This is a genomic window from Comamonas serinivorans (assembly GCF_002158865.1).
Classification (GTDB): Bacteria; Pseudomonadota; Gammaproteobacteria; order Burkholderiales; family Burkholderiaceae_C; genus Comamonas_E; species Comamonas_E serinivorans.
The window spans coordinates 855202-970544 of the sequence record NZ_CP021455.1; the positions used below are offsets into that span (position 1 = coordinate 855202).

At 64.4% G+C, this 115343-nt stretch carries 87 protein-coding genes, 7 tRNA genes and 10 pseudogenes (2 of these 104 only partly in view); 77 read left to right on the forward strand and 27 right to left on the reverse strand.

The window, feature by feature from the left end:
- From CCO03_RS03590 to hisG, 16 genes are all read left to right on the forward strand, one after another.
- Nucleotides 1–3712, forward strand: the 3' portion of a protein-coding gene (locus CCO03_RS03590) for a glutamate synthase-related protein (RefSeq protein ID WP_087277366.1). It extends 1064 nt beyond the left edge of the window; only the last 3712 of its 4776 coding nucleotides appear in the window; the start codon falls outside the window, past its left edge; its stop codon occupies nucleotides 3710–3712.
- A 116-nt stretch (nucleotides 3713–3828) separates the two neighbouring features.
- On the forward strand, nucleotides 3829–5304 hold the full coding sequence (locus CCO03_RS03595; protein WP_087277369.1) for a glutamate synthase subunit beta: 1476 nt from the start codon (nucleotides 3829–3831) through the stop codon (nucleotides 5302–5304).
- Nucleotides 5305–6111: 807 nt separating this feature from the next.
- Nucleotides 6112–8418 carry a catecholate siderophore receptor Fiu gene (locus tag CCO03_RS03600; protein ID WP_087277372.1) on the forward strand — a complete coding sequence of 769 codons (2307 nt, stop codon included), beginning with the start codon at nucleotides 6112–6114 and terminating at the stop codon, nucleotides 8416–8418.
- 14 nt (nucleotides 8419–8432) lie between these two features.
- Nucleotides 8433–9107 carry a Fe2+-dependent dioxygenase gene (locus CCO03_RS03605; RefSeq protein WP_087277375.1) on the forward strand — a complete coding sequence of 225 codons (675 nt, stop codon included), beginning with the start codon at nucleotides 8433–8435 and terminating at the stop codon, nucleotides 9105–9107.
- 269 nt (nucleotides 9108–9376) lie between these two features.
- On the forward strand, nucleotides 9377–10186 hold the full coding sequence (locus tag CCO03_RS03610) for an ABC transporter ATP-binding protein (RefSeq protein ID WP_236904022.1): 810 nt from the start codon (nucleotides 9377–9379) through the stop codon (nucleotides 10184–10186).
- Nucleotides 10183–10965, forward strand: coding sequence for a lipid asymmetry maintenance ABC transporter permease subunit MlaE (mlaE, locus tag CCO03_RS03615; protein ID WP_087277382.1), 783 nt, complete (start codon nucleotides 10183–10185; stop codon nucleotides 10963–10965). Before CCO03_RS03610 ends, mlaE begins: the two co-directional genes overlap by 4 nt.
- 16 nt (nucleotides 10966–10981) lie before the next feature.
- Nucleotides 10982–11473, forward strand: coding sequence for an outer membrane lipid asymmetry maintenance protein MlaD (gene mlaD / locus CCO03_RS03620; protein ID WP_087277385.1), 492 nt, complete (start codon nucleotides 10982–10984; stop codon nucleotides 11471–11473).
- Nucleotides 11470–12243 (forward strand): MlaA family lipoprotein, encoded by a 774-nt coding sequence (locus CCO03_RS03625; protein WP_087277388.1) that lies wholly within the window; start codon nucleotides 11470–11472, stop codon nucleotides 12241–12243. The genes mlaD and CCO03_RS03625 overlap by 4 nt, the downstream gene beginning before the upstream one ends.
- Before the next feature lie 112 nt (nucleotides 12244–12355).
- Complete coding sequence (locus CCO03_RS03630; protein ID WP_087277391.1) at nucleotides 12356–12985, forward strand: MlaC/ttg2D family ABC transporter substrate-binding protein; 630 nt, start codon at nucleotides 12356–12358, stop codon at nucleotides 12983–12985.
- Between the two features lie 26 nt (nucleotides 12986–13011).
- Nucleotides 13012–13320, forward strand: a complete 309-nt coding sequence (locus CCO03_RS03635) for an STAS domain-containing protein (RefSeq protein WP_087277394.1) — start codon at nucleotides 13012–13014, stop codon at nucleotides 13318–13320.
- Nucleotides 13321–13841: 521 nt separating this feature from the next.
- Nucleotides 13842–14816, forward strand: a complete 975-nt coding sequence (locus tag CCO03_RS03640; RefSeq protein WP_087277397.1) for an ABC transporter ATP-binding protein — start codon at nucleotides 13842–13844, stop codon at nucleotides 14814–14816.
- A 2-nt stretch (nucleotides 14817–14818) separates the two neighbouring features.
- The gene (locus tag CCO03_RS03645) at nucleotides 14819–15574 is read left to right on the forward strand and encodes an ABC transporter permease (RefSeq protein WP_087277400.1); all 756 of its coding nucleotides are present in this window, start codon (nucleotides 14819–14821) and stop codon (nucleotides 15572–15574) included.
- Between the two features lie 37 nt (nucleotides 15575–15611).
- Complete coding sequence (locus tag CCO03_RS03650) at nucleotides 15612–15854, forward strand: BolA family protein (RefSeq protein ID WP_087277403.1); 243 nt, start codon at nucleotides 15612–15614, stop codon at nucleotides 15852–15854.
- Between the two features lie 219 nt (nucleotides 15855–16073).
- A complete protein-coding gene (gene murA, locus CCO03_RS03655; RefSeq protein ID WP_087277406.1) occupies nucleotides 16074–17342 on the forward strand; it encodes a UDP-N-acetylglucosamine 1-carboxyvinyltransferase in 1269 nt (422 codons plus the stop codon).
- Nucleotides 17343–17468: 126 nt separating this feature from the next.
- A complete protein-coding gene (locus tag CCO03_RS03660) occupies nucleotides 17469–18536 on the forward strand; it encodes a DUF2695 domain-containing protein (protein ID WP_087277409.1) in 1068 nt (355 codons plus the stop codon).
- Between the two features lie 129 nt (nucleotides 18537–18665).
- Nucleotides 18666–19310, forward strand: a complete 645-nt coding sequence (gene hisG / locus CCO03_RS03665; protein ID WP_087277412.1) for an ATP phosphoribosyltransferase — start codon at nucleotides 18666–18668, stop codon at nucleotides 19308–19310.
- A 6-nt stretch (nucleotides 19311–19316) separates the two neighbouring features.
- On the opposite strand, the gene CCO03_RS03670 is transcribed toward hisG, so the two are convergent.
- Together CCO03_RS03670 and hpnC are read right to left on the reverse strand one after the other, a co-directional pair.
- Nucleotides 19317–19700, reverse strand: coding sequence for a GFA family protein (locus tag CCO03_RS03670; protein ID WP_087277416.1), 384 nt, complete (start codon nucleotides 19698–19700; stop codon nucleotides 19317–19319).
- Nucleotides 19701–19788: 88 nt separating this feature from the next.
- Nucleotides 19789–20703: a squalene synthase HpnC gene (hpnC, locus tag CCO03_RS03675; RefSeq protein ID WP_087277419.1), complete on the reverse strand. Its 915-nt coding sequence runs from the start codon at nucleotides 20701–20703 to the stop codon at nucleotides 19789–19791.
- 433 nt (nucleotides 20704–21136) lie between these two features.
- Between hpnC and CCO03_RS03680 the strand changes: the two genes are divergently transcribed.
- The 16 genes from CCO03_RS03680 (at nucleotide 21137) to CCO03_RS03755 (ending at nucleotide 40104) form a co-directional block, all read left to right on the forward strand.
- On the forward strand, nucleotides 21137–22423 hold the full coding sequence (locus tag CCO03_RS03680) for an efflux RND transporter periplasmic adaptor subunit (protein ID WP_087277422.1): 1287 nt from the start codon (nucleotides 21137–21139) through the stop codon (nucleotides 22421–22423).
- A gap of 15 nt (nucleotides 22424–22438) precedes the next feature.
- The gene (locus CCO03_RS03685; protein ID WP_087284111.1) at nucleotides 22439–25705 is read left to right on the forward strand and encodes an efflux RND transporter permease subunit; all 3267 of its coding nucleotides are present in this window, start codon (nucleotides 22439–22441) and stop codon (nucleotides 25703–25705) included.
- A 129-nt stretch (nucleotides 25706–25834) separates the two neighbouring features.
- A tRNA-Leu gene (locus CCO03_RS03690) sits at nucleotides 25835–25921 on the forward strand.
- Nucleotides 25922–25949: 28 nt separating this feature from the next.
- Nucleotides 25950–27284 (forward strand): trigger factor, encoded by a 1335-nt coding sequence (gene tig, locus CCO03_RS03695; protein WP_087284115.1) that lies wholly within the window; start codon nucleotides 25950–25952, stop codon nucleotides 27282–27284.
- 355 nt (nucleotides 27285–27639) lie between these two features.
- Nucleotides 27640–28251: an ATP-dependent Clp endopeptidase proteolytic subunit ClpP gene (gene clpP, locus CCO03_RS03700; RefSeq protein ID WP_087277425.1), complete on the forward strand. Its 612-nt coding sequence runs from the start codon at nucleotides 27640–27642 to the stop codon at nucleotides 28249–28251.
- A 128-nt stretch (nucleotides 28252–28379) separates the two neighbouring features.
- A complete protein-coding gene (gene clpX / locus CCO03_RS03705; protein ID WP_087277428.1) occupies nucleotides 28380–29651 on the forward strand; it encodes an ATP-dependent Clp protease ATP-binding subunit ClpX in 1272 nt (423 codons plus the stop codon).
- Between the two features lie 131 nt (nucleotides 29652–29782).
- Nucleotides 29783–32221 carry an endopeptidase La gene (lon, locus tag CCO03_RS03710; protein ID WP_087277431.1) on the forward strand — a complete coding sequence of 813 codons (2439 nt, stop codon included), beginning with the start codon at nucleotides 29783–29785 and terminating at the stop codon, nucleotides 32219–32221.
- A 115-nt stretch (nucleotides 32222–32336) separates the two neighbouring features.
- A tRNA-Gly gene (locus tag CCO03_RS03715) sits at nucleotides 32337–32412 on the forward strand.
- Nucleotides 32413–32453: 41 nt separating this feature from the next.
- A tRNA-Cys gene (locus tag CCO03_RS03720) sits at nucleotides 32454–32527 on the forward strand.
- A gap of 28 nt (nucleotides 32528–32555) precedes the next feature.
- Nucleotides 32556–32631: transfer RNA gene (locus CCO03_RS03725), tRNA-Gly, on the forward strand.
- 145 nt (nucleotides 32632–32776) lie between these two features.
- Nucleotides 32777–33310, forward strand: a complete 534-nt coding sequence (gene xrtH / locus CCO03_RS03730; RefSeq protein WP_087284118.1) for an exosortase H — start codon at nucleotides 32777–32779, stop codon at nucleotides 33308–33310.
- Nucleotides 33294–33884, forward strand: coding sequence for an exosortase H-associated membrane protein (locus tag CCO03_RS03735; RefSeq protein ID WP_087277434.1), 591 nt, complete (start codon nucleotides 33294–33296; stop codon nucleotides 33882–33884). The genes xrtH and CCO03_RS03735 overlap by 17 nt, the downstream gene beginning before the upstream one ends.
- A gap of 153 nt (nucleotides 33885–34037) precedes the next feature.
- Nucleotides 34038–35168 carry a tyrosine-type recombinase/integrase gene (locus CCO03_RS03740; RefSeq protein ID WP_087277437.1) on the forward strand — a complete coding sequence of 377 codons (1131 nt, stop codon included), beginning with the start codon at nucleotides 34038–34040 and terminating at the stop codon, nucleotides 35166–35168.
- Between the two features lie 211 nt (nucleotides 35169–35379).
- On the forward strand, nucleotides 35380–35586 hold the full coding sequence (locus CCO03_RS03745; protein WP_087277440.1) for a hypothetical protein: 207 nt from the start codon (nucleotides 35380–35382) through the stop codon (nucleotides 35584–35586).
- Nucleotides 35587–35832: 246 nt separating this feature from the next.
- A complete protein-coding gene (locus tag CCO03_RS03750) occupies nucleotides 35833–39012 on the forward strand; it encodes a PriCT-2 domain-containing protein (RefSeq protein WP_087277443.1) in 3180 nt (1059 codons plus the stop codon).
- 498 nt (nucleotides 39013–39510) lie between these two features.
- Nucleotides 39511–40104, forward strand: coding sequence for a hypothetical protein (locus CCO03_RS03755; RefSeq protein ID WP_157667479.1), 594 nt, complete (start codon nucleotides 39511–39513; stop codon nucleotides 40102–40104).
- Nucleotides 40105–40132: 28 nt separating this feature from the next.
- Here CCO03_RS03755 and CCO03_RS20575 read toward each other — a convergent pair whose 3' ends face one another.
- The 5 genes and pseudogenes from CCO03_RS20575 to CCO03_RS19440 all read right to left on the reverse strand — a co-directional run bounded on the left by CCO03_RS20575 (nucleotide 40133) and on the right by CCO03_RS19440 (nucleotide 43475).
- Nucleotides 40133–40261 carry a hypothetical protein gene (locus CCO03_RS20575; protein ID WP_257789724.1) on the reverse strand — a complete coding sequence of 43 codons (129 nt, stop codon included), beginning with the start codon at nucleotides 40259–40261 and terminating at the stop codon, nucleotides 40133–40135.
- Between the two features lie 127 nt (nucleotides 40262–40388).
- On the reverse strand, nucleotides 40389–41387 hold the full coding sequence (locus CCO03_RS03765; RefSeq protein ID WP_087277452.1) for an IS3 family transposase: 999 nt from the start codon (nucleotides 41385–41387) through the stop codon (nucleotides 40389–40391).
- 77 nt (nucleotides 41388–41464) lie between these two features.
- Entirely contained in the window at nucleotides 41465–41803 is a 339-nt protein-coding gene (locus tag CCO03_RS03770) for a hypothetical protein (RefSeq protein WP_087277455.1), read from the reverse strand.
- Nucleotides 41804–42132: 329 nt separating this feature from the next.
- Nucleotides 42133–42276, reverse strand: a pseudogene (locus CCO03_RS19435) (transposase); the annotation flags it as partial.
- A gap of 506 nt (nucleotides 42277–42782) precedes the next feature.
- Complete coding sequence (locus CCO03_RS19440) at nucleotides 42783–43475, reverse strand: hypothetical protein (protein ID WP_157667480.1); 693 nt, start codon at nucleotides 43473–43475, stop codon at nucleotides 42783–42785.
- Nucleotides 43476–43626: 151 nt separating this feature from the next.
- Between CCO03_RS19440 and CCO03_RS03775 the strand changes: the two genes are divergently transcribed.
- Nucleotides 43627–43803, forward strand: coding sequence for a helix-turn-helix domain-containing protein (locus CCO03_RS03775; protein ID WP_335583041.1), 177 nt, complete (start codon nucleotides 43627–43629; stop codon nucleotides 43801–43803).
- Between the two features lie 82 nt (nucleotides 43804–43885).
- Here CCO03_RS03775 and CCO03_RS20255 read toward each other — a convergent pair.
- A pseudogene (locus CCO03_RS20255) lies at nucleotides 43886–44084 on the reverse strand (hypothetical protein); the annotation flags it as partial.
- Nucleotides 44085–44148: 64 nt separating this feature from the next.
- Here CCO03_RS20255 and CCO03_RS19445 point away from each other — a divergent pair.
- The 4 genes and pseudogenes from CCO03_RS19445 to CCO03_RS03795 form a co-directional block, all read left to right on the forward strand.
- Nucleotides 44149–44267: pseudogene (locus tag CCO03_RS19445) on the forward strand (transposase); the annotation flags it as partial.
- An 86-nt stretch (nucleotides 44268–44353) separates the two neighbouring features.
- On the forward strand, nucleotides 44354–45217 hold the full coding sequence (locus tag CCO03_RS03785; RefSeq protein ID WP_087277458.1) for a DUF5131 family protein: 864 nt from the start codon (nucleotides 44354–44356) through the stop codon (nucleotides 45215–45217).
- Between the two features lie 36 nt (nucleotides 45218–45253).
- The gene (locus CCO03_RS03790; RefSeq protein ID WP_087284123.1) at nucleotides 45254–46537 is read left to right on the forward strand and encodes a three-Cys-motif partner protein TcmP; all 1284 of its coding nucleotides are present in this window, start codon (nucleotides 45254–45256) and stop codon (nucleotides 46535–46537) included.
- On the forward strand, nucleotides 46534–47379 hold the full coding sequence (locus CCO03_RS03795; protein ID WP_087277461.1) for a three-Cys-motif partner protein TcmP: 846 nt from the start codon (nucleotides 46534–46536) through the stop codon (nucleotides 47377–47379). Before CCO03_RS03790 ends, CCO03_RS03795 begins: the two co-directional genes overlap by 4 nt.
- A 288-nt stretch (nucleotides 47380–47667) precedes the next feature.
- Here CCO03_RS03795 and CCO03_RS20705 read toward each other — a convergent pair whose 3' ends face one another.
- On the reverse strand, nucleotides 47668–48015 hold the full coding sequence (locus CCO03_RS20705) for an energy transducer TonB (protein ID WP_418236046.1): 348 nt from the start codon (nucleotides 48013–48015) through the stop codon (nucleotides 47668–47670).
- Nucleotides 48016–48104: 89 nt separating this feature from the next.
- Here CCO03_RS20705 and CCO03_RS20260 point away from each other — a divergent pair, with 89 nt between their 5' ends.
- The 7 genes from CCO03_RS20260 (at nucleotide 48105) to CCO03_RS19460 (ending at nucleotide 67423) form a co-directional block, all read left to right on the forward strand.
- Nucleotides 48105–48284, forward strand: a complete 180-nt coding sequence (locus CCO03_RS20260) for a hypothetical protein (protein WP_236904023.1) — start codon at nucleotides 48105–48107, stop codon at nucleotides 48282–48284.
- A gap of 307 nt (nucleotides 48285–48591) precedes the next feature.
- Nucleotides 48592–53379: a choice-of-anchor U domain-containing protein gene (locus CCO03_RS03805; protein WP_157667482.1), complete on the forward strand. Its 4788-nt coding sequence runs from the start codon at nucleotides 48592–48594 to the stop codon at nucleotides 53377–53379.
- 19 nt (nucleotides 53380–53398) lie between these two features.
- Nucleotides 53399–54439 (forward strand): rhodanese-like domain-containing protein, encoded by a 1041-nt coding sequence (locus tag CCO03_RS19450; protein ID WP_157667483.1) that lies wholly within the window; start codon nucleotides 53399–53401, stop codon nucleotides 54437–54439.
- Between the two features lie 103 nt (nucleotides 54440–54542).
- Complete coding sequence (locus CCO03_RS03815; RefSeq protein WP_087277473.1) at nucleotides 54543–58862, forward strand: hypothetical protein; 4320 nt, start codon at nucleotides 54543–54545, stop codon at nucleotides 58860–58862.
- 11 nt (nucleotides 58863–58873) lie between these two features.
- Complete coding sequence (locus tag CCO03_RS20580) at nucleotides 58874–62698, forward strand: Ig-like domain-containing protein (RefSeq protein WP_087277476.1); 3825 nt, start codon at nucleotides 58874–58876, stop codon at nucleotides 62696–62698.
- Between the two features lie 32 nt (nucleotides 62699–62730).
- Nucleotides 62731–66987: an RHS repeat-associated core domain-containing protein gene (locus CCO03_RS03825; protein WP_087277479.1), complete on the forward strand. Its 4257-nt coding sequence runs from the start codon at nucleotides 62731–62733 to the stop codon at nucleotides 66985–66987.
- Nucleotides 66926–67423 carry a hypothetical protein gene (locus tag CCO03_RS19460; protein ID WP_157667484.1) on the forward strand — a complete coding sequence of 166 codons (498 nt, stop codon included), beginning with the start codon at nucleotides 66926–66928 and terminating at the stop codon, nucleotides 67421–67423. Before CCO03_RS03825 ends, CCO03_RS19460 begins: the two co-directional genes overlap by 62 nt.
- Before the next feature lie 346 nt (nucleotides 67424–67769).
- On the opposite strand, the pseudogene CCO03_RS03830 reads toward CCO03_RS19460, so the two are convergent.
- From CCO03_RS03830 to CCO03_RS03835, 3 genes and pseudogenes are all read right to left on the reverse strand, one after another.
- Nucleotides 67770–68191 (reverse strand): annotated as a pseudogene (locus CCO03_RS03830) (transposase); the annotation flags it as partial.
- Nucleotides 68192–68512: 321 nt separating this feature from the next.
- Nucleotides 68513–68635 (reverse strand): annotated as a pseudogene (locus tag CCO03_RS20805) (NYN domain-containing protein); the annotation flags it as partial.
- Nucleotides 68636–68639: 4 nt separating this feature from the next.
- Nucleotides 68640–68726, reverse strand: a tRNA-Leu gene (locus CCO03_RS03835).
- Nucleotides 68727–68876: 150 nt separating this feature from the next.
- Between CCO03_RS03835 and CCO03_RS19465 the strand changes: the two genes are divergently transcribed.
- Nucleotides 68877–68944, forward strand: a tRNA-Phe gene (locus CCO03_RS19465).
- 373 nt (nucleotides 68945–69317) lie between these two features.
- On the opposite strand, the gene CCO03_RS03840 is transcribed toward CCO03_RS19465, so the two are convergent.
- Together CCO03_RS03840 and CCO03_RS03845 are read right to left on the reverse strand one after the other, a co-directional pair.
- On the reverse strand, nucleotides 69318–70106 hold the full coding sequence (locus CCO03_RS03840; protein ID WP_087277481.1) for an enoyl-CoA hydratase-related protein: 789 nt from the start codon (nucleotides 70104–70106) through the stop codon (nucleotides 69318–69320).
- Nucleotides 70107–70330: 224 nt separating this feature from the next.
- Nucleotides 70331–71116, reverse strand: a complete 786-nt coding sequence (locus tag CCO03_RS03845; RefSeq protein WP_087277484.1) for an IclR family transcriptional regulator domain-containing protein — start codon at nucleotides 71114–71116, stop codon at nucleotides 70331–70333.
- Between the two features lie 258 nt (nucleotides 71117–71374).
- Here CCO03_RS03845 and CCO03_RS03850 point away from each other — a divergent pair, with 258 nt between their 5' ends.
- From CCO03_RS03850 to CCO03_RS03885, 8 genes are all read left to right on the forward strand, one after another.
- Entirely contained in the window at nucleotides 71375–72340 is a 966-nt protein-coding gene (locus tag CCO03_RS03850) for a Bug family tripartite tricarboxylate transporter substrate binding protein (protein WP_087277487.1), read from the forward strand.
- A 96-nt stretch (nucleotides 72341–72436) separates the two neighbouring features.
- Nucleotides 72437–73357: an SDR family oxidoreductase gene (locus tag CCO03_RS03855; protein ID WP_087277490.1), complete on the forward strand. Its 921-nt coding sequence runs from the start codon at nucleotides 72437–72439 to the stop codon at nucleotides 73355–73357.
- 134 nt (nucleotides 73358–73491) lie between these two features.
- Nucleotides 73492–74442, forward strand: a complete 951-nt coding sequence (locus CCO03_RS03860; RefSeq protein ID WP_087277493.1) for a MaoC/PaaZ C-terminal domain-containing protein — start codon at nucleotides 73492–73494, stop codon at nucleotides 74440–74442.
- Nucleotides 74429–75970, forward strand: coding sequence for an acyl-CoA synthetase (locus CCO03_RS03865; RefSeq protein WP_087277496.1), 1542 nt, complete (start codon nucleotides 74429–74431; stop codon nucleotides 75968–75970). The genes CCO03_RS03860 and CCO03_RS03865 overlap by 14 nt, the downstream gene beginning before the upstream one ends.
- A gap of 65 nt (nucleotides 75971–76035) precedes the next feature.
- Nucleotides 76036–77187, forward strand: a complete 1152-nt coding sequence (locus CCO03_RS03870) for an acyl-CoA dehydrogenase family protein (RefSeq protein WP_169717450.1) — start codon at nucleotides 76036–76038, stop codon at nucleotides 77185–77187.
- A gap of 88 nt (nucleotides 77188–77275) precedes the next feature.
- Nucleotides 77276–78436 carry an acetyl-CoA acetyltransferase gene (locus tag CCO03_RS03875; protein WP_087277499.1) on the forward strand — a complete coding sequence of 387 codons (1161 nt, stop codon included), beginning with the start codon at nucleotides 77276–77278 and terminating at the stop codon, nucleotides 78434–78436.
- A gap of 77 nt (nucleotides 78437–78513) precedes the next feature.
- Nucleotides 78514–78939, forward strand: a complete 426-nt coding sequence (locus CCO03_RS03880; RefSeq protein WP_087277502.1) for a Zn-ribbon domain-containing OB-fold protein — start codon at nucleotides 78514–78516, stop codon at nucleotides 78937–78939.
- A gap of 130 nt (nucleotides 78940–79069) precedes the next feature.
- Nucleotides 79070–80068: a Bug family tripartite tricarboxylate transporter substrate binding protein gene (locus tag CCO03_RS03885; RefSeq protein WP_087277505.1), complete on the forward strand. Its 999-nt coding sequence runs from the start codon at nucleotides 79070–79072 to the stop codon at nucleotides 80066–80068.
- A gap of 406 nt (nucleotides 80069–80474) precedes the next feature.
- On the opposite strand, the gene CCO03_RS03890 is transcribed toward CCO03_RS03885, so the two are convergent.
- On the reverse strand, nucleotides 80475–81626 hold the full coding sequence (locus tag CCO03_RS03890; RefSeq protein ID WP_157667485.1) for an IPTL-CTERM sorting domain-containing protein: 1152 nt from the start codon (nucleotides 81624–81626) through the stop codon (nucleotides 80475–80477).
- Between the two features lie 291 nt (nucleotides 81627–81917).
- Nucleotides 81918–82367 (reverse strand): winged helix-turn-helix transcriptional regulator, encoded by a 450-nt coding sequence (locus tag CCO03_RS03895; protein ID WP_087277511.1) that lies wholly within the window; start codon nucleotides 82365–82367, stop codon nucleotides 81918–81920.
- 103 nt (nucleotides 82368–82470) lie between these two features.
- Here CCO03_RS03895 and CCO03_RS03900 point away from each other — a divergent pair, with 103 nt between their 5' ends.
- Complete coding sequence (locus tag CCO03_RS03900) at nucleotides 82471–83736, forward strand: MFS transporter (protein ID WP_087284130.1); 1266 nt, start codon at nucleotides 82471–82473, stop codon at nucleotides 83734–83736.
- Nucleotides 83737–83848: 112 nt separating this feature from the next.
- Here the strand turns inward: CCO03_RS03900 and CCO03_RS03905 are convergent, their stop codons facing one another.
- From CCO03_RS03905 to CCO03_RS03915, 3 genes are all read right to left on the reverse strand, one after another.
- A complete protein-coding gene (locus CCO03_RS03905) occupies nucleotides 83849–84292 on the reverse strand; it encodes a nuclear transport factor 2 family protein (protein ID WP_087277514.1) in 444 nt (147 codons plus the stop codon).
- A gap of 194 nt (nucleotides 84293–84486) precedes the next feature.
- Complete coding sequence (locus CCO03_RS03910; RefSeq protein ID WP_236904106.1) at nucleotides 84487–85335, reverse strand: SDR family NAD(P)-dependent oxidoreductase; 849 nt, start codon at nucleotides 85333–85335, stop codon at nucleotides 84487–84489.
- A gap of 437 nt (nucleotides 85336–85772) precedes the next feature.
- Nucleotides 85773–86777 carry a LacI family DNA-binding transcriptional regulator gene (locus CCO03_RS03915; RefSeq protein WP_169717451.1) on the reverse strand — a complete coding sequence of 335 codons (1005 nt, stop codon included), beginning with the start codon at nucleotides 86775–86777 and terminating at the stop codon, nucleotides 85773–85775.
- A gap of 209 nt (nucleotides 86778–86986) precedes the next feature.
- Between CCO03_RS03915 and CCO03_RS03920 the strand changes: the two genes are divergently transcribed.
- The 4 genes and pseudogenes from CCO03_RS03920 to CCO03_RS20275 form a co-directional block, all read left to right on the forward strand.
- Nucleotides 86987–87493 carry a 2,4'-dihydroxyacetophenone dioxygenase family protein gene (locus CCO03_RS03920; protein ID WP_087277523.1) on the forward strand — a complete coding sequence of 169 codons (507 nt, stop codon included), beginning with the start codon at nucleotides 86987–86989 and terminating at the stop codon, nucleotides 87491–87493.
- Between the two features lie 116 nt (nucleotides 87494–87609).
- Nucleotides 87610–88554 carry a Bug family tripartite tricarboxylate transporter substrate binding protein gene (locus CCO03_RS03925; protein ID WP_087284133.1) on the forward strand — a complete coding sequence of 315 codons (945 nt, stop codon included), beginning with the start codon at nucleotides 87610–87612 and terminating at the stop codon, nucleotides 88552–88554.
- Nucleotides 88555–88681: 127 nt separating this feature from the next.
- Nucleotides 88682–88894 carry a hypothetical protein gene (locus CCO03_RS03930; protein WP_087277527.1) on the forward strand — a complete coding sequence of 71 codons (213 nt, stop codon included), beginning with the start codon at nucleotides 88682–88684 and terminating at the stop codon, nucleotides 88892–88894.
- Nucleotides 88895–88957: 63 nt separating this feature from the next.
- Nucleotides 88958–89178 (forward strand): annotated as a pseudogene (locus CCO03_RS20275) (sulfite exporter TauE/SafE family protein); the annotation flags it as partial.
- A 61-nt stretch (nucleotides 89179–89239) separates the two neighbouring features.
- Here CCO03_RS20275 and pdxR read toward each other — a convergent pair.
- Entirely contained in the window at nucleotides 89240–90739 is a 1500-nt protein-coding gene (gene pdxR / locus CCO03_RS03940; RefSeq protein ID WP_087277531.1) for a MocR-like pyridoxine biosynthesis transcription factor PdxR, read from the reverse strand.
- 107 nt (nucleotides 90740–90846) lie between these two features.
- On the opposite strand from pdxR, the gene CCO03_RS03945 reads away from it, so the two are divergent.
- The 6 genes and pseudogenes from CCO03_RS03945 to CCO03_RS03970 all read left to right on the forward strand — a co-directional run bounded on the left by CCO03_RS03945 (nucleotide 90847) and on the right by CCO03_RS03970 (nucleotide 95620).
- Nucleotides 90847–92088, forward strand: a complete 1242-nt coding sequence (locus CCO03_RS03945; RefSeq protein WP_087277534.1) for a benzoate/H(+) symporter BenE family transporter — start codon at nucleotides 90847–90849, stop codon at nucleotides 92086–92088.
- A complete protein-coding gene (locus CCO03_RS03950; protein WP_087277536.1) occupies nucleotides 92088–92903 on the forward strand; it encodes a YggS family pyridoxal phosphate-dependent enzyme in 816 nt (271 codons plus the stop codon). The genes CCO03_RS03945 and CCO03_RS03950 overlap by 1 nt, the downstream gene beginning before the upstream one ends.
- The gene (locus tag CCO03_RS03955; RefSeq protein WP_087277539.1) at nucleotides 92900–93619 is read left to right on the forward strand and encodes a glutamine amidotransferase; all 720 of its coding nucleotides are present in this window, start codon (nucleotides 92900–92902) and stop codon (nucleotides 93617–93619) included. Before CCO03_RS03950 ends, CCO03_RS03955 begins: the two co-directional genes overlap by 4 nt.
- Nucleotides 93616–93852: pseudogene (pdxK, locus tag CCO03_RS03960) on the forward strand (pyridoxine/pyridoxal/pyridoxamine kinase); the annotation flags it as partial. The gene CCO03_RS03955 and the pseudogene pdxK, both read left to right, overlap by 4 nt.
- 83 nt (nucleotides 93853–93935) lie before the next feature.
- Nucleotides 93936–95198, forward strand: a complete 1263-nt coding sequence (locus tag CCO03_RS03965; RefSeq protein ID WP_087277542.1) for an aspartate aminotransferase family protein — start codon at nucleotides 93936–93938, stop codon at nucleotides 95196–95198.
- Nucleotides 95195–95620, forward strand: coding sequence for a tryptophan synthase subunit alpha (locus CCO03_RS03970; RefSeq protein WP_236904024.1), 426 nt, complete (start codon nucleotides 95195–95197; stop codon nucleotides 95618–95620). Before CCO03_RS03965 ends, CCO03_RS03970 begins: the two co-directional genes overlap by 4 nt.
- Here CCO03_RS03970 and CCO03_RS19470 read toward each other — a convergent pair.
- Complete coding sequence (locus CCO03_RS19470) at nucleotides 95541–95714, reverse strand: hypothetical protein (RefSeq protein WP_157667486.1); 174 nt, start codon at nucleotides 95712–95714, stop codon at nucleotides 95541–95543. The genes CCO03_RS03970 and CCO03_RS19470 overlap by 80 nt on opposite strands.
- A gap of 116 nt (nucleotides 95715–95830) precedes the next feature.
- On the opposite strand from CCO03_RS19470, the gene CCO03_RS03975 reads away from it, so the two are divergent.
- The 8 genes and pseudogenes from CCO03_RS03975 to CCO03_RS04010 all read left to right on the forward strand — a co-directional run bounded on the left by CCO03_RS03975 (nucleotide 95831) and on the right by CCO03_RS04010 (nucleotide 105746).
- On the forward strand, nucleotides 95831–96082 hold the full coding sequence (locus CCO03_RS03975) for a helix-turn-helix domain-containing protein (RefSeq protein WP_087277547.1): 252 nt from the start codon (nucleotides 95831–95833) through the stop codon (nucleotides 96080–96082).
- Nucleotides 96083–96085: 3 nt separating this feature from the next.
- A pseudogene (locus CCO03_RS03980) lies at nucleotides 96086–96721 on the forward strand (M16 family metallopeptidase); the annotation flags it as partial.
- A 206-nt stretch (nucleotides 96722–96927) separates the two neighbouring features.
- Nucleotides 96928–97482 carry a hypothetical protein gene (locus tag CCO03_RS20145; protein WP_087277550.1) on the forward strand — a complete coding sequence of 185 codons (555 nt, stop codon included), beginning with the start codon at nucleotides 96928–96930 and terminating at the stop codon, nucleotides 97480–97482.
- Nucleotides 97483–97792: 310 nt separating this feature from the next.
- Nucleotides 97793–97981 (forward strand): annotated as a pseudogene (locus tag CCO03_RS20810) (transposase); the annotation flags it as partial.
- A 404-nt stretch (nucleotides 97982–98385) separates the two neighbouring features.
- Nucleotides 98386–99603 carry an efflux RND transporter periplasmic adaptor subunit gene (locus CCO03_RS03995; RefSeq protein WP_087277553.1) on the forward strand — a complete coding sequence of 406 codons (1218 nt, stop codon included), beginning with the start codon at nucleotides 98386–98388 and terminating at the stop codon, nucleotides 99601–99603.
- On the forward strand, nucleotides 99600–102803 hold the full coding sequence (locus CCO03_RS04000) for an efflux RND transporter permease subunit (protein ID WP_087277556.1): 3204 nt from the start codon (nucleotides 99600–99602) through the stop codon (nucleotides 102801–102803). Before CCO03_RS03995 ends, CCO03_RS04000 begins: the two co-directional genes overlap by 4 nt.
- Nucleotides 102793–104274, forward strand: coding sequence for an efflux transporter outer membrane subunit (locus tag CCO03_RS04005; RefSeq protein ID WP_087277559.1), 1482 nt, complete (start codon nucleotides 102793–102795; stop codon nucleotides 104272–104274). The genes CCO03_RS04000 and CCO03_RS04005 overlap by 11 nt, the downstream gene beginning before the upstream one ends.
- Before the next feature lie 275 nt (nucleotides 104275–104549).
- Nucleotides 104550–105746 (forward strand): MFS transporter, encoded by a 1197-nt coding sequence (locus CCO03_RS04010; protein ID WP_087277563.1) that lies wholly within the window; start codon nucleotides 104550–104552, stop codon nucleotides 105744–105746.
- Nucleotides 105747–106105: 359 nt separating this feature from the next.
- On the opposite strand, the pseudogene CCO03_RS04015 reads toward CCO03_RS04010, so the two are convergent.
- The 3 genes and pseudogenes from CCO03_RS04015 to CCO03_RS04025 all read right to left on the reverse strand — a co-directional run.
- Nucleotides 106106–106231 (reverse strand): annotated as a pseudogene (locus CCO03_RS04015) (transposase); the annotation flags it as partial.
- A gap of 63 nt (nucleotides 106232–106294) precedes the next feature.
- Nucleotides 106295–106792 carry a Cu(I)-responsive transcriptional regulator gene (gene cueR, locus CCO03_RS04020; protein WP_087277566.1) on the reverse strand — a complete coding sequence of 166 codons (498 nt, stop codon included), beginning with the start codon at nucleotides 106790–106792 and terminating at the stop codon, nucleotides 106295–106297.
- Nucleotides 106793–107237: 445 nt separating this feature from the next.
- A complete protein-coding gene (locus CCO03_RS04025; RefSeq protein WP_087277569.1) occupies nucleotides 107238–107432 on the reverse strand; it encodes a heavy-metal-associated domain-containing protein in 195 nt (64 codons plus the stop codon).
- 199 nt (nucleotides 107433–107631) lie between these two features.
- Here CCO03_RS04025 and CCO03_RS04030 point away from each other — a divergent pair.
- A protein-coding gene (locus tag CCO03_RS04030; RefSeq protein WP_087277572.1) for an IS3 family transposase occupies nucleotides 107632–108734 on the forward strand; the annotation gives its coding sequence in 2 pieces (ribosomal slippage) (nucleotides 107632–107890 and nucleotides 107890–108734; 1104 coding nt in all).
- Here the strand turns inward: CCO03_RS04030 and CCO03_RS04035 are convergent.
- Together CCO03_RS04035 and CCO03_RS04040 are read right to left on the reverse strand one after the other, a co-directional pair.
- On the reverse strand, nucleotides 108691–108996 hold the full coding sequence (locus CCO03_RS04035; RefSeq protein ID WP_087277575.1) for a hypothetical protein: 306 nt from the start codon (nucleotides 108994–108996) through the stop codon (nucleotides 108691–108693). The genes CCO03_RS04030 and CCO03_RS04035 overlap by 44 nt on opposite strands.
- A gap of 313 nt (nucleotides 108997–109309) precedes the next feature.
- Nucleotides 109310–109399: transfer RNA gene (locus CCO03_RS04040), tRNA-Ser, on the reverse strand.
- A 155-nt stretch (nucleotides 109400–109554) separates the two neighbouring features.
- Here CCO03_RS04040 and CCO03_RS04045 point away from each other — a divergent pair.
- Complete coding sequence (locus CCO03_RS04045; RefSeq protein WP_087284135.1) at nucleotides 109555–110547, forward strand: P1 family peptidase; 993 nt, start codon at nucleotides 109555–109557, stop codon at nucleotides 110545–110547.
- A 344-nt stretch (nucleotides 110548–110891) separates the two neighbouring features.
- Here CCO03_RS04045 and fghA read toward each other — a convergent pair whose 3' ends face one another.
- Complete coding sequence (gene fghA / locus CCO03_RS04050) at nucleotides 110892–111740, reverse strand: S-formylglutathione hydrolase (RefSeq protein ID WP_087277578.1); 849 nt, start codon at nucleotides 111738–111740, stop codon at nucleotides 110892–110894.
- Nucleotides 111741–112328: 588 nt separating this feature from the next.
- On the opposite strand from fghA, the gene CCO03_RS04060 reads away from it, so the two are divergent.
- The 3 genes from CCO03_RS04060 to CCO03_RS04070 all read left to right on the forward strand — a co-directional run.
- Nucleotides 112329–113144, forward strand: a complete 816-nt coding sequence (locus CCO03_RS04060; RefSeq protein WP_087277584.1) for a crotonase/enoyl-CoA hydratase family protein — start codon at nucleotides 112329–112331, stop codon at nucleotides 113142–113144.
- 559 nt (nucleotides 113145–113703) lie between these two features.
- Complete coding sequence (locus CCO03_RS04065; RefSeq protein WP_087277589.1) at nucleotides 113704–114834, forward strand: branched-chain amino acid ABC transporter substrate-binding protein; 1131 nt, start codon at nucleotides 113704–113706, stop codon at nucleotides 114832–114834.
- Between the two features lie 289 nt (nucleotides 114835–115123).
- On the forward strand, nucleotides 115124–115343 hold the 5' portion of the coding sequence (locus CCO03_RS04070) for a branched-chain amino acid ABC transporter permease (RefSeq protein ID WP_087284138.1). It continues 710 nt past the right edge of the window; only the first 220 of its 930 coding nucleotides appear in the window; it begins with the start codon at nucleotides 115124–115126; its stop codon lies off the right edge, out of view.

Below are 115343 nucleotides of genomic sequence, written 5' to 3' on the forward strand. Positions count from 1 at the left end.
CTGGGACGGCCCGGCCTCCATCGTGTTCACCGACGGCCGCCAGATCGGCGCCACGCTGGACCGCAACGGCCTGCGCCCGGCGCGCTTTTGCGTGACGGACGACGACTTGGTGATCATGGGCTCGGAGTCGGGCGTGCTGCCCGTGCCCGAGCACAAGATCGTGCGCAAGTGGCGCCTGCAGCCTGGCAAGATGTTCCTGATCGACTTCGAGCAGGGCCGCATGATCGATGACGAGGAGGTCAAGGCCAGCCTCGCCAACGCGCGCCCCTACACGCGCTGGATCGAAGACCTGCGCATCCGCCTGGACGACGTGGTGCACCCGGAAGCGGGCGAGGCCGGCACCGACACCTCGGGCCTGCTCGGCGAGCCCGCCACCGACGGCGTGGCCGACGTCAGCCCGGAGCTGCTGGACCGCCAACAGGCCTTCGGCTTCACCCAGGAAGACATCAAGTTCCTGCTCAGCCCCATGGCCGCCAACGGCGAAGAGGGCATCGGCTCCATGGGCAACGACAGCCCGCTGGCCGTGCTGTCGGACAAGAACAAGCCGCTGTACAACTACTTCAAGCAGCTGTTCGCCCAGGTGACCAACCCGCCGATCGACCCGATCCGCGAAGCCATCGTGATGTCGCTGGTGTCCTTCATCGGGCCCAAGCCCAACCTGCTGGACATCAACCAGGTCAACCCGCCGATGCGGCTCGAGGTCAGCCAGCCCATCCTCGGTTTCGAGGACATGGCCAAGCTGCGCAACATCGGCGCCTTCACCGGCGGCAAGTTCAGCTCGGCGGTGCTCGACATCACCTACCCGCTGTCGTGGGGCCCGGAGGGCGTGGAAGCGCGCCTGGCCTCGCTGTGTGCGCAGGCGGTGGACGCCATCAAGGGCGGCCACAACATCCTGATCATCAGCGACAAGGGCATTGGCACCGACAAGGTCGCCATCCCGTCGCTGCTGGCGCTGTCGGCCATCCATCAGCACCTGATCCGCGAAGGCCGCCGCACCGAGTGCGGCCTGGTGGTGGAGACGGGTTCGGCGCGTGAAGTGCACCACTTCGCCGTGCTGGCAGGCTACGGCGCCGAGGCTGTGCACCCCTACCTGGCCATGGAAACCCTGGCCGCCATGCACGCCGAGCTGCCGGGCGACCTGTCGCCCGAAAAAGCCATCTACAACTACGTCAAGGCGATCGGCAAGGGCCTGTCCAAGATCATGTCCAAGATGGGCGTGAGCACCTACATGAGCTACTGCGGTGCGCAGCTGTTCGAGGCCATCGGCATCAACTCGGCCACCATCGACAAGTACTTCACCGGCACCCCCAGCCGCGTCGAGGGCCTGGGCGTGTTCGAGATCGCCGAAGAGTCGGTGCGTCGCCACCAGGCGGCCTATGGCGACGACCCGGTGCTGGCCAACATGCTCGACGCCGGCGGCGAATACGCCTGGCGCACGCGCGGCGAAGAGCACATGTGGTCGCCCGAAGCGATCGCCAAGCTGCAGCACGCCACGCGCGCCAACAACTACAGCACCTACAAGGAATACGCGCAGACCATCAACGACCAGAGCCGTCGTCAGATGACGCTGCGTGGCCTGTTCGAGTTCAAGATCGACCCGGCCAAGGCCATCCCGGTCGACGAGGTCGAGTCGGCCGCCGAGATCGTCAAGCGCTTTGCCACCGGCGCCATGTCGCTGGGCTCGATTTCGACCGAAGCCCACGTGACCCTGGCCGTGGCCATGAACCGCATCGGCGGCAAGAGCAACACCGGCGAAGGCGGCGAAGACCCGGCGCGTTACCGCAACGAGCTCAAAGGCATCCCGATCAAGCAGGGCGAAACCCTGGCCTCCATCATCGGCAAGGAGCAGATCGAGTCCGACTACGAGCTGCGTGACGGCGACAGCCTGCGCTCGCGCATCAAGCAGGTGGCCTCGGGCCGCTTCGGGGTGACGGCCGAGTACCTGGCCTCGTCCGATCAGGTGCAGATCAAGATGGCGCAGGGCGCCAAGCCCGGCGAAGGCGGTCAGCTGCCGGGCGGCAAGGTGTCCGAGTACATCGGCAAACAGCGTTACTCGGTGCCCGGGGTGGGCCTGATCTCGCCACCGCCGCACCACGACATCTACTCGATCGAGGACTTGGCCCAGCTGATCCATGACCTGAAGAACGTCGCCTCGCAGTCGTCCATCAGCGTCAAGCTGGTGTCCGAGATCGGCGTTGGCACCATCGCGGCCGGCGTGGCCAAGTGCAAGGCCGACCACGTCGTGATCGCCGGCCACGACGGCGGCACGGGCGCCTCGCCCTGGTCGTCGATCAAGCACGCGGGCTCGCCCTGGGAAATCGGCCTGGCCGAAACCCAGCAGACCCTGGTGTTGAACCGCCTGCGCGGCCGCATCCGCGTGCAGGCCGACGGCCAGATGAAGACCGGCCGCGACGTCGTCATCGGCGCGCTGCTGGGCGCTGACGAGTTCGGCTTCGCCACGGCGCCGCTGGTGGTCGAGGGCTGCATCATGATGCGCAAGTGCCACCTGAACACCTGCCCCGTGGGCGTGGCGACGCAGGACCCCGTGCTGCGCAAGAAGTTCACCGGCAAGCCCGAGCACGTCGTCAACTACTTCTTCTTCGTCGCCGAGGAGGCACGCCAGATCATGGCGCAGCTGGGCATCCGCACCTTCGACGAGCTGATCGGTCGCTCGGACCTGCTCGACATGAAGCAGGGCATCGCGCACTGGAAGGCCAAGGGCCTGGACTTCTCGCGCCTGCTGGCCCGTCCGCAGGTGCCGGCCGATGTGCCCTTCCTGCATGTGGACACCCAGGACCACGGCCTCGAAAAGGCGTTCGACAACATCCTCATCGCCAAGTCGCAGCCGGCCATCGACAAGGGTGAGCGCGTGCGCATCCTGGAAAACGTGCGCAACGTGAACCGTTCGGTGGGCGCCATGCTCTCGGGCGCGGTGACCCGCGTGCACCCCGAAGGCCTGCCCGACGACACCATCCACATCCAGGTGGAGGGCACGGGTGGCCAGTCCTTCGGTGCCTTCCTGTGCAACGGCATCACGCTGTACCTGATCGGCGACGCCAACGACTACACCGGCAAGGGCCTGTCGGGTGGCCGTGTGGTCGTGCGTCCCAGCCTGGACTTCCGCGGGGTCGCAGCCGAAAACATCATCGTGGGCAACACCGTGATGTACGGCGCCACCACGGGCGAGTCGTTCTTCGCCGGCGTGGCCGGTGAACGCTTCGCCGTGCGCCTGTCGGGTGCCACGACGGTGGTCGAAGGCACGGGCGACCACGGCTGCGAGTACATGACCGGCGGCACCGTGGCGGTGCTGGGCAAGACCGGCCGCAACTTCGCGGCCGGCATGAGCGGCGGCGTGGCCTACGTCTACGACGAAGACGGCCAGTTCGCCAAGCGCTGCAACACGGCCATGGTGACGCTGGACAAGGTGCTGCCGCAAGCCGAACAGGAAGCCACGGTGGAGCGTGGGGTCTGGCACCGCGGCGAGACCGACGAGGCCCAGCTGAAGAAGCTGCTGGCCGACCACCTGCGCTGGACCGGCAGCCGCCGGGCCCGCGAACTGCTGGACAACTGGGAGTCGACGCGCGCCAAGTTCGTCAAGGTCTTCCCGACCGAGTACAAGCGCGCCCTGGGCGAGATCTACGCCAAGCAGCAGGCTGCTCGGCAGCTGGACAAGGCCAAGGCTCCGGCCAAGGCCACCGCGTCGGTCAAGTGAATCCTTGATTTGAACTGACCAGTATCACCCAGTTTGCGATCAATCACAAACGGCAGCAGGCCTATACTGCCTTTGTGATTGACGCTTGACCCCACACGACCCACGAGAGAATCACCATGGGAAAAGTCACCGGCTTTCTGGAACTCGACCGCATCGAGGAAACCTACGCGCCGCCGCAAGAGCGCCTCAAGCACTACAAGGAATTCGTCGTCGGCCTGAACTCGGCCCAGGTCAAGAACCAGGGCGCGCGTTGCATGGACTGTGGCACGCCGTTCTGCAACAACGGCTGCCCGGTCAACAACATCATCCCGGACTTCAACGACCTGGTGTACCGCAACGAATGGCGCAATGCCTTCACGGTGCTGGACTCGACGAACAACTTCCCCGAGTTCACCGGCCGCATCTGCCCCGCACCCTGCGAGGCGGCCTGCGTGCTCAACATCAACGACGACCCGATCGGCATCAAGTCGATCGAGCACGCCATCATCGACCGCGCCTGGGAAGAGGGCTGGGTGCTGCCGCGCCCGGCCAAGCACCAGACCGGCAAGAAGGTGGCCGTGGTCGGCTCGGGCCCGGCCGGCATGGCCGCCGCCCAGCAACTGGCGCGCGCCGGCCATGACGTGACCTTGTTCGAGAAGAACGACCGCGTGGGCGGCCTGCTGCGCTATGGCATCCCCGACTTCAAGCTCGACAAGTCGCACATCGACCGCCGCGTCAAGCAGCTGGAAGCCGAAGGCGTTCACATCCGCACCGGCGTGCTGATCGGCGCCATGCCCACCGAGGGCGGTGCCAGCAAGGTGACCAACCTGGCCCAGGAAACGATCTCGGCCGAGCAGCTGCAGCAGGACTTCGACGCCGTGCTGCTGACGGGCGGCGCCGAGCATTCGCGTGACCTGCCCGTGCCCGGCCGCGAGCTCGACGGCGTGCACTTCGCCATGGAGTTCCTGCCGCAGCAAAACCGCGTCAACGCGGGCGACAAGTTCAAGGGCCAGATCCGGGCCGACGGCAAGCATGTCGTCGTCATCGGCGGCGGCGACACCGGCAGCGACTGCGTGGGCACCAGCAACCGCCACGGCGCCAAGAGCGTCACCCAGTTCGAGGTGATGCCCATGCCGCCCGAGCAGGAGAACAAGCCCTTGGTCTGGCCGTACTGGCCGATCAAGCTGCGCACCAGCTCCAGCCACGACGAAGGCTGCGTGCGCGAGTTCGCCATCTCGACCAAGACCTTCAATGGCGACAAAGGCAAGGTCAAGAGCCTGACCACGGTGCAGGTCGAGTTCAAGGACGGCAAGCTCGTCGAAGTGGCGGGCACCGAGAAGGACTGGCCGGCCGACCTGGTGCTGCTCGCCATGGGCTTCACCAACCCCGTTGCCACGGTGCTGGACGCCTTCGGCATCGAGAAGGACGCGCGTGGCAACGCCAAGGCCACGACCGATTTCACCGGCGGTTACGCGACCAACGTGGCCAAGGTGTTCGCTGCCGGCGACATGCGCCGCGGCCAAAGCCTGGTGGTCTGGGCCATCCGCGAAGGCCGTCAGGCCGCCCGCGCGGTGGACGAGTTCCTCATGGGCGACAGCGAGCTGCCGCGCTGACGCGCAGCAAGACCCGGCCGCCCGTCGAACAACCGACGGCGCCGGCCGGTCCGCACCGAACTGCCCGCACAGCGCGAAGCGGCGGGCGCAGCCCTGGCTGGCTCGGATGGACGCTGCGCTGCGGCCGTCCGAGGTGAATGTCCTCAACAACGGGCCGTGACGGCGGGCCGCGACGACTGGCCGTGACGGCGGGCCGTGACGAATGTTTCGGTGGTCATCCAGTGAAGACCGCCGCCTGGTGCAGGGCAGCGCTTGTCCATGTGGCCCCACGCGGTGAGGTGCTGCTGCATGCAGCGAGGCGACATGCCGGCCCAGCCAGTGCTGATGCCTCAACGGCGAGGTCGCAGCCCGTCCGCCGCCTGCGGATCTTCCCCACCGAGACGGCATGCAGGGCTGTCAGGCCATCAGCATGCTGTGCGGGTGGGGTATGGGGCCATTCCCGTTTTCTTTGAAACGATGATGGGGGGATACCCCATTGAGGTTCGTAACGGCGATGCGTTCCGTCCCATCACGCCCCGTCACGCAGCGCGCACCGGCAGCCGAGTGGGGTCGGCGGCCTCCACGTCTTCCCTGGTCATGCGCCTCGGGCCAAGCCACGACGCTCGGCCTGAAGTGTCGCGGGCATGCAACGGCGCACGCGTTGGTGTCGTGCAGGTGAAGACATGCAAAGAATTGTTCTTTGTTCATGAAGTGAGAATAATTATCATTTGATGTTGCATCCGAATGCCCATTCGGACCCGCATCCTCTAGCCAGCCAGAGGCCCCCGCCTCAGCCAGCCAGTTCCTCATTTTTTGGACCTGTCATCCATGGCTGACTCTTCATTCATCCGCAGTCGCAAGCATTCCGCCCGTCACACCGCCTCGCCCTGGCTGGCCATGGCGGCCGTGGCCGTGAGCGCCACCGCGCACGCCCAAACCGCATCCACGCCGGCGCCGGCTCAACCCGCCCAGCCGGCGCAGTCGGCCACCTTGCCCACCGTCGAGGTCAAGGAGTCGGCCCCTGCGCCCTACAAGGCCGAGGGCCTGTCGTCGCCCAAGTTCACGCAACCGCTGGTCGACACGCCGCAGACCATCTCCGTCATCAAGGAAACGGTGATGCAGGAGCAGAACGCCACCACGCTGCAGGAGGCGCTGCGCAACACCCCCGGCGTGACCGTGCTGCTGGGCGAGGGTGGCAACTCGAACACCAAGGACAACATCTTCCTGCGCGGCTTCGACGCCACCGGCAGCATCTTCGTCGACGGCGTGCGTGACCTGGGCAGCCCGGTGCGCGACACCTTCAACCTGGAACAGATCGAGGTCATCAAGGGCGCGTCGGGCTCGGAGTATGGGCGCGGCACGGCCTCGGGCACCGTCAACCTGACGACCAAGGTGCCGACCACGGTGGACGCCGCCGAGGCGCGCATCTCGGCCGGCTCGGCCGACACCAAGCGCGCCACGCTGGACCTCAACCGCGCGCTGAGCGACACCTCGGCCCTGCGCCTCAACGTGATGGGCCAGAACTCGGGCGTCGCCGGCCGCGACATGGTCAAGAACAAGGGCTATGGCCTGGCGCCATCGCTGGCCTTCGGCCTGGGCACGCCCACGCGCGTGTTTGCCGACCTGGTGCATGTGCGCTTCAACAACCGCCCCGATGGCGGCGTGCCAACCGTGGGCCTGTCGGGCTTTTACAACGCGGCCCTGGCCAATGCCGGGGTCACCAACATCCGGGCCGTGGACCCGTCGAACTACTACGGCAGCGCCAGCGACTACAGCAAGACCAAGGCGGACCAGCTCACGCTGCGCGTGGAGCACGACCTGTCGCCCGACACCACGCTGCGCAACGTGACGCGCGCCGGCCGCAGCGGCATCGACCAGCTCATCACCGGCACCAGCGGCGTGGTCAGCGACACCGTGAACAGCGTGGTCGTGCCGCGCCTGGACCCGGCCACCTGGACGGCCACGCGCTCGCGCCAGCTGCGCTGGCAGGAAAACACCTTGATCACCAACCAGACCAACGTGACGACCAAGTTCGCCACGGGCTCGGTGAAGCACGCGCTCAGCGCGGGCGTGGAGCTGATCCACGAGAAGCAGACCACGCGTGGCCGTGCCGGTGCCGGCACCATGTCGCCGGCCGACCTGTACAACCCCAACGTGAACGACCCCATCACCGGCCGGGCGGTGGTTGACAGCGGCCAGGTGAGCCAGGGCAAGACCAACACCGTGGCGGTGTACGCGTTCGACAGCCTGGAGTTTTCGCCGCAGTGGCAGCTGAATGCCGGCGTGCGCGTGGACCGTTACCGCACCACCAACGACAACGTCACCGCGCCCGATGCCGATGGCCTGCAGACGCGCACCCACATCAAGGCCAGCGACACGCTGTTCAGCGGCAAGCTGGGCGTGGTCTACAAGCCGGCGACGAACGGCAGCGTGTATGCGTCGGTGTCGACCTCGCAACTGCCCCCGGGCGGCAGCAACTTCACGCTGAGCGCGGCCGAGGGCAACATCAACAACCCCAACATGGACCCCTCCAAGGCGACCAACGTCGAGCTGGGCACCAAGTGGGAGCTGATGGACAAGCGCCTGCTGGTGAGCGGCGCGCTGTTCCGCACCACCGTCAACAACGACCTGGGCACCGTGGACGCGGTGACCGGCGAGGTCACCCAGTACGGCAAGAAGCAGGTGCAAGGCATCGAGCTGAGCGCGGTCGGCCAGATCACGCCGGCCTGGAACCTGAGCGCTGGCCTGGCCCGCATGACGACCAAGGTGAAGGAGGGCACGTCCGCGCAGACGGGCGCGGGCATCAACTGGTCGCCCAAGCTGACCTTCACGGCCTGGAGCACCTACCGCTTCGACAACGGCCTGACCGTGGGGGGCGGCGCGCGCTACGTGGACTCGGTGGTGCGCTCCATCAGCAACACGGCGCAGGCCGCCACGACCAACATGCTGAGCACGCCGGACTACTGGGTGTTCGACGCCTACCTGGGCTACCAGGTCAGCAAGAACGTCGACCTGCAGCTCAACGTCTACAACCTGGCGAACAAGAAGTATGTCGCCAGCTTGAACAACAACGGTGGGCGCTACATCCCCGGCCCCACGCGGTCGGTGCTGCTGACCGCGAACGTGAAGTTCTGACCGGAAAGGGCGACATGCTGTTGCACATCCCCCAGGTGCTCGGCACCGTTGCCCTGCAGGCCGTGCGCGAGCAGCTGGCGCAGGCGCCCTGGGCCGACGGCCTGGCCACCGTGGGCGCACTGGGGGCCACCGTCAAGCGCAACCACCAGGTGCCGGCCGACTCGCCCCAGGGCGAGGCGCTGGCGCGCGCGGTCGAGCAGGCCGTGCGGCAGCAGCCGCTGTTCGTCTCGGCCGCCTTGCCCCGCCACGTGCTGCCGCCGCTGTTCAACCGGTACGCAGGGGGCGAGACCTATGGCTTGCACGTGGACGGCGCCATCCGCCAGGCTGCTGGCCTGATGCTGCGCGCCGACCTGTCGTGCACCCTGTTCCTCAGCGATCCGGACACCTATGAAGGCGGCGAGCTGGTGGTGGTCGACACCTACGGCACGCACGAGGTCAAGCTGCCGGCAGGCGACCTGGTGCTCTACCCGGCGAGCAGCCTGCACCAGGTGCTGCCGGTGACCCGGGGGGTGCGGCTGGCCTCGTTTTTCTGGGTGCAAAGCCTGGTGCGCGACGACGCCCGGCGCGCGATGCTGTTCGAGCTGGACCAGACCAACCAGAGCCTGTTGCGCAAACTGGGCAGCTGCGCCGAAACCCTGGCGTTGACCAATCAATACCACAACCTGCTGAGGATGTGGGCTGATACATGAGGGTATGGTGCTGTCCCCGTTGTCTTAAAAACGGGAGCTGGCATATACCCATCAAAAATCAGGTGAACCGAGGAGTGCGGGGCGAATGACCGCTTGCCGGCTTCCCCCAGGGCATGCCGCTGCCATGGTCGCAGTTGGCCGGTTTGCGCACAGAACGCCCGATGAGGCAAGAGCACCGCCACGTCAACCGGGTAATCCGGGAGATGTCGGCATCCGCGGGCCGAGCGTCTATCATGCCCGGTTTACCGCTTTTGGCCTCACCCCCACCCATGCCTTCCGATCCGCACGATCTGGTTGTTCTGTCGGATGTCACCTTCGGCTACGACGAGCGCCCGGTGCTCCAGTCGCTGAACGTGCGCATCGCGCGGGGCCAAGTCACGGCCCTGATGGGCGCGTCCGGCGGCGGCAAGACCACGGTGCTGCGCCTGATCGGGGGCCAGCACAGGGCGCAGGCGGGCGAGGTGCGCTTCGATGGCCAGGACGTGGGGCAGATGGGGGAAGCCCAGCTCTACGCCATGCGCCGCCGCATGGGCATGCTGTTCCAGTTCGGCGCGCTGTTCACCGACATGACGGTGTTCGACAACGTGGCCTTCCCGCTGCGCGAGCACCTGCAGCTGTCCGAGCCGCTGGTGCGCGACATCGTCCTGATGAAGCTCGGTGCGGTGGGGCTGCGCGGCGCCCGCGACCTGATGCCGGCGCAGATCTCGGGGGGCATGGCCCGCCGCGTGGCGCTGGCGCGGGCCATTGCGCTCGATCCGGAGCTGGTGATGTACGACGAGCCGTTCGCGGGTCTGGACCCGATTTCGCTCGGCATTTCGGCCCAGCTGATCCGCCAGCTCAACGATTCGCTGGGCCTGACCAGCGTGCTGGTGTCGCACGACGTGGATGAAACCTTCCGCATCGCCGATCACGTGATCATCCTGGCGAATGGCGGCATCGCCGCGCAAGGCACGCCGGACGAGGTGCGCGCCAGCACCGATCCACTGGTGCAGCAGTTTGTGCACGCCCGCGCCGACGGGCCGGTGCGCTTCGAGTACCCCGGCCCCAGCATCGAGCAGGATTTCGGGGTGACGCCATGAGGTGGTGGCACCCATCCGACCTGGGGTTCGCCACGCGCAGCCTGGTGGCCAACGTGGGCTATGGCACGCGCTTTTTCCTGCGCCTGCTGGGTTTGTTCGGCCCCAGCATGCGGCGCTTTGGCCTGGTGCGCGACCAAATCCATTTCCTGGGCAATTACTCGCTGGTCATCATCGCCGTGTCCGGCCTGTTCGTCGGCTTCGTGCTGGGCCTGCAGGGCTACAACATCTTGCAGCGCTACGGCTCGGCCGAGGCGGTGGGTCTGATGGTGGCCCTGAGCCTGCTGCGCGAGCTGGGGCCGGTGGTCACGGCGCTGCTGTTTGCCGGCCGGGCCGGCACCTCGCTGACGGCCGAGATCGGCCTGATGAAATCGGGCGAGCAATTCAGCGCCATGGAGATGATGGCCGTGGACCCGGTGCGGCGCATCATCGCGCCGCGTTTCTGGGCCGGTGTGATCGTGCTGCCGCTGCTCACGGCCGTGTTCAACGCCGTCGGCATCCTGGGGGGCTGGATCGTCAGCGTGCCCATGATCGGCGTCGATCCGGGCGCGTTCTGGAGCCAGATGCAGGGCGGGATCAGCGTGATCGACGACCTGGGCAACGGGGTGCTCAAGAGCCTGGCGTTCGGCGTCACCGTCAGTTTCGTGGCCCTGTTGCAGGGCTACCTGGCCAAGCCGACGGCCGAAGGGGTGGCCCGCGCCACCACCCGCACCGTGGTCATGGCCTCGCTGGCCGTGCTGGGCCTGGATTTTTTGCTCACCGCCTGGATGTTCAGCGTCTGAGCCAAGGGAGAGTCACATGTCGCGTTCCAAAAATGACATCTGGGTGGGGCTGTTCGTGATCATCGGCGCGCTGGCGCTGGTGTTCCTGGCCCTGCAATCGGCCAACCTGCTGAGCCTGAATTTCAACCAGACCTACCGCGTGACGGCCAACTTCGACAACATCGGCGGCCTCAAGCCCAAGGCAGCGGTCAAGAGCGCGGGGGTGGTGGTGGGTCGCGTGGCCAGCATCGGCTTCGACGACGACAACTACCAGGCCAAGATCACGCTGGACCTGGAGCAGCGCTTTCGGTTCCCGTCCGACAGCTCGCTGCAGATCCTGACGAGCGGTTTGCTGGGCGAGCAGTACATCGGCGTCTCGCCCGGGTATGGCGAGACCATGCTCAAGGGCGGCGATAATGTGACCTCCACGCAATCTGCCGTGGTGCTGGAAAACCTCATCAGCCAGTTCCTCTACAGCCAAGCCGCCGAGCGCGGTGACAACAAGACCGGCACTGGCACCAAACCATGAACGACAAGCCCTCACACGCCCCCCACGTGCGTGCCCTCTCGGCCTTGCTGGCTGCCGGTGCCCTGAGCCTGGCCGCGGGTTGTGCCAGCGTGCCGCCCCACAGCACGCCCGATCCGCGCGACCCGTTCGAGTCCTACAACCGGGGCATGACCCGGTTCAACGACGCGGTCGACGACGCGGTGCTCAAGCCCGTGGCCACGGGCTACAAGGCGGTGGTGCCATCGTTCATCCGCACCGGCGTGGGCAACTTCTTTGCCAACCTGGGCGATGCCTGGTCCATGGTCAACAACGCCTTGCAGGGCAAGGGCGAGCACTTCGGCGATTCCATGGGGCGGGTCATGGTGAACAGCTTCATCGGCATCGGTGGCCTGTTCGACGTGGCCACCGAGGCCGGCATCCCGCGTCACCGCGAGGATTTCGGCCAGACCCTGGCGGTCTGGGGCGTGCCGTCGGGCCCATACCTGGTGCTGCCGCTGCTGGGCAGCTCCACCGTGCGCGATACCGCCGCCTTGCCGGTGGACTCCAAGGGCAACCCCTGGCGTTACGTGCACGACGTGCGCTGGCGCAATTCCGGCACGGCCCTGTTCCTCGTCGACACGCGCTCGCGCTTCCTCGATGCCGGCGACCTGATCAACGACGCTGCGCTGGACCCCTACACGTTCAAGCGGGATTTTTACCTGCAAAAGCGCAACAGCGACATCTACGATGGCTATCCGCCCGACAGCGGCGAGCGCTACGACTTGCCCGAGGGCGACACGTCGGCGCCCTGACGGTTTTTGCCAGCGTTTGCAAAGCGTTACGTGAACTTTGTCGCGTGGCCGGCCGTCTGAGCCTTGCCGCACCGATGCGGCCATTCTGAGAGATTTCGGAGGATTTCAAGCCATGTTTCGTCGTACCTTGATTCGTGCAGTGCCCACGGTGATGCTGGGCGCTGCCCTCGCGCTGCCGGGCGTGAGCTGGGCCGATGAAGCGCCCAACACCTTCATCGAGAAGGTCACCAACCAGGTGCTCGACACAATCCGCAACGACCCCGCCATCAAGTCGGGCCAGTTCGCACCCGTCATGGCCGCCGTCGACCGCATCGTGCTGCCCAACGTCAACTTCAAGCGCATGACGGCCTCGGCCACGGGTCCGGGCTGGCGCAAGGCCACGCCGCAGCAACAGCAACAGCTGCAGACCGAATTCAAGACCCTGCTGGTGCGCACCTACGCGGGCGCGCTGAAGTCGGTCAGCAACGAGACCGTCGAGGTGCTGCCCCTGCGCAACGCCACCGGCAACGAGGTGCTGGTGCGCAGCCTGGTGCGCGGCAAGGGCGATCCCATCCAGCTGGACTACCGCCTGGAGAAAACCCCCGGCAAAGGCCAGGGTTGGCAGGTCTACGACGTCAACATCATGGGCGTCTGGATGGTCGAAAGCTACCGCAACCAGTTTGCGCAAGCCATCAACGCCGGCGGCGTGGACGGCCTGATCAAGCAGCTGCAGGACCGCAACCAGGCCAACGCCGCGCGCTGAGCCAGCGCGTCGTCACCCCAACTGCCATGCTGGTCCTGCCGCAGATGCTCAAGCACGAACAGGCCACGGCCTGTCTGGCCATGTTGACCCAGGCCATGCGGCAGGAGCCGCCCGAGGTCGTGGTCGACTGCGGCGCGCTCACGCAGTTCGACTCGTCGGCCTTGGCCGTGTTGCTGGAGCTGCGCCGCGCCTGCCTGCACGATCAAAAAACGCTGACGCTGCAGGCCTGCCCCGAGCGGCTGTCCACCCTGGCGCGGGTCTATGGCGTGCTCGACCTGTTCGCGCCGGTCTCTGGCGATGCACCGGCGCCTCAGGATGCCGCGACGCTGGCCTGAACCTGAATCCGGTCGTTGATCTGGTTGGGTATGGCCTTGGTGCTTACAAAAAATCATCGGGGAGTTGGACATACTCCAGATGAAAGCCCGCAAAATGGCGCCATCCTGCGCTGTGTTCTCCCCTCGCTGCCTGCGGTTGCCAACAAAGGGGTCGGCCTTCTGTCCGGCTGACCAACACGGCGCGCATGGTCAGCATCCGCTGTTCATCCACACCGCTGCGGCGTCTGCCAGTCAGTTCGGGTCTTTGCATGGCTCGGCCGCGGCTGCCGGTCATCTCGCGTTGTGCCGCGCCGCTCAGTGGCGTCGCGTTCCGGTGTTCCCGGGGCGATGACCCGCAGTGCAGCCGCGCAGAGGATGGCGCGGCGGTGAACGGGGCAGGGCGGCGGGGCCGACGACTACAATGACCGGTTGCCCTGGCGCTCTGGCTGGGGTGCAGGACGGCATGTGCAAATCCGTGCGTCACCGGCGCCGGGCGCAGACCCGTGCCAGGCGAAGCACAGCCGTCCCAACGCGAACAACCCATGACCTCTGCCATTTCTTTCCAGTCGGTCAGCAAGCTGTATTCCGTCAAACAAGGCGGTGAGCGGCGTGACTTCAAGGCGCTGGATGCGGTGAGCTTCGACATCGCACAAGGCGAATTTTTTGGCCTGCTGGGCCCCAACGGCGCCGGCAAGACCACGCTCATCTCCATCCTGGCGGGGTTGAACCGCGCCAGCGGCGGCCGCGTGCTGGTGCATGGGCACGACGTGCAGGCCGACTACGGCAACGCGCGCCGCCACCTGGGCGTGGTGCCGCAAGAGCTGGTCTTCGACCCCTTCTTCAGCGTGCGCGAGGCCCTGCGCTTTCAGTCCGGCTACTTCGGCATCGCGAACAACGACGACTGGATCGACGAGCTGCTGGACAACCTCGGCCTGGCCGACAAGGCGAACAACAACATGCGCCAGCTCTCGGGCGGCATGAAGCGCCGTGTGCTGGTGGGCCTGGCGCTGGTGCACAAACCGCCGGTCATCGTGCTGGACGAACCCACGGCCGGTGTGGACGTCGAGCTGCGCCAGACCTTGTGGCAGTTCATCGCCAAGCTCAACCAGCAGGGCCACACGGTGCTGCTGACCACGCACTACCTCGAAGAGGCCGAGGCGCTGTGCACGCGCCTGGCCATGCTCAAGCGCGGGCAGATCGTGGCGCTGGCCAGCACCTCCGAGCTGCTGCACGAGGCCTCGAGCAACGTGCTGCGCTTCAAGCTCGATGGCGCCCTGCCGCCGTCGCTGGCGCAACGCGCGCGCGTCACCGGCCGCATCGTGCAGATCGCGGCCAGCAGTGCCGAAGAGATCGAGCTGGTGCTGGCGCAAACGCGCCAGGCGGGCCTGCGTCCCGAGGATGTGGAGATCCGCAAGGCCGACCTGGAAGACGTGTTCCTGCAGGTCATGTCTGGCAGTGCGGCCAGTATGCCCGGTTCCGCGTTCGGTGATGAACGCAAGCAAGGTGGTACACCATGATGATGACCGGTTGGCGCGCGCTCTTCTACAAAGAAGTGCTGCGCTTTTGGAAGGTCGGCTTCCAGACCATCGCGGCGCCCGTGCTGACGGCGCTGCTGTACATGCTCATCTTTGGCCACGTGCTCAAGGGCACGGTCGAGGTCTACCCGGGCGTGGGCTACCAGGCCTTCCTGGTGCCCGGGCTGGTGATGATGAGCATGCTGCAGAACGCGTTCGCGAACAGCTCGTCCAGCCTGGTGCAGAGCAAGATCATGGGCTCGCTGGTCTTCATCCTGCTGACGCCGCTGTCGCACTGGGCCTGGTTCTGGGCCTTCGTCGGCTCGTCCATCGTGCGCGGTCTGGCCGTGGGCGTGGGGGTGCTGGCGGTGACGGCCTGGTTTGGCCAGCCCGGCATGGTGGCGCCCGGGTGGGTGCTGCTGTTCGCGGTGCTGGGCAGCGGGCTGATGGGCATCCTGGGCGTGATCGCTGGCCTGTGGGCCGAAAAGTTCGACCAGATGGCCGCTTTCCAGAACTTCCTCATCATGCCCATGACCTTCCTGTCGGGCGTGTTCTATTCGGTGCATTCGCTGCCGGCTTTCTGGCAGGGCGTCAGCCACCTGAATCCCTTTTTCTACATGATCGACGGCTTCCGCTACGGCTTCTTCGGCGTCAGCGATGTGTCGCCCTGGACCAGCTTGGCGGTGGTGGGTGTGGCCACGGCCGTGACCGGCGCGATCGCCGTGCACCTGTTGCGCATCGGCTACCGCATCCGCGGCTGAGTGCTGCGCGCCCCCCGACTTTTCCTGTGTTGTGCCCATGAACGCCCAAGAGCTTGAATCCATCATCCGCGCCGGTCTGCCGTGCGAACACCTCCACGTCGAGGGCGACGGCCGCCACTGGTTCGCGACCATCGTCTCGGCCGAGTTCGAAGGCAAGCGCCCCATCGCGCGCCACCAGCGCGTGTACGCCACGCTGGGTGAGAAAATGGCCACCGACGAGGTGCACGCCCTGTCGATGAAGACCCTGACCCCGGGTGAGTGGGCCGCACAGCAGGCTTGATCCTGTGGGGGTATGAGGCGATTTCCGTTGACTGCTCATCGGGCATCGCGCCATACCCCTTGATGTGATGGCGGCTGACCAGGACGGACCGCAGGGGCCGGCCAAGGCCTGAACGGGCAATGCCGGACCCGGCTGGCCCGGCAGGTGCTTCATCCGGTGCGCGGCCCTCACGGCTCACGGCCACCTTCCCCACGGCCTTTTTCCCCTCCAGGTTTTTTCATGGACAAACTTCTGATTCGCGGCGGCCGGCCCTTGCGCGGCGACGTCATCATCTCGGGCGCCAAGAACGCCGCCCTGCCCGAGATGTGCGCAGCCCTGCTCACCGCAGACCCCGTGCACCTGACCAACGTGCCGCGCCTGCACGACGTGGCCACCATGCGCAAGCTGCTGGACAACATGGGCGTGCAGACCAGCACGCACGGCGACCGCGGCGGCATGTCGTTCCAGGCGCCCGACGACCTCAAGCCCGAGGCCCCGTACGAGCTGGTCAAGACCATGCGCGCCTCGGTCCTGGCGCTGGGGCCGCTGCTGGCGCGCTTCGGCCACGCCAAGGTGTCGCTGCCCGGCGGCTGCGCCATCGGTTCGCGCCCGGTCGATCAGCACATCAAGGGCCTGCAGGCCATGGGCGCGATCATCGACGTGGAGCACGGCTACATGCTGGCGCGCCTGCCCGAAGGCCGCACGCGCCTCAAGGGCGCCCGCATCACCACCGACATGGTCACCGTGACCGGCACCGAGAACTTCCTGATGGCCGCCTGCCTGGCCGAGGGCGAGACCGTGCTGGAAAATGCCGCCATGGAGCCCGAGATCCCCGACCTGGCCGAGATGCTCATCAAGATGGGCGCCAAGATCCAGGGCCATGGCACCAGCCGCATCACCATCCAGGGCGTGGAGCGCCTGCACGGCTGCGAGCACCAGGTGGTGGCCGACCGCATCGAGGCCGGCACCTTCCTGTGCGCCGTGGCCGCGGCCGGTGGCGAAGCCCGGCTGCAGCATGCGGTGGGCGAGCACCTGCAGGCCGTGCTCGACAAGCTCAGCGATGCCGGCGCCCAGATCGACGTGCAGCCCGACCACATCCGCATCCAGAGCCAGGGCCGCCTGAAGGCGCAGAGCTTCCGCACCACCGAGTACCCGGGCTTTCCCACCGACATGCAGGCGCAATTCATGGCGCTGAACTGCATCTCGGAAGGCCCCAGCCAGGTGACGGAGACCATCTTCGAGAACCGCTTCATGCACGTGAACGAGCTGTTGCGCCTCGGGGCCCGCATCCAGACCGATGGCCGCACGGCCCTGATCGAGGGCGTGCAGCGCCTGTCGGGCGCCACCGTCATGGCCACCGACCTGCGCGCCTCGGCCAGCCTGGTCATCGCGGGCCTGGTGGCCGATGGCGAGACCCTGGTCGACCGCATCTACCACCTCGATCGCGGCTACGACCAGATGGAAGAAAAGCTGCGCGCCCTGGGTGCCGACATCGAGCGCGTGCGCTGACATGCGCACCGCACCCCGCACCGACGACGCGGCGCTGTGCGCGCAGGCGGGTTGCTGGGTGCGGTGGGTGAACGTGCCCGGCGGGTTCTGCGTTCAGCCTGCGGACGTGCAGGCGTGGGGTGCCGCATGACGGACCGCGAACGCCGCAATGCCCTGGCCGCGCAGGCCGCCGCGGCCCAGGCAGCTGCCGACGAAGCGGCGCGCGCCGACGCACTGAGCACGCTGCCGTGCCCGCCTGCGCAAGTGCTGGACCTGTTCGACCACCTGGACGCCGTGCTGGAGCAGGGGTGCGACCACGACTGGCGCATCGGCCAGGCCTGGGCACACACCCAGGGCGTGGACTGGCCGCGCCTGCAAGCGTGGCTGCAGGCGCGTTCGGTCGAGGGCGATGCCGACGACGACGGTGAAAGCGGCGAGGTTGACTGCGACTGCGCCGTCTGGCTCAGCGTGCGCCCCCGCTGGGGCGAGGCGCTGCGGCAGGCTGCCGGTTGGTTGCCGCCGCGGTTCACGCTGTTTCCCGCGCTGGACGAGGTTTTTCACGCGCCCACGCCGCTGATGGCCTGCGTGTTCGTCCCGCTGCTCAGCCTCGATGTCGCGTCGCTGGGCCTGGGCGCGGGGCGTGTGCATGCCGTGTCCACGCTCGAGGCGGGCGTGGCCGAACACGACTGGCTGGAGCCCGAGTTGGGTGTTGACCACGTGCAGTTCGACTGGGACGGCGAGCGCTACCGCTTTCGCGGTGACCTGCGCAGGCTCAAGCGCCTGCAGCCGCTGCCCGAGTGGCATGCCGAGGCGCAGGCGTTCTACCAAGGCCACCGGGTGGATGCCGCGGCCTTGGCGGGCATGCTGGCGCAGCAACCCGGCCCGTGGGAAGCCCTGCAGCACTGGGCGCAGCAGCCCGCGGATGAGCGCCTGAGCTACATGCAGCGGCTGGTCAACCACTGGCTGACGCGTGACGCCTACCGCCTCACGGGACGGTTTCTTCAAGGCGGCGCTTACCTGCAGGGCCACGCGTCGCACGCGCGCGAGCCGCACGGCCACCTGCTGCGCACGCCGCAGGCCTGTGCGCTCGGTCCGGGCTGGCAGAAGGTCGGCAGCCTGGTCGGTTACCACTACGTCGAACGGGGCGAAGACCAGATCAGCCTGTACGTCTCGCGCGAACAGGGCCGGGTCGTGCAGCGCCTGGGCTGGACGTGAACGCCACCGTGGACGACACCAGGCCAGACACCTTTTCGCAAACTTCATTCACCTTACCCAGTATGCAGGGGTTTCCGTTGAAGAAAAAACGGTAACCAGACCATACTGCTCAAGACAGAGAGACCCATTGTGATCACGCTTGCCCTCTCCAAAGGCCGCATCTTTGACGAAACCCTGCCGCTGCTGGCCGCAGCCGGCATCGAGGTGACCGAAGACCCCGAAACCTCGCGCAAGCTCATCCTGCCGACCAACCAGCCCGATGTGCAGGTGGTGCTGGTGCGCGCGACCGACGTGCCCACTTACGTCGAGTACGGCGGCGCCGACCTGGGCGTGACCGGCAAGGACACGCTGATCGAGCACGGCGGTGCCAGCCTGTACCAGCCGCTGGACCTGCAGATCGCCAAGTGCCGCATGAGCGTGGCCGTGCCCGAAGACTTCGACTACGCGGGGGTGAAGCAGGGCTCGCGCCTGCGCGTGGCCACCAAGTACACGACGATTGCGCGCGATTTCTTTGCCGACAAGGGCGTGCACGTCGACCTGATCAAGCTCTACGGCTCGATGGAGCTTGCGCCCCTGACGGGCCTGGCCGACGCCATCGTCGACCTCGTGTCCACCGGCAAGACCCTCAAGGCCAACCGGCTGATCGAGGTCGAGCAGATCATGGACATCAGCTCGCGCCTGGTCGTCAACCAGGCCGCACTCAAGCTCAAGCAGGCACCGCTGCGCCGCATCATCGACGCCTTCGCGCGCTCGGTGGCCGAGCGCGCTGCCTGAGCCCGCTCAAGGCATGTGCGGATGGCGAGGCAGGCCCTCGCCATCGAGCCATGGGACGTCGTGCCCGGTCCAGATGTGGGCCACCGGCCGCTGACCGGGGTCGTCGTCCAGGGTGGCCACGCGCACGATGACCTGATCCTGATCGCGCCACTCCGCCATCAAGTGGGAGCCGCAGCGTGAGCAGAAGTGGCGCAGCTTGCCGGGCGAGGACTCGAAGGTCGCCAAGCCCGCGCTGTGCAGCCAGCGAAAGGCGGCCCGGTCGGCGCGCGCCGTGGACGCATAGGCGGCTGCATGGGCTTTGCGGCAGCGCCAACAGTGGCAGTGCACGGTGGGGCCGGCCAGGCGATCGACTTCGTAGCGCACGGTGCCGCACAAGCATGAGCCTTGCATGGGGACTCCTGGGGGCGATGGGGAGGGGTGCCGATGACGCCGTCGGGCGAGGGTGTCGGGTGTCCGGCCTGAGCCATTCTGCGGCCCTTCACATCCGCAGCGTGCGCCAGGCGACGCGCAGCCAGTCGGGTGTGCCGAGCTTTTTGCGCTGGGCGATGGCCTGCGGGCCCAGGGCTTGGACGTGGTCGAGCATGCGCAGACCGCCCTGGACGACGGCGCGCAACTCCCAGCCGGCGCGGCCCGGCAGGCAATGGACCAGCGGCGCACCCGATTGCATGAGGGCGCGCGTCCAGCGGCAGGCATCGGCGACGAAGGCGCCCACGGCCGGCGAAGGCACGCAGGCGTCGATCTCGGCCGGTGTCAGGCCAAAGCGCTGCCGGTCGGCGTGCGGGATGTAGTGGCGCCCGCGCGGGATGTCCTGGCTCAGGTCCTGCCAGAAGTTGATGAGTTGCAGGGCCGAACAGATGGCGTCGCTTTGCTTCAGTGCGGCGGCGTCGTGCACGCCGTAGAGGTGCAGCAACAGGCGCCCCACGGGGTTGGCGGAGTGGCGGCAGTAGGCCAGCAGCGCCTCGCGGTCGGCGGGAATGCGGGCATCGCGCGTGTTCGCCACGTCGTGCTCGAAGGCCGTCAGCAGGTCGGCCAGCGGCTGCTGCGGCAAGGCCACGGCGGCCACGCTGCGCTGCAGCGGCTCGAAGATGTGCGGCCAGGTTGAATCGAAGGTGGATGGGGGTATGGCGTCATTGCCGATGTTTGAAAAACGGGAATCGTGGCATACCCCATCAGGTGGGGATTGGGTGGCGGGATACAGCCGGTCGAGCGCGTGGCGGTAGCGCGCGAGCTGGGCGAGGCGCTCGTCGGCCGAGGCCTGGCCTTCGTCGGCCAGGTCGTCGGCCGTGCGAGCGAAGTGGTAGATGGCTGCGACGTGCGGCCGCAGCGCGGCGGGACACAGCCAGGAGGCGACGGGGAAGTTCTCGTAGTGCGCGATGGGGGTGTGCTGGGTCATGTCGGCCCGCGAGGCGGCGGATGGGCAAGACCTGGATTGTCTCGAATGCGGGCCTGGCCGCGGGCGGGGCGGGTGAGGGCCCTGTGCAGCAAGCGCGCACGGGCCTGGACCACCCAGTGCATGACCCCGCCGCGGGGTGACGCAGCGGGTCGTGAGCCATGGGCCGGCGCCAGCTGAACATCGGAAGTCTCTCTACGCGTCGAGGTGCGGCGCGTCCAACATTGGCGCCCGGATCCTGGGCGACCTGATCCCGGGCCGTCGCGGTGAATCAGGCCGGCGTTTACGGTGACGCGGGTCTGTGGCCGCACAGGGCTAGCCGCAGCTCAAAGCGGCTGCGCGAGCCGGCGGCCCAGCGAGCGCCCTCCCTACAATGCCGGGCACTGACTTTTGTGCGCCTGCCGTGCGGCGGGGCACCGCCTCTGCCATGCCCCTCATGCACGCTTTTCTCGCGCCGGTCCCCCATGCCCTGGTTCGCAATCCGCTGCGCGCTTGGCGCTGGACGGGGGTGGCCGCGGCCCTGACCCTGACCACCATGCTGGTGGCCTGCCAGCGCGCCGAGGCGCCGCCCGACGTGGTGCGCGCCGTCAAGGTCATGACCGTGGGGGCCACGACCGGGACGCGCAGCCTGGACTATGCCGGCGTGATCGCGGCGCGCACCGAGTCGCGGCTGGGCTTTCGCGTGGCCGGCAAGCTCACCGAGCGCGCCGTCAACCTGGGCGAGCACGTGAAGGCCGGCCAGGTGCTGGCGCGGCTCGATGCCCAGGACTACCGCCTGGCGGCCGATGCCGCGCGTGCGCAGGTGGCCGCGGCCACCACGCAGCGCGATCTGGCGCAGGCCGATGTGGCGCGCTACCGCGCCTTGCGCGACAAGAACTTCATCAGCGCGGCCGAGATGGACCGGCGCGAGGCGCAGCTCAAGGGCACCCAGGCGCAGCTGGATCAGGCGCGCGCGCAGCTGGCCTCGCAAAGCAACCAGGCCGGCTACACGCAGCTGGTGGCCGATGCCGCCGGCGTGGTGACGGGCGTGGAGGCCGAGGTGGGGCAGGTCGTGGCCGCAGGGGCGCCGGTGATCCGCCTGGCGCGCGATGGCGAGCGCGACGCGGTGTTCGCCGTGCCCGAGGACCAGGTGCCGGCGTTCCGCGTGGGCACGCCGATGACGGTGCGCAGCTGGGCGGGTGGCGGCAGCCAGCCCGGTGTGGTGCGTGAGGTGGCGGCCAGCGCCGATGCGGCCTCGCGCACCTTCGCCGTCAAGGTGGCGCTCACGGCCCCGGCCGGCGAGGCGCCGGCGCTGGGCAGCACGGTCTACGCCAGCCTGGATGCCGCGGCGGCCGCCGCAGCCGCGCCCGCCGCCATCCGCGTGCCCACCAGCGCGATCCGCGAACATCACGGCAAGACCCAGGTCTGGGTGCTGGACCCGCAGAGCCTGCAGGTGAAGGCGCGCGACGTCCGCTCCGCGGGGGTCGACGGCAACGACGTGGTCATCGGCCAGGGGCTGCAGCCGGGCGAGCAGGTGGTGGTGGCCGGCGTGCATGTGCTCAATGATGGCCAAAAAGTGAAGGTGTATACCCCCAAGTCCGAACAAGGAAAAACGGCGGCTGCGACTACTGCATCGTCCCGCCAAGGCGGTGCGACGGGGGATCCGGCTACCGATGCGGCATCCGGTGCTGCGACCCTGCCGGCATCGGCATCGGCATCGGTGCCGGGCGCCGCAGCGCGCTGAGGACACGAGGTGACCATGCACGATGCACACACGCCGGCCGCACCCGCCGCGCCGGACACCGGCGCCGCAGCCGTCCCGGCCAAGACCTTCAACCTGTCGCGCTGGGCGCTGGAGCACGCGGCGCTGACGCGCTACCTGATGGTGGCGCTGCTGGTGCTGGGCCTGGCGGCGTACTTTCAGCTGGGGCAGGACGAGGACCCGCCGTTCACCTTCCGGGTCATGGTGGTGCAGGCCATCTGGCCGGGGGCCACGGCCGAGCAGGTGGCGGAGCAGGTCACCGACAAGATCGAGCGCACGCTGCAGGAGGTGCCGGGGGCCGACAAGATCCGCAGCTTTGCCAAGCCCGGCGAATCGACGACGATTTTCCAGCTCAAGGAAACCATGCGCCCGGCCGATGTGCCGCAGACCTGGTACCAGGTGCGCAAGAAGATCGGCGACATGCGGGCCACGCTGCCGCAAGGGGTGCGCGGGCCGTTTTTCAACGACGAGTTCGGCGACGTCTACGGCGTGATGTTCGGCCTCTCGGCGCAGGGGTATTCGCCGGCCGAGATGCAGGACTTTGCCGACGAGGTGCGCCAGCGCCTGCTGCGCGTGCCCGATGTGGCCAAGGTGTCGCTGTTCGGTGTGCAGGACCAGAAGGTGTTCGTCGAGGCCTCGCACAAGCGCCTGTCGCAGCTGGGCCTGGACATGAACAGCGTGCTGGCCCAGATGAACCAGCAGAACGCGGTGGAGTCGGCCGGCACCGTGCAGACGCCGCTGGACGTGGTGCAGGTGCGTGTCGAGGGCCAGTTCAACGCCGTAGAGGACCTGCGTGCCATGCCGATTCGGGCGCCCGATGGCCGCCTGCTGCGGCTGGGCGACATCGCCACGGTGACGCGGGGCTACGTCGATCCGCCGCAGATCAAGGTGCGGCACCAGGGCGAAGAGGTCATTGCCCTGGGCGTGGCGATGACCAAGGGCGGCGATGTGATCCGCATGGGCAAGGCCTTGCGCCAGGCCCTGGTGGCCATCCAGAACGACCTGCCGGCGGGCGTGACGCTGAGCCAGATCCAGGACCAGCCCAAGGCCGTGGCCGATTCGGTGAACGAGTTCATCCAGGTGCTGATCGAGGCCGTGGTCATCGTGCTGGCGGTCAGCTTTCTGTCGCTGGGCCTGCACAAACGCCCGGCTCAGAACGGCCGGCCTGTGCCGCTCTGGCGCCGCTACGTGCTGGACTGGCGGCCCGGTCTGGTGGTGGGCATCACCATCCCGGTGGTGCTGGCCATCACCTTCCTGGCCATGAAGTTCTTTGGCATCGGCCTGCACAAGGTGTCGCTGGGCTCGCTCATCATCGCCCTGGGCCTGCTGGTGGACGACGCCATCATTGCCGTCGAGATGATGGTGCGCAAGCTGGAAGAGGGCTACGACAAGCTGCGTGCCGCCACCTTCGCCTACGAGATCACGGCCATGCCCATGCTGACGGGCACGCTGATCACGGCGGCGGGCTTTCTGCCGATTGGCCTGGCGCAGTCCACCACGGGGGAGTACACCTTTGCCATCTTTGCTGTGACATCGCTTGCCTTGGTGATCTCCTGGTTTGCATCGGTGATCTTCGTGCCCCTGCTGGGCACCTGGCTGTTGAAGAAGCCTGCGCATGCGGCCGCTGCCGCGCCGGACGAGGCCCAGGGTGCAGGCCATGGCGCAGACGAGCCGCATGAGCTGTTCGACACGCCGTTCTACAACCGTTTTAGGCGCTGGGTGGACTGGTGCGTGCGCCACCGCTGGCTGACCATCGGCGCCACCGTGCTGACGTTTGCGCTGGGGCTGTTCGGCATGACGCAGGTGCAGCAGCAGTTCTTCCCCGATTCGTCACGTCCCGAGATCCTGGTGGACCTGTGGTCGCCCGAAGGCACGTCGTTCGCGGCCAACGAGGCCGTGGCCAAGCGGTTCGAGGCCCGCATGCTGCAGGAGCCGGGCGTGGTCACGGTGACCGAGTGGCTGGGCTCGGGCACACCGCGCTTTTACCTGCCGCTGGACCAGGTGTTCCCGCAGTCCAACGTGTCGCAGTTCATCATCGTGCCCCGCGACCTGAAGGAGCGCGAGCGCATCCGCCGCGCACTGCCCGAGGTGCTGGCGAGCGACTTCCCCGAGGTGCGTGGCCGCGTCAAGCTGCTGCCCAACGGGCCGCCGGTGGCCTATCCCGTGCAGTTCCGCGTGCTGGGGCCGGAGCCCGAGCGGCTGCGGCGCAAGGCCGAAGAGGTGGCGCGCATCATGCGCGAGAACCCCGACGCCATCGGCGTGAACGACAACTGGAACGAGTCGGTCAAGACGATCCGCCTGCTGATCGACCAGGACAAGGCCCGCGCGCTCGGCGTGTCGACGCAGGCCCTGTCGCAGATGGCGCACGGCATGCTGTCGGGCACCACGGTGGGGCAGTACCGCGAGGGCGACCGCACGATCGACATCGTGCTGCGTCAGCCCCTGGACGAACGCCAGGCCATGACCGATCTGGCCAACGCCTATGTGAGCACGGCCAGCGGCAAGCCGGTGCTGCTGACGCAGATCGCGCGGCCGCAGCTGGGGTGGGAGTGGGGCGTGATGTGGCGCGAGAACCGCGACTACGCCGTCACCGTGCAGTCGGACATCCGCGAAGGCCTGCAGGGCGCGACGGTGACGAATGCGCTGTGGCCCCGCTTGAAGGCGCTGCAGGGGCAGTGGCACAGCGCGGGTGACACGGCGTACCGCATCGAGGTGGCGGGCGCCGTGGAGGAGAGCGCCAAGGGCTCGTCCTCCATCATGACCGGCATCCCCATCATGCTGTTCGCGGTGTTCACGCTGCTCATGCTGCAGCTGCACAGCTTCAACCGCGCCGTGTTGGTGTTCCTCACGGGCCCGCTGGGCATCGCGGGGGTGGCGGCGGCCTTGCTGGTGCTGAACCGGCCGTTCGGGTTCGTCGCGCTGTTGGGCGTGATCGCCCTCATGGGCATGATCCAGCGCAACGCGGTCATCCTCATCGACCAGATCGAGAGCGACCGCGCCCGGGGCGCGACTGCGCACGACGCCATCGTCGAGGCCGCTGTGCGGCGCCTGCGGCCGATTGCGCTGACGGCAGCGGCGGCGGTGCTGGCCATGATTCCGCTGTCTCGGTCCACCTTCTGGGGGCCGATGGCCGTGGCCATCATGGGCGGCCTGCTGGTCGCCACGGTGCTGACGCTGCTGGCCTTGCCGGCGATGTATGCGGCCTGGTTCCGGGTGCGTTCCGATCCGCGTGACCAGGCCGGCGTGGCGCCCCGCGCAGCCTGACGGTTGCACATGGGCACGCCGCCGCGCGCGGCCAAGGTAGAATGTTCGGTTCTGCCGATTGCTGCAGACGGTCAACGTGCGCGCTCACTTCGCGTGGGCATGCATGGCGAGCCGGCTGCTTGAGATGCCGCGCGGGTGGCGAAATTGGTAGACGCACCAGGTTTAGGTCCTGACGCCAGCAATGGTGTGGGGGTTCGAGTCCCCCCCCGCGCACCAGATTTTGAATACCGGACAAGAGATGAACATGGCCGCACCGACTGTTGAGACACTGGAAAAGCTCGAGCGCAAGATGACGCTCTCCCTGCCCGTGGACGTGATCCGCAATGAAGTGGACGCGCGCCTGAAAAAGCTGGCCCGCACCGTGAAGATGGACGGCTTCCGTCCCGGCAAGGTGCCCATGAGCGTCGTGGCCAACCGTTACGGCTACTCGGTGCAGTACGAGGTGGTGAACGACAAGGTCGGCGAGGCCTTCTTCAACGCCGCCAACGAAGCCCAGCTGCGCGTGGCCGGTCAGCCCACGATCTCGGAGAAGGACGGCGCACCTGAGGGCGAGCTGGCCTTCGACGCGGTGTTCGAAGTGTTCCCCGAAGTGTCGATCGGCGACCTGTCCACCGCGGACATCGAGCGCGTGGCCGCCGCTGTGGACGAAGCAGCCGTGGACAAGACCGTGGACATCCTGCGCAAGCAGCGTCGCACCTTCGCCCAGCGCCCCGCCGATGCGGCCGTGGTCGACGGCGACCGCGTGACCGTGAACTTCGAAGGCAAGATTGACGGCGAGCCGTTTGAAGGCGGCAAGGCCGAAGACTTCCCCTTCATGGTGGGCGAAGGCCAGATGCTCAAGGAGTTCGAAGACGCCGTGCGTGGCATGAAGGTGGGCGAGTCCAAGACCTTCCCGCTGGCCTTCCCGGCCGATTACCACGGCAAGGACGTGGCCGGCAAATCGGCTGACTTCCTGGTCACGGTGAACAAGGTCGAACAAGGCGTGCTGCCCGAAGTCAACGAAGCCCTGGCCAAGTCGCTGGGCATCGCCGATGGCACCGTGGAGGCCCTGCGCGCCGACATCCGCAAGAACCTCGAGCGTGAGGTCAAGTTCCGCGTGCTGGCCCGCAACAAGCAGGCCGTCATGGACGCGCTGCTGACCAAGGCCGAGTTCGACCTGCCCAAGGCCAGCGTGCAGCAGGAAATCCGCCGCCTGGCCGATGGCATGCGCGCCGACTTCGCCCAGCGCGGCATGAAGGACGTCGAGAAGATGCAGCTGCCCGACGAGCTGTTCCAGGACAACGCCGAGCGCCGCGTGCGCCTGGGTCTGGCCGTGGCCGAACTGGTCAAGGCCAACAACCTGACGGCCACGCCCGAGCAACTCAAGGCCTACGTCGAAGAGCTGGCCGCCAGCTACGAGCGCCCCGAGGAAGTGGTGCGCTGGTACTACGCCGACCAGAACCGCCTGGCCGATGCAGAAGCCGCCGTGCTCGAGAACAACGTGACCGAGTTCGTGCTGAGCAAGGCCAAGGTGAACGACGTGGCGCTGAGCTTCGACGACCTGATGCAGCAGCCCGGCGTGGCCACGCCATCGGCCTGATGCCAGGCTGGTTGCCCGGGTGACGCCCGGGCAGAGCGCGCCAACGGCGGGTCGTCGGCGGTGCTGGTGAATGGAGTATCCACCCATTGCCGTTGTCTCCATGACGGCAATCGGTGGATACTCCATTTGCTTTTGCTGGCCTGACGATGACCGGGTGGCGAATGCCACGAGCCAGCAGGCGCCGATTCAGCGCCGCCGGCCTTGCATTCGGTGGGCGCGCCTCCATGTGCCTGGCCTGTGCCCCGATTGGGGCGAGGGGTGCGGCCGCTGCTGGCACAATCTGCGCCACGCGCATGGGCCCGGCTGCATGCGCCTTCTCTTCACCTTTGGCAGCTTTGCCAGGAGACTTTGTTTCATGTACGTGCAAGATCCCACGCAAAACCTTGGCCTGATCCCCATGGTGATCGAGCAATCGGGCCGCGGCGAGCGTTCGTTCGACATCTATTCGCGTCTGCTCAAGGAGCGCGTGATTTTCCTGGTGGGCGAAGTCAACGACATGACCGCCAACCTGGTCGTGGCCCAGCTGCTGTTCCTGGAGAGCGAGAACCCCGACAAGGACATCTCGCTCTACATCAACTCGCCGGGCGGCTCGGTGACAGCGGGCATGTCGATCTACGACACCATGCAGTTCATCAAGCCCGATGTGTCCACCATGTGCCTGGGCTTTGCCGCCAGCATGGGCGCCTTCCTGTTGGCCGCGGGTGCCAAGGGCAAGCGCTACTCGCTGCCGAACTCCAAGGTCATGATCCATCAAGTGTTGGGCGGCGCCCGCGGGCAGGCCACGGACATCGAGATCCATGCGCGCGACATCCTGCGCACCAAGGAGCAGATGAACCGCATCCTGGCCGATCGCACCGGTCAGCCGTACGAGAAGGTCGTGCACGACACCGAGCGCGACTATTTCATGACCGCCGATGAAGCCAAGGACTACGGCTTGGTGGACCAGGTCGTGACCCAGCGCAGCTGAAGCGCGCGTCGCGTTCCAGGCCACCTGGGCAACCCTGGCGACAGGGTGAGCATCTGGCCCCGCTCGGCATTCGCAGGCGGGGCCTTCGTTATCATTGCAGGTCTATCTGACTGGGGAAACCAACACGCATGGCCGATAAGAAAGGCAGCTCTGCTGAAAAAACCTTGTACTGCTCGTTTTGCGGCAAGAGTCAGCATGAAGTGAAGAAGCTCATCGCCGGGCCGTCGGTCTTCATCTGCGATGAGTGCATCGATTTGTGCAACGACATCATCCGCGATGAGTTGCCCACGACCGGCATCGCCGAGGCCAAGGACGGCCAGTTGGCCCTGCCCACGCCAGCAGACATCAAGAACAACCTGGACAACTACGTGATTGGCCAGGAGAAGGCCAAGCGCACCCTGGCCGTGGCGGTCTACAACCACTACAAGCGCCTGAACCACAAGGACGGTGCCAAGAAGGGCGAGGTGGAGCTGTCCAAGAGCAACATCTTGCTGATCGGCCCGACCGGCTCGGGCAAGACGCTGCTCGCGCAGACTTTGGCGCGCCAGCTCAACGTGCCCTTTGTGATGGCCGATGCGACCACGCTGACCGAGGCCGGTTACGTGGGCGAGGACGTGGAGAACATCATCTCCAAGCTGCTGCAGACTTGCGACTACGACGTGGCGCGGGCGCAGCGCGGCATCATCTACATCGACGAGATCGACAAGATCACGCGCAAGGCCGACAACCCGTCCATCACGCGCGACGTGTCCGGCGAAGGCGTGCAGCAGGCGCTGCTCAAGCTCATCGAAGGCACCATGGCCAGCGTGCCGCCGCAGGGCGGGCGCAAGCACCCCAACCAGGACTTCCTGCAGATCGACACCACGAACATCCTGTTCATCTGCGGGGGTGCGTTTGCCGGGCTGGAAAAAGTCATCGAGGCGCGCACCGAGTCGTCGGGCATGGGCTTTGGCGCCGCGGTGCACAGCAAGCAAAACCGCTCGTTGACCGAGGTGTTCGGCGAGGTGGAACCGGAAGACCTGATCAAGTTCGGCATCATCCCCGAGCTGGTGGGCCGTCTGCCCGTGGTGGCCACGCTGGCCGAGCTGACGGAGGACGCCCTGGTGCAGATCCTGACCGAGCCCAAGAATGCCCTGACCAAGCAATATGGTCAGCTGCTGGCCATGGAAGGCGTGGAGCTGGAGGTGCGGCCCGAAGCCTTGAAGGCGATCGCCCGCCGTGCCCTGGCCCGCAAGACCGGCGCTCGGGGCCTGCGTTCCATCATGGAACAGGCCTTGATCGACACCATGTTCAGCCTGCCGAATTCGCAGAATGTGGCCAAGGTCGTGATCGAGCAGGGCACCATCGACGAAGGTAAACCGCCTCTGTTGATGTATCACGAGGCAGCCAAGTCTGCATAAACGGGCAGCAGGCCATACTGGTCATGATCGGTGTGGCATCTTGAAATATGGGATGGCCAGCGCCAACTAGCGCGCATCTGAGAACAGGATCTGGCCGGGTTTGACTTGGGCCAGGTTCCACTGGAAACCACATGTCTGAACATATCCCATTGCCAGCGGCCCCCATCGACCTGCCGTTGCTGCCTTTGCGCGACGTGGTCGTGTTCCCGCACATGGTCATGCCCTTGTTCGTGGGCCGCGCCAAGAGCATCAAGGCGCTCGAAACGGCGATGGCGCACGACCGCCGCATCATGCTGGTCGCCCAAAAAACGGCGGCCAAGGACGAGCCTGCGCCCACCGACCTGTTTGCCGTCGGCTGCGTGAGCCAGATCCTGCAATTGCTGAAGCTGCCCGACGGCACCGTGAAGGTGCTGGTCGAGGGGCTGCAGCGCGCCACGGTGACGCAGGTCAACGGCGGCGAGGAGCACCTGACGGCCACGGTGACGCCCATCCCGGTGGACGACCAGCAAAGCGATGCCGAGGCCGAAGCGTTGCGTCGGGCTGTGATGCAGCAGTTCGACCAGTACGTGAAGCTGAACAACAAGATTCCCGCCGAAATCCTCAGCTCGATCAGCGGCATCGAAGATGCGGCGCGCCTGGCGGACACCATCGCCGCGCACCTGCCCCTGAAGCTGGAGAACAAGCAGGCGGTGCTCGAGCTGTCGCAGGTGGCGGATCGGCTGGAGTCGCTGTTCGAGCAGATCGAGCGCGAGGTCGACATCCTCAACGTCGACAAGAAGATCCGTGGCCGCGTGAAGCGCCAGATGGAAAAGAACCAGCGCGACTTCTACCTGAACGAGCAGGTCAAGGCCATCCAGAAGGAGTTGGGCGAGGGGGAAGACGGCGCCGACATCGAAGAGCTGGAGAAAAAGGTCAAGCTGGCCCGCATGCCCAAAGAGGCACGCAAGAAGGCCGATGCCGAGCTGAAAAAGCTCAAGCTGATGTCGCCCATGTCGGCCGAGGCCACGGTGGTGCGCAACTACATCGAGGTGCTGGCCAACCTGCCCTGGAGCAAGAAGACCAAGGTGCGCAACGACCTGGCCTATGCCGAGGAGGTGCTGAACGCCGATCACTACGGCCTGGAGAAGGTCAAGGACCGCATCCTGGAGTACCTCGCGGTGCAGCAGCGGGTCGACAAGGTCAAGGCGCCCATCTTGTGCCTGGTGGGCCCACCGGGCGTGGGCAAGACCTCGCTCGGCCAGTCCATCGCCAAGGCGACGGGCCGGAAGTACGTGCGCATGGCGCTGGGCGGCATGCGCGACGAGGCCGAGATTCGTGGCCACCGCCGGACCTACATCGGCGCCATGCCAGGCAAGGTGCTGCAGAGCCTGACCAAGGTGAGCACGCGCAATCCGCTGTTCCTGCTCGACGAGATCGACAAGCTGGGCATGGATTTCCGCGGTGACCCGTCGTCGGCCTTGTTGGAGGTGCTCGACCCCGAGCAGAACCACGCCTTTGGTGACCACTACGTGGAGGTCGATTTCGACCTGTCGGACGTGATGTTCGTGGCGACCTCGAATTCCATGAACATCCCGCCGGCCTTGCTGGACCGCATGGAGGTGATCCGCCTGTCGGGCTACACCGAAGACGAGAAGGTGGCCATTGCCTTGCGCTACCTGCTGCCCAAGCAAATGGGCAACAACGGCGTCAAGGACGGCGAGCTCGAGGTCCAGGAATCGGCCGTGCGCGACATCGTGCGCTACTACACCCGCGAAGCCGGCGTGCGTTCGCTCGAGCGCGAGCTTTCCAAGATCTGCCGCAAGGTGGTCAAGGCGGTGCAGCTCAAGCAGACGCAGGGCAAGGTGGTCGTGTCCGACGCCAACCTGGCCGACTACCTCGGGGTGCGCAGCTTCAACTACGGCCGTGCCGACGTGGAAAACCATGTCGGGCAGGTGGTGGGTCTGGCCTGGACGGAGGTCGGCGGGGACCTGCTCACCATCGAAGCCGCGACCATGCCGGGCAAGGGCAACATCCAGCGCACCGGCATGCTGGGCGATGTGATGAAAGAGTCGGTCGATGCTGCGCGCACCGTGGTGCGCAGCCGCGCACGCGTGCTGGGCATTGCCGACGAAGCCTTCGAGAAGCGCGACATCCACATCCACGTGCCCGATGGCGCCACGCCCAAGGACGGTCCCAGTGCCGGTGCCGCGATGACGACGGCCATGGTGTCTGCGCTGACGGGCATTCCCGTGCGCGCCGACGTCGCCATGACGGGGGAGATCACCCTGCGCGGTGAGGTGACCGCCATCGGGGGCCTGAAGGAAAAGCTGTTGGCCGCGCTGCGCGGGGGCATCAAGACCGTGATGATTCCCGATGAAAACGTCAAGGACCTGCAGGAGATCCCGGACAACGTGAAGCAGGGCCTGGAGATCATCCCGGTCAAGTGGATCGACAAGATCCTGGAGGTGGCCCTGGTGCGTCAGCCGACACCGCTGGCGGTGGATGATGCGCCGGCCGTGGGGGCTCCGGTGGTTGGACCGACACCGCCCGCACCGGCTCCCAAGCGGACCCGTGAGGCGCGCAAGCATTGAGGCCCTGAGGCTTGTCGAGGGATGGGGCGCATGGCGCCCCATCTTTTTTGCAAAAATCGCCGGGTCGCTTGCGCCGAAGCAAAAAAACACGCTACAATAGCCAGCTTCAGACAGCGCGGGAATAGCTCAGTTGGTAGAGCGCAACCTTGCCAAGGTTGAGGTCGCGAGTTCGAGCCTCGTTTCCCGCTCCAGTTTTCTGATGATTTGGCCCGCAAGGGTTGGGTCGCAAGAGGGCGCGATAGCAAAGCGGTTATGCCCCGGATTGCAAATCCGGTTAGTCCGGTTCGACTCCGGATCGCGCCTCCAAATTCAGAAGAACGGCTGATCAGGTTTTGCGGGAATAGCTCAGTTGGTAGAGCGCAACCTTGCCAAGGTTGAGGTCGCGAGTTCGAGCCTCGTTTCCCGCTCCATGTGAGGGCATCTGGCCCATGAAAAAAGCGAGGCGCATGCCTCGCTTTTTTTATGCCTTGGGCCAGGGCGGATTCTGTCAACCGCCGTGCAAGCAAGTGTGTCGGCCCCTTGTATGATGCGCGGACTTGATTTCATGTGGGCGCCATGCATCGATTTTTGATCCTGTTCGTCATCCTGCTCCTGGGCTTGTTCACCATCGAGCTGTTGCAGCCTGTGCAGGACCATGTGGTGGTGCCGTGGACGGCGCTGTTGGCCAAGATCAGCGCAGGCCTGGCCGGCTTTTTCGACAGCAACGTCATCTCGGAAGGCAAGGTCATGCGCGATGCCATCACCGGCCATGGCGTGTCCATCGAGGCTGGCTGCAATGGCGTCGAAGCGGTGCTGCTGCTGGCCGCCGCCGTCATCGCCTATCCATCCTCGATCAAGCTCAAGGTGCTGGGCATCGTCCTCGGGTTCTTCGCCATCCAGGCGGTCAACCTGATGCGCATCATCACCCTCTACTACATGGCGGACTGGAATCCCAAGGTCTTCGAGTTCTTCCACCTGTACCTCTGGCAAGCACTCATCATGCTGGACGTGCTCGTCGTCTGGCTGGTCTGGCTCAAGCAGGTTGGCAAGGAAGAGGCCCGCAAGGACCAGGACAAGAACGCGGGAGGCAGTCATGTGGTGGCGGCGTAGTGAGATCAGCGGCCTGTTCTGGCGCACGCTGTTCTGGCTGATCCCCATGCTGGCCCTGTGGTACTGGGCCCGGGACATCGTGGTTCGCGTGCCCGCCACCTGGGCCGATTTCGCCATGCGCGCGATGTTCTCGTGGGTCGAGGGCACCCAGATCGAGGGCACCGTGCAGTCGCTGCTGACCACCATCGTCGTGCCGCACGCCTCGGGCCAAGAGGCGCTGGCCACGCCCGAAGCCCACATCCTGTCGTACTGCTACGGCCTGCCGCTGTTGTTTGCGCTGTTCCTGGGCGCCAAGGCCAAGGGCTTGTGGTGGAAACTGCCCGTGGGCTTCTTCGCCCTCACGCCTTTTCAGGCCTGGGGCATCTGCTTCACCTGGCTGCTGACGCTGACGCATGCCACCGGAGACACGGTGGCCATGACCACGCGCTTCACCGCCTGGGACAACAACGTCATCGCCTTGGGGTACCAGCTGGGGTATTTGCTGTTCCCGGCCATGGTGCCGATTCTGCTGTGGGTGTACCTGGAGCGCCGCACCGTGGCCACGATTGCCGTCGAGGGCGCGCTGTCGGCCTGAGGCCGGGTGACTCTGCGACAATGCGCGCTTGGCCTCGGTGGTGAAATTGGTAGACACAGCGGACTTAAAATCACTCGTGACAGTAGGATTGGCAAGGGTTTACGGCACATTGTGCGTAAATCTGCGTAATTCACTACACACGACGAGGGACGAATGGGGTCCATCACCACAAGCAAGAAGAACAGCGCAACCGGCAAGACGATCACCACCTACCGCGCATTCATCCGGCGCAACGTAAACGGCAAGCAGGCAAGCAAGTCGAAGGTCTTTGCCACGAAGACCGAAGCCAAGAACTGGTTGCGAGAAAACGAAAGCAGCACGGCGCTGGCTGCATTGAGCGCAGCCTCTGGTCCGACGTTCGGCGACCTACTAGACGCTTTCGTAAAGTCTCCGCCGACGAAGGGCACTCGCTACTGGGCGGAATCTCACGTAGATTTCTGGAAAGCTGAATTGGGCACCCTGAAGACTGGCGAGATTGAGCGAGGCACCATCAATACCTGCAAGGCCAAGCTGCTGGCGCAAAAGGCCCGGATTAACACCCCAGATGGTCCAAGGGAGACGGACAGGTATCTGACGCCTGCCACCGTAAACCGATACTTGGCGACGCTGAGCAGCGTTTTGAATTTCGCGGTCCAACGCGGCATCATCAGCCATCACCCCATGAAGGCGGGGCAGGTCGTCAAAGAGCAGGAATCGAAGGGCCGCCGACGCATTCTCACGACCGACGAGGAGCAGCGCCTGTATGACGCTTGCGATGCGACCACGTGGCCGATGATGCGACTGTTCTTGCGCGTATGTCTTACTACGGCTGCGCGCAAGTCCGAGGTGCTTCATCTTCGCTGGCAGGATGTCGATCTGGCGCAATCTGTGGCGTGGCTGCACGACACCAAAAACGGCGACTCTCGCGCTATGCCGCTTGTCGGTGATGTGAAAGCATCGCTGGCGGTGGCCAGTAAAGTACGGCCACCCGGCGGGGACTATGTGTTCTACGACCCGCGCCACCCTGAGCGCCCCAAGAATATCCAGATGCTGTGGAAGTCTGCGCGCAAGCGTGCTGGTCTTTGGCAAGATCGCGAGGATCCGCTCGACCAGGTTGTGCTGCACACAGCCCGTCACACGACGGCAACCAAGCTGGTTCGATCCGAGAAGAATCTCGCGCGCGTGCAGTCTGTTACCGGTCACAAGACGCTATCACAGCTAAGCCGGTACACCCACTTGGACAGCTCAGATTCTGTGGAGCTTGCTGAGCGAGTACTTGGTTCGAGCGGCCAAGCGGCAAACTGATAGTTCACGGGCGCAGTACGCGGGATTTGTAAAATAATGTAACTTAATTTGACCATATTTGATCAAACGTAGAGGTAGTCAGGATTTCGTTGCCTTGCAGGATGCGGCTTTCAGGGGTATCTGATCATATTTGATCAAGCGTGGACTTATTTTGGCTATACCTCTAGAGAAGCTAAGATCCATTCATTACAACCTCTTTAGGTCCGTGAGCATGGAAAAGCTGCAAACCGATTGGTTCGGCGTCGAAGAATTCGCCGCGCGACACCAAAACATCTTCCCCACTGCGCAAAGCCTTCGCTACCAGCTTCGCCACCGGGAGCGCAATGGCCTCACCTCGGCCTGCATCCGCTTCGGCAAGCGCTTGCTAATCAGCGAGGGCAAGTTCTTCGATTGGCTGGATAAACAATCAGGCATCTGAAGGATTGGAGGCCACTCACAAAATGAAAAAGTCCAGACCTCGCGGCGTTCTGGGCCTTTTCAATCCGCCGCCGGTGTAGGTTCTTACTTGCACGACCCGGCTGCATCAACTCATTTTTGAGCAGTCGAATGAAGAATTTTTTAATGACGCCGGTTGGCGTCGTGTGTGTGTTCGCTGGAGTGGTAGCCGGTTGGGGTGTCGGCTCGTGGTGGGTGCAAGCGGCAGCTCACTGCGTGGGGGGCTTGTATGACCGTCTCGCATGCTACCGACATCGAGCGCGTCCGCACCGCACTGTCGTATCTCGACTTCACAGACCGTGACGTTTGGGTCAAGGCCGCGATGTGCATCAAGTCCGAATTCGGTGATGCTGGGTTTGAAATTTGGGACGGCTGGGGCAGTCAGCACGACAAACACACCGCCAAGGCCGCCAAATCCGTCTGGAAGTCCGTCAAGGGCGGCGGCAAGACCACGATTGCAAGTCTGTTCTACGATGCCAAGAACGCCGGCTGGCGCGACGACAAGAAGTACGAGAAGCTCAGCCGCGAGGTGATCACGCAGCGCAAAGCGGAGGCCGCGCGCCGCCAGGCCCAAGCGGAGGTTGAAGAAGCCGAGACCCGCGCGTCAGCGGCCAGCCATTCCCGTTTCATGTGGGACCAGGCCGAGCCGTGCGAGGGCGACGGTCACCCGTACCTGGCGCGCAAGGGCGTCAAATCCTACGGCCTGCGTGTCGGCGCCTGGGAGAAGATCGACCACGAGCACTGTGAGGTCGAAACGGTTTCGACTCAGGCGCTGCTGATCCCGATCTGGGCGCCCGACAAGACCATTCACAGCCTGCAAGCCATTTTCACCGGCAAGGTCGGTGACCGCGACAAGGATTTTGTCAAAGACGGCGCGATCAGCGGCAACTACTACAGCTTCGGCAAGCCGGTCACGCTCGACGTGCAAGGCACGCAGCGCATGGTCATTCTGATCGGCGAGGGCTACGCCACACTGGCCAGCGCTCACAAAGCGACGGGGCATGCCTGCATCGTCGCGTTCCACGCCGGCAACGTGCCCAAGGTCGCACAGGTCATGCGCACGCAGTTTCCTGATGCTGCGCTGGTGTTCCTCGCTGACAACGACCGCAACACCAAAGGCAATCCCGGTGTGACCAAAGCGCGCGAGGCGGCGGACGCGGTCGGCGGCTTAGTCGCGGTGCCGCAGTTCGAGGACGGCGAAGACGACGCGACCGACTTCAACGACCTGCACGCGCTGCGCGGCCTGGACGCGGTGCGCGAGGCAATCGAGGCGGCGTTGCGTGCAGCCCCGCCACCCAGGCCGGGCGAAGGCATCCGGCCCGTTTGGCTGGTGCCCGATGATTCAGCAGACGACCTTGAGCGCGCTGCATTTGTGGCTGATCTGGTAATGATGCATTCCGTGGGCATGGGCGGGCGTATCGACCCGGCCGGTGTGATGCTGCGCACCTACTCCAGCCCAGCCGAGCTACAGGCAATCCTTGATGAAGTTAAGCGATGGACGCCGAATGCGCGGACGCACGTCATCGTCAAAGAAGCCTTGGCGCAGGAGATTGCCGGGTGGCGTGGCGTTTCTCGTCAAACCCTGGCCGAGGGCGAATCTTGGGTCGATGATCTGTGGGCGAAGCTCAGCGTGAAAGCCGGTGAGCTTATGCTGCCGGATTTGTCTTTGGCGACAGACGATCAGGTGGCAGTGCATGCGCAGGCCGAGCAGGTGGTGGTGACGGAGGGCGCAGCCAGTGTCACGCAGCCGGCACAAAGCCTGGATGGGCACTTTTACATTCTGGGTCATGACCATGGCGTCTACTTCGTCTTCAAGCACGCCACTGGTCAGATCGCCGATATCACAAAGCGCGACCTGACTGAGGTTGGACTGATCGAGCTGGCGCCGCTGAACTGGTGGGAGCACGAATTCCCTGCCGGCAATGGTGGCAGAGGGACTGGCGGCGGCATCAACAAGACAGCGGCGGCTGAATTCATCATCCGCACAGCGGAGAAGCGCGGCATCTTTGACCCCAGCAAGGTACGCGGTCGCGGCGCATGGATGGATGATGGGCGTGTCGTATTCCACGCCGGTACACATTTGGTTGTTGATGGCGTCGCAACCGAGCTGTCCGGCATCAAGAGCCGGCATATCTACACAGCCGCTGCGCCTTTGGGGAGACTAGGTGCACCTGCAACAGACGACGAAGGTCAGCACCTCCTGGAAGTCGCTAAAATGGCCCGCTGGGTCAATCCCGACTCTGCGCAGTTCCTGGTCGGCTGGTTGTTCGTGGCGCCCGTCTGTGGTGCGCTGGGGTGGCGCCCGCACATCTGGATCACGGGTGGCAAGGGATCGGGCAAGTCCACGCTGGTCGAGGATTTCGTCACGCCCTTGCTTGGCAAGGCTTGCCTTGTGTTTGATGGTGGTGGCACATCAGAAGCTGGCATTCGTCAAAGTCTGAGCGCCGACGCCAGGCCCGTTCTGATTGACGAGAGCGAAACCGACGATGACGAGAATAGGCGCCAGATCAATAAGGTGCTGCAACTCGCTCGCAGCAGTTCCAGCGCGGGCGCTGCCAAGTTGGTCAAGGGGACCGTTGGCGGCAAAGCATTGTCCTTCCACATCCGCAGCATGTTCTGCCTGGCGTCGGTGAACATGGGCTTGGTCAAAGCTACTGACATCAGCCGCTTTGCGCTGCTGAACCTGCGCCCCGAAGGCGATAACGATGGACATCCTGACCATTTCGACGAATTCAAACAGGCGCTTCTTGGCATTGAATTGGACGGCAAGTGGTCGGACCGCTTGCTGGCGCGTGCACTCAGCTTGGCACCGATCATCTTGGCGACGGTGAAGGTCTTTGCCCATGCCATCGAGCGTCAAGGCAAAGACCGCCGCTTCGCCGATCAGCACGGGACGCTGCTGGCTGGGGCATGGTGCCTCACGCACAGCGAGGAACCAAGCCAGGAGCAGGCCGATGAGATTGCCGCGAGCATCAGCTGGGACGCAGCCGTGGTGGGTCGCGCAGAGTCGGTCCCAGATGAGCAGAAATGCCTCCAGCTGCTGCTGGATTCGAGCGTTCCGCACCATGGCGACCACATTACGATTCGCTCATTGGTGAAAATCGCTCACGGCCTGACGGTGGACGGCCTAGACATCAAACCAAATGTCGCCAAGCGAATGCTGACCGACCGTTGGATCACGGTTTCCCGGCAGGATGGTGTGCCGTACTTGGCGATCCGGCATCAATCGACCGGCGTCAATGAACTGCTTGGTCGGTCACGCTTTGGCATCGACTGGGCCGGACACTTGGCCAGACTTTCGGGCTACAAAGTTCTGGACAACACTTCCTTCGGCGGGGCAGACAAAAAGGGCAAGGCCCACGGCATTCCGATGGCGACCTTCCTCAGCGAGGACGAGCCGGCTTTCTGAATTGCTTGAACTCATCCCGGCCCATGTGCCGGGTTTTTTGTGTCTGCGAGTCCGTTCCACCGCGTTCCACCACCGTTCCACCTTGATTTATTGCGTAAGTTGTTGATTTTTATAAAATTCCACCAATTTCACCGATTCCGGGAAAGGCACAGGTGTGTAAAACACCAACCATATGATTGCCTAAAAAATAGGCATCCAGCCAGCCGCCCCCTTACTACTATCTATTTCTCGGAATCGGTGGAATCGGTGGAATGGGGGCGCCAAGCCTTATGGGGCAAGGGTTTGCCGTTCCACCACCGTTCCACCTTTCGGGTCTTTGAGGTGGAACGGAGACGGCACTACGGCGGATGCGATCGCCAGCGGACAGCCATGCTCAGGCCCGGAGCCCACGGGCAGGGCTGCGGCTCAGCTCCGGGCCCAGCGGACGCCAGGCTGAGGGTCGTGACCCTAATATCGAAACAAGATAGTGCGTGTTTTGATTTTTTCAGGATGTAAAAAATGGGTAGGCCATCGAGTCCGGTCAAAGATGAAGCGATCGAAGCCATTCGCGAGTTGACGGCCAAGCACGGCGCCAAGGAAGGCTGCCGGCTGGCGCGTGAGAAATTTCCAGCCGTGCCGCATGGGACGTGGGGCCGCTGGCGCGTGGAGGCGGTCGGGTATTCGGGCGACGCCAACGCGCAAACCGTCGGAGCCTTGGCGCAGCAGATCCGCGAAACGATTCCAGCGCCGGAAGCTCTCAGCCACGTCGCTGGAGATCCCATGCCGGCTGTGGCGCGGTCGTTGCGGTTCTGGGATGAAATGGACACGCTGCTGCAGGATGCCGACCTGCTGCGCCGCTTCGCCCTCGCAACGGGCCATGACGGGGCTCTGAAGGTGCGAGTCCCAAAGGCACTGGTGGACGCGGCAAACATGCGCCAAAGCCTGTTGAAGCTCGCCTTGGCGCAAGCCGAGGTCGCTCATGGTGTCCAGCGCGCTCAACAATTTTTCGATGCTGTGATCGACGCGGTTGGCCAGGAAAGCCCCGAATGTCAGCGCCGCATCATGCTGCGCCTGCGTGAGGTCCAGGGCGAGGCCGCGGCGCGTGGGTTCTGATGCCTGCAGCGCCAGCGGCCGCGCTCGTTCACCGCTGTATCTCGGTTCCGCTGACGTTGCCTATCCACTCTTGGAATTCCTGTTCGCTGATTTCCTGCCCCCAGCCTTGGGGCTTGGGGACGTCGCCCTTGTAGGGAACAAACTTCTTCTGAGACACGCTCCAGACTTCATCTGGAAATGCGTTACTGGGTCCAGCAACCCGGAACAACGCGCCTTCATTTTCAACGTACCGGTACATAGACAGTCTGTCTCCCCGTTGAAGTCCCCTCGAATTCCTGAGCCAGTCAGAAGTAGAGGTTGGGGAACAGTTTGACACGGTACTCGACCGGGGGGATTCGGCCGAGGGCTTCATGTGGCCGATGATGGTTGTAGCGGTGCAGCCAATCGGCCGTCATGTCACGCACTTCCTGCAGGCTGTCGAAGACGTAGCAATCGAGCACCTCGGTACGGTAGGTCTTGTTGAATCGTTCGACATAGGCGTTCTGCGTGGGCTTGCCGGGTTGGATGTGATTGAGAGCAATGCGCTTGCTCTGCGCCCATTGCGCTAAAGCATGGGCGATGAACTCCGGGCCGTTGTCCAAGCGAATTGACCGCGGCGCACCGCGTACTTCCACCAGTTCGTTCAAGGCCCGGATGACGCGAGCGGCCGGCAAGCTGGTGTCAACCTCGATGCGCAAGCCTTCACGGTTGAACTCGTCGATGACGTTGAAGGTCCTGAACCGCCTGCCAGACCACAGCGCATCGGCCATGAAGTCGCAGCTCCAGCCTTGGTTGGGTTGGCCAGCGGCTTGCAGTGGCTGTTTGATGCGCGCGGGCAGCCGCTTCTTGCCGCGCCGCGGCAGGTTGAGCCGCAGTTCGCAGTACACACGCCAGAGCACCGTTTTGCCCCAGGGCTTGCCTTGGTGACGGGCACTGTCGTACAGCAGGCCAAAGCCGTGACGCGGGTTGAGCGCCATGTGCGTCTGGATGAAGGTGATGACCCCGGAGTCGTCGCGCGCAACAGCCCGATAGCGCAGGGTGGAGCGGGCGATGCCGCTGGCCTGGCAAGCGTGGTGCATTAGCGCCAGGTCAGCGTACATGCGCTTGAGCTTGGCGTTCTCGTCCTGCAGTTGGCGAAGCTGCGCCAGGTGAGACACCGTCATGCCCGCGAACTGGCTTTTCCACTTGTAGTACGTTGGCTCGCTGATGCCGTGCTTTCTGCACGCCTCACTGACCCTGGCACCCATCTCGACTTCTTTGAGGATGCCCACTATCTGGGCTTCGCTGAATCTGGATTTCTTCACGTAGAGACTCCTGCTGGGGGAATTCTCTACTTCCGGGTGGTTCAGGTTTTCGAGGGGACTTCAAACCCTTGCGTTGTTCATGATGCCGTCATCAACTGAGCTGGTCCGCTGCTCACGTGCTCCACGCCGTCGAAGCGGCTGCCGCCAGCAATCCGCAGTGGCGCGGCCTCAATCCGCGCCAGCGCAGCATCGGCCGTGATCTCTGAGAGTTCGGCGTCAGTCACTGGCGCACGGTAGAAGCGGCCGGAGCGAGAAAACGCCTCGTGTTCAGTGAAGGCGCGCACCCAATGCGTGCCGCACTTGGCGCAGCGCATGTGAGTCATGTCCCAGTGGTCGGCCGTCGCGCCGATATCGGTCCGATCGGTCCACTGCGTGGTGCCGTTCGGCTTGAAGCATTCGCAGGCGTTGGCTGTCATGGGGTCATTCAGACGGGTCGAGATGCCGCGCACGTACTCGCATGACAGTCTGGCGCGTTGTGTGGAGTCACGGGCAATCGTGTCACCAACAGCGATCCGCTGCGCCACGCGCCTTTGCTCCTCCGGCGACAGGGCTGGCGGCCATCCGAAAGGCTATCGTCATTTTATCGGCAGAGGTCGACGCCGCCCAGCGCCAGGCAGTGCGCCTTTACCCCGAGCCCCGCAAGCGCGTTCGCTCACGCGCGTACCAGTTTCTACAATCGTCCTACAACTCTTGGAGGCAGGATGAAGCGGTTTTTTCATTTCAGGATGACTCCAGCACCGGACTTCGCCGGACTACGCCACAGCCAGATGAAGACTTCGCGCAGGTCGTGTTCACGCTGTGGGGCGTGTTGGTCCATCAACGTCAGATACGGTGCAGCGAAGCTCCATTCTTCATCGCTGACGTCCGTCGGGTAGGGCTTGCGGGGCATCGCCGCACTCTACCTGCGGCAATTTCTTCATCGATCAAAGTTCATAACACGCTCTAGCCACAACGAACGATTCGTGGCGATCCTGGATCGCCACTGGCCGCAATGGCGCGAGTCACGGGCTGAGCTTAATGCATTGCCGCTTGGGGTAGGGTAATGTGCAAGAAGAGCCGGCGTAGCGACAAACAAAAATACTGATACGGAGCAGAACGGTGGCCATAATAGCCCAAGCATTGCACCCGCACACCCAGCTCGAATCCCCTTATTTATGCGGTAGTGATCTCAAATGGGAACTTCTCTATGATTTTTTCCCAAAGGTAATAGTGATGGCGCATGTTAGTACCAGCCATCCAATTGCAAGGCTTGGCCATTTATCGGTCGTCGAGAAGTGAGGGATGGCACCCAGCGTCTCAATCACGAGCAAGAATGCGCCGATTGCGAGCGGGAAAAGGCGAATGGGATGCATAGTCAGTCTTTGCTCTAATAAAGTGCTTGTGAAATTGGCTTGGTTACCGACATCTGATCCAGTGTCGTTCGGGTTGGGAAGCGTCCTCTGGCCCCCAGCACCATCCTCGTTGCTGGACTTGCTCGATGACTTTGTCTCGCTGCTCGCAGATGGCCATCGTGCGGGCTTCGTCTCCTGAACCGCCACGACATCTGCCGTGCAAGAATTCAGCACGATCGATTAAGACTTTGTCTTGGCCTGTGGGAGTCTGACTAGGCGTGTCTGCCGTGTGGGTAGCTACTGGGAGCTTCCAAATAGGCCCATAGCTGCCAAAGCAGGCATTGCGCAGGGCCTCAAGCTTGCCATTGGGCGAGCGTAGTTCTCCCCAATGGTTGATCTCGAATGCCACATGTGAATGCACCACCTTCCCATCGCGTCGCATTAACTGGTCATAGATCCAGACGTCATTGCCACGGCTTTTGACTTTCGTGATGAGCCACATATCATTTCTCTCCAGAGAGGCTAATTTGGCCAGCAGAACATTTTCAAGAGGCAAATAGCGCCCGTCCTTGGCTCGACAATCAATGTTGAAATCGAGAACGGTCTGGCGGGAATGAGCGCCAGAGAACTCGAGCCGGTGGCCGTACTTGGTCTGCAGCCGCTTGACGTAACTGGGATCGGGCCCTTGCCCGGCGGTGGCCGAGCATGTGAGCATCAGCCCACTCACCCACCACATCGATCTCAAGAGAAATTTCATCCGCTTCACTCCTGTCCTGAAGCGCAAGTATATGTGGACGATCGTCCGTGGTGCAATAGAAGTCATCACCGGACCATGGCGCATGCCAGCGTCCTCTCCGCGTTATGCACACGATCCTTCCCTGATCGCACTTGGCCAAGCGATCAGACGCATGCGACTAGCACGGAACATTTCTCAAGAAGAGTTGGCGCATTTAGGGGGCATCGATCGCTCTTACATGAGCAGTATCGAGCGGGGTCAGCAGAACCCGGGGATCCTGTCCATAGTGAACATTGCCACCGCCCTGCAGTCGAGTACAGAGGATCTCATGCGAGAAGCGGGACTTTGACCTTACCAAGGAGTGCTGTGTTTGCGTTACTCAACTGCAGTTGAGCTCAAGACTGTCCCCAGAGACTCACCCAAGGTGGGCACGCACGCCGGGCCTCCAGCGGCTCGGGGCCGTTCACCGTCATCACATAGTGGATCCAGCCTCCCGCGCTGGTACTGCTGGGGGCGGTTCAGCCGCGCGTTGTGCGCGTCAGCCAGGCGCGCTGCCCGCACCTGGGTAGGCTCCAGCCGGTGACGCAGACATTTGCGGTAGACCAGCAACGCATCCATCTGGCCGGCCAGCTGACCTGCAACCCGCCACCCGTACCAATGCAATAGAGAATCCGCGCAACCGAGAGGAAGCGCGATGCGCAAGAGCAGATTCACCGACAAGCAGATCATCGGATTTCTCAAGCAGGCCGAAGGCCCATACCGGTCAAGGAACTGTGCCGGCTGGGCGGCTTCAGCGATGCGACCTTCTATACGTGAAGGGCATACCTCCCTTGGAACGATAGTAGGCTATACTGTACAAAAAAACAGCATATCAATGCAATGCATTCAGAAAGCGGGTAATGGGAAAAGATACGCGCATTGAGTGGACGCACCACACCTTCAATCCATGGTGGGGTTGCGTGCGCGTGTCAGATGCATGTGACCATTGCTATGCCGAGACATGGGCCAAGCGCTTGGGCGTAGATGTCTGGGGCGCGAAGTCCGAGCGGCGTTTCTTTGGCGATGCTCACTGGAAGGAGCCCCTGAAGTGGGATCGAGAGGCGAAGGAGAGCAAGACTAGGCGGCGCGTGTTTTGTGCGTCCATGGCGGACGTCTTCGAGAACCGAAAGGATCTGCTACCGCATCGTCATCGCCTGTTGGAACTCATCGCTGCCACGCCCAACCTGGATTGGTTGCTGCTGACCAAGCGAATTCATCTCGTGCGCAAGCAATTGCCAAAGGGCTACGAATTGCCCGGCAACGTGTGGCTCGGTGCCACTGTTGAAAACCAGGATGCCGCCAGCAAACGGTTGAAGTACCTTCTGGAGTTCGAAACGCCGGCTGTCCGGTTCTTGTCGTGCGAGCCCCTGTTGGGGCCTCTGGATCTAAGGCCTTGGTTGAAGACGAGCAAAGCAGGTACGCGTGTGGACTGGGTGATTGCTGGTGGAGAATCTGGGCCTGGTGCACGCCCTATGGATCCGCAGTGGCCAGAGGACCTACGCAAGCAATGCAATGCCGCCGGCGTCGCGTTTCATTTCAAGCAGTGGGGCCACTGGGCTCCCTTGGAGCAGGCGGCTGATGTCGTGAACGGCCGTACGCCGATACACGTCGTCCGACGTGATGGCACGGAGGTCAAACTGGCTGCAGTTGGAAAGGGTAAAGCTGGTCGCTCCTTGGGTGGCCGACATTGGGATCAGTTTCCGAATACGGGAATTGGGGCGTAGCGTCGATCGACTTCAGGACCGCAGAAAGGCTTGCGCTTGGCAGAGAGTCACTACGATTGGAGGAACGGGCCGGCAGAGATCGATCCGCACAGTGTGACGAAGCATGAGGTGCTGGTTGGCTACCTGATTCGGTACTTCGAGCAGCGCACGCTCAATGCGCGGGGACGAGAACGGCTGCGTATCACGCTGGTCGACGGATTCTGCGGCGGCGGGCTCTACACGCTCAAAGGGCGAGGCACGGAAGTCCTCGGATCTCCGCTTCGCATGCTGGATGCAGTTAAGGAGGCCAGTGTCCGAGTCAACGCTCAGAGGACCAAACCCATTGAGCTGGATGTACAGTACATCTTCATCGACAAGGATGTCCGCGCGTTATCGCACCTGAAGCAGGTGTTGCACGATAGAGGATACGGTGCGCAGATCGGCCAGTCGATCCACGTCATTCACGACGACTTTGCCTCGGCATCGCCGACGGTATTTCGGTTGATCAAGGCTCACACGCCCCTTGTCCATACGGCGCTGTTCTTCCTGGACCAGTATGGCTACAGCGAAGTGCCGGCACCTCTGATTCAGCGGATATTTGCCGAGTCGCCGAAGAGTGAAGTGGTCCTGACCTTCCACGTCTCGGCATTCGCTACCTACACCAATGATGAGTTCACAGACAAGGTTTCCAGCAAGCTGGCCATCGACATTCGCTCGGCGTTGGGGGGACGAACGATCGAGCAAATCAAGGAAGAGGACTCGGCGGATTGGCGACGCTTCATTCAGGCCGCGCTGTACCAAGCGTTGGTGAAAGACTGCGGAGCGGAGTACTTTACGCCCTTCTTCATTCGTGGGGAAGGAAGTGGTCATGGCGAGTACTGGCTTGTGCATCTTTCAAGGCACCCGCGGGCACAGGATGTGATGAAGCAGGTGCATTGGGAGCGCCAGAACCACTCCATCCACTATGGCGGCGCAGGCCTTGACATGCTTGCGACCCACATGATGGGTTTCCGTCAGGAGTTCGAGGGGGGATTCGTATTCGACGATGCAGCACAGGACCTGTCCGCCGATGTGTTGCCTCAGCATTTGGCGAAGAACATTTTCAAACGGACGCAGCCTGTGCAGCTCGGCGAGCTCTATGCCTCGACCTGTAACACGTCACCGGGCACGTCGCTCATGTACAAGGATGCGCTTCAAAGGTTGTCTGGCGAGAAAGACATTGTCATTCGGTCCGAGGACGGAACGGTCCGACGGCTGGCACGGTACATGCGGGATACGGACTGGGTCGAACGAAACCGGCAGGGTTCCCTGTTTGTCGTTTCGCAAAGGGGTGATTTGTGAGTTTTTCTCTCGCGGGCAGCGATGACCTTTTGCCACATCTGCCGGTGGAATTGGGGCGAGCCGGGCAGGGGGTTGGCCGGTGGGTGCCAGAGATGAAGCACACTTTTCTGGCCAAGTACGTGGAAGGCACGAGGAGGGCGAGAGAGAAGTTTAAGCAGCGCGTCTACGTCGATCTGTTCTGTGGTCCCGGACGCATTCAGGTCAAGGGTGAAACGACGACCCGCCCTGGTGGCGCGCAAATCGCATGGCAGCATTCGCTTCGGGACAATGTGGCATGGACGTCGTGTTTCGTCGGTGATCTGGACATGGCACGGGCATTGGCCTGCGCGGAGCGACTGCAGGCGATGGGGGCGCCGGCCACGGCTCTGCCGGGCGCTGCCGAGTCCACAGTGGATCAAGTGCTTCCCATGATTCCTAAAGGCGCCCTGTGTCTGGCGTATCTTGACCCCTACAACCTTCAGTACCTGTCGTTCAGCGTCATCGAGAAGCTGGCGCGGTTGAAGTTTGTTGATTTCGCGGTCCACTTCAGCACCATGGATCTGCGGCGCAATGTGCTGATGGAATACAACCCGGAGCGTGCTCGCTTTGATGCAGCAGCGCCTGGCTGGCGTGACCATGTCGACCCGGTGGCATTTGTGCGCGGTGACGCGGATGAAGCGTTCTTTGACTACTGGTGTGGGCTGGTGCGCGGCCTTGGGTTTTCGATCAGTCGGCGCATGCCACTGGTGCGCGACGAAGGAAATAGACCACTGTACCACTTGGTGTTTTTCAGCCGTCATGAACTGCCCAATAGGATATGGGGCGACGTGGCTCAAGGTCCGAATCGTGAGTTCGACTTCTAGGTAAAAGGCGGCACTCCCCAATACCTCCCTGTAAAGCGCGGTGACCATAAGAATGCAGATCGACATTATCAGCAGTGCCGGCATCTATGCCTCGGAGAAAGCGGCGCTGGGGCGTATTCAGCAGACGACCTACTGGGATCGCGAGAGCGACCTGGCTCTGCTGACCCATTGAGCTCAAGGAGTAGCGGCGCAAGATCGAGCCGATGCCAGATCAGTTCGATGAGCACTGATCTGTGCTCAATGAGCGGGAGCATACCTGTACGCTCGACAATCCGATTCTGATCTGTTCTATCCTAAGCTAAATCGAATCGGAATCAGTACCCATCGAGGCCCCGGCTCAAATCGCCAAGTCCTTACAGACTGAAGCGCTGCTTCGTCCAATCGAGTAAATCCACTTGAGCGCTGCAGCACAATGGCTTCAACAGAGCCGTCCTCTCGCGTGAGAACGCGCGCCACGACTCGGCCCACTTCACCCAAGGACACGCTATCGGATGGGTAGACCGGCGCGGGATTGCCCAAGTAGCCGGCCCCTCCTGTGGGTGTCACCGTCACTTCAGCCAGTTGCGAGTCTGTGTTGTTGGATGCCAAGGACTCGCTTGGAGCTGCAGGCCTTTCTTGGACAAGGGCCTTGCGCATCTTTGGCGGGGTCGATGTGGTTTCCACAGCTGGTGCAGTAGCGGTCAACGCCGCGTCGGCGGTCGCCAGTGAGCGCCAAGGTTTGATGGATGACGCCGCTGTCGTTGGATTGGGCTGTTGGTGTGCCTGTACAACAGGTGCATTTGCTTGATTACCTGACGCTTGAAAAGACACAAAAGTCACCACCATGGGTGGCCGTTCGATCGAACGAAATGCAGGCGGGCGCGCTAATTTATCCACATAAAGTATTAATAAAAGGTGTGCCGTGACCACTAAGAGGACGACTAAAGCCTTTAGTCGCCATAGTGGAAATCCCTCAAGCAGTTGCTGTACCGCCAAGACTTTTAATCTTCTCATGCATGCTCCTTGAGCGGTCAGGTAGCTTTGATGAGCAACATCGGGCTCGAAAGTTCCACTGCAAGTCGTGAGCATCTGCTAGGATGCATCAAGCGTATCAATCAGAAATATTCTGTAAGAACCAGGTGTTCACTATAGCGTGGTCGTTTGAGGGGGAGACATATGCGCCGAAGAGGGGGAAATGGGACATCCGCGCCATTGCCGTGGATGCCGCGATCGATGCTGGCGTTTTTGTGGCTGATGTTGCTCTCGCTGGTCATGCCGGTCGACCCTCTACACGCACAGGAGGCAGAGTGTGCGGAGGTCAAAATCGTCATCGAGCAAAAGCTCTCCCTCGAGCGACAGGCCTTCGATGCCCACATGGTCATTCGCAATGGACTGGATGGGGCCTTAACCAACGTCAGCGTTGAGCTTTTCTTTCAAGACCAAGACCAGGCATCTGTGCAAGCGACGACAGATCCCCAGGGCGTTGGTGCCACGTTTTTCTACCGAACAGACACGATCACGGGCTTGAACAGCCTGCAAGGTGGCAGCTTGGCCGCCAAGGAGACTGCGGACATCCGCTGGCTGATCATTCCCTCGCAAGGTGCGGGCGGTGACACCGCAAGCGGCCGCATGTACTACATCGGAGCCAAAGTCACCTACACCTTGAACGGCGAGACCACCACCGTTGATGTCACCCCAGATTACGTGGTTGTGCGCCCACAGCCCCAGCTTGTCCTGGACTACTTCTTGCCTACCGACGTCAACGCCGACGACCCATTTACGGCAGAAACCGAGCCCAGCGAGCCCTTCACCTTGGGGGTGCGCATCTCCAACGTGGGCATGGGCACATCCAGCAGCACCACCATCGAATCGGCTCAACCTAAGATTGTCGAAAATCGGCAAGGCTTATTAATAGACTTCAAGATACTAAGCGGTTTCGTTGGTAACGAAATGCTTGGCAAAACCTTGCTGCTCAACTTTGGTGATATTCCGGGTCAACAAGCAAAAATGGGCAGATGGCTCATGGAAACCACACTGTCTGGCCGCTTTGTGGAATTCAATGCCAATTACTCACATGCCGATTCATTGGGTGGCGCGGTCACTTCTTTGATCAAAGAAGTGCGTACTCACAAACTCGTTCACGACGTGCTGGTGGACTATCCGGGGCACGACGACGTCTATGACTTCCTGGCCGAGTACGGCAGTGGGTACATGGTCTACGACTCGGCAGGCGGCAGCATTGAAGCCATCGACCGATCAGCCCAAGCCAGTTTGAATGCCATCAATGCAAACAGCATGCGCATGAGCTTTCCGGCCACGCAGGGGCTGGTGCATGTCAAGCTGATCGACCCGAACCGAGGTGTAAAAACCATCGCACGCGTCGTGCGCAGCGACGGCAAGGTCTTGCCGTCGCAAAACTACTGGTTGTCCAAGACCCGTAACCAGGACCTCAGCTGGTCCTACTACGTCCACATTTTTGACAGCAATCCGACGGGCGACTACGTCCTTGAATTCTCAGCCAGCTCGGGCGCCAGTCTGGCAGGCCTGTCTTACCTCGACGCCAACGGCAACGGCATTCGAGATGCGGGAGAAGCAGCCGATGGCAACACCAAGATCACCCTCAAGGGTGTGGAAGACGGTGGCAAGAGCGTGCTGCGTGATGGCTACACCGACGTCAACTGCGCCTTCAGTTTCACGGGGCTGAACGCCGGGCGCTACCAACTCACGGCGGACGTGCGCGCAGGCTGGATCGATGGTGTGTGGCAGGCCGGCTCCGCAGGAGGCAAGGCCACGCCCGGCCTGATCACCGACATCGTGCTCACGGGGGGCATGAACAGCCAGGGCTACCTTCTGGCCAAGCGACGCCCGGATCCCAGCACCAACACGGATCAAGCTGACCTTTCCATCGCCATCACGGCCGACCGGGCACAGTTGCGTGCCGGCGAAACGGCCAGCGTCACCGTGATTGTGCGCAACGCTGGTGAAGCCACCGCGAAAGCCGTCATGGCTCAGGTTGCGGTGCCTGCGGGCCTCACCTTGGTCAATGCGAGCACCAGCACGGGCAGCCACGGCGCAGGCGTCTGGACCTTGGGTGACATGAACAAGGGCCAAATGGCCACGCTGCAAATCAGCGTCAAAGCCGATGCTGTATCGGGCAATCAAGACAAGGGCATCTCCTGGCCTGTTTCTGTGAGCGGCACCACCACCGATCCACAAAGCGGTAACAACAGCGCCATGCTCGGCCTCACAGTGCTCTCTGACAACACGTCCGAGCTGGAACTCGAACAAACCCTGCCGGCACAAGCACGCGTGCTCATGTTGGTGAGCTGCCCGAGCGCGGCGATGGTCGATGTTGACGCCTGTGAAACTGAGGCGGTGAGCCAGGCTCAGAACCACATTGCCCCGCGGGTGACCGCCTTCGTGGCGGTGCAAACCTTCGGCCAGTGGCAGCAAGCCCTGCGCAGCGGGGAACACAACGTCTTGTGGCTGCATGGGGGTGCAAGCAAGCTCGATGCCCAAGCTTTGGCAGAACTCAAGGCTGCAATCCGTCGCGGCGCCTCGCTGGTGGTGGATGGTGACATTGGCGCTCAAACCGATGCAGGTTTGCTCAAACTGGCCGATGCCATGGGCGGCCAACACGCCTTGCCAGCGGTGGGTCAAAACCAGGCCGCGCGCTTCGTCAACGAACCGGAGGCCCAGGCCACGCAAGGTCCAGCCTATGGCTTGAGCGACCTCGCTTCAGGCACACAAACCCTGGCCAGCTGGAACTCTGGTGCGGCTGCGATCACGCGCGCCAACTTCGGACAAGGCAAATCCTGGAGCCTGGGCTTTGACCTGTTGGCCACTTTGCAGCACAGCGCAGGTGTCAGCCAGATCTTCTGGGCTGATCATGCCAGCCAGCAGATCACGGCCATCACGCCCGTCGTCAACCCATCGCAAGTACTCGCGGGCACCAAAGTGGCGGTGCAGACCGTGGTGCGCAACAATGCCGCGACTGGCTCGGACAAAGACGTCACCCTCAAGCTGAGCTGGCCGTCCGGCACCTCGGCCGATGATGTGCAGCCTGCAGCCACACAAACCACTGCGCAGGATGTCAACTGGGCTTGGAGACTGGCCGGTGGTTCAGCGCAGACGACCCAGGTGCGCCTGCTGCTGCCATCGTCCTCTGGCGTTGTGTCCGTGGACACAGAGCTCAAGGAAGCGGCGCTGTTGGGACAAAGCGAAACCAAGCAACTGAGCTTGGACGTGGTGGGCCTGGATGTGCTGGTGCCGCGCGTTGAAACAGCCCTGGCCAGCGCCGGCGCGGATATCCAAGCCGCCTTGGCCGCAGCCAAGACGGCGCAGCAACAAGGTGACTGGGCGCAGGTGCTCGCCGAACTGGCGAAGCTGCAAGCTGCATTGGAGGCCTCCGGCGGCACGCAAGCCAGCTTGCTCGACGTGGCGCGCTGGATGGGCGTGGCGCAAACCCAGTGGCAAGGTGGCGCGGTCGACACCCCCGCCAGCATCGTCGCCCAATCGGGTGTAGGGCAGCACACGGTGATCAACACCGCTTTCGCTGCGCCGTTGCGAGCCAAGGTGCTCGATGCTCAAGGTCAAGGCATGGCCGGAGTCAGCGTGCTGTTCAGCTTGCCCAACACCGGTGCCAGCGCACAGTTCGCGGATGGCAGCACGCAAGCCACGGCCCTGACGGATGCACAAGGCGTGGCCACCAGTCCGGCGCTCACCGCCAATGCCACTGCCGGCGCTTACCAAGCCACCGCCAGCACAGCGGGTGTGACGCCCTCGGCCAGCTTTGCCTTGACCAATAACCCCCAGGGCGGCACGGGCGCTGTGCCCGCCAGCTTGCGCATGCTGTCGGGCACGGGCCAAGTGGCCAAGATCAGCACCGCTTTTGTGGCGCCCCTGGTGGTGCAGGTGCTCGATGCACAAGGTCTGCCGGTTGCCGGTGTCTCGGTGCGCTTTGCCTTCGCCACTTCAGGGGCCAGCGCGCAGTTTGCGGGCAACCAGCAAACCGCCCAGGTGATCACCGATGCGCAAGGCCAGGCGCAGTCGCCCAGCTTCAGTGCCAATGGCACCGTGGGCGACCACCAAGCCAGTGCCAGCGTGACCGGCTTGACTGGCCAGATTCGCTTCCTGCTCAGCAACACCCAGCAAGCGCCCACGTTGGCCATCAGCCGCATGGGGGGAGCCAACCAAGCCGCGCCCATCAACACCGCCTATGGCCAAGTCTTCGCAGTCAACGTTGTGGACGGCCAAGACAAGCCCGTGGCAGGCGCGTCGGTGGTGTTCTCATTGCCCGCGTCAGGTCCATCGGCCAGTTTCGGTGGTGGTCAGGTGATCGTGGCGGTGCCCACCGATGCCGGTGGCTCGGCCATGTCGCCCAGCTTTGTCGCCAATGGCCAGGTGGGTCAGTTCCAAGCCTTTGCCTCGGTCGAGGGTGCGGCGCAACCCGTGATCTTCCCGCTGCAGAACCTGCCTGCGGGTGGCAGCCCGGGTACCCAGTTCACCGGCACCACGGCAACTGGCAGTGGCACCGTGATCGCCAACATCTCTGGCGGCGGGGCTTCTTGTGTGTTCAACCCATCGGCAACACGTTTGATGCCGCCCGATGGCGTGTGGTCTCCCCTGGAAAAATTCTTGCTCCCACACGGCTTGTTCGACTTCGAGCTCGTGGGCTGTGATGTCGGCAGTGAGGTGACCATCACCACACAGTGGCCAGACTTGCGGGGCATCACCGGCTACCTCAAATACGGACAAACGGCCGGCTCTGGTGGCAAGCCCATCTGGTACGCACCCAATAACCTGCGGATCGACCTGCTCAAGCACACGGTCACCTTCACCATCCGCGATGGCGAGTTGGGCGACGATGACTTGAGCGCCAACGGTGTCATCCGGGATCCGGGTGGTCCAGTGGTCGGTGGCGTGCAGGCGGTTCCGGGTCTGGGCACGTGGGCGCTGAGTCTGTTGGCCATGGCACTTGTGGCGCTGGGCTTGCGCAGCCGGCACGTCAGACGGGGGTGAGCGCGTCATGCAATGTGATGTGCACCTCTCTTCTGCACTGAACGCCCGGGTGACTTCGGGTTTGACTGCACTCCTGCTGGCTTGTATGAGTGGTCTTGTTTGGGCACAAGCCACGGGGGCTGCAGCAGCAGGCGTTGCGGCCTCCGGCAACGTGAACGCCGAGGACAGACAACCGCTGATTTGTGGCATGGAGGCTCCTGCGCTGCCGCTTGACGTGCCATCCGAATCCTTGGGTGATGTGCCAACAGGTGTGCCAGCGGTGAGTTACACAGCGGCTGAGCGGCAGTGTTGGTTGTCCTTGACACAGGCCAACGCGACAGCACAAGTGCAATGGGTCGATGTACGCGATCGAGGGCAAACCCAGCGTTTGTCCGCGCAAGGCGTGCCTCAAGTGCCACTGGCCAATCTGGGTGACCGTGCCTTCCTCAAAGGCTTGCCATTGGTGTTGCTGGGCAACGATGTCGACCTCAAGGTCTTGTCCGCCCAGTGCGTGGCCTTGCGCGAGTCTGGGCAATTCTTGCAGGTGCACGTCTTGTTGGGCGGTATCCGTGCCTGGGAACGATCGGGCAAGCCCGTGGTGCGCGGTGCAGGCGTGCAAATGGACACCGCCTTGGTTTCGGCCCAAGAGGCCTGGATCGGAGCTCGCAGTGGTGTCTGGCAGATCGCTGCAGTGGGCTTGGGTGAGGCGGATCTCGCTCAGCTGCCCACAGCCCCAGCGATTCGCATCGCGGGCCGGACCGCGGCTCAACCGTCGCCCATGACCCAACAGGCCGCGAGCGCGCTTTGGCAAGAAGTGGCCGCTCAGATGCAGCGCACGCCCATTGAAGCCCCCCGCCAATGGCTCATCGTGACGGCCACCGAAGTTCAGCAATCCCAACTCATGCAGGCCTGGCGCAAGGCAAGCGCTGACCCAGGCTCATCGACAGTCGACGCACTCGACGGACAACACCCAGCCACGTGGTTGGCAGGTGGCATGTCCGCTTACCTCAACGACCTCCAGCAACAGCTCGCTTTGGCACGCAATGCCGGGCGCAGCCTGCCTCGCATCTGCGGCATGTAGCATGAACTGTTCCACCTTGACATTCCCTTCGGCTCAGGTTCACGCCAGCCTGCGGCACCTCTGGCAGATTTGCTTGAGCCTGCTGGCTGTTCTCGCTCTGTGCTTGCCCGTCCATGCAGCAACCCTGGTCACCGGCGTCATCGGCAGCAACACCACCTGGTCTGCAGCCCAGTCCCCCATCGTTTTGCAAGGTGACGTGGTGCTCGATGGCAATGCCATGCTGAGCGTGGCAGCTGGGGTCGAGATCCGGATGGCGGCGCAAGCGAGCTTCACGCTCAAGAAGGGAGCCGTGCAGTTCAGCGGCACCGCGGCCAATCCCATCGTGGTCAAGTCCGAAGCTGCCAGTCCGGCGCCAGGTGACTGGGGCCAGTGGCGCTTCACAGCGGGCACCGATGCAGCACGCACCATCTTGAACAACACGCAGTTCACGCATGGCAGCGGCTTGGTGATCGAAGGGGCATCGCCGGTGCTCAACAACGTGGCCATCAACCATCACAGTGGTCCAGCCATCAGCATCGACCTGACTGCATCGCCATTGGGCACTGGGCTCAGTGCCACGGGCAACACCTTGAACGCCATTGCAGTGCCCGCAGGCACCATCCGCACCCCAGTGATCTGGGGCTTGGTGGGCATACCTTACCTGGTGCAGCATGGCTTGGTGGAAGTGGGTTCTGCGCCCATTGCATTGGAGCCGGCACGCCTGAAGCTCAGCCCCGGTGTGGTCGCACTCGTGCGCCTGAGCTTGAACAGCGCAGCCCCCAGTGGCGGCTACGCCGTGGACATGACCAGCAGCGTGCCTTCGGTGGCCAGCGTGGCTTCACGCGCCACGGTGGCACAAGGCCAGCTTGGGGCCGATGTCGAAATCCAGGCCCAGATCATTGGCAAGACTTCCATCACGGCCAGCCATGCTCAATTGGGTATGGCCGTTGCCGAAGTGGAAGTGGTGAACCTGCCCGTCATGGAAATCGTGCCCGTGGCGCCGACCATCGGTGTCAATCGGCCCTACGCCATGAGCCTGATGCTGCCGCAAGCGGCGCCCGCAGAGGGCTTGGCTGTCACGCTCAGCAATTCCGACAACCTTGTGCTGCAAGCGCCCTCCAACTTGCGCATGCCCGCCGGTAAAACCAGCCTGGACTTTGAAGTCACAGGTTTGAGCGATGGCGTAGCACGCCTGAGTGCACAAGCCGATGGCTTTGCCTCCGCGCTCAGCACGGTCACCGTACGCGCCAAAGCCCTGGTCCTCCCCAGCAGTGTCATTGTCGCGCCTGGTGCCAAGACCCCGATCCAGATCGCCTTGACCGAACCCGCGCCGGCGGGTGGATTGACCATCAACCTTCAGATGTCATCCACTTCGGTTGCCACCGTGCCCGTCTCGGTCACCGTGCCCGCCGGGCAAAGCACCGTTCGTGCCGATGTTTCTGGCGTCGCCCTGGGCACTGCACAGCTCAGTGTGTCCGCCAGTGGTTACCAAAGCAGTCAGACCACGGTCCGCGTCGATGCCATCGCCATCTCGCTGGAGGCAGATGGCAACATGACCCTGAGCATCGAGCAGACGCTCACGCGGCGTGTGGTGTTGTCCAAACCGGCCCCAGCCGGCGGGGTGACCTTGCAGGTGAGCATGGCGGATGCAGGCATTGCCAAAGTCGCACCCAGTGAAGTGCAAATCCCGGAAGGGCAAATCTATGGCCTGTCGCCCATCACGGTCACGGGTGTGGCCACGGGCAAGACGGCGTTGACGGTGTCGGCCAATGGGCTGCTGAGCAAAACTGTGGAAGTCACCGTTCAGGCCAAAGCCCAGTTCAAGTTTGTGATTGCCTACGAGAGCAGCAGCTACACCAAGGTGAGTGTGGGCAAGGGCTTGGTCACCCAAACGAACGAGCTGTATGTGCAGCGCCTGATCAATGGCGTGGCCGCTGGCGGTGCGGAGGCGGTGGCGGTGAACCTGCGCTGCGTGGCCACCAGCGTGTGCTCGGTGCCCGCGACGGTGACCATCCCCGCCAACCAGAGTTATGCCTATGTGCCCGTGACGGGTGTGGATCTGGGCAGCACGCAAATTGAAGCCACTGCTGCGGGATTTGCCGCGGGCACCGTGGAGGCGGAAACGGTCACGCCTGTGGTGAGCTTCCCCAACTTGGACAACACCCGAACGCCCGCCAGTGTGCGAGACGACTTTCGCGTGCGTCTGCAAGCACCTGGTGCGCATTACCAGCAAGTGGCCGCAACGGCTTTGACCGTGAACCTCTCCTTGAGTGACCAGAACCCTGCTGGGGTGGTCACGGGCATCTACACGGCCAGCACAGGGGGCTCGTTGATCACGCAGGCGGTGATTGCGGCGAACGCCTACCAGAGCAGTGCTTTGTATGTGGCTCAACCCAGCCAGGCCGGTACTTACCAGGTGGCGGTGGACATTCCCAACATCGTCAGTACCAAATCGGCGGTGCAGACCGTGTCCTCGGCGGCGCAGGCATTCAAGTTTGTGATTGCCTACGAGAGCAGCAGCTACACCAAGGTGAGTGTGGGCAAGGGCTTGGTCACCCAAACGAACGAGCTGTATGTGCAGCGCCTGATCAATGGCGTGGCCGCTGGCGGTGCGGAGGCGGTGGCGGTGAACCTGCGCTGCGTGGCCACCAGCGTGTGCTCGGTGCCCGCGACGGTGACCATCCCCGCCAACCAGAGTTATGCCTATGTGCCCGTGACGGGTGTGGATCTGGGCAGCACGCAAATTGAAGCCACTGCTGCGGGATTTGCCGCGGGCACCGTGGAGGCGGAAACGGTCACGCCTGTGGTGAGCTTCCCCAACTTGGACAACACCCGAACGCCCGCCAGTGTGCGAGACGACTTTCGCGTGCGTCTGCAAGCACCTGGTGCGCATTACCAGCAAGTGGCCGCAACGGCTTTGACCGTGAACCTCTCCTTGAGTGACCAGAACCCTGCTGGGGTGGTCACGGGCATCTACACGGCCAGCACAGGGGGCTCGTTGATCACGCAGGCGGTGATTGCGGCGAACGCCTACCAGAGCAGTGCTTTGTATGTGGCTCAACCCAGCCAGGCCGGTACTTACCAGGTGGCGGTGGACATTCCCAACATCGTCAGTACCAAATCGGCGGTGCAGACCGTGTCCTCGGCGGCGCAGGCATTCAAGTTTGTGATTGCCTACGAGAGCAGCAGCTACACCAAGGTGAGTGTGGGCAAGGGCTTGGTCACCCAAACGAACGAGCTGTATGTGCAGCGCCTGATCAATGGCGTGGCCGCTGGCGGTGCGGAGGCGGTGGCGGTGAACCTGCGCTGCGTGGCCACCAGCGTGTGCTCGGTGCCCGCGACGGTGACCATCCCCGCCAACCAGAGTTATGCCTATGTGCCCGTGACGGGTGTGGATCTGGGCAGCACGCAAATTGAAGCCACTGCTGCGGGATTTGCCGCGGGCACCGTGGAGGCGGAAACGGTCACGCCTGTGGTGAGCTTCCCCAACTTGGACAACACCCGAACGCCCGCCAGTGTGCGAGACGACTTTCGCGTGCGTCTGCAAGCACCTGGTGCGCATTACCAGCAAGTGGCCGCAACGGCTTTGACCGTGAACCTCTCCTTGAGTGACCAGAACCCTGCTGGGGTGGTCACGGGCATCTACACGGCCAGCACAGGGGGCTCGTTGATCACGCAGGCGGTGATTGCGGCGAACGCCTACCAGAGCAGTGCTTTGTATGTGGCTCAACCCAGCCAGGCCGGTACTTACCAGGTGGCGGTGGACATTCCCAACATCGTCAGTACCAAATCGGCGGTGCAGACCGTGTCCTCGGCGGCGCAGGCATTCAAGTTTGTGATTGCCTACGAGAGCAGCAGCTACACCAAGGTGAGTGTGGGCAAGGGCTTGGTCACCCAAACGAACGAGCTGTATGTGCAGCGCCTGATCAATGGCGTGGCCGCTGGCGGTGCGGAGGCGGTGGCGGTGAACCTGCGCTGCGTGGCCACCAGCGTGTGCTCGGTGCCCGCGACGGTGACCATCCCCGCCAACCAGAGTTATGCCTATGTGCCCGTGACGGGCGTGGATCTGGGCAGCACGCAAATTGAAGCCACGGCGGCAGGATTTGCGGCCGGCACCGTCAACGTTGAAACCGTCACGCCCCAGTTGACCTTCTACAACACCCCGCCTGCATCGTTGGCTGTAGGAGGTAGCGTCTCGTTACGAGCGGGTGTGAGCGTTCCTGGGGGGCACTATGCCCCAGTGTCTGCCTCCGCCTTGTCAGTGACTGCCACCAGCTCTGTCCCTTCGGTGGCGACCATGACCTCACCGATCAGCTGGCCTGTCAATCAGTCTTATTCAGGCGTGGCCACGCTCACAGGTGTCGCCGTGGGCAGCACCCAGATCACGCTCAGTGCACCGGGCTTCACGCCGGTGACCAGCTCCGCCATCACCGTGAACCCCTGAAGGAGGCGGACATGCACACACCATCCAAATCCGGGTTCATGTCGCTGTCTCCGCTGCACACCCCTCAGCGCTCATGGCGCGCGCTCATGCGTCAAGGCCTGCTCAACCTCTTGCTCGTCTTGACCGGCTTGGGCTTGTTGGGGGCAGGTGTCGCCTGGGCAGACGGCAGCCTCAAGATCAACGATGGCGTCATCGTCAAGTTTGGCAGCGACGCCGGCATGCAAGTGCGCAGCAGCTTGAACACGGGTGCCCGGGTCAGTTTCACCAGCCAAAACGATGACGCCACGGGCGGACAAACCAACCCCACCGCAGCCACAGCGGCCGCAGGTGACTGGTGGGGCCTCTTCATCGCCCCTCAGACCAACCCGTCAGCCATCGCCATCAACGGCCTGAGCATGCGCTTTGGTGGGGGGCAAATGGATCTGCCCAGGCACCTGCAGGGTGGTGCAGTCCTCAACCTTGTAGGCGGTGCTTATCAATTCACTGGCTTGAGCCTCTCGCACAACGTGGCAGGCATCCGTGTGATCGGGGCTGGCAGCCCCAGCTTCAAAAACATGCAGCTCAACGACAACCGCGTTGGTCTGCTTGCCGAGCAAACCGCCACACCGCGCATCGAGGCTTCCGACATCTCCGATAACGCCGATTACGGTGTGCAAAACCTCAACCCCAACACGCCCGTGGTTGCTCAAGGCAACTGGTGGGGCCATGCCTCGGGCCCACGCGACACGGCCAATCCGGCCGGGCAGGGCAATCGCGTGAGTGCAGGGGTGGATTACGGCAGCTTCTTGACCAGCCTGCCCGTGTTCAACCAGGGTCCTGCGATCGATGTCAACTTTGCCGGTCAACCCTTGGTCGCCAACGCCACCCTCACCGAGGCAGGACAGTTGAGCGTCACGGCCCAAAGTGCGGCCAAGGTGGCTCGCCTGCAAATGAGCGTCGATGGTGTCTCCATCTTCGACCAGGCTTACAGCAACCAAACCCAGGTCACGGCCACACAGTTCATCGACTTCGCCCAATTGACCAATGGCAGCCACCGCTTAGTGATTCTGGCAACTGACGCCGCAGGGGTGGCCACCACGGTGGATTTGCCCTTCACCTTGGCGCTCAGTGCACCCAAGCCCCCCGTGCTCACCACGCCAGCCAACAACAGCACGGTGGCAAGCACCCAAATCAATGTAGGCGGCACAGCGGAGCCCGGCGCCAAAATACAAATCTTTGTTGATGGCACAGCCGCCGGCGCACCCGTCACTGCCAGTGCATCCGGCAGCTTCGGCACCGGCGTTACCTTGCCCGCTTCAGAAGGTAACCACCGCATCAACGCGACAGCCAGCACCGTGCGTGGCACCAGCGGTGACTCCAACCCGCTGATCGTGAACCTCAAGCTCAGCGTGCCCACCGTGGTCTTCGTCAGCCCGGCGGCCAATGCCAGCCTGAGCACCAACCCCGTGGTGGAAGTCAGCGTGCTCGACGCCGCAGGCGTGGCCAAGGTCGAGCTGTATGCAGGCAGCCAACCCATCGCCACCCGCACCGAAGCACCCTGGAGTGGCACTTGGGACATCGGTGGGGTGGCTGACGGCAGCTACATCTTGAAGGCTGTAGCCACCAACAGGGCGGGCAAATCGGCCGAAGTCACTCGCAGCGTGCAGGTGCAAAAGACCATCATCCCCACGGTGCCCGAGGCCCCGTATGTGGCGCGCGCTGTCACCATCAACCCAGGCCTGTCCTGGGGCAACACGCCCGTCCAGATCAACGGCGAAATCGTCACCAACGATGCCGCTGCGCAGCTTGTGCCCAATGCCAGCATGCGCCTGATCCTCAAAGTCCAAGGCTTTGAGCGCAAGATCAGCCTCGTGGGCGATGCGCAAGGCAAGTTCGCCTACACCTTCTCACCCAGTGCAACGGACGCGGGCACTTACGAAGTGCACATCGTCCATCCCTCGGACACAGCCTATGCCCAGCGCGCTGCGGTGGGTAGCTTCACCATCAACCGCCTCACAGCTGAGTACAGCCAGTACAAGCTCAACGCCATCCGCACTGTGGCAAGCCCAGCGGTTGTCAACGTGCGCGCCAGTGCCGGCACAGGGGCCACAGGTGTGCACTGGAAGGCCTTGCCCGCAGATCAACCCTCCGGCAGCTTGCCGCCTGGCATCACCTTGGACTTGGGTGCACCGGTGGACATCACCGCCGGAACGGCCGTGCCCACCACCATCAAACTCACTGGCAGTGCCAGTGCGGGCCTGACAGGCACCATCATCTTGAAGCTCTTCGCCAACGAAAGTGGCAGTGAGCCGCGCGCTGAACTGCGCCTGGACTACCAGCTCTATGACGCCCGCCCTGGCCTGGTGCCTGAACCCACAGCGCTTGAGTTGGGGGTGCAACAAGGCCAGCAAGTCAGCGGCAAGATCACCCTGACCAACAAAGGCTACACCGCTGCGCTCAACACCAAGGCCCAGCTCCTGGCCCGCGGGGGTGGCGCAGCCCCCGCCTGGGTGCGCCTGGCCAGCAGCAGCGACATCGGTGACATCGACATCGGTGGCACCACGGCTGTGCAGATCAACGCCAGTCCGGATGCCAGCGTGGCCGACGGCTACGTCCAGCTTGAGTTGCGCATCAGTGCAGACAACGACCCCGGGGGGATCGTCCCCGTCACCATCGCTGTGTCGCAAGCCGGGCAGGGTGGACTTCGCCTCAAGCTGGTGGACATCTACACCAACACCCTCGATGCGCAAGGCCAACCCATTGAAGGCTTGGCGGGTGCGCGCATCACCTTGCAAAACGAAGCGCTCACGGGTGACATCCGCACCGCCACCAGCGATGCCAGCGGTGTGGCCGAGTTCACCAACATCCCGCCGGGCAACTACCGCTGGCGTGCCAGCGCCGCCAACCACATGGACGCATCGGGTCGCATCACCGTGTATGCAGGCCTCACCGCAAGCGACCGTGTCTTCATGGACTATCAGCTCGTCAGCATCGAGTTTAGCGTGACCGAGACCACCATCCAGGACGTCTATGACATCGTGCTCGAAGCCACCTTCCAGACCCAGGTGCCTGCGCCTGTGGTCTTGATGGAGCCCATGAGCATCAACTTGCCCTCCATGCAAGCAGGGGAGGAGTTCACGGGCGAGCTCACCTTGTCCAACTACGGTCTCGTGCGGGCAGACAACCTCAAGTTCGCCTTGCCCACCAGCGATGCCAATTTCCGGTACGAGTTCTTTGGTGAATTCCCCAAACAGCTCGCCGCCAAGTCGCGGGTCGTCATCCCCTATCGCATCACGGCGCTGCAGGCTGTCAAGAACGGCGTACAGCTCAACCTCGAGCCGGCGCGCCAACTCGAAAAGTTGCTTGGCACAAGCTATCAGCCCAGTCCACAAATTCAGAACGCCGTGCGCCAGTTTCTGCAGCGGGGGGCAGTTGAAGGCATGAGCCAAGACGGCGCCAGTGCTGTGGTGTTGCAAGCCGCTGCGAAGGCTGCCAGCTGCTCAAGCTACCACACGCAAAGCTGCGTGGCTTATGAATACGACTGCGCTGCTGGCGATACCCGGGGCGGCAGTGCGTGCTCAAGCTTCAGCCGCGTGACAGGAGCAACCTGCGGGACCAGTGGGCCAGGTTCCATCTCAACGCCCCAGTGCCCTTGGGGCTCATGCGGTAACGGTGGGGGATGGGGTGGTAGCGGTGGAGGAAGCGGGGCCCCTGTCGCCCTGGTGCCCTACTGCATCCCTGATTGCCCGGACTGCAGCGCCGGCACTGGCCCTGGCGGAGGAGGCGGAGGAGGCGGAGGAGGCGGAGGAGGCGGAGGAGGCGGCGGCTCTGGCCCCAGCTTTGGCTCCAGCTCCTAACGTGATCGGAACATAGATTGAGGAAGAAAAAGATGAGTGTTCACAACAAAAAAGATCTGTTCAGTCTGCTCATGGGCGCCATGCTGGCGTGCGGCCTGCTCAGCCAAGAAGCATTGGCGCAAAGCGCCACGCGTCAGATCAGCCTGCCCAACCAGGACTACACCGAGAGCACGCAAGACCTGGTGGTCAAAGTCATGGGGGGCTACGTCAACATCAACCGCACCTGGACCTACGGCAAGTGGTACCTCAACGACGCCTGGGCCGATTTGGTACTGGTACCCGACCCCATGGGCGGTGTCTTGGCCGTGGGCCGTGCCGACCGCGTCTACAGCAAAGCCAGCGGCGTGGGCGGCTCCGTCTACACCTTTGACGAAAACAACTTCATCAAAGCCACCGGCGCTGGCTGGCAGTGGTACGACCGCGCGGGTAACACCATCGACTACAACGCCAGCGGCAAGATGCTCGGCTACGCCGACCGCAACGGCGTCAAAGTCACCATGGTGCGCGATGCCAATGGGCGGCTGGTGGGCATCAAGGATCACTTTGACCGCCAAGTGATCACCATCGAGAACGACGCTGCGGGCTTCCCCAAAAAGGTCAGCGACTACAGTGGTCGCAGTGTGCAGTACGAGTGGCAAAGCCAGGTCGACGTGCGCGGTGGTGGCCTCAAAGGCCTGCTCACCAAAGTGACCGACGTGCGCGGCAACCCCTGGACCTACACCTACACCAACGGCTACATCGAAACCCGCACCGACCCCGAAGGCGGTCAAATCAAGCTCACCTACATGAGCTTCCCCAACGATAACGCTGGCATGACCGGTACCTTGGCCACTGCGGGCTCATCCCGCGGCAGTGAAGGCTCCAGCAAAGACACGGGAGTGAGCGCAGGCTCAGGCGCAATTCCTAGCGTCGGCACCACCAAAGTCACTCAGCCCAAAACTGCACGCGTGGCCAGCTTCAAAGACGAAGTTGGCAGCACCACCAACTATCGCATTGACTACAACCGCGTCAAGCGTGAGTACATGGTCAGCATGCAGCTACCGGGCGGGGCTAACCAAGTCATCCGCTACGACAGTGGTGGGCGAATCCTGCAGAACACGTTGGGTGAGCTGGACCTCACCATCGACAAGATCGACGCCAACACCGAGCGATCTAAAGACGCCCGGGGCCTGATCACCACCACCGTTTACAACGCAGCGCGCCTGCCGCTCAAAGTCATCTACCCGGACGGGGCCAGTGAGACCACCACCTACGATCCCATCTTCAACCAGAAGACCAGCTTCACCAACGCACTGGGCGTGCTCAGCACCTGGGCCTACGACGGCAAAGGCAACATCACCGAATGGGTCGAGGCCAAAGGCCTGCCCGAGCAAAGAACCACGCTCTACACCTATGACCAATGGGGCAACCTGCTCAGCAAAACCCGTGGGGCGGGCGATGGCAAGCAGGCCGATGCCATTACCGAGGCCTTCGAATACGACAACGCAGGCAACCTCACCAAAGTCACAAATGGCTTGGGGCACAGCACCCGCGCTACTTACAACGCCCGAGGTCTGCCGCTCACCCTCACCAACCCCCTGGGGCACGTCACCACCCGCACCTACGATGCCCAGGGTAACCTGCTCAGCAGTGCCAATGCGCTGAACCAAACCATCACCAGCGCCTACGACGGCATGGGGCGCAGAACACGCGCCACCAGCGCTGCCGGTCGCATTCAAACCACCACCTACGACAAAGCTGGGCGCGTCACCGAAACCCTGGCCCCTGGCCAAAGCGCAGGGCAGGGCACTCGTATTCAGTACGACGCCGCTGGCCGTCCCACCCAAACCACCAGTCCCGGCGGCCTCAAAAGCACCAGCGAATACGACACCCAAGGACGCTTGGTCAAAACCACCGACCCAGCAGGCAACGCCAGCACTTACGAATACGGTGCCAAAGGCACCGCCTTGGCGGGCCTGTTCACCGCCGTCAACTACCCGACCTACAAGGAAACGAATGGTTACGACCAGCGTGGGCGCCAAACCGTCATCAACCGCCAGCTTGGTGCCACCACCCTGACCCAACACCAAGCTTTTGATGCCGCAGGCCAGCGCATCAGCAGCAGCGACCCTGCTGGCAAAACCACCCTCAGCCAATACGACGGCCTGGGCCGTCTGACCCAAACCACCGACCCTGTTGGTGGCCAAACTCAACAAAGCTGGGACGCCCAAGACAAGCTCAGCGCCCTCACCGACGCCAAAGGCAACCGCCACGCCTTCGCCTATGACAAAGCTGGGCTCCTCACCCAAGAAACCCGCCCCCTAGGCGGTGCCATTCGCTATAGCCACGACGCCGCAGGCCAACTCATCCTCAGAACCGATGCTGGGGGCAACACCCGTGCCTACAGCTACAACGCGGCTGGGCGCATGACCGCAGAGGTGCACAAGCTGAACGGCACCACAGACCAAAGCATCACCTACACCCATGATGCCGATGGCCAACTCACCGCCTACGAGCAAAAGGATGGAGCAGGTCAACTCATCAGCGCAGCCACCTACACCCAAGACGCCCAAGGCCGCACAGCGGCCAGCAGCATCCAATACGGCAAGACCGATGGCAGCGGCACCCTCGGCTTCCAAATCGGCCAAAGCTTCAATCCAGACGGCCAACTGCTAAGCCACACCTACCCAGGCGGCAGCACTCAGAGCTACAGCTACAACAAGGGCCAACTCAGCCAAGTCACCCTGCCCAACGGCAGCGCCATGACCTATGGCAACTACCAATGGATGGTTCCCGGCCAGATCAGCACCCCTGGGGCCACCAAAACCATCAGCTACGACGTGCTGCAACGCCCCACCAGCATCCACGTCAAGAACCAGGCTGGCCAAACTCTGGCCTCTCGGCTCTACCAGTACGATCAAGCTGGCAACATCACCCAAATCGATACCGACCTGGGCAAGACCAGCTATGGCTATGACCAGCTCGACCGTCTCACCGAGGCCAGCCCAGATACTGCCTTGCAAGCCATGAACCTGCCCCAGGAAAGCTACAACTACGACGCCGTGGGCAACCGCATCGCAAGCAGCCACCAAGCGGGCACCTGGGTCTACAACGCAGACAACCAACTCACCCAGTACCCCAAGACCACGCCCTTTAGCACTTTGACAGCCCTAGATACTCGGGTCGCCTACACCGCCCAAGGCCACACCCATAAAGAAACCAACAGCCAGACAACCCAAACCTACGGCTACAACGCAGCCGAGCGCCTGACCCAATACACCAACACCCCCCAAGGCCAGGCCACACCCAGCGTGCAAGCCGCCTACCGTTATGACCCCTTTGGCAGACGCATTGCCAAGCGCGTCACCGAAGGCAGCACAACCACAAACACCTACTTTATCTATAGCGAACAAGGCCTGATGGCCGAGGCCAATGAGCAAGGGCAGATGACCAGCGCCTATGGCTTCAACCCCAAAGCAGCCCAACAAGGCCTGTGGAGCACAGACCCCATTTGGCAAGCCAAAGTGCAGGGCGGCAGCTTGACGGATGCACAAACCCAGTTTCATCATTTGCACACCGATCACCTGGGCACGCCCATGCTGTCCACCGACAAAGACGGCAAGACCAGCTGGAAGGCGGTGTCAGAGGCGTTTGGGGCGGCAGGTGTGTTGCAAAACCAGAGTGCCATTACGATGAACCTGAGGTTCCCGGGCCAGTACTGGGATGAGGAGTCGCAGAGCCATTACAACTTCTTCAGGGATTACAGGCCGGGTGTGGGGCGGTACATCCAATCTGATCCGATTGGTTTGAGTGATGGGGTGAATATTTACAATTACGCTCACCTGAATCCAATTTTTTATTTTGATATGAATGGTCTTCAGGCGGGTGGCTGGGGGCCGACTGGTGGCCCCCCAACAGGACGAGTAAATACTATATATTGCGTCAATGAAATTCTTGAGTTGTATATTGTTCCTGTAAGTCGAGGAGGAGAATGTCCAGCGATTGAGACCTGTTTGCGTGTTCATGAAGATACTCATCGAAAAGATGCCATCCGCTTCGATTCAAAAATATGTAAAGGACTTAATAATGTCGCCATAGGTTACTATGGTGAAAATGGGAAAAGTGTCAAGACATCGAGCTTCATTAAAGATGCTGAAATTAGAGCACTGGAGAATCAAATTTTCTGTTTGGAGTCATTTAGATCTAGTCTGATGTGTCGCGAGGAATGGTGTTTGGGTTGGATTAATTTTGAAATTATTTCCAGAAGCAATCAATTGGTTATGGTTCTTTCTGGATCGTATTGGGATTAAAATGAATATAAAAATAATGATCACCGCATTGTTACTCCTCTCGCCTGGAATTTCGTTTTCAGAGGAGTGTCCGATAGATGTGGTTGTTGTTCAAAAGAGCTTTTTGATTGAGTTCAAAATGGCAAATAATCAAGATATAAGTTATGAAATTCAATATGATAAACTCCCGTGGGTTGCCACGGTGGGTGGTGTTGAATTTGAGTTGTTCCATGGGGAGAGAAAAATTATAATCCCAAAACCCACTGGTATGAATTCGGAAAAAATTCGAATCGGTCCGAGATCATCGATATCTTCTGATGTGGACATTAAATTTTTGAGATTTTTTTATAGAGGATTAAATCCAAAGGAAATATCTCTTCGATGGCGTTATGATATTCCGGGCGGAGGCATGACTGAGTCTTGTCGGCGAAGGGGGGGGGACTTGGCAGTTCCTTGAATATTGGAAACTGCCGGCATTGCTCGACAGCCTCGCCTAAGGAACCTCTGCATAAAACGACTTCTGACGTGGCAGCCCACCGGCTATCCAACCGGCCATCCGCCGCTGGCACCAAAAATCAACGGCTTACATGAGAAGGGCCATCCGCGACACTGATGCTGAATCGCTCGTAACAGATCGTCCTTGATTTATGCAGAGGTTCCCTAAGAAAGGTCTGCACAAAGCGCTTTGAAGCGCGGTAGATGCATGTGAAGTTGCTGGTTGAGCAATTGCCGCAGCGATACAGCCAGCCTCGATCTGCCAGAGATCGCGCAACGAGGCCGTTCTGGCGCTGTTGCGCACGCACTCATCCCGCCGCAGTGATCAGTTTGCGACGCACCAGCCACAGGTTCGCCAGCGCGAACAACGTGTGCAGCTGCGCCGTGTTCTTGGCCAAGCCCCGGTAGCGCACCTTCACATGGCCAAACTGGCGCTTGAGCACCCGAAACGGATGCTCCACCTTCGCCCGGATGCTGGCCTTGATCTTCTCGATCTGATGACTGAGCTGGTCCACCTCGTCAGCCAGGTTCAGCGCCCGGCGTTTGCCCGGATGCATGGCAATGTGCCAGCGCACCGTGCTCTTGGCAAGGCGTTGGCCTCGATCACGTCGTTGACGTTGCCTGTCGTGCCCCGCACCGTGTGCACCAGGCCCGACTCAGCGTCCACGCCGATGTGCGCCTTCATGCCGAAGTACCACTGCTGGCCCTTCTTGCTCTGGTGCATCGCGGGGGAGCCATCTTCCTAGAAATCAATGTCTCGGAGAAACCGAGCAGGTCAGGTTGAGCTCAGCGCAGCATTGGGCCGCCCAGTGGGTGACTTGTGGACCTGGCGCAATGGGTATGCCTTGTGCACCGCGGAGGGACTTGGCCTCATCGCTGATCAGGCAAGTACTGGCGCATGGACTACTGCCATGCAGGCAAGCGCAAATGTACCGTCAATATTGCGAGCTGATATGAGCCTATTTGAACCCGGCTGAACCTTTCTTGTGTCGCAAGCTATTGATTTTCAAATATTTTTGAGCTTATCTGAGCCTGATTGGATCACCAATCTGGTGCCCAGGCGGAACGTGTCGGCGCGCTCCTCGAACGAGGCCTCCAGCGCCAGCGCGATGTCAGAGGTGTTCTTGCCTGCGGCGTATTGGTACTGCGTGAAGGCCGACCGGACCAAGGCTTCGGGGTGGTGCCCGGGACGGGAATCGAACCCGTACAGCTGGAAAGCTGGCAAATTTTAAGTCTGCTGCGTCTACCAATTCCGCCACCCGGGCACAGGGCAAGTGTATCGCGCGGCGTGTGTAATTCGTGCGTAACCCGCAACGCAAAGGACTACAATTAAAAGCGATCCAGTCACAAGTGATAGCAAAAAACACATTAAAAACAACGCGTTGTGTTGCGTCTGAGTGTGCTGCGTTGCGCGGGTGGTTGACTTAAAATCCGTCGCTTCCTGAAAAGGTGCATGCCGGTTCGATTCCGGCCCGAGGCACCAATGCTGCATTCTGTGCTGCGCATTTCGTAGCAAAACCTCGCCAGGTTGCTCCACAGTAGTTCGCCCCACTTCGAAACAGGGTTCAACCGTCGAGCAGCCCGCAAAAAGCCACCGCCAAGGTGGCTTTTTTGTCGGCTGGCTGGCCTATGGCAAGGCCGGTGTTGGAACGACTGGGCAGTCCGATCGCTGCGTCTTGGCTGAATGCCAATGAAAGCGCATGGGGCTGCAATGCTTCACTCAGGCGATCCTTGTCAGGGTTTGGCGGCCTTCGCGTCTCTGGATGCGCCGATTCGTCCTGGTCGCGGGCGACCCGCGTGAGCTGGTTGGCTACGGTGCGTGAGGCATAGAGCTGGCCCCGCCAAGGTGACAGCCGTCAACGCCCTTTGAACACCGCAGGGCGCTTGTCCAGAAAGGCCTGCCGGGCTTCGGTCGCGTCGTCGGTGGCCCGGGCGGCGCGCTGGAACTCCTGCTCCAGCAGCAGCTGATCGCGCAAGCTGTTGTCCAGACCCTGCCGCATCAGGCGTTTGGTCAGCGACAGGGCCTGGGTGGCGCGGCTGGCCAAACGCTGTGCCAGGGCACGCGCTTCGGTCATCAGTTCGGCATCGGGCACGCACTTCAAGATCAGGCCCCATTCCGCCGCCTCTCGGGCCGACAGGCGATCGCCGAGCATGGCCAGGGCGTTGGCGCGCGATCGGCTCAGGCTGCGCGGCAGCACCCAGCTCGCGCCCATGTCCGGGACCAGCCCGATGTTGGAAAACGATTGCTGAAAGTAGGCGGACTCGGCCGCCAGCACCATGTCGCCCGCCAGCGCCAGGCTGGAGCCCCCGCCTGCAGCCGGACCGTTCACGGCGGTGATCAGGGGCAGGGGAAACTCGCTGACCATCTGCAGCGTGGGGTTGAAGTGGTCGCGCATGCCGCCGTCGATGTCGCCCGTGGTGGCGCGCGAGGCACTGAGGTCGGCTCCGGCGCAGAAGCCGCGTCCGGCGCCGGTCAACACCACCGCACGCGTGCGTCCGTTGTCCAGCGCGTGGCGCAAACCCGCTTGCAGATCCGCCATCAGGCCGATGTTCAGGGCGTTCAGCCGTTCGGGCCGGTGAAGCGTGATGAGGGCCACGCCGTCGTCTTGCTCGTAGCGGATGTGGTCGAAGCTGGGGTGGTCCATGTGGGTGTGTCCTGTGGATGAATGGCGTTGAGGGGTATATGCCATGTTTCGATTGAATGCCAATCGGTATGGCTGCATACTGCTTCACTGCTTCACTGCTTCACTGCTTCACTGCTTCACTGCTTCACTGCTTCACTGCTTCACTGCTTCACTGCTTCACTGCTTCACTGCTTCCGGGTGAACGGTGGTCACGCCGAGCCTGATGCCGACGCCACCCGGGCGATTCACACCGCGGGCGCCAGAAAACTGGGTGCCAGGCCGGACAGCTGCTGCGCTGCCGCGCTCAAGGCGGGCAGCACCTCTTTTTCGGCTCGCGCCTGGTCGAACTCGGCCACCAGCAGGTTGGCGCTCAGCGCGGCGACCACGTGCCGGTGTTCATCGTGGATGGGCACGGACAGGCCGCAGACCTGCAGGTCGAACTCGCCCGCGACCCAGGCGTGGCCCGTGCGCTGCACCGCCTCCAGCTGCTGCGTCAGGGCCGCGCGGTCGGTCAGCGTCAGCGGGGTGAGGGCGCGCAGGTCGGCCTGCGCAAAGTAGGCGTCGCGGAACGCCGGGCTCTGGTGGGCCAGCAGCACGCGACCCGGCGAGGTGGCGTGGATGGGCAGGTGGCTGCCCATGCCCAGCCGAGGCGACATCACCTTGGCCGACGGGATGCGCAGCACGTACACGACCTCGTGGCCCTGCAGCACCGCCAGCGCGCAGGACTCGCGCAACTGCAGGCAGACGGTTTCCAGCACGCGCTGGGCGTGCCCCCAGAACGGCAGCGAGGTCAGGTAGGTCATGCCCAGGCTCAGCACCTTGGGCGTGAGCCGCAGCCCCTTGTCCGGCGTGATGGCGGCGTAGCCGAGTTCGCACAGCGTCAAGGCGATGCGGCGCACCACGGTGCGCGGCAGGCCCGTGGCCACGGCCACCGAGGCCACGGTGTGGGGCCCGCTGTGGCCCATGGCCTCGATGACGCGCAAGCCGCGCGCAAATGAGCGAACGAAGCCGTCGCTTTCCGGTGTGGCCATCTGCTTCCAATCTGATGAGGTATCTGCCGATTTGCGTCTGCCATGTGGCCTATTCAGCACCATACCGCTGGAAATCGGTGCCGCTGAAGGGCCACATGCCCCCCAAGGCGGGGGATGGCGTCGCGCGTCATGGCCGCAAGTTTAGCGTTGACATGGGCCATTTTTCGGGCTCAAATAACCGCTAGGCGTATTTATATGTCCGCTAAGCGGACGATACAAGCCCAAAAAAGCGACCCTCGAGGTCGATCAGGAGACGACATGTTGAAAACTTTGGGGATGGCCGCGGCCGCGCTGTGGCTGTCGACGGCCAGCTGGGCCCAGCCGGTGTTTCAGGCCACCAAGCCGCTGCACATCGTGGCGCCCAGTTCGCCCGGCGGCATCCTCGACCAGACCAGTCGCCTGGTCGCCAAATCGCTGTCGCAGGTGGTCAAGCAGCCCGTCATCGTCGACAACCACCCCGGCGCCGGTGGCACTCTGGGCATTCAGGCCATGCTGCGCGCCGAGCCCGACGGCCACACCCTGGTGATGGGCAGCCTGGGGCCCAACGCGGCCAACTACACGCTGCAGGCCAGCCTGCCCTACAAGCCGGACGACCTCGCCGGCGTCATCCACGTGCTGGCCATGCCCAACGTGGTGGTGGTCAACCCCAAACTGCCGGTCAAGAACGTGGCCGAGCTGAAGGCCTACGCGGCCAGCAACCCCAAGGGCGTGTCCATGGCCGTGTCGACCAGTGGCTCGTCGGGCCACCTGGCCGGCGCCATGCTGAACCAGCGCGCGGGCATCGCCGCCGTCGAGGTGGTCTACAAAGGCGCCGCGCCGGCGCTGCAGGACTTGATGGCGGGCCAGGTGGACTACATGGTGGACAACCTCATCACGGCGCTGCCGTTGATCCGCTCGGGCAAGCTGCGCGCCATCGCCGTGACGCCGCGCGAGCGCAGCCCCGAGCTGCCCGACACCCCCACGCTGATGGAGCTGGGCTACCCCGATTTCGACGTCTCGGTCTGGCTCGGCCTGTTCGTGTCGGCCAAGACGCCGCCGGCCACGGTGCAGGCCCTCAACGCCGCACTGAACCAGGCTTTCAAAGACCCCGATGTGCAGAAAACCGTGGCCACGCAGGGCGGCAAGGTGATCGGCGGCTCCACCCAGACCTTCGATGCCTTCGTGCGCGCCGAGCGGGCACGCTGGGCCCAGATCATCAAGGCCGGCAACATCCAGGTGCAGTGACGCCAGAGTATTCCATCAAGGGGTATCAGCCGGTTTGCGATTCACAACAAACGGCATGGCATGGATACCCATTCAGGCATTGATCAGGAGACGAGCATGAGCACAGACCAACCCATGGCGGGCAAGGTCGTCGTTGTCACGGGCGCCGGCAACGGCATTGGCCGCGCCACTGCGCTGCTGCTGGGCAGCCAGGGGGCCCAGGTGGTGGTCAACGACCTGGGCGCCAGCGGCAGCGGCGAGGGCGCCAACGCCGGCCCCGCGCAGCAGGTGGCGGGTGAGATCCGCGCCGCCGGCGGCACGGCTGTGGCCAACACCGACAGCGTGGCCACGCCCGAGGGCGCGAACGCCATCATCCAGACGGCCATCACCCAGTTCGGCCGCCTCGACGGCGTGGTGAACAACGCCGGCATCCTGCGCGACCGCATCTTCCACAAGATGAACCGCGAGGAATGGCAGGCCGTGATCGACGTGCACCTGAGCGGCAGCTACTTCGTCAGCCGCGCGGCCGCGCCATATTTCAAGGACCAGGAGCGCGGCGCCTACGTGCACATGACCTCCACCTCGGGCCTGATCGGCAACTTCGGCCAAGCCAACTACGCGGCGGCCAAGCTCGGCATCGCGGCGCTGTCCAAGTCCATCGCGCTGGACATGGCGCGCTTTCAGGTGCGCTCGAACTGCATCGCGCCGTTTGCCTGGAGCCGCCTGATCGGCACGCTGCCCAGCGAGACCGAGGCTGAGAAGCAGCGCCTGGCGCGCATGCAGTCCATGAAGCCCGAGCAGGTGGCCGCGGTGGCGGCGTTCCTGCTGAGCGACGCCGCCAGCGACGTGAGCGGCCAGATCCTGGCGGTGCGCGGCAACGAGATCCTGGTGATGAGCCAGCCGCGCCCCGTGGCCTCCATCCACAGCGCCACGGGCTGGGACAGCGAGTCGCTGGCCGAGCGCGCCATGCCCGCGCTCAAACGTGCCTTCACGCCGCTGGAGCGCTCGCCCGAAGTCTTCAACTGGGACCCCGTTTAACCCTGACGCGACTCCCTGCGGGCCCCGCCCAAGCTGTACCCCGCGCCCGCTCGGCCTGGCGAACACGCGCCCAGGCACAAGGGGCACACCCTTGACCGGGCACCGGGGGCGCTCATTGCTGAAAGACACCACGCATGGCCATCGACTACCGCCACCTGACCAACTGGGTCATCCCCGACCAGCGCGACCGCTACGACGAGAACGACTGCATGCGCTACGCGCTGAGCTTGGGGCTAGGCGCCGATCCGCTGGACGAGGCCGACCTGCGCTACGTGTGCGAGGACGCGCCGGGCGGCCTGCGCGTCATGCCCACGCTGCTGGCCTGCGTGGGCGCGCCGGGCGCCTGGGCCACGGACCCCGGCACGGGCATCAACTGGATGCAGATCCTGCACGGCGAGCACCGCATGCGCTTTTACGCGCCGCTGGCGCCGCAGGCCGAGGTGTTGAGCCAGACGCGTGTGAGCCGCGTGGTGGACAAGGGCGCCGGCAAGGGCGCGCTGGTCGTCACCGAGCGCCGCAGCAGCGACGCCGCCACGGGCCAGCTGCTGGCCACGGTGGAGCACGTCTCGTTCTGCCGCGCCGATGGCGGCTTTGCCACGCCCGAGCAACCGGGCGACGCCGCCCCTGAGGCCTTGCCCGCCATGCCCGATCGCGCCCCCCAGGCCGAGCTGGCCCTGCCCACGCTGCCCAGCGCCGCGCTGCTCTACCGCCTGAATGGCGACCGCAACCCCATCCACGCGCTGCCCAGCGCAGCCCGGCTCGCGGGCTTCGATCGGCCCATCCTGCATGGCTTGTGCACCTTTGGCATGGCCGCGCGCGCCCTGGTGCGCATGGCCTGCGACGGCGACGGCCGGCGCCTGGCGGGCATCGCGGCGCGCTTCTCGGCGCCCGTGCTGCCGGGCGACACCCTGCTGGTGCGCCTGTGGCGCGGCGCGGACGGCCAAGGGAACGACACCCGCGTGCAGTTCGCCGTCTGGGCCCAGGAGCGCGGCCGCATGGTGCTGAGCCACGGCACGGCCGACATCCGGCCCGCGCTGGCCACCGACGACACGCCTATGGAGGGGATGGCCCATGTCGGCGCTTGACCACTGGGCGCGCGAGCGTCCCGACGACATCGCCTACACCCTGGTGCCCTCGGGCCGCGCGGTGAGCTGGCGCGAGCTGGACACGCGGTCGCGCCAGCTGGCCGCGGCCATGGTCGATGCCGGTCTGCAGGTGGGCGATGGCATCGCGGTGATGCTGGAGAACCACCTGCGCTACTTCGAGATCCTGTGGGCCGCGCACCGCATCGGCCTGTACTACACCCCCATCAGCCGCCACCTGAAGACCGCCGAGATGGGCCACATCGTGCGCGACTGCGGCGCCAAGTGGCTGTTCTGTTCAGCCACCACGGCCGGCGAGCTGGACGCCGACGTGCTGCGCAGCCTGCCGGTTCGGCGCGTGATGCTCGATGGGTATGCGGAGGGGTTCGATGAATACGAATCGGTGATCGCCCCATACCCCGATGGGGTGACGCTGCCCGAGCGGCCCGAGGGCATGGACTTCTGTTACTCGTCGGGCACCACCGGCCTGCCCAAGGGCATCAAAAAGCCGCTGGCCGACGCGGGCCAGCACTTCGCCCGCAAGAGCGACCCGCGCACGCACTGGAAGGACTTCGACGCCAGCTCCGTCTACCTCTCGACCGCGCCCTTCTACCACACGGCCCCCGTGCGCTGGAACATGGCCGTGATGCGCGCCGGCGGCCACTGCGTGATGATGGAAAAGTTCGACGCCGAGCTGGCCCTGCAGGCGATCGACCAGTTCCAGGTCACGCACGGGCAATTCGTGCCAACCATGTTCATCCGCATGCTGCGCCTGCCCGACGAGGTGAAGGCCTCGTACGACCTGTCCAGCCTGCGCTACGCCGTGCATGCCGCGGCGCCGTGCCCGGCCACGGTCAAGCGCGCGATGATCGACTGGTGGGGTCCCATCCTCTACGAGTTCTACAGCGGCACCGAGCTGGTGGGCCGCACCTCGCTCGATTCGCACGAATGGCTGGCGCACCCGGGCTCGGTGGGCCGCGCCGAGGTCGGTGTGATCCACATCGTGGGCGAGGACGGGCGCGAGCTGCCGCCCGGCGAGAACGGCGTCATCTACTTCTCCGGCGGCCCGAGCTTCAACTACCACAACGACCCCGAGAAGACCCGCGCGGCCTACAACGACCAGGGCTGGGCCACCTACGGCGACATCGGCCACGTGGATGCGGAGGGGTATCTGTACTTGACCGACCGCCTGGCCAACACCATCGTCTCGGGCGGCGTGAACATCTACCCGCAAGAGACCGAGGACGTGCTGCAGGCGCACCCAGTCGTGCTCGACGTGGCCGTGATCGGCGTGCCCGATGCCGAGTTCGGCGAGGCCGTGAAGGCCGTGGTGCAGCTGCAGGCGCCGCACCAGCCGTCGCCCGAACTGGCCGATGAGCTGATCGCCTGGTGCCGCGCGCGCATCTCGCCGTTGAAGTGCCCGCGCAGCGTGGATTTCGTGGAGGCGTTGCCGCGCGCCGAATCGGGCAAGCTGCTCAAGCGCCTGGTGAAGGCCCAGTACTGGGAGGGCGGCGTGGGCATCGCGCACTGAATCGCAATGACCATGCAGTATTCGCCTGAACTGATGATGAATTGAACGGACATCCACCCATACCCATGACTTCTGTATCCGATACGCCACGCCCCATGTTCAGCGCCGAGCACGAGCTGTATCGCGCGAGCGTGGCGCGCTTCATCGAAGGCCGCATCACGCCCCACCACGCCGAATGGGAGCGCGAAGGCCGGGTGCCGCGCCAGCTCTGGCGCGACGCGGGCGCGGCCGGGCTGCTGTGCCCCAGCATCGCCGACGCCTACGGCGGCGGCGGGGGTGACTACCTCTACAGTGCCATCGTGGTGGAAGAGATCGCGCGCGCCCTGGCCACGGGCGTGACGGGTTTCACCACGCACTCCGAGAACGTGGCTCCGTACCTGCTCGAATTCGGCTCCGAGGCGCAAAAGCGCGAATTCCTGCCCCAGATGGCCAGCGGCGAATGCGTGGGCGCGCTGGCCATGACCGAGCCCGGTGCGGGCAGCGACCTGAAAGCCATCCGCACCACGGCCAAGGCCGTCGAGGGCGGCTTCGAGATCACGGGCCAGAAAACCTTCATCACCAACGGCGCGCATGCCGACCGCGTGATCGTCTTCGCCAAGACCAACCCCGAGGCGGGTGCGCGCGGCATCAGCCTGTTCTGGGTCGACACGACCACGCCCGGCTTCGCCGTGGGTCGCGTGCTCGACAAGATCGGCCAGCTTGCGCAGGACACGGCCGAGCTGTTCTTCGACCAGGTGTTCGTGCCGCACGACGCGCTGATCGGCGAGCTGAACGCGGGCTTTGGCTACGCCATGAGCGGGCTGATCCGCGAGCGCCTGCTGATCGCGCTGCGCTGCACGGTGGCACTCGAGGTGGCACTGGACTGGACCGTCGATTACGTGAAGCAGCGCCAGGCCTTCGGCCACGCGCTGATCGACAACCAGTACATCCGCTTTCGCCTGGCCGACATCAAGACGCACGCAGCCGCCACGCGCGCCTTCGTCGACAGCTGCCTGGCGCAGTACCTGCAGGGCACGCTCACGGCCGACGGCGCGGCCATGGCCAAGCTGTGGGCCAGCGAGGCCACGCGCGCCATCGACGACCTGATGCAGTTCTTCGGCGGCAACGGCTACATGCGCGAATACCCCATCGCCCGCGCCTATGCCGACGTGCGCCCGAACCGCATCTATGGCGGCTCGTCGGAAATCATGCGCGAGGTGATCGCGCGGAGTTTGTGACGATTGGAAGGGTATGTGCCACCCATCGATCGTGTGAAAACGAGGTCAGCACCATACCCATGACATGTTTTGAAGAAGAGATGTGCACATGAATCCATCGCTGTCCCGCTCCGTGGCCATCGTCGGCGTGGCCGAGTCCGACCTGGGCAAGGTGCCCGGCAAGTCGGCGCTCGAGCTGCAGGGCCAGGCGGCCCTGTTGGCCCTGGCCGACGCGGGGTTGAAGCTGGCCGACGTGGACGGCGTGTTCGCCCACACGGACGACCGCTTTTCCAGCCTGCAGGTGTCCGAGTTCCTGGGCTTGCGACCGCGCTTCGTCGATTCCACCAACGTGGGCGGCATGTCCAACCTGCTGCACGTGCAGCGCGCCATGGCGGCCATTGCGGCCGGCATGTGCGAGGTGGCGCTCATCACCTACGGCAGCACGCAGCTGTCGGACGGCTCGCGCAAGGGCGGCGCCGTGGCGGCCGACCTGCCGCACACGCCGCGCGGCCAGTTCATCCTGCCCTATGGCCACCTGAGCCCCATCGGCTACTACGCCATGGTGGCGCAGCTGCACATGCACCGCTACGGCACCACGCCGCACGACCTGGCCGAGGTGGCCGTGGCCGCGCGGCGCTGGGCGCAGCTCAACCCCAAGGCCTACCGGCGCGAGCCGACCAGCCTCGACGAGGTGATGGCCTCGCCGCTGGTGGCCGAGCCGCTGCGTCAGCGCGACTGCTGCCTGGTGACGGATGGCGGCGGCGCCATGGTCGTGGTCTCGGCCGAGCGCGCCAGGGACCTGCGGCAACCGCCCGTCTACGTGCTGGGCGCGGCCGAAACGCACGCGCACCACTACACGCCGTTCAACACCGGCGACTGGCTGGACACCGGCGTCGCCCCCACGGCCGAGGCGGCCTTCGCCATGGCCGGCGTCACGCGCGAGGACATCGACGTGGTGCAGATCTACGACCACTTCACCATCGGCGTCATCCAGTCGTTGGAGGAGTTGGGTTTCTGCAAGCGCGGCGAGGGCGGGGCCTTCGTGGCCGATGGCGCGCTGGCGCCGGGCGGGCGGCTGCCCGTCAACACATCGGGCGGCGGGCTGTCGTATGGCCACCCGGGCATGTTCGGCATGTTCGTGGCCATCGAGGCCGTGCGCCAACTGCGCGGCGAATGCGGCGAGCGCCAGGTGCCGGACGCCAGGCTGGCGCTGTGTCACGCGCCGGGCCTGGTCTTTTCGTGCAACACCACCCTGATCCTGGGCGTCTGACATGCGCACCCTCACCTTGCCCCGCGCCGCGCAGTCCGCTGCCCACCAGGGCGCGTCAACGTCCTTCGGAGGCCGTCATGCCTGAACCCCAACGCCCCTTGCCCCAACCCACCGACCTGACGCGGCCGTACTGGGAGGCCGCCGCCATGGGCGAGCTGCACCTCCAGCGCTGCGGCGCCTGCGGGCGCTGGCAGTTCTACCCGCGCCCGTTCTGCCTGGCGTGCGAATCGGGCGAGCTGCACTGGCAGCGCGCGAGCGGCCTGGGCAAGGTCTACACCTACACCGTCAACCACCGCGCGCCCAACCCCTTCATGAAAGCGCGCCTGCCTTACGTGGTGGCCATCGTCGAGCTGGACGAGGGCCCGCGCCTGATGGCCAACGTGCTGGGCGCGACCTCGGCCGACATGGCCATTGGCCGGCGCGTGCAGATCACGTTCGAGCCCGTGGCCGACGGCCTGGCGCTGCCGCAGTGTTCCCTGTTGGCCGACGGTGCCGCTGCATGAGCGGGGGGTGGTGCAGGCGCGAGCCTGCCCGTTCTCGCCCTGCGCGGCCACCGCCGGCCACGCCCGCCGCCGGACTGCAGCACGGGCCCGGCATGCCGTGAATGCGCATCCTCGACACCAGGAGACCGCGATGCCTGCAATTCAAAAGACCATCAGTGCAGTATCCAACAACCGCCGATCATTGTTGATCGGCACTGGCGCCATACTGGCATCCCCATGGGCCATGGCGCAAGCCGGTGGCGACGTGGGGCGGCTGTACGTGGGCTTTCCCGCGGGCGGTGCCACCGACACGGCGGCGCGGCTGATCGCGCCGGCGCTGTCGGCCGAGCTGGGCCGCACGCTGGTGGTCGAGAACGTCTCGGGCGCATCCGGCGCCCTGGCCATCAAGCCGGTTGAGCGCAGCACGCCGGACCACCCCGCCTTTTTGCTCTACCCCACCATGACCATGCTGGGCCAGGTGCTGAACGGGCAATCGCCCGAGCTGGACAAGGTCACGCCCATCTCGCTGGTCTACGAGCAGTTCACCGTGGTGGTCGTGAACCCCCAGGTGCCGGGCATGGAGAACGTGCACACGCTGAAAGACCTGCTGGCCGTGGCGCGGGCCAAGCCGGGGCTCAACTACGCCATCCTCGGCGTGGGCAGCACCGGCCACCTGACCATGGAGTGGATCGCCAGCATCGCCGGCGTGAAGATGCAGTACGTGCCCTACAAAGGTGGCGCGCCGGCCACGGCGGACCTGCTGGGCGGCCACGTCGGCATGCTGGTGGTCGACTCGACCGTGGTCGCGCCTCACGTCAAGGCCGGCAAGCTGCGCGCCATTGCCGTCAACTACCCCACGCGCATGCCGGGCTTCCCCGACATCCCCACCGTGCACGAGCAAGGCTTCAAGGAGGTCTCGGGCGTGCCCTGGGTGGTGCTGGTGGGCCCGGCCGGCATGAGCGAGGTCGACACGCGCAAGGTGTCGCAGGCCCTGGCGCGCGTGCTGGCCAAACCCGAGGTGGCGCAGGCCATGCGCGCCCAGAACGTCGAGCCGCGGAGCAGCAGCCCGGCCGATGCCGCCAAGCTCATGCGCGACGACCTCGCGAGCTGGAAGAAGATCATCCAGGACAAGGGCATCAAGGTGTCGTGAACGGGTGGGGCATCCGCCAACGACGCGCCCACGTGACGGGTGTTGGCCGGTGCGCAGAACACCCTCCACGCCAGCTGGGTTCGGTCGGCGCGGCTTGGGCACGAGGCTTGCCTGTGACCACTGCGCCGGTCCAGCTTCATCCGGTTGGGTGAGGCCTCAGGCACGCACGCATCGGGGTGACGCGGTCTTCGCAGTGGGCCGCCCGAGACATGGTCCGACCGTCATGCATCGACCACGTCATACTGAAAGCAGTATGGTCCTATTGCCGTTGAATTGAAAAACAAAGTAGGCACATACTGCATGATTTTGAGTGACTCGAATCATCGATGGACCTGCCTTGGCGGCGAGCCGCTCACCCGCCCCCAGCTGACGTGTCTTCAGCGCCCATCGGCGGGGGCGCTGCCGCTCACGCGGACCGGCGACGGCGCAGGAAACCGGCGCCCAGCAGCACGCCCAGCATGCCCAGGCTCCAGGTGCCCAGGGTGGGCACAGGGGTGGCGCTGCGGATGACAGGGGCAGCGGGGATCGTCACCGCCACCTGGGCGGTGTCGCAAATCGGGGTGCCGTCGAAATTGGCCTGGGTCAGGCAGACCTGGTAGCTGAAGGTGTCCGTGCCCGAGAAGCCCGCGGCGGGCGTGTAGGTGCAGCCGGCAGCCGTGCAACTCACGCTGCCCTGGGCCGGCGGGGTGGTCATCACCAAGCTGTCGGGGTTCACCGCCGCGCCGGTCACTTGCAACTCGCCCGGCGTGGGACTGGCCGGTGCCGCGGGCAAGGGCAGGGTGATCGGCGTGTTGAGCGGGGTGCTGACGCTTTGGTCGGCCGCCGCGATCCCGCAATCCGCATAGCTGGCTGGATCGGAGGGGTCAGACAGCGCGCTGGCCGGCATGGCGATGGGCGCGGCCGTGGCTTGCGCCGCGGCATCGGCACCATGACGCCATCCCAGACGCAGGCGAGAGCCGCCCCAGCCGTTGTTGAGGGTGGCGCGGAGCAGCACGCAGGTTCCGGCCTTGACCATGAAAGGTGCGCCCGCGGCCGAGTTTGGGTTGATGCTGGGCGGGAACCAGTCCACCAAGGCGGTGAAACGGTGGTGTTGGGTGTAGAGGCCGGCTGCGCGGTAATCCGCGGGCGCGGTGGCGGCGTTGGCAACGGCGAGTTGCAGCCGGTCGTCGAACCCGACCCAGAACTGGTAGACCCCATCGGCCGGGAATTTCACCAAGGTGTAGGCCACCAGGCCCTTGATCTGGCGTGTGCAGGCGTCGGGCGACGTGGCCATGTCCTGGCACACCAGGGGCGGCACATCGTTCTCCATGAGCGGGAAGTTCGTGCGCGTGGTGTGGTTGGCGAGATCCAGGTTGGCCGGGTTGGCGGCAAACGCCAGCAGGTTGGTCAAACCGTCGTCCTGCGCTGTGGCGCCAACACCCAGGTTGGCGTAGTTGGGGGTGATGGGCGACGCCCCGACAGGCAACGCGACCGAGCCGCGGTAACGGTCGATCTGCACAGGCTGGGCCAGGGCACCGGCTGTGGCCATCAGGCTGGCAAAGCCCAACAATCCGGCCATTGAACCCGTTGGCCACGAGGCTCTGAAAAAACGCATGGATGTCATAGCACGCTCCTCCGGTCGAATCCGCGCTTATAGCAGGGCGTGATGGCAGCGCTGGGCGTGGGCAGTGACAAAGTGGACGGATGGCCGAGAACCGTCATTCATGCGGGCGAGGGACGGTGCATGCCCGGCGCCCCGTCGCAGGTGGCGCTGGACGCCTGCGGAGGCGCCCGGTAGCCGGCCTCGAAATCCCCCGTTTCGAGGGGCTCACCCGCAGCCGCCGATGCAGATCGGGTGCTGCGGGTTGGCTCATTCGCCGACTTTGCGCACCCAGGTTGCACCGGGTGACAGCGGCCGGCCGTCGCGTGTGACAGGGCGCATCCGTGCCACCGGTTTGCCCGTGGCTTTTTCGATGAGGCTGGAGTGTTGCTCGTGGGCGTCGAACAGGTGTCGCTCGCCCCACTGGCGCAGCGCCACCATGACGGGAAACAGGCCTTCGCCCTCTGGCGTCAGCACGTATTCCTGGTAGGCCGTGCCATCGGAGGCGTCCTGTGTCGCCAGGATGCCTGCATCGACCAGCTTGCGCAGCCGATCGGAGAGGATGTTGCGGGCCATGCCCAGGTTGCGCTGGAAATCCCCGAAGCGGCGCACGCCGTCGAAGGCATCGCGCACGATGAGCAGCGACCAGCGATCCCCGATCAGGTCGAGGCTGCGCGCAACGGGGCAAGGTTGGTCGATCCAGGGGTCAAGGGTTGGCATGCGGCGTCCTGAGGGAACGAAGGAGTGGTAGTTGCATTTTAAAACTGCATGATCTAGCATTCAATTGGTTTTGCTTTAAAACCAGATTGCATGAATGCGGATCATGAAGCCTTCTCTCGTCATGCCCCCAACGCAGCCCCACAGCGAGGCCTCCCTGCCTCGCAGCCAGCTTGGGTTGCTGGCCGTCGCCAGCGGCTTGAGCGTGGCGAACGTCTACTACGCCCAGCCCTTGCTCGATGCACTGGCGCTGGACTTTGGCATCAGCCAGGCGATGGTCGGCGGCGTCGTCACGGCCACGCAGCTGGGTTGTGCGTTGGCCTTGTTGTTGCTGGTGCCCTTGGGCGACCGGATGGACCGTCGCCGCCTGCTGACGGTGCAGGTGCTGGCGCTGGTGGCCGCGCTGATGTCTGTGGGCCTGGCCCGGTCCGCGCCCATGCTGTTGGTCGGCATGCTCGGGGTCGGCCTGCTGGGCACGGCGATGACTCAGGGCCTCATCGCCTACGCGGCCAGCGCTGCTGCGCCCCATGAACAGGGCCGCGTGGTGGGCGCCGCGCAAGGCGGGGTATTCATCGGCCTGCTGCTGGCGCGGGTGTTTGCCGGTGGCGTCAGCGACCTGGCGGGCTGGCGCGGTGTGTATGTCTGCGCCGCGGTCTTGATGCTGGCCCTGGCGTTGCCGCTTTGGCGGCGTCTGCCGGCCTTGCCCCTGGCATCTCAGACCATGCCTTATCGGCGCCTGATCGCTTCCATGCTGACGCTGTTGCGGCAGGACCGGGTGCTGCAGGTGCGTGGCATGCTGGCCCTGCTGATGTTTGCGGCGTTCAACATCTTCTGGAGCGCGCTGGTGTTGCCGCTGAGTGCGGCGCCCTACCACTTCTCGCACACCGCGATCGGCGCCTTTGGCCTGGTGGGCGTGGTGGGGGCCTTGGCCGCGGCGCGTGCCGGACACTGGGCAGACCGGGGCCACGCGCAACGTACCACGGCAGGCGCCCTGGTGGTGTTGTTGCTGGCCTGGTGGCCGCTGTCGCAGATGGCCTGGTCGCTGTGGGCCCTGGTGATCGGCATCGTGCTGCTCGACCTGGGCGGCCAGGCGCTGCACGTCACCAACCAAAGCCTGATTTTTCGCACCCGGCCGGAGGCGCACAGCCGCCTGGTCGGCCTGTACATGCTGTTCTATGCCGTGGGCAGCGGGTTGGGTGCCATCGGCACCACCCTGATGCACGCCAAGGCCGGCTGGCCAGGCGTCTGCGCGCTGGGCGCGGCCGTCAGCCTCATGGCCCTGCTGTTCTGGTGGGTGACGCGACGGGTCATGCCGACGACGGCACCGCGTGATGCGGTTCAGGGCAGCCTCCAGCCTCAACCTCAGGCGTGAATCGGCTGGCGTGCCGGCAGCGCTTGTCTCAGCCCGAGGCTGTGGTTTCGGCAGCCACAGTTGATCCTCGTGTTCCGGTCGGCCTGGTGGCTGCCAGGCGGGCAGCGACGGCTTACACCAGGCCGAGCTGTTTGAGCTTCATGTCAGGCGAGGTGTAGGGGCGCTCGCAGATGATCTTGGCGCTGTGCGGCTCGAATTCGAACGAGGCAGCCATGCGCACCTTGAAGCTTTTGCCGGTCGGCGGATGGATCTTGTCGCGGACTTTGAGCTCGCCCAGGTGGGTGCCGAGCAGCCAGAACTCGACCAGCACGGTGTGGTTGGTGTCGTCGACCGCGATGGAGATGATTTCGTTGCTCTGATCTGGGAAGGCGCTTCGCGAGGCGTCGAAGTAGCCACGCACTGCGGCTTCACCATCGTAGACGGCACCGTTGCCATGCATTTCGTAGCGGGGGTGGGCGAACGTGGCGATCACGCCATCCCAGTCCAGTTCGCACTCGAGGGCCATGTGGTCGCGCACGGTTTTCAGGCGGGCTTGGTGCAGGTCTTGTGCAGTCATCGTGTTTCCTGTGGGTTGGGGTTAAGCAGGGCAGCTTGCGGCGCTCAGTTCATGGAGGCGCCGCCATTGATGTTGAGGACGCGCTGAGGTCGCTGGTCAGGAAGAGGCCTCCGGCAATGTCGTGCGGTCGGCCAGCGCACTGCAGGGGACAGTCCTTGGTCAGCGCGTCCTTCATGGTCAGGCGCGGCGGTGCTTCACAGCGCGGCGCCGCCGTCCACCACCAACAGGCTTCCCGTGATGTAGCTCGACTCCTCCGAGGCGAGGAACAACGCGGCATTGGCGATGTCTTGGGCAGACCCCTGACGGCCCATGGGGCAGCGGGAGTCGCGAAAGGCGTGGCCTTCTTCGGCTTCGGCGGCCGATGCGTACAGCGCATCGGCGTGGGGCGTGCGGATCATGCCCGGCACGATGGCGTTGCAACGGACCTGATGGGGCGCGTACTGCCGAGCGATGACCCGGGTCATGTGATTGAGTGCAGCCTTGGAGCTGCTGTACGACAGGAACTGCATTGGGCTCCACTTGAGGCTGGCGATGGAGGATACGTTGATGATCGAGCCGCTGCGCCGACTCATCATGTGCGGCATGACGGCCCGGGACGTGGCCATGGCGCCACGCAGGTTCACCGCCATCACAGTGTCCCAATCGTCGTCGTCGACCTCCAGCAGGTCGCCTTTGATCTCGATGCCCACGTTGTTGTGCAGGATGTCGATGACGCCATGTGCCGCGATGGCTGCCGCGACGCCTGTGTCGACTTGCTTGGCGTCACGCACATCCATCTCCACCGCTTCGGCCCGACCGCCCTGGGCCTGGATCCAGGCTACCGCGTCCTGGGCGGCTTTCAGTGAACGGTCGGCGCAGACCACGAATGCGCCCTCTTGCGCAAACCGAAGGGCGCAAGCCGTGCCGTTGCCGATGTGGTCCTGCGTGGTGAAGGCGGTTCTGTGGGTGCCTGCACCCACAACGAGGGCGACCTTGCCGTTCAGTCTCATGGTGGTTGGTGATTGGATGAAGAAACGTTTCCGCAATTGTGGTCGAAAATGCATCACCCTGGGTCAGGGGTTACCCTTGAATGGGCATACGGCCGTGATGCGGGGTGCACGCCTTCATGGTGCTGCCGGGGTCCTCGGCGTGTGTGTGCGCAGGCCGTGATGTCTGCCGTTTGACCACGACAGCATCGTCCCTTGAGCGGGTTGGTCATGTGGCGTGCCGACCATCCGCAGACGGCGTTGTCGCGTGGCATCCCGGTCTGCGAAACGGGTGTGCTGGTCACATGCCAGGCCGTGCCGTCATGTCGGCATCGGGTCAAGGCCAGGTGGTTCTGAGCCGTGGCGACGGCAGAGGGCCGGGCAGTGCGGGTGCTGTCCGCCCATTGCTGGGCATGATGAGAGTATGCGTGTCTATCCGATGAAAATTCATCGGAAACTTGAGCATACTGCGGTCAATTGATCGACTGGCGTCGATGCAGGCCGACCTGAGGGCGTCAGTCCCGCAGGCGCTGGCAGGATTCGCGCTCGATCAGCCGCATCGGCACCACCAGGGTCTCCACGCCCGGGGCCTTCTTCTGCATGCGGTCGAACAGCAGCGTGGAGATGGCCTGGGACACAGCGCTGACATCCCAGGCCAGTGACGTGATGGCGGGGCTGTGCAGCTCGGCGAAATCGGAGTCGCCGATGGACAGCACATTCACGTCCCTCGGGATCTGCAGGCGGGCGTTGCGGATGGCGGCCACCACCCCAGCCAGGATGCGCGTGCCCAGGCACAAGAAGGCGGTGGGCCTGTCGTCCAGGAGCAGCAGGCGTTCCGCCTGCGCCGGCGCAAAGTTCATGGACGAATCGGCAAACACGATGAGCTGGGGGTCGTAGGGCAGACCTGCGGCCCGCAGGCTGTCGGCATAGGCCTGCACCCGGTCCTGAATGGGCTGGATCTGGCTGCCGGGTGTCAGCAGCGCGATGCGCCGATGGCCCAGGCCAAGCAGGTGCTGCATGGCCAGCGTGGTGCCCAGGTAGTGGTCGACCTTCACGGAGCTGAGGTCGCCACGGCCATCGCGGTCGAACAAGATCGTGGGTGTGCCGGTCACCTCGTGCGCCACGTGGGCGATGGCGTCCGTCTGACAAGGGCCCAGGATGAGGCCATCCACCTTGCGGCTCATGAGGAAGCGGATCAGCTTGACCTCGGTGGCGATGTCGTTGTTGGAGCTGGCCACGAACGAGGCATAGCCCAGGTCGGCGAGCTGGCGCTCGAGCAACTTCACAAGGCGGCCATAGAACGGGTTGGAGATGTCGCTGACGATCACACCGACTGCATGGCTCTGCTTGGACCGCATGGTGCGGGCAATGGCATTCGGCTGGTAGCCCAGACGGTCGGCCACGGCCTGGACTTTGTCGATGGTCTCCTCGCTCACCCGACCGGCCTTGTTCAGCGCGCGCGACGCGGTGCTGATGGACACGCCCGCAAGCCGGGCCACATCGTGAATGCTGACTGCCATGTCTGGGATCTTCCTTTGGGACGGGCACTGTAACAAACGACCGCAGGCGCAACGCGCGCGTCGAAACAATCGCATCGGCGGCGCGCGACTGGCCTGAATCCGCCACCGTGTCGCAGCCTCGGGTTAACCCGTTGTGGCATCCCAGGTGATCCTTGGTACATTGCGCAAACGTTTCTGCAAACGCATCTGACACGATTGAAAAGAAGTCCATGACCCAGCTCACCATCACCGAACAGGACGAGCTCCTGAGCGTCAACATCCACGACATGCCGACCGTGCCGGGCGGCGCGCCAGGGGCGCAAATCATTCCCCTGTTTCTGGACCGAGAGAACGGTACCTGGGTGCTGTATGGCCGGTTTGCACCGGGCACCCGGCTGCCCAAGCACTTCCACACCGGCACGGTGCACTTCTTCACCACGAAGGGGCGCTGGAACTACGTCGAGTACCCGCAGAACCCGCAGACCGCCGGCAGCTATCTGTATGAGCCTGCGGGCTCCATCCACACCTTTGCCGTGCCCGACGATGCGACCGAGGCCGCCGAGGGTTTCATGGTGGTGCACGGTGCCAACATCAATTTCGAAGGCGACCAGTTCCTCAACATCCGCGACGCCGGGGCCATCGAAGACGGCGTCTTGGCTTACCTGCGCAGCAACCAGCTGCCCATTCCGCCCTACATCTCGCCCCGGCGCGCGGACTTCAAGTCTCGCCAGGACTGACCCCACCCCGCCTGTCGATCGTCAGGCAGCTGGCCTGAGGGCTGCCACCCCATGCCCTGCCGGCTGTCGGGGCGGCCATGGCGCTGCCCAAAACGCCGCATTTCAAGGAGACCCACATGAAGATTTGGATGAGCGCAAGCCTGCTTGCCCTTGCGTCGTGGCCTGCGTTGGCGCAGGACTACCCCAGCCGCCCGGTGCGGCTGATCGCCCCCTACGCCGCTGGCAACGGGGCAGACGTCATCGCGCGCCTGCTGGCCGACGGCCTGGGCAAACAGCTCAAGCAGACCGTGTACGTCGAGAACCGCAGTGGTGCGTCGGGTGCCATCGGCACCCAGGTGCTGGCTGCGGCTGCTCCCGATGGCTATTCCATCAGCCTGGGGGGCATGACCACCCACACGCTGGCGCCCATCGTGCTGCCCAAGCTGGCCTACGACCCGGTCAAGGATTTCTCGGTCATTGGTCGAGTGGGGGTGTCGTCCATCGTGCTTGTGGCCCACAACAGCTTTCCGGCCAACAACATCAAGGAGCTGAAAGCCCTGACGAAAAGCCGGCCCGATTTGCAGTACGGCAGCTGGGGCCAGGGCTCGACCGGCCACTTTTGTGGCGAGGTGCTCAACCAGAAAGCGGGCATGAAGATGACGCACATGTCGTTTGGCGCGCAGATCCTGCAAAGCCTGCTGGGCGGTCACGTAGAGGTGGGCTTCATCGACCTGGCCTCGGCGGTGCCCCTGGTCAAGACCGGCAAGCTCAAGGCGCTGGCCATGTGCACCCGAACGTCGCCCAGCCTGCCTGGCGTGGCCAGCTACGCCGAGCAGGGCATTGCCTTTGATCAGGATCTGTCCTGGGCCATGTACGCACCGGCCAAGACACCCAAGCCCGTGATGGACAAGCTGGCGGAGGCACTCAAGGTCACCCTGGCCGACCCGGCCGTTGTGGAGCGCCTGAAGGCACTGGGAACGCAGGCCGAGTTCCTGCCGGGCAGTCAACAGGCCGAAATCACCCGCAAAGACATCGCGGTGTGGAGAAAGATCGGTGAAGAAGCGAAGGTGAAGTTCGAGTGAGGCGGCATGGACCTCTGCAGACAGAGGTCCAGCCACATCTCGGACAGGTTGCAAAGGCCACTCGGCCAGCAACTGAGGACGCACCTGCCATCCCAACGAAGAGGCGCATGCCATTGCGGCTGATCTGGTGCAGCGCATCAACGCGTGGTGGACGCGCAAGCTGCGCGAGCAAGAGCAGCTCGAGAACTTCCTGGTACCCATGGCCTCCCTGTACTGTGAGGACGATGATCTGGCACAGGTCATCGTCAAAGCCAGCCAGCTGTCTCCGGTCGATCGAGTCGCGCTACACCGATTCCTGGACGAGCGTGTCTATGGGGCAGGTGATCGGGACCCAGCCTGACTCGAGCCTGCCCTGGTTGCCATCGGAGCAAGAGGTTGTGCGGGCGCCGACCAATACCCATCATCTCTGACGATGGGTACATATCTCGCCATCGGCATCGTGACGCGCCACATGCTGCCGCAGGTCACCATCGTGGCGCCCGCCATGCTGGTGGCACTCGGATGCATATCGGCATCAGCGAAGCGCTGTTTCGGCAGATCGTGCTGGGCTTGCTCACGGTCTCTGGCGTGGCTGCTGATGTCTTCTGTGTCGCAGTTATTGCACGCGTGAGCGCGATACCTTGAGCCCGTTTTCAGCTGGACTCGGGATTGACGAGAAGTGTTTCTTTGAGATGGAGTGCCGACATCAACGGCACAGCGCACGCAGCACGTTTGCCAGTTTTTTGACAGCAACATTCAACTCGTGCGGGGCGTGAGCGGCGAATCCCATGAGGAAGCCTGCCCTGTGTTTGCTCGACGCATGCAGCGTCGTCAGCCCTAGTAAGTCTATGCCGGCCCGGTGCGCGGATTCCACGGCCTCGCGTTCGGGGATGTCGCGGATGAAAACACAGGGCATTTGCATGCCCCCGGCCGGCACCCGAGGTTCCACGAATTCGGCTAGATGCTGGCGAACCAGTCGTGCCAACACGTCGCGCCGTTCAGCATAGACGGCACGCATGGTGCGCACATGAGCGCCAAAGTGGCCGCCTTCGATGAAACGCGCCAACGTGAGTTGTGGAATCGGTGCGCTGTGCCCATCCAGCAAGGTGCGGGCCACTGTCATGGGCGCCACCAGTTGCGACGGCAGCACCATGTAGCCGATACGCAGGCCAGGAAACAGAGATTTGGTGAAGGTGCCGATGTAGATCGTCCGTTCATTCGGATCGAGCCCCTGCACACACGCAGTGGGCTTGCCCGCGTAGTGGAACTCGCTGTCGTAGTCGTCCTCGATGATCCAGCCCTGGCGCTGTCTGGCCCATTCGATGACAGCCAGACGCCGATCCAGCGACAGCGTCGCTCCCGTGGGAAACTGGTGCGATGGCGTCAGGAACACCGCCCTGGCCGCCTCGCCTGGCGCCTTGCTTGCCGCAATCAAATACTCCGCCCGCAGGCCATCTGCATCCAATGGCACGGGCACGCACTCCAGCCCGGCAGCGTCGAACGCCTTACGGGCGCCGTGATAAACAGGGTCTTCGATGAAGATGCGCTCGCCTGCATCGAGCAGCACAGTGGCGCACAGGGTCAAGGCTTGCTGGGAACTGGTCAGCACCAACACACGCTCGGGTGTGGCGCGTGCCCCCCGTTCGAGATTGACGTAATCGGCGATGGCCCGGCGCAACGGCTCCATGCCCTGCGGCGGGCTGTGTAGTAACGCCAGCGTGCCGTATTCCCTCAGCACCTGCCGTTCCAATCGCTCCCAAGTTTGCAGCGGAAAACTCCGTGTCTCAGGCACACCAGGTGCGAACGGGCGTGGCGTCAGAAAGTCACGCACGCCGCCACTTTGGAACATGGCGCCGCCGCGCTGGCTAAGGCGCAGTGTTGCCTTGCCTTCCACGCTGGTTCGCCGAGGCTTGCCGCGTCCCGGCAGACGCTGGGCCCGTTCCGACACAAAGCTGCCGCTGCCCACACGCCGTTCGATGAAACCTTCCGCATGCAACTGGCTGTAGGCCGACTCGACCGTATCGCGGGAAACCCCCAGCGACTTCGCCAAGGCACGTGACGCGGGCAATGGTCTGCCCACGTCCAGCGTGCCATCGAGGATCAATTGGCGAATGGCCCGCTGCACTCGCGCGTGCAACGGCAAGGCGCCATGCGCCGGGTCGCCGACCCAGGCTTTGACGGATTCAAGTTGCGCGTGCTTGAACAATTGGCCGGTATCTCTATCAAAAATTGGCTGGGAATAACCTGCCATTCTAAAGCTACAAATGCATCTTGCAACGTGTTCACCCCCGTATCAGGAGTTGCTGTTAGGCCATGCCATCTATCCCTTCACATTCATCCGTTCGCTGGAACGATCTCACTCATCCTGTTGTGGCCGGCCTGATCTCGGTCATCGTTAACTACGGCGGCACATTCATTCTGGTGTTCCAGGCCGCCAAGGTCGCGGGCCTGAGTCCGGAATTGACGGCCTCCTGGGTGTGGTCGATTTCCATCGGCGTGGGCGTGACGGGGATCATCCTGAGTTGGATGTCCCGCGAGCCGATCATCACTGCGTGGTCCACGCCAGCGGCTGCGTTTCTGGTCACCGCGCTGGCAACCACGTCGTATGCCGAAGCCGTAGGGGCCTATCTGATCTCGGCAGCCGCTTTTGTGGTGCTGGGGCTCTCGGGTTGGTTCGAGCGCGTCATTCGCCTGATCCCTCCGGGCGTTGCCGCCGGGTTGTTGGCCGGCATCCTGCTGCAGTTTGGCATCAGGGCTTTTGGCGGCATGAGCATCGACCCACCGCTGGCCGGATTGCTGATCCTTGCCTACGTGGTGTTCAAACGGTTCTCCGCACGCTATGCGGTGGTGGCAATCCTGATGCTGGGGCTGGCCTTCCTCCTGACTCAAGATCGAGTCGATCTTTCAGGCTTGCAACTGAAGCTGGCCGCGCCAGTTTTCACCATGCCTGCCTTTTCGCTCAACGCCTTGTTGAGCGTGGCGCTGCCGCTGTTCCTGATCACCCTGACCGGCCAGTACATGCCCGGCATGCTGGTACTGCGCAATGACGGGTTCAAGACCAGTGCCAACCCCATCGTGACCATCACAGCGCTGGGCTCGTTGTTGATGGCACCGTTTGGTTCGCACGCCTTCAACATCGCCGCCATCACGGCGGCCATCGCCACGGGCCGGGAGGCTCACGAAGACCCGTCCAAGCGCTGGATCGCGGGCATCGCTGCAGGCGTGTGCTACCTCCTCGTGGGCGTGTTCGGCGTGACACTGGCCGCCGTCTTCATGGCCTTCCCGGCGACCTTCATCACCACGCTGGCGGGCCTGGCGCTGCTGGGCACCATCGGCGGCAGCCTGGCCACCGCCTTGGCCGACGCGAAAACGCGCGAGGCGTCGCTGATCACCTTCTTGGCGGCCGCCGCCAACATCAGTCTGTTGGGAATCGGTGGTGCGTTCTGGGGACTGGTGATCGGGCTGATCGCCTATGCGGTGCTCAATGGCCGGTTACCGAAAAAGGCATCCACACCCGCCATAGCCCCCACGCTGATCAACAAGGGAGCGAACTGATGCCGGCGCCATTCGATACACAGACCGGCTACGACCAGCATGGCCGATATCCTGAGGCCACCACGGTCGAGGACTTCCGGCGCAACCTGGCGGCGGTGCAGGCGCGCATTACCGCCGCCTGCCGCCGGGTGGGACGTGATACCGCGACGGTGCGCCTGCTGCCGGTCAGCAAGACCAAGCCCGAGGTCAGCTTGCGCCTAGCGCACGCAGCAGGCTGCAGGATGCTGGGCGAGAACAAGCCGCAGGAAGCCCACCGGAAATGGGAGGCCATGCAGGATCTGGCTGGCCTGCAATGGTCGGTCATCGGCCACTTGCAAACCAACAAGGCCAAGCTGGTAGCGCGCTTTGCCCACGAATTCCAGGCGCTGGACAGCCTGCGCGTGGCCGAGGCGCTAGATCGTCGCCTGCAAGCCGAAGGACGGTCGCTGGAGGTGTTCGTGCAGGTCAATACCTCGGGCGAAGCCAGCAAGTACGGACTCGCCCCTGAGGACGCGCCGACCTTCATCCAGGCGTTGCCGGCGTTTTCGGCGCTGCGCGTGCGTGGGCTGATGACGCTAGCGCTGTTTTCCAGCGAGGCTGAACGAGTGCGCCAGTGCTTCGTGTTGCTGCGCACCTTGCGCGACCGGTTGCGCCAGAGCGCACCCACAGGCATCGGGCTGGATGAGCTGTCCATGGGCATGTCCGGTGACTTCGAGATTGCCATCGAGGAAGGCGCCACCGTGGTGCGCGTCGGCCAGGCCATCTTTGGCGCACGCGCCACGCCAGACAGCCACTACTGGCCCGGCGAACTCAGCACGGAGGAGCCGACCTCATGAAAACCGCCATTGCCGTCCGCCATCTGTACTTTGAAGACCTTGGCACGCTGGGGCCGCTGCTGGAGGCGCGCGGGTATGCCGTGCGTTACCTGGATGCCGCGACCGAAGACTGGCGCACCGTCGATGCGGCGGCGGCCGATCTGCTGGTGGTGCTGGGCGGTCCGATAGGCGCCTTCGACGATGCGCTCTATCCCTTTCTCGCCGATGAACTGGCCGTGATTTCCGAGCGGCTGCAATACCAGCGCCCGCTGCTGGGCATTTGCCTGGGAGCGCAACTGATCGCCCGTGCACTCGGCGCGGGTGTCAGGGGCATGGGGGTTAAGGAAATCGGCTTCGCGCCGCTGAAGTTGGCTCTGGCAGGCGAGGCGTCACCCATGGCGACGCTGGGCGAGGTGCCGGTGCTGCACTGGCATGGTGACCACTTCGAGATTCCCACCGGGGCCACGCGGCTGGCGGGCACGCCCGTCTGCGACAACCAAGCGTTCGGCGTAGGGCGCAATGTGCTGGCGCTGCAGTGCCACCTGGAGGCGGATCCACGCCACATCGAGCGCTGGCTGGTCGGCCATGCCTGCGAACTGGCACAGGCCGGCATCGACCCACGCACATTGCGCGCCGAAGCACAAGCCCTGCAATCCGATTTGCCGCGGGCGGCACAAGGAGTGTTTGCTTCCTGGCTGGATGGGATCGAGGCAGCTCCACCAAGAGGTGAGGGATGAACGAAGCTCCTTTCCCTACGACATCGCGACCGCTGTCGCTGGACGTGGTTTCAGTGCAATCGCAAGTGGTCTACGGCCGCGTAGGCAACAACGTCGCGGTCCCCGCGTTGGAAGCGCTGGGATTGTCGGTGGCTGCGGTTCCAACCGTGGTGTTCAGCAACACACCGCATTACCCGACGGTGCATGGCGGTGCACTGCCCATCGAATGGCTCGAAGGATATCTGCAGGATTTGCTGCTGCCGATGGCGGACAGCCGCGATAACCCAATAACGACGGCACGTGAGTGCGTCAGCTAATTCACTTACAGGACTTCCCCATGCAAGCCACAACTTCTCATTTGATGCGGGCCTATGCTCGTCAGCCAGTGTCCTTCGTGCGTGGGAGCGGCGCGCGGCTTTGGGACGAACACGGAACGGAGTATCTGGATGCCATCGCCGGCGTCGCGGTCACCAGCCTGGGGCACGCCCACCCGGAGATTGCCGCCGTCATCGCCGAACAGGCGGGGTTGCTGCTGCACACCTCCAACGTCTTTCGCATCGACTGGCAGGAACGGCTGGGCGAGCGCCTGTGCGCGCTGGCGGGCATGCAGAAGGCCTTTTTCTGCAACTCGGGAGCCGAGGCCAACGAAACCGCTCTCAAACTGGCCAGGCTGCATGGCCATCGCAAGCAAGTCGCGGAACCCATGATCCTGGTGATGGAAAATGGCTTTCACGGCCGCACCATCGCCACACTCTCTGCCACGGGCAACGCTGCGAAACAGAGCGGTTTCGAGCCGTTGCTGCCGGGCTTCCTGCGCCTGCCCTACAACGATATCGACGCGGTTTGCCAGGCCGCCAAGCAGTCGCCTGACATCGTGGCGGTGCTGGTTGAGCCGGTTCAGGGAGAAGGTGGCATTCGGGTTGCCGGCACCGACTACATGCGCGAACTGCGCGCGCTGTGCGACAAGCATGACTGGCTACTCATGCTCGACGAAATCCAGGCCGGCATGGGCCGCACTGGTGCCTGGTTCGGACATCAGCACGCAGACATCGAGCCGGACGTGATGACATTGGCAAAGGCGCTAGGCAATGGCTTTCCCATCGGCGCCTGCCTGGCGCGCGGTCCAGCTGCCGACTTGTTCTCCCCCGGTCAGCACGGCTCGACCTTCGGAGGCAATCCGATGGCCTGCCGCGTGGGCTGCACAGTGCTCGACATCATGGCGAGGGACGGCATGCCGCAGCGGGCCACCGCTCTGGGGGCCCGCCTGCTCGCAGGCCTGCACAAGGCGTTGGGCGCGCATCCGAATGTCCTTGCCATTCGGGGCCAGGGCCTGATGGCAGGCATCGAAATGGACAGGAACTGCAAGGAGCTGGTCGGGCGGGCATTGGAGGAGCAGCGTCTGCTCATCTCGGTGACGCGAGACACCACCATCCGATTGCTGCCGCCGCTCATCTGCAATGAGGCACAGATCGACGACATCGTGGCGCGTGTCGCGCGTTTGTTGTCCTCCGCCACTGCGCTCAGTTATGTGGAGTCTGATCCGCAATGCAGTCCAGATGAATCTGAGGCCTGCTATGCATCGCCTTCCCCTCACCTTTGAGCCTGGGCGAGCAAGGACGCCAGGCGCTGATCGTTCATGTTGTTAGGAGGACACCGTCACGCGAACATCACGCCTGCGCTACCCACGTGCTGGTGGAGGTCAGGGCCGATGTACTTGAATTGGGCGTACCGTTCTCCGACCCGTCGGTGGATGAGCTGGTTCTCCAAGTCGCTGGGGCCGGACGGCGCGTGCGGATGGTGGCCGAGCATGCCAGGAGTTTTCTCTGCTGCCTATGTGTCGAGCTGGAGGTGGGGAGCAGCCGTCACCTGGATGAAATAGCGCCCTGTGCCATGACCGTGATGGTCACACATTCGATCGACAGCGTACCGAGCCTGGTGCTGCTCAGCGCCGGTTGGCCTTCTCTACCTTGGGGGCGTAGTTCATGCGGTCGAACGGATTGCCGCCTTGCCAGTGGGTCTTGAACCCTGCGCCGGATGCGGGCGACGCGGGCAGCGACACGGCCTTCTCTTGAACGGTGGGCTTGCGTGCAGCGGCGGTTGCTTTGGTCTTGCTCATCGAGCATCGTTGATTTGAGAGGGGCGGGATTATCGGTGCTGCGGTCATCGGGATTGAGGCCGCGCTACCCGCGCCTTCGCCACGCAGCTCGAAGCGGGACAGCGACAATCCCCCACATGACCCAAGGCAAGCGCATTTCCACAGACATCGGCGAGGACGCCTTGCACAGCATCCGTGCCCTAGGTGCAGCCGCCAAGGCGGCACGTCTGGCTGCCGGCGAGGGCCAGGCCGCCGCGGCCGCACGCCTGGGCGTGCATGTGCAGACCATTGGCCGCATTGAGGCAGGCGAGCCCGGCGTCTCCGTCGGCCACCTGGTCGGCCTGCTGGCGCTCTACGGCGTCGGTGTCCAGCCGCAGCAAGCCAGCTGAGCCATGGTGCAGCCTCCTGACAACCGCGGTGCTGCGGTCCTGCGTCAACTTGCCAACGGTGTGCGCCTGCTGGCCGTGCCCATGCCGCAGGTGCAAAGCGTCAGCGTGGGCGTCTTCCTGCGGGTCGGCTCGCGCGACGAGACGCCGGCCACCAACGGCATCAGCCACGTGCTGGAGCACATGGCGTTCAAGGGCACGGCCACGCGCACCGTGCAGGCGATCAACCTGGACGCCGAGCGGCTGGGGGCCGATGTCAACGCCTTCACCGGCAAAGACAGCACGGCCTACTTCATGACCGGCCTGGGCCGGCATGCCGACCAGCTGCTGCGCATGACGGCCGACATCGTGCTCAACAGCACCTTCCCGGAGAGTGAGCTGCAGCGCGAGCTGGAAGTGATCCGGCAAGAAGCCATCGAGTACGACGAAGACCCGCAGGACAGCGCCGACGACCTGCTGGACCGCGCCATCTGGGGCGAGGCTTCCATGGGCATGCCCGTGATCGGCACCCTCGCCAACATCGAGGGCTTCACGCGCAGTGACCTGGTGCGCCATGTGCAGACGCATTACGTGGCGGGGAAGACGGTGGTCGCGGCAGCCGGCAACTTCGACGTCGAGGCCTGGATGGCGCTTGCCGCGGAGCCGTGTTGCTCGATCCTTGATGGCCACGCTTACCGAACAGGCCCGCAGTTGTGTAGAGATCGCGGGAGGACAGATCAACCTGACAGGGCTGTCCAACGCACCCAGCAATGCCACGCGAGTCCTGCGTGACTTCGAATGCTTCAACGACGTGGTGCGCGAGAGCAAGGCCATGGTTGAGGAAACCAGCCGCCGCCTGGAGGTGTGACATGACCAGCATCGCAAACCTGGGTCGCGCGCCCACCATGACCAGCCTGCAACTGGTGGACTTCATCAACAGTCAGCGTGCAGCAAGCGAAGCCGTGCTGCGTCAGCGTGACTTCACTACCAAAGCGCCGAAAGTCTTGCGCGAAGAGGTGTGCGAAAAATTTCGCGCACCCTATGTGAACCCCCAGAACGGCCAGATCTACCGCTTCCCCAAGCGTGAAGCCCGCCTGATGGCGATGAGCTACAGCTACGAGCTTCAGGCCAAGGTCTTCGGCCACATGACTGCGCTGGAGGAGGCAATGCGGCACCGCCACCGGTGCCCGCGATCCCCCAGACCTACGCCGAAGCCCTGCGTCTCGCCGCCAATGAGCACGAGGGCCGCCTGTTCGCCGAGTCCCAGCGCGACGAGGCGATCCGCACCAAGGCGCACATCGGCAGCAAGCGCGAAGCCACCGCCATGGACAGAGACACAGCTGCGGAACGCAAGCAACGCCACCGAGCACATCAGAAGTGGGAAGCCGCTGATGTCACGGTGGTCACAAATGAGTCACGCGTGACGGTCACGGATGTCACGCGTGCAGAAGGAGGTATAGACAGTCGAGTCTGACGATGAGCCTCGGGATGAATGGTCGGATCAGAGCCCAAGCTGTGGCACCACCACTTCATGGCGAAGTGCTGGGTGCTCTTCGTCTCGCCGAGCACAAGAGCCGGTTCACCTGCATTGCTGGTGCACGCCAGTGACGACGCGGGCCACCAAGGCGCCGACAAGCGGCCCGATGCCAGAAGCGACGTGGTCTGGTACATCGCTATGCGCTCCGGAAAACGCCGACACCTCGACTCGCTAAATCGATTGAGGTCCTGACCGAGCAACTGGAGCGCGTGAAGGCCGGCATTCGGGCGTGGGTCGAACACCCGTTCCGAGTGCTCCAGCGCCAGTTCGGCTATGTCAAGGTGCGCTATCGCGGCTGGGCCCAGAACACGGCGCAGTTGCGCACGCTGTTTGCGCTGGCCAATCTGTGGCTGGTGCGGCACAAACTGCTGGGTGCCTTGGCATGAGTGCGCCCGCAGTTCGCCAAATCAGCCCATCTGGCGCAGTAGGCACGAGAGCGGTGAGGCGAAATGGGCTTCTGCCGCATGCTTGTGTTGTGCAGACTTTCCTTGCACATGCGCGCAATCGCAGGGTGCTTCCTGTGCTTGGCGGCTCATCCCAATCCGCATCGCACCCCTTCCGCTCGACTCGCGAAGCGCATCCCTGGCGCTCTGACCTGCACGATCACGATTTGCAGGGGGGCACGCACCGCGTTCATCCGGTGTCGTGATCGCCTGGCGCTTCCTCGCCCGGCAGGGCCTTGACCTTGCCATCGTTGTACAGCCTAGCCTGACTTCCAGTTTCTGCGGAGTGGGATCTGCAGAGCGGTTTCCAAAGGGCCGAAGCGCTGAAACAAGGAAAGGGGAACTCCATGCGTGAAAAGATCAGAATCGTTGTGGCGGCCAGCATCATTGCGGCCGTGGGGGGGATTGCGATCGCCGCCCGCGATGCCAAGGATGAAGGGCAGGCAGCGGCGCCGGCAAGCGCGCCTGCGGCACCCGAGGTGCCCGTGGCCGAAGTCCTCACACGCACCGTCACGCCGTCAACCGAGTTCACGGGCTTTCTCGCTGCGCCCAAGACGGTGGAACTGCGTCCGCGCGTGGGCGGCACCGTCGAAGCGGTGAGCGTTCCCGAGGGCAGCCTGGTGCGCCAGGGCCAGCTGCTGTTCCAGATCGATCCACGCCCCTTTCAGGTGGCACTGGACAATGCGAGCGCACAACTGCGCCAGGCCCAGGTGCTGGCCAGCCAGGCCCAGGCCGATTTCGACCGCGCCGAACGGCTGGCGCCCACGGGCGCGGTCTCGCGCAAGGTCCATGACGACGCCACCTCGGCGCGCAACGCGCGCCAGGCCCAGGTGCAGGCGGCGCAGGCGGCCGTGGCCGCGGCGCGGCTGGACCTGTCGTACGCGCGCATCACGGCGCCGATCGCCGGGCGTGTGGACCGGGTGCTGGTCACCGAAGGCAATCTGGTGAGCGGCGGCACGGCGGGCGCGGCCACGCTGTTGACCACCATCGTCTCGGTCGATCCCATGTATGCCTACTTCGACATCGACGAGGCCACTTACCTGACGGCCGTGCGCCAGGCCCGTCCCGAAGCGCGCGGCGGCAAGGCGCCGCCGCGCGTGGCGCTGGGGCTGGTCACGGATCAGGGCTTCCCCCATGAGGGCACGCTGGACTTCGTGGGCAATCAGATGGACCGGACCACGGGCACCATCCGCGCGCGCGCCGTGGTGGCCAACCCCAAGGGTGAGCTGGCGCCGGGCCTGTTCGCACGGGCCCGGCTGGCCACAGGTGGCGCGCGCGAAGCCATCCTCATCGATGACCAGGCCGTGGGCACGGACCAGGGCAAGAACTATGTGCTGGTGGTGGGGGCGGACAACCAGGCGCAGTACCGCCAGGTGCAGTTGGGCCCGGTGGTGGACGGCCTGCGCGTGATCGATGAGGGTCTGAAGAGCGGCGAGAAGATCATCCTCAAGGGGCTGGTGCGCCCCGGCATGCAGGTCACCCCGCGTCCAACCCCGATGCAACAGACGGCCACCGCGGCCGCTGCGGCTGGCGCCGCCACGCAGCCGGCGGAGGCACGCCAATGAAATTCCCCCGTTTCTTCATCGCGCGGCCGATCTTCGCCATCGTGCTGTCGCTGCTGATGCTGCTGGCCGGCGCCATCGCCTTCTGGCAGCTGCCGCTGAGCGAATACCCGGCGGTCACGCCGCCCACGGTGCAGGTCACGGCCAGCTACCCGGGCGCCAACCCCGAGGTGATCGCCGACACCGTGGCCGCTCCGCTGGAGCAGGCCATCAACGGCGTGGAGAACATGCTCTACATGAGCTCCCAGATGACCACCGACGGCCGGATGGCGATCAGCATCGCCTTCAAGCAGGGCACGGACCCGGACATGGCGCAGATCCAGGTGCAGAACCGGGTTTCGCGCGCCCTGCCGCGGCTGCCGCCCGAGGTGCAGCGCATCGGCGTGGTGACGCAAAAGACCTCGCCCGACGTGCTGATGGTGGTGCACCTGGTCTCGCCGGGCAAGCGCTACGATCCGCTGTATCTGTCCAACTTCGCCCTGCGGCAGGTGCGCGATGAGCTGGCGCGGCTCCCCGGCATCGGCGACGTTCAGGCCTGGGGCGCGGGGGAGTATTCCATGCGCGTGTGGCTGGACCCCACTAAGGTCGCCGCGCGCGGCCTCAGCGCCAGCGACGTGGTCGCCGCCATCCGTGAGCAAAACGTGCAGGTGGCGGCCGGCTCGGTGGGCCAGCAGCCCGATACCTCGTCGGCCTTCCAGGTGACGGTCAACACCCTGGGCCGGCTGGCCAGCGAGGCGCAGTTCGGCGAGATCATCGTCCAATCCGGCGCCAACGGCCAGGTCACGCGACTGCGCGACGTGGCGCGCATCTCGCTGGGCGCCGATGCCTATGCCTTGCGCAGCCTGCTCGACGGCGAGCCCGCGCTGGCCATGCAGATCATCCAGAGCCCGGGCGCCAACGCCATCGACGTCTCCAACGCGGTGCGCGCCAAGATGGAGGAGCTGCAAAAGAGCTTCCCGCAGGACATCGAGTACCGCATCGCCTACGACCCCACGGTCTTCGTGCGCGCCTCGCTGCAGTCGGTGGCCATCACGCTGCTGGAGGCCATCGTGCTGGTGGTCATCGTGGTGGTGCTGTTCCTGCAGACCTGGCGTGCCTCCATCATCCCGCTGGTGGCCGTGCCGGTGTCGCTGGTGGGCACCTTCGCGCTGATGCAGATCTTCGGCTTCTCGCTGAACACGCTGTCGCTGTTCGGGCTGGTGCTGTCCATCGGCATCGTGGTGGACGATGCCATCGTGGTGGTCGAGAACGTGGAGCGCCACATCGCCCTGGGCGAATCGCCGCGCGACGCGGCGCGCAAGGCCATGGACGAGGTCACCGGCCCCATCCTGGCCATCACCTCGGTGCTGGCGGCGGTCTTCATCCCCTCGGCCTTCCTGTCGGGCCTGCAGGGCGAGTTCTACCGCCAGTTCGCGCTGACCATCGCCATATCGACCATCCTGTCGGCCATCAACTCGCTGACGCTGTCGCCCGCGCTGTCGGCCATTTTGCTCAAGCCCCACCACGGCGCAGTGCGCCAGGACTGGCTCACGCGAGTCATGGACGCCATGTTTGGCTGGTTCTTCCGGGCATTCAACCGCTTCTTCGAAAGCGCCTCCAACGCCTACGTGGGCACGGTGCGCCGCGCGGTGCGCGGCAGCGTCATCGTGCTGCTGCTGTATGCCGGCTTCGTGACCCTGACCTGGCTGGGCTTCAAGCAAGTGCCCAATGGCTTCGTGCCGGCCCAGGACAAGTACTTCCTGGTCGGCATCGCCCAGTTGCCCAGCGGCGCCTCGCTGGACCGCACCGAGGCCGTGGTCAAGCAGATGTCCGGGATCGCGCTGGCCGAGCCCGGCGTGGAAAGCGTGGTGGCCTTCCCCGGCCTGTCCATCAACGGCTTCGTGAACGTGCCCAACTCGGCCGTCATGTTCGCGATGCTCAAGCCCTTTGCCGAACGCACGGACCCGTCGCTGGCCGCCGATGCCATCGCGGGCAAGCTCATGGGCAAATTCAGCCAGATCCCCGACGGCTTCCTGGGCATGTTCCCGCCGCCGCCGGTGCCGGGCCTGGGCACCATGGGCGGCTTCAAGATGCAGATCGAAGACCGCGCGGGCCTGGGCCTGGAGGCCCTGGTGCAGGCCCAGGGCGCCCTCATGGCCAAGGCCATGCAGACGCCCGAGCTGGCCGGCATGCTGGCCAGCTTCCAGACCAACGCGCCGCAATTGCAGGTGGACGTGGACCGGGTCAAGGCCAAGTCGCTGGGTATCTCGCTGACCGACGTGTTCGAGACGCTGCAGATCAACCTGGGCTCGCTGTACGTCAACGACTTCAACCGCTTCGGTCGCACCTACCGCGTCATGGCCCAGGCCGATGCCCCGTTTCGCATGCAGGCCGAGGACATCGGACGCCTGAAGCTGCGCAACGCGGCCGGGGACATGATCCCGCTGAGCGCCTTCGTGCGCATCACGCGCAGCTCCGGCCCCGACCGGGTGATCCACTACAACGGCTTTCCCTCGGCCGACATCAGCGGCGGACCGGCTCCGGGCTACTCCTCAGGCCAGGCCACCGATGCCATGGAGCGGATCGCGCGCGAAACCCTGCCCGAAGGCATAACCTATGCGTGGACCGACCTGGTCTACCAGGAAAAGCAGGCCGGCAACTCGGCGCTGTACATCTTCCCGCTGGCCGTGCTGCTGGCCTTCCTGATCCTGGCTGCGCAGTACAACAGCTGGTCGCTGCCCTTCGCCGTGCTGCTGATCGCGCCCATGGCGCTGCTGTCGGCCATCGCTGGCGTGTGGCTGTCCGGCGGGGACAACAACATCTTCACGCAGATCGGCTTCGTGGTGCTGGTGGGGCTGGCCGCCAAGAACGCCATCCTCATCGTGGAGTTCGCGCGGGCCAAGGAGGACGAAGGCGCCGATCCGCTGACTGCCGTGCTCGAGGCGGCGCGGCTGCGCCTGCGCCCCATCCTGATGACCTCGCTGGCCTTCATCGCCGGGGTCGTTCCCCTGGTGCTGGCCAGCGGCGCCGGCGCCGAAATGCGCCATGCCATGGGCATCGCCGTGTTCGCCGGCATGCTGGGTGTGACGCTGTTCGGCCTGGTGCTCACGCCCGTGTTCTACGTGCTGGTCAGGCGCTGGGCCACCCGGGGACAGGGGCAGGCGCCGCAGCAGCCCACCATGCCCCCATCCGTGCAGCAGATCGGAGTACGCCATGCGGACTGAACGCCCCGTCAAGAAACTGTCGCTGCTGGCTCTGGCCGGCCTGCTGGCCGGCTGCTCGCTGGCCCCCAAGTACGAGCGCCCGCCGGCACCCATCGACGCCTTCTACCCCAGCGGACCGGCCTACGGCGAGGCCGAGACGACCGCGCAGGCCGTGGCCGACATCGGCTGGCGCGACTTCCTGCGCGATCCGCTGCTGCAGGAGCTGGTGGCCCTGTCGCTGGCCAACAACCGCGATCTGCACAAGGCCGCGCTCAACGTGGAGGCCGCCCGCGCCCAGTACCGCATACAACGGGCCGACCTGCTGCCGAAGGTCGGCGTGGGGGCCGACGGCTCGGCACAGCGTCTGCCCGCCGACCTGCGTCAGAGTGGCGCGCCCGAGATCAGCCGCAGCTACCAGGTCGTGGGCGTCGTGTCGTGGGAGATCGACCTGTGGGGCCGCATTCGCAGCCTCAGCGACCAGGCGCTGTCGGCCTACCTGGCCCTGGGCGAAACCCGCACGGCGGCCGAGTTGAGTCTGGTGGCCGAAGTCACCGACGCCTACCTCACCATGCGGGCCGACCAGGAGTTGCTGCGCCTGACAAGCGACACACTCGCCACGCAGAAGCGCTCCTACGAGCTGACGGCTCAACTGGTGGATGCGGGCAACTCCACGCAGCTGGACCTGCGCCGCGCGGAAATCGCGCTGCGCACCGCGGAGGCCAACCATTCGGCCTACACGCGACAGACGGCCAGAGACCGCAATGCGCTGGTGCTGCTGCTGGGCCAGCCGTTGACGCCGGAGTTGTCGCAACGGCTGGACACGGCGACCCCACTGCCCGACGGGCTGGTGCCCGCCCATCTGCCGGCCGGCCTGCCTTCCGAACTGCTGGCACGCAGGCCGGACCTGCGCGCCGCCGAACACCGGCTGCGCGGCGCCCATGCCAACATCGGCGCGGCGCGAGCGGCGTTCTTTCCTGCCATCAGTTTGACGGGGGCGGCCGGCACCGCCAGCGCCAGTCTGCAAGACCTGTTCGATGCCGGATCGGGCACCTGGAGCTTCATGCCGCGCATCACCGTGCCCATCTTTCAGGGCGGGGCATTGCAGGCCAACCTGGACGTGGCGCAGGTGCAAAGGCGCATCGAGATTGCCAACTACGAGAAATCCATCCAGGCGGCTTTCGCCGAGGTGGCCGATGGGCTGGCGGGCAAGCGCACGCTCGATGAACAGATCCGCTCGGAGCAACTGTTGGTGGCGGCCAGCCAGAAAGCCTACGATTTGGCGAAACAGCGCTTCCAGGAAGGCGTGGACGACAACCTCACCGTGCTTGACGCGCAACGCACGTTGTACGGCACGCAGCAGACCCTGGTGCGAACCCGCCTGACGCGACTGAGCAATCTCATTCACCTGTACAAGGCTCTGGGAGGCGGCTGGACCGAGCACACGGTGCCATTGAGTGCCACCGTGCAGCAGCCCGCCCGGCCCGCGGAATGAGGATGAGCGAACCATGCGTGCATGGCGTCGTCGGAAACCGACGTGCGGAGGCAGGCGCCCGTGAGCATGCGGCCAGCGTCGAGGGGCGCATGGAGCCACTGACCCGGCCGAAAGGGCTCCTGCTCGCATCGGCACGGCGGCAAGGCTCTGCCAACGAGGGGTTTCCGGGGATGGCGCCGCCTGCAAGGGCTTGCGAGCATCCCAGGAGCGAATCCGTGAACGCGCATGCCAGCGTGTAGCCGTTCCGGCCAGACCCGTCCACCATCAGACCGCCCATGACCGACCCCAGCACCACGCGCCGAAACATCGGCGTTCTCACTGCCGCGCAGGCGCTCGGCGGCGCCAGCGCGCCCATCGTGATGTCGCTGGGCGGATTGGTCGGCCAACGACTGGCCACGGACCCCGCCCTGATCACGCTGCCCGTGAGCCTGTTCAGCCTGGGGCTGGCCCTCGGCACCTTGCCTGCCGCCTTCATCATGCGGCGCCATGGGCGGCGCAACGGCTACGTGGTCGGGGTCGGCTTCGGCGTGGCCTCGGGCCTGATCGCCGCGCTGGGGATCCTGCTGACCTCATTCTGGATTTTTTGCGTGGGAACCTTCCTGGCAGGCTTCTACGGGGCCTATGTGCAGAGCTACCGTTTTGCAGCCGCCGATACCACCGACCAGGCACTCAAGGCGAAGGCCATTTCCTGGGTCATGGTGGGGGGCCTCGCCGGTGCCATCATCGGACCGCAGTTGGTGATCTTCACGCGTGACACGGTGGCCGGCACGCCCTATGTCGGCGCCTTCCTCAGCCAGGCACTGCTGCCGCTGATCGCCTTGCCGATCCTGCTGATGCTGCGCACGCCGCGCCAGACCCCGGCAGAAGCCGCTGCCGATGGCGGCCGGACCGCGCTGCAGCTTCTGGCCATGCCGCGCTACCTGCTGGCCGTGGCCGCGGGTGTGGTGTCCTATGGCACGATGGCCTTGGTGATGACCGCAGCGCCGGTGGCGATGGTCAACCATGGCCATTCCGTGGACAGCGCCGCACTGGGCATCCAGTGGCACCTGCTGGCGATGTTCGGGCCGAGCCTCTTCACCGGGCGGCTGATGGTGCGCTACGGAAAAGAGCGCGTCATCGCCGCCGGCATGGTGCTCCTTGCCGCCTCCGCAGTGGTGGCCCTGAGCGGGTTGGGCCTGTCTCACTTCTGGGGCTCGCTGGCGCTGTTGGGCATGGGCTGGAACTTCGGCTTCATCGGTGCCACGGCGATGGTGACCGACTGCCACAGCCCCGCCGAGCGCAGCAAGGCGCAAGGCATGAACGACTTCTTCGTCTTCGCCGCCACGGCCGCCGTCTCGTTCCTTGCGGGCTCGATCCTGCACAGCTCGGGCTGGCGGGTGGTCAACTGGATGATCTTCCCGGCCCTGGCGCTGATCCTGGTGCCCCTGCTGTGGCAGGCGGCGCGCAATCCGGTGCGTCCAAGTCCGGTCTGATCGGGCGGATGTGGCAAGCAGTCCGCGCAGCCCCCCGCATCGCTTGCTGTCACTGCAGCAGCTTCGAGCACTTCGTCTTCGCTCACGTGACCCTGCGAAAGGGTGGCCTTGGGCACACGTATTCAGAGTCAGGGGCGGTCAGCCAGCCACTTCCTCATCGTGCAGGATCATGCCGCGCATGAGTCGACGCTTGCGTCCCCCGTGAGCTCAATTGTCATATCTGCGTGCATCTTGTCGCTGACTTCGCGATACGCACGCATGACGGGATTCTCCGAAGTCGCGTCAGTGCCATCGCTGGCGTGTATCGCCATGGATTTTCCTTTCATGGACTATCTCGGTTCATATGCCGCATCCGCCCAGCGAGTGAGTGTGCGTATCCCGTTTTCGTCCAGGTCCTTGGCCGCCTGGGCCACGGTCACGCCACGCTCGGCGACCAGCTTGACCGCCTCGAGCTTGAACTCGCGGCTGAATAGCTCATGTCGCAGGCATGGTTGATCTCCATGCGGTCGTCCAGCAGCGCTCTCAGATTAATGCGCTGGCAGGTACGTTTAGCTTGGCTCACTAGGGCGTCGAGGCACGTGGCTTTGCGCCGCTCCGTTGGCATGTGTGCGCCGCGACACGGCGCCGGTGCGCGCTTCGGGCTCCTTTGCACTGGTGTCGGGCTGCTGCAGCGTGTACAGGATCGGGCAGTCGGATTGTTCATCGCCCGCGCAGCAGTGGATTAGCGCCTTGAGCACTTCGGCCGTTTTCAGCATGTTCGCGATATGCTGGCCCAACTCAGCCAAGTGCTGCTGGGTCAGGCTCTTGACATCGGCGCTCTGGCGCGATTTGTCGTCCCACAGTTGCAGCAAGTCTGTGATCTTGGCCACCGAGAAGCCTAGGTCGCGCGCACGCCGAATGAAGTGCAGCCGGTGGACGTCGTGCTGGGAGTAGGTACGGTAGCCCGAATCGGTACGGTCGGCTGGTGGGGTCAGGCCGATCTGCTCGTAGTAGCGGATCATCTTGGCCGAGATCTTCGAGGCCTTGGATGCTTCACCGATGTTCATGGTGTTTCTCCTTTCTCAATGAGTGAACTCCACCGCCAGCGCAGCTGGAAGCGACGCAGGAGCAACGCATTGCCGAGCACGAACGCTGGACACGTCGTAGGCTGGGTGTCGCACGCCTGCGGCTCCGGGATCAGGGTCGTCGGCTTCGACCAGCGCCAGGCCGCCACCCACGCAGGCGATCTCGTGGCCGGCCTTCAGCTGGTGCACGGCTTTAGGCACTTCGGCCACCACCTCATCAATGCCTGGTACACGCGTCGTCGCCGGTGACCATTGCCGCCTTCAAGCCAAGCTAGCGCAGCGCGGCGATGGCTGCGGGCGTGCTGGACGACGCGGGAGCCGCCCAAGGTGACAGCACGGGCTACTGACCTCCCATGAACATCAGCCAATACCTTAAGGCAGCTCAAATACGGTGCGCGGCCTGTTGAGCCGCGGGCCGCAAGGAACATTACTGCGCGCGCGGCGGAAAACCAGCTTCGCTCAGTGCTGCGGCGATCTGCTCTTGCGAGGCCGAGGTCTGGACCTCAACACAGCGGGTCGGCGGGTCCGTGACGATCTTGGCGTTCGGGTCGATTGTTTGTATTGTTTTCGTTACAGTTCGGGCGCAACCGCCGCAAGTCATGTCATCGAGATGGAATTGCATGGAACACTCCTTTTGGGTTGAGGTGCTTGAAGTCTGATGCTTGCCACGGCTGGAAGGTCAAGCGCTATTTGCATGGTGGCTGACCGTCACCAAACGTTGCTCCGAGTGGATGTGCTCATCGAGCGCGTTGGCCCTGACCTGCCCGGTTTCTCCGAGACATTGATTTCTAGGAAGATGGCTCCCGCCCAAAGAGGAGCCCATGAAGAAGAGTCGATTTTCACAAGAGCAAATGGTCACGATCCTGCGCGAAGCAGATCGAACGACGGTGGCCGAGGCCGCCAAGAAGCACAAGGTCAGCGAAGCCACCATCTATGCCTGGCGCAAACACTTCGGCCAGATGGAAGCGGCCGACGTCAAGCGTCTGAAGGCCCTGGAGCTTGAGAACAGCCGGCTGAAGAAGCTTCTTGCCGAGCGAGATCTGGACCTCGAGGTTCTCAAGGAGATCAACGCAAAAAAATGGTGAGCCCGTTGGCTCGGCGCGAGCAACTGGCCTTCGTGCGCGCACGTGGCTTGAGTCTGCGCCGCGCCTGCGGGCTCATCGGCATGTCACGCGCCACGCCCAGTTACGAGTTGCGCTTGCCCGCCAAGGAGGCGCCGGTGCTTGCGGCGATGAAGGAACTGTCGGCCATGTATCCGCGCTACGGCTATCGCCGCATTCGCGTATTCCTGCGTCGCAAGGGCTTCGAGCTGAGTTGGTCTCGCACGCACAGGCTGTGGCGCCAGGCGGGCCTGCTGGTGCCCCGGAAACGGCCGCGCAAGCGCATCGCCTCGCTGCGCCCGCGCATCCACACGCCGTTCAAGGCCAACATGGTCTGGGCCTACGACTTCGTCTTCGACACCACGGCCAGCGGTCAGCAGATCAAGTGCCTGACCGTGGTGGACGAATACACCCGGGAGTGCCTGGCCATCGACGTGGCTGGGGCCATCCGTTCCAAGCGCGTGATCGAGGTGCTGTCGCGGCTGGTCAGCCTGCACGGGGCGCCACTGTTCATGCGCTCGGACAATGGCCCCGAGTTCGTCAGCCAGGCGATCCTGGAGTGGATCTCAGCCTCGGGCATTGCCACCGTGCTCAACGATCCCGGCAAGCCCTGGCAGAACGGCACCGACGAAAGCTTCAACGGCAAGTTCCGCGACGAGTGTCTGTCCATCGAGTGGTTCCGTTCGCGCCGCGAAGCCGCTGCCCTGATCGAAGCCTGGCGCAATCACTACAACGAGGTTCGTCCCCACAGCAGCCTGCAATACTTGACCCCGGCAGAGTTCAAACTCGAACTCCGCAAAGAACCGCAACCCGCCGCCTTCTAGGAAAAACTGTCTCGACTAAACCGAGCAGGTCACGATGGCGGAAACCATCGGCGATGTAGTCGCCGGCGATGACGAGGTCTTTGCCGGTGTCGTCGCGTTCGCGCACGATCAGATGGGTATGCGGACTATCGGGCACGCCCACGCAGTCGGGATCGTTCTCGGTGGTGGTGGTGGTGCTCAGCGATGGGGCCACACCGGCGTAGACGGCCAGCGTGACGCTGGCGTTGAGCGTGACGGCCGCTGAAGTGAAACCGGTGCCCACGCTGGGCGCCTTCGCGGCGGCACTGGGGGGCGCAGGTTGCGCCGGAGTGAAGGGGAATGCCCAGTTGGCGAGGTGTCGAAGCTGAGGCTGCAGGTGAGCCTTGCTTACTTCAACTGGACGTGAGCTGATCCATGAGCATCTGGCGTCCAGGCTGCTCCACACTGAACGATAGCAGGGGCATCCAGCGAGTTGGCCACCGATCTTGGCTTCCCTCTACGCAAAGAAAAAGCCCACATCAGCGTTTGCTTGATGTGGGCTTTTATGTGGTACAAATCAAAAAACTATTTGCAAGTCATTGATTTAATTGCTCATTTGGCGGAAGCGGTGAGATTCGAACTCACGGAGGGCGCAAACCCTCGGCGGTTTTCAAGACCGCTGCCTTAAACCACTCGGCCACACTTCCCAGGCAAGCGGCGGATTGTAGCCCATGGCATGCGGACGCCGGCACCGTGGGAGGACGCGCGATCGGGGGGCTCGCTGACCGTGGTGGACGCTTCGTGGACGACGTCGGCTGCGCGGCTAGCATCGGTGGCTTTGAACCCCAACACCCGCGTCACCATGCAGACACCAGACCTTCATGCCGGCTCCCTCACCGAGGTGGCGGGGCTTTCGGTGGGCCATTTCACCGACACGCGACGGCCCACGGGCTGCTCGGTGGTGCTGTGCCCCGAGGGCGCCGTGGCCGGCGTGGATGTGCGGGGAGCGGCGCCGGGCACGCGCGAAACCGACCTGTTGACGCCGGGCAATCTGGTGGAGCGCGTGCACGCGATCGTGCTGACGGGCGGCAGCGCCTGGGGGCTGGATGCGGCAGGGGGCGTCATGCACTGGCTGGATGCGCATGGCCACGGCCTGTCCGTCGGAGCTGGGGCGCGCGTGCCCATCGTGCCCGCTGCGGTGTTGTTTGACCTGCATGTGGGCGATGCCCGCATTCGGCCCGATGCGCAAGCCGGTTTTGCGGCCTGCGAAAACGCAGGCTTGCGCGTCGCGCAAGGCTGCGTGGGCGCGGCAGCCGGCGCCAGCGTGGGCAAGCTGTGGGGCATGGCGCGCGCGATGAGGGGCGGCATCGGCACCGCTTCGGTCAGCGTGGCCGGCGTGACGGTGGGCGCCCTGATCGCCGTGAATGCCGTGGGCGATGTGCGTGACCCGGTCGACAACCGGTTGCTGGCCGGCGCGCGTTCGGCCGATGGGCGCCGTCTGCACGACACGGCCGCGTCGCTGCTGGCGGGCGAGGTGCCGCAGGCCGTGCTGCCGGGCACCAACACCACGATCGGGGTGGTGGCGACCGACATGGTGCTGGACAAGGCGCAGGCCAAACGGCTGGCGATGAGCGCCCACGACGGCTTGGCGCGCACCATCAACCCGGTCCACACCCAGACCGACGGTGACACGCTGTTTGCGCTCGCCACGGGGCGCAGCGCGGCGCGTGTGCACCCCACGGTGCTGGGGCTGATGGCCAGCGAGGCGGTGGCCCGGGCGGTGGCGAATGCCGTGCGCGCGGCACACGGCCTGCGCCTGGGGGAACTCCACCTGCCGGCGCACAGCGAGCTGTAGGCCGGGTGTCCCTGTGCCTGGCCGACGTGTGGGATGGGCCGGGTGAACACCCCCAGCACCCTCAGCGACTGCGCAAGCCGCCGCAGCGCAGGGCCATGTCTGGCCAACGGGTGCGCGCGACGGCCACGGCCTGGCCCATGCGTTTCGGTGCTCAATTTGAATCTGAATGAGTATGTGGCCATCCCCGTTGTCAAGACAGCGAGGATGACCTGATACTGCTGAATCCGTGCAGCGGCCGTGCGCGGGCGGGACGCCACGGCGCGCAGGCCTGTGTGCGGGTGACGCAGGTCACGGGCTTGGCGCGGCCACGCGCGGACGCGGCCGTGTCGCAGGCGCCGGGTTGCTCAGGCGTTCAGGGCCGCGGCGTGGTGCGCGATGTGCTCGGCCATGAAGCTGGCGATGAAGTAATAGCTGTGGTCATAGCCGGGCTGCAGGCGCAGGGTCAGCGGATGGCCGGCCTGCTGGCAGGCCGCCTGCAGCAGTTCGGGCTTGAGCTGGCCTTGCAGGAACTCGTCCGCATCGCCCTGATCGACGAGCAGCGGCAGGCGTTCAGTGGCGTTGGCGATCAGGGCCACCGCATCGTGCGCGAGCCAGGCGCTGCGGTCTTCCCCCAGGTAGGCGGCAAACGCCTTTTCGCCCCAGGGCACCTGGCTGGGCGCGACGATGGGCGAGAACGCCGACACGCTGTGGTAGACGCCGGGGTGGCGCAGGGCCAGCGTCAGCGCGCCGTGGCCGCCCATCGAATGGCCAAAGATGCCGCGCCTGGCCGTGGCCTGGTGGCCTTGCTCGGCCAGCAGAGCGCTCACCACCTGTGGCAGTTCGTGCACCACGTAGTCTTCCATCCGGAAGTGCGGCGCCCAGGGCGCCTGCGTGGCGTTCAGGTAAAAGCCTGCGCCCTGGCCCAGGTCGTAGGCCGCGTCGTTGGCCACGCCGTCGCCGCGGGGGCTGGTGTCGGGCGCCACCAGGATGAGTCCGTGTTGGGCCGCGAACTGCTGCGCGCCGGCCTTGGTGATGAAGTTCTGCTCGGTGCAGGTCAGGCCGGACAGCCAATACAGCACCGGGCAAGCCTGGCCCGCCAGGGCTGCAGGCGGCAGGTACAGGCCCAGGTTCATGGGGCAGTTCAGGGTGGTGGAGGCGTGCGTCCACACCTGTTGCCAGCCGCCAAAGCTGGCGCGGTGTTCCAAGCGTTTCACAAATGGGCCTTTGTCGATGGGTGATGAAGCATGGTGGTCATGGGTATGGTGCCTTTGCCGTTCAATGAGCAACGGAAATGAGACCATACCCGACTGAACTGGATAGAAAGAGTGCAGCCGGTGGCTGAGCCGTGGCCGCATCGTAGCCTGAACACGGGCCTGCCCCGGCCACGCCGCATTGCCCGCCGACCCCCTGCCGCATCCCGGTGGCCGACGACCACCGCGACGTCTCGGATGCTGCGGGCCTTTGAAGACCAGTGCGCGCTCGCGGTGACCGCTCCCCCGCCAGCTGCACTGGCGCAGGTGTCATGCCGCATCAACGCATCGTCAGGGGCAGATGGTGATGGCCAATGCCTGGCGACCGTCATCCAGCTGGGCGTGTGGCCATGGTCGCTGTGCGACATCACCTCGACCACGACCGGCAGCATGACGTGTTGAGCCACGTCCACCAGGCCCCCACGCCGTGGCGTGCGGGCGCCGAGTGGGCCCGGTGGCGTCGCCTGGGAAGCTGACAACTGGCGGTGCAGCCCCGAGCATTGGGGGCAGAACGCCGCAGGCTGCGGCCCATGACTTTTTCAGGAGACTTCCATGTCAGATCGCATCGTGATTGACCGCCTGCCCGGCGGCGTGGCCCATGTTCAGCTGGTCCGCACCGACAAGATGAACGCGCTCGACCCCGAGATGTTCAATGGCTTGAACGCCGCGGCCGAGTCGCTGGCCCAGGACAAGAGCCTGCGCGCGGTGGTCATCAGCGGCCAGGGCAAGGCGTTCTGTGCCGGCCTGGACATGGGGTCCTTCCACAAGATGAAAGAGGGCGGCGAGCCCACCTCGGCCAAGGACCTGAGCGTGCGCACGCATGGCCTGGCCAATGCGGCGCAGAACGTGTCCGTGGCCTGGCGCAGCCTGCCCGTGCCCGTCATCGCGGCCGTGCATGGTGTGGCCTTCGGCGGCGGCCTGCAGGTGGCCCTGGGCGCCGACATCCGCCTGGTGACGGCGGATGCCAAGCTGTCGGTGATGGAAATCAAGTGGGGCCTGGTGCCGGACATGGGCGGCATGCCGCGCCTGCGCTCGCTGTGCCGGGACGACGTGGCCCGCGAGCTGACCTACACCGGCCGCATCGTCTCGGGCACCGAGGCGGTGGCGCTGGGGCTGGCCACGCGCGTCGAGGCCGACCCCGTCGCCGCGGCGCTGGACATGGCGCACGCCATCGCGGGCAAGAACCCCGATGCCATCCGCGCCGGCAAGCGCCTGCTGAACGCCAGCGAAGATGTGGGCGTGAGCACCGGCGAGCTGCTGCTGGCCGAGTCGGTCGAACAGCAGGCCCTGATCGGGACGGCCAACCAGGCCGAGGCGGTCAAGGCCAACATGGACAAACGCGCGCCCGTGTTCGCCGACCCCGCGTGAACCAGGTTCATCGACCGGCCTGTCGCTGGGCTGGCGGTTGATGACTGGATAGTATGGTCTTCTGGCCGATTCTGAACCATCGGGTGTGGCGCCATACTGTTCAATTCAGGTGCATGCGGCAATGAGCTGCACCACTGCGGTGCATTCAGGCCAGGGCGCCCGCCACGCTGAGCCGGAGGGCGTCGTTCAGCCGCACCGCGCACCGCTCAGCCGGGTGCGCACCGGGTCGTGGATCCAGGCGCGGGTCTGTCTGGCCAGAAACTCACACGCTGTGCCGCTTGGGGCGCTGCCCCAGATGCTTGCCGGCCAGCTCGCCAGCCGACATCTCGTCGCCCGGAGTGGGCCGACTGCCAACCGGGGCGACGCGCGTTTTCAGGTGGCCTACCAAGGGCGGCTGGGTGATGGGCGGCGACGGCACACGCCACGGCGACGGCCCCGCCTTGGTGCATGTCGGCCCCGTGGCATCAGGGCGAACCCGCTGTTTCTGGCCTGAATCTTGCGTTACCTTCTCGGCGCGCTGGTGTACGCACTGGCGTCTCTTTGTTTTGCGGAGAAATCTATGCAGCTGAAGTTGTCGATGTTGGCAGGAGCCGCCTTGCTGGTGGCTGGGGGCGTGGCGCAGGCCCAGGAGCAGGTCGTCAAGATTGGCCACGTGGCCCCTTTGTCGGGCCCGCAGGCGCACTTGGGCAAGGACAACCAGAACGGCGCGCAAATGGCCATTGACGAGCTCAACGCGCAGAACATCACCATCGGGGGCAAGAAGATCAAGTGGCAGCTGGTGCCTGAAGACGATGCCGCCGATCCCAAGCAGGGCACGGCCGTGGCGCAGAAGCTGTGCGACGCCAAGGTCGCCGGCGTGGTCGGTCACCTGAACTCGGGCACCACGATTCCGGCGTCCAAGATCTACGACCAGTGCGGCATTCCCATGGTGACGGGCGCGGCCACCAACCCCGAGCTCACCAAGCTGGGGCGCAAGCACGTGTTCCGCATCATCGCCAACGACGAGGCCCTGGGCGCCGGCTTGGCCAAGTACGCGGCTGAAACCCTCAAGCTGAAGAAGGTTGCCGTGGTCGATGACCGCACGGCCTATGGGCAAGGCGTGGCCGCCGTGTTCAAGCGCGAGGCGCAGAAGCTGGGCCTGCAGGTCGTGAGCGACCAGTTCACCACCGACAAGGCCACCGATTTCATGGCCATCCTCACGGCCATCAAGTCCAAGGCACCCGACGGCATCATGTACGGCGGCATGGACGCCCAGGCTGGCCCCATGCTGCGCCAGCTGGATCAGCTGGGCATGAGCAACGTCAAGTTCTTCAGCGGCGACGGCTCGTGCACCAACGAACTGCCCAAGCTGTCCGCCAACGCGAAGTCGCTGGCCTCGGTGGTCTGTGCCGAAGGCGGTGCCTCGCTGGCCAAGATGCCCAAGGGCGAAGACTGGCTCAAGCGCTACAACGCCAAGTACCCTGGCCAGTACAAGCTCTACGGCCCGTACGTGTACGACGCCACCATGCTGCTGGCCGATGCCATGAAGCGCGCCAACTCGGTCGATCCCAAGGTCTACATGCCTGTGCTCGAGAAGTCCGACTTTGCGGGCTCGACCGCCAAGATCGTGTTCGACGAGCGCCACGACCTGAAGGATGCGCCCATCACCCTCTACAACTACCCGGGCAACACCAAGACGCCCATGAACTGAGGCGGTCAGGCGGACCATGCCGGACGGCAAGGCCACCTCAGACGTGGCCTTTTTCAATGGTCCTGGATTCAGGGAGCGGCGCGCAGCCTCGGTCTGCCGCGCCCATCAAGACGACAAGCGGTTTCCCGCCTTGGCGTGTGTCGGGCTTGGGGCGTCGATGATCACCATCGATCCGGCGAGCACCGTTGCTGGCTGGGTTGGCCGCCCTCGCTCACCGAGCGACGGGGCCCCAGCCGGTGAACGCGGTCCGACAGACGCCTTGAGTGGCTGGCAGTGAATTGAGGTGAACATGGATATCTTGCTTCAGCAGATCATCAACGGGTTGGTGCTGGGCAGCATGTATGCGCTGATCGCGCTGGGCTACACCATGGTGTACGGCATCATCCAGCTGATCAATTTTGCGCATGGCGAAGTGCTGATGGTGGGGGCGCTGACGAGCTGGTCCGTGGTCGGGCTGATGCAGGAGAGCATGCCAGGCGCGCCCGGCTGGGCCATCCTCATCCTGGCGA

Bases quoted from the DNA above. Each gene is read 5' to 3' on its own strand.
- CCO03_RS03850 (WP_087277487.1), top strand. From the start codon at position 71,375: ATGTTGAAAACTTTGGGGATGGCCGCGGCCGCGCTGTGGCTGTCGACG.
- CCO03_RS03805 (WP_157667482.1), top strand. From the start codon at position 48,592: ATGCTGGCGTTTTTGTGGCTGATGTTGCTCTCGCTGGTCATGCCGGTC.
- CCO03_RS20580 (WP_087277476.1), top strand. From the start codon at position 58,874: ATGCACACACCATCCAAATCCGGGTTCATGTCGCTGTCTCCGCTGCAC.
- CCO03_RS03870 (WP_169717450.1), top strand. From the start codon at position 76,036: ATGACTTCTGTATCCGATACGCCACGCCCCATGTTCAGCGCCGAGCAC.
- CCO03_RS03645 (WP_087277400.1), top strand. From the start codon at position 14,819: ATGACCGGTTGGCGCGCGCTCTTCTACAAAGAAGTGCTGCGCTTTTGG.
- CCO03_RS19470 (WP_157667486.1), bottom strand. From the start codon at position 95,714: ATGAGCAAGACCAAAGCAACCGCCGCTGCACGCAAGCCCACCGTTCAA.
- CCO03_RS03740 (WP_087277437.1), top strand. From the start codon at position 34,038: ATGGGGTCCATCACCACAAGCAAGAAGAACAGCGCAACCGGCAAGACG.
- CCO03_RS03785 (WP_087277458.1), top strand. From the start codon at position 44,354: ATGGGAAAAGATACGCGCATTGAGTGGACGCACCACACCTTCAATCCA.
- CCO03_RS03920 (WP_087277523.1), top strand. From the start codon at position 86,987: ATGACCCAGCTCACCATCACCGAACAGGACGAGCTCCTGAGCGTCAAC.
- CCO03_RS03945 (WP_087277534.1), top strand. From the start codon at position 90,847: ATGCCATCTATCCCTTCACATTCATCCGTTCGCTGGAACGATCTCACT.
- CCO03_RS03875 (WP_087277499.1), top strand. From the start codon at position 77,276: ATGAATCCATCGCTGTCCCGCTCCGTGGCCATCGTCGGCGTGGCCGAG.
- CCO03_RS03595 (WP_087277369.1), top strand. From the start codon at position 3,829: ATGGGAAAAGTCACCGGCTTTCTGGAACTCGACCGCATCGAGGAAACC.
- CCO03_RS03950 (WP_087277536.1), top strand. From the start codon at position 92,088: ATGCCGGCGCCATTCGATACACAGACCGGCTACGACCAGCATGGCCGA.
- CCO03_RS03895 (WP_087277511.1), bottom strand. From the start codon at position 82,367: ATGCCAACCCTTGACCCCTGGATCGACCAACCTTGCCCCGTTGCGCGC.
- CCO03_RS03880 (WP_087277502.1), top strand. From the start codon at position 78,514: ATGCCTGAACCCCAACGCCCCTTGCCCCAACCCACCGACCTGACGCGG.
- CCO03_RS03605 (WP_087277375.1), top strand. From the start codon at position 8,433: ATGCTGTTGCACATCCCCCAGGTGCTCGGCACCGTTGCCCTGCAGGCC.
- CCO03_RS03770 (WP_087277455.1), bottom strand. From the start codon at position 41,803: ATGACAGCCAACGCCTGCGAATGCTTCAAGCCGAACGGCACCACGCAG.
- CCO03_RS03860 (WP_087277493.1), top strand. From the start codon at position 73,492: ATGGCCATCGACTACCGCCACCTGACCAACTGGGTCATCCCCGACCAG.
- CCO03_RS03840 (WP_087277481.1), bottom strand. From the start codon at position 70,106: ATGGACCACCCCAGCTTCGACCACATCCGCTACGAGCAAGACGACGGC.
- CCO03_RS03975 (WP_087277547.1), top strand. From the start codon at position 95,831: ATGACCCAAGGCAAGCGCATTTCCACAGACATCGGCGAGGACGCCTTG.
- CCO03_RS03625 (WP_087277388.1), top strand. From the start codon at position 11,470: ATGAACGACAAGCCCTCACACGCCCCCCACGTGCGTGCCCTCTCGGCC.
- CCO03_RS03955 (WP_087277539.1), top strand. From the start codon at position 92,900: ATGAAAACCGCCATTGCCGTCCGCCATCTGTACTTTGAAGACCTTGGC.
- CCO03_RS03650 (WP_087277403.1), top strand. From the start codon at position 15,612: ATGAACGCCCAAGAGCTTGAATCCATCATCCGCGCCGGTCTGCCGTGC.
- CCO03_RS03600 (WP_087277372.1), top strand. From the start codon at position 6,112: ATGGCTGACTCTTCATTCATCCGCAGTCGCAAGCATTCCGCCCGTCAC.
- CCO03_RS19440 (WP_157667480.1), bottom strand. From the start codon at position 43,475: ATGAAATTTCTCTTGAGATCGATGTGGTGGGTGAGTGGGCTGATGCTC.
- CCO03_RS03915 (WP_169717451.1), bottom strand. From the start codon at position 86,777: ATGGCAGTCAGCATTCACGATGTGGCCCGGCTTGCGGGCGTGTCCATC.
- CCO03_RS03640 (WP_087277397.1), top strand. From the start codon at position 13,842: ATGACCTCTGCCATTTCTTTCCAGTCGGTCAGCAAGCTGTATTCCGTC.
- CCO03_RS04045 (WP_087284135.1), top strand. From the start codon at position 109,555: ATGCAGACACCAGACCTTCATGCCGGCTCCCTCACCGAGGTGGCGGGG.
- CCO03_RS04065 (WP_087277589.1), top strand. From the start codon at position 113,704: ATGCAGCTGAAGTTGTCGATGTTGGCAGGAGCCGCCTTGCTGGTGGCT.
- CCO03_RS03745 (WP_087277440.1), top strand. From the start codon at position 35,380: ATGGAAAAGCTGCAAACCGATTGGTTCGGCGTCGAAGAATTCGCCGCG.
- CCO03_RS03885 (WP_087277505.1), top strand. From the start codon at position 79,070: ATGCCTGCAATTCAAAAGACCATCAGTGCAGTATCCAACAACCGCCGA.
- CCO03_RS03755 (WP_157667479.1), top strand. From the start codon at position 39,511: ATGGGTAGGCCATCGAGTCCGGTCAAAGATGAAGCGATCGAAGCCATT.
- CCO03_RS03660 (WP_087277409.1), top strand. From the start codon at position 17,469: ATGACGGACCGCGAACGCCGCAATGCCCTGGCCGCGCAGGCCGCCGCG.
- CCO03_RS03910 (WP_236904106.1), bottom strand. From the start codon at position 85,335: ATGCATTTTCGACCACAATTGCGGAAACGTTTCTTCATCCAATCACCA.
- CCO03_RS03685 (WP_087284111.1), top strand. From the start codon at position 22,439: ATGCACGATGCACACACGCCGGCCGCACCCGCCGCGCCGGACACCGGC.
- murA (WP_087277406.1), top strand. From the start codon at position 16,074: ATGGACAAACTTCTGATTCGCGGCGGCCGGCCCTTGCGCGGCGACGTC.
- CCO03_RS03825 (WP_087277479.1), top strand. From the start codon at position 62,731: ATGAGTGTTCACAACAAAAAAGATCTGTTCAGTCTGCTCATGGGCGCC.
- tig (WP_087284115.1), top strand. From the start codon at position 25,950: ATGGCCGCACCGACTGTTGAGACACTGGAAAAGCTCGAGCGCAAGATG.
- CCO03_RS03775 (WP_335583041.1), top strand. From the start codon at position 43,627: ATGCGACTAGCACGGAACATTTCTCAAGAAGAGTTGGCGCATTTAGGG.
- CCO03_RS03900 (WP_087284130.1), top strand. From the start codon at position 82,471: ATGAAGCCTTCTCTCGTCATGCCCCCAACGCAGCCCCACAGCGAGGCC.
- hpnC (WP_087277419.1), bottom strand. From the start codon at position 20,703: ATGACCCAGCACACCCCCATCGCGCACTACGAGAACTTCCCCGTCGCC.
- CCO03_RS20260 (WP_236904023.1), top strand. From the start codon at position 48,105: ATGACGCCGCTGTCGTTGGATTGGGCTGTTGGTGTGCCTGTACAACAG.
- CCO03_RS03890 (WP_157667485.1), bottom strand. From the start codon at position 81,626: ATGGCCGGATTGTTGGGCTTTGCCAGCCTGATGGCCACAGCCGGTGCC.
- CCO03_RS03845 (WP_087277484.1), bottom strand. From the start codon at position 71,116: ATGGCCACACCGGAAAGCGACGGCTTCGTTCGCTCATTTGCGCGCGGC.
- lon (WP_087277431.1), top strand. From the start codon at position 29,783: ATGTCTGAACATATCCCATTGCCAGCGGCCCCCATCGACCTGCCGTTG.
- CCO03_RS04060 (WP_087277584.1), top strand. From the start codon at position 112,329: ATGTCAGATCGCATCGTGATTGACCGCCTGCCCGGCGGCGTGGCCCAT.
- clpP (WP_087277425.1), top strand. From the start codon at position 27,640: ATGTACGTGCAAGATCCCACGCAAAACCTTGGCCTGATCCCCATGGTG.
- clpX (WP_087277428.1), top strand. From the start codon at position 28,380: ATGGCCGATAAGAAAGGCAGCTCTGCTGAAAAAACCTTGTACTGCTCG.
- CCO03_RS04010 (WP_087277563.1), top strand. From the start codon at position 104,550: ATGACCGACCCCAGCACCACGCGCCGAAACATCGGCGTTCTCACTGCC.
- CCO03_RS03680 (WP_087277422.1), top strand. From the start codon at position 21,137: ATGCACGCTTTTCTCGCGCCGGTCCCCCATGCCCTGGTTCGCAATCCG.
- xrtH (WP_087284118.1), top strand. From the start codon at position 32,777: ATGCATCGATTTTTGATCCTGTTCGTCATCCTGCTCCTGGGCTTGTTC.
- CCO03_RS03735 (WP_087277434.1), top strand. From the start codon at position 33,294: ATGTGGTGGCGGCGTAGTGAGATCAGCGGCCTGTTCTGGCGCACGCTG.
- CCO03_RS04005 (WP_087277559.1), top strand. From the start codon at position 102,793: ATGCGGACTGAACGCCCCGTCAAGAAACTGTCGCTGCTGGCTCTGGCC.
- mlaE (WP_087277382.1), top strand. From the start codon at position 10,183: ATGAGGTGGTGGCACCCATCCGACCTGGGGTTCGCCACGCGCAGCCTG.
- mlaD (WP_087277385.1), top strand. From the start codon at position 10,982: ATGTCGCGTTCCAAAAATGACATCTGGGTGGGGCTGTTCGTGATCATC.
- CCO03_RS03865 (WP_087277496.1), top strand. From the start codon at position 74,429: ATGTCGGCGCTTGACCACTGGGCGCGCGAGCGTCCCGACGACATCGCC.
- CCO03_RS03905 (WP_087277514.1), bottom strand. From the start codon at position 84,292: ATGACTGCACAAGACCTGCACCAAGCCCGCCTGAAAACCGTGCGCGAC.
- CCO03_RS03670 (WP_087277416.1), bottom strand. From the start codon at position 19,700: ATGCAAGGCTCATGCTTGTGCGGCACCGTGCGCTACGAAGTCGATCGC.
- CCO03_RS20145 (WP_087277550.1), top strand. From the start codon at position 96,928: ATGACCAGCATCGCAAACCTGGGTCGCGCGCCCACCATGACCAGCCTG.
- CCO03_RS03750 (WP_087277443.1), top strand. From the start codon at position 35,833: ATGACCGTCTCGCATGCTACCGACATCGAGCGCGTCCGCACCGCACTG.
- CCO03_RS03995 (WP_087277553.1), top strand. From the start codon at position 98,386: ATGCGTGAAAAGATCAGAATCGTTGTGGCGGCCAGCATCATTGCGGCC.
- cueR (WP_087277566.1), bottom strand. From the start codon at position 106,792: ATGAACATCGGTGAAGCATCCAAGGCCTCGAAGATCTCGGCCAAGATG.
- CCO03_RS03610 (WP_236904022.1), top strand. From the start codon at position 9,377: ATGCCTTCCGATCCGCACGATCTGGTTGTTCTGTCGGATGTCACCTTC.
- CCO03_RS03630 (WP_087277391.1), top strand. From the start codon at position 12,356: ATGTTTCGTCGTACCTTGATTCGTGCAGTGCCCACGGTGATGCTGGGC.
- CCO03_RS03635 (WP_087277394.1), top strand. From the start codon at position 13,012: ATGCTGGTCCTGCCGCAGATGCTCAAGCACGAACAGGCCACGGCCTGT.
- CCO03_RS04025 (WP_087277569.1), bottom strand. From the start codon at position 107,432: ATGCAATTCCATCTCGATGACATGACTTGCGGCGGTTGCGCCCGAACT.
- CCO03_RS03965 (WP_087277542.1), top strand. From the start codon at position 93,936: ATGCAAGCCACAACTTCTCATTTGATGCGGGCCTATGCTCGTCAGCCA.
- CCO03_RS03855 (WP_087277490.1), top strand. From the start codon at position 72,437: ATGAGCACAGACCAACCCATGGCGGGCAAGGTCGTCGTTGTCACGGGC.
- CCO03_RS20705 (WP_418236046.1), bottom strand. From the start codon at position 48,015: ATGCGCAAGGCCCTTGTCCAAGAAAGGCCTGCAGCTCCAAGCGAGTCC.
- CCO03_RS03925 (WP_087284133.1), top strand. From the start codon at position 87,610: ATGAAGATTTGGATGAGCGCAAGCCTGCTTGCCCTTGCGTCGTGGCCT.
- CCO03_RS04000 (WP_087277556.1), top strand. From the start codon at position 99,600: ATGAAATTCCCCCGTTTCTTCATCGCGCGGCCGATCTTCGCCATCGTG.